The sequence below is a fragment of the Ewingella americana genome (assembly GCF_006438725.1).
Classification (GTDB): Bacteria; Pseudomonadota; Gammaproteobacteria; order Enterobacterales; family Enterobacteriaceae; genus Ewingella; species Ewingella americana_A.
Map to the genome: position 1 here is coordinate 1 of NZ_RCZD01000017.1, position 101964 is coordinate 101964.

Here is a 101964-nt window from a genome sequence, read left to right on the forward strand (position 1 = left end):
GCATGACCTCGCAAGAGCAAAGTGGGGGACCTTCGGGCCTCACGCCATCGGATGTGCCCAGATGGGATTAGCTAGTAGGTGAGGTAATGGCTCACCTAGGCGACGATCCCTAGCTGGTCTGAGAGGATGACCAGCCACACTGGAACTGAGACACGGTCCAGACTCCTACGGGAGGCAGCAGTGGGGAATATTGCACAATGGGCGCAAGCCTGATGCAGCCATGCCGCGTGTGTGAAGAAGGCCTTCGGGTTGTAAAGCACTTTCAGCGAGGAGGAAGGCGTTGTAGTTAATAGCTGCAGCGATTGACGTTACTCGCAGAAGAAGCACCGGCTAACTCCGTGCCAGCAGCCGCGGTAATACGGAGGGTGCAAGCGTTAATCGGAATTACTGGGCGTAAAGCGCACGCAGGCGGTTTGTTAAGTCAGATGTGAAATCCCCGAGCTTAACTTGGGAACTGCATTTGAAACTGGCAAGCTAGAGTCTTGTAGAGGGGGGTAGAATTCCAGGTGTAGCGGTGAAATGCGTAGAGATCTGGAGGAATACCGGTGGCGAAGGCGGCCCCCTGGACAAAGACTGACGCTCAGGTGCGAAAGCGTGGGGAGCAAACAGGATTAGATACCCTGGTAGTCCACGCTGTAAACGATGTCGATTTGGAGGTTGTGGGCATGACCCGTGGCTTCCGGAGCTAACGCGTTAAATCGACCGCCTGGGGAGTACGGCCGCAAGGTTAAAACTCAAATGAATTGACGGGGGCCCGCACAAGCGGTGGAGCATGTGGTTTAATTCGATGCAACGCGAAGAACCTTACCTACTCTTGACATCCAGAGAATTCGCTAGAGATAGCTTAGTGCCTTCGGGAACTCTGAGACAGGTGCTGCATGGCTGTCGTCAGCTCGTGTTGTGAAATGTTGGGTTAAGTCCCGCAACGAGCGCAACCCTTATCCTTTGTTGCCAGCACGTAATGGTGGGAACTCAAAGGAGACTGCCGGTGATAAACCGGAGGAAGGTGGGGATGACGTCAAGTCATCATGGCCCTTACGAGTAGGGCTACACACGTGCTACAATGGCATATACAAAGAGAAGCGAACTCGCGAGAGCAAGCGGACCTCACAAAGTATGTCGTAGTCCGGATTGGAGTCTGCAACTCGACTCCATGAAGTCGGAATCGCTAGTAATCGTAGATCAGAATGCTACGGTGAATACGTTCCCGGGCCTTGTACACACCGCCCGTCACACCATGGGAGTGGGTTGCAAAAGAAGTAGGTAGCTTAACCTTCGGGAGGGCGCTTACCACTTTGTGATTCATGACTGGGGTGAAGTCGTAACAAGGTAACCGTAGGGGAACCTGCGGTTGGATCACCTCCTTACCTAAAGATACGCATTGTGCAGTGTCCACACAGATTGTCTGATGAANTATGTCGTAGTCCGGATTGGAGTCTGCAACTCGACTCCATGAAGTCGGAATCGCTAGTAATCGTAGATCAGAATGCTACGGTGAATACGTTCCCGGGCCTTGTACACACCGCCCGTCACACCATGGGAGTGGGTTGCAAAAGAAGTAGGTAGCTTAACCTTCGGGAGGGCGCTTACCACTTTGTGATTCATGACTGGGGTGAAGTCGTAACAAGGTAACCGTAGGGGAACCTGCGGTTGGATCACCTCCTTACCTAAAGATACGCATTGTGCAGTGTCCACACAGATTGTCTGATGAATGTAAATGAGCAAGAGCACCTGTTGATGCGGTGAAGGCGACTTCACTCTGATGCGAAAGTGCCACGCCGCGAAAGTGGTCTGGTACGGATTTTTCGTGTCCCCATCGTCTAGAGGCCTAGGACACTGCCCTTTCACGGCTGTAACAGGGGTTCGAATCCCCTTGGGGACGCCAATCCGATAATGAGTGAAAGACATTATCACCGGTTCTTTATGAACCACAAAGTATCTTAAAGATGACTTTAACGAGTCGTGTTTAAGATATTGCTCTTTAACAATCTGGAACAAGCTGAAAATTGAAACGACACAGCTGAAACTTATCTCTCCGTAGAAGTATTGAGGTAAGGAGTACCCTGTGTTGAGTCTCTCAAGACTTGCAGCACGTAGCGTGCTTTCTTCTTTTTATTAAGAAAAAAGACACCTTCGGGTTGTGAGGTTAAGCGACTAAGCGTACACGGTGGATGCCTAGGCAGTCAGAGGCGATGAAGGGCGTGCTAATCTGCGAAAAGCGTCGGTAAGGTGATATGAACCGTAATAACCGACGATACCCGAATGGGGAAACCCAGTGTGATACGTCACACTATTGCATGGTGAATACATAGCCATGCAAGGCGAACCGGGGGAACTGAAACATCTAAGTACCCCGAGGAAAAGAAATCAACCGAGATTCCCCTAGTAGCGGCGAGCGAACGGGGAACAGCCCACGTACAAGCAGTAGGAGCCTCTTTTATGGGGTGACTGCGTACCTTTTGTATAATGGGTCAGCGACTTATATTTTGTAGCAAGGTTAACCGAATAGGGGAGCCGTAGGGAAACCGAGTCTTAACTGGGCGTCAAGTTGCAAGGTATAGACCCGAAACCCGGTGATCTAGCCATGGGCAGGTTGAAGGTTGGGTAACACTAACTGGAGGACCGAACCGACTAATGTTGAAAAATTAGCGGATGACCTGTGGCTGGGGGTGAAAGGCCAATCAAACCGGGAGATAGCTGGTTCTCCCCGAAAGCTATTTAGGTAGCGCCTCGTGAACTCATCTTCGGGGGTAGAGCACTGTTTCGACTAGGGGGCCATCCCGGCTTACCAACTCGATGCAAACTACGAATACCGAAGAATGTTATCACGGGAGACACACGGCGGGTGCTAACGTCCGTCGTGAAGAGGGAAACAACCCAGACCGCCAGCTAAGGTCCCAAAGTCATGGTTAAGTGGGAAACGATGTGGGAAGGCATAGACAGCCAGGATGTTGGCTTAGAAGCAGCCATCATTTAAAGAAAGCGTAATAGCTCACTGGTCGAGTCGGCCTGCGCGGAAGATGTAACGGGGCTAAACCATGCACCGAAGCTGCGGCAGCGACGCTTATGCGTTGTTGGGTAGGGGAGCGTTCTGTAAGCCGTTGAAGGTGACCTGTGAGGGTTGCTGGAGGTATCAGAAGTGCGAATGCTGACATAAGTAACGATAATGCGGGTGAAAAACCCGCACGCCGGAAGACCAAGGGTTCCTGTCCAACGTTAATCGGGGCAGGGTGAGTCGACCCCTAAGGCGAGGCTGAAAAGCGTAGTCGATGGGAAACAGGTTAATATTCCTGTACTTGGTGTTACTGCGAAGGGGGGACGGAGAAGGCTAGGCTGGCCGGGCGACGGTTGTCCCGGTTCAAGCGTGTAGGGGGAGAGAGTTGGTAAATCCGCTTTCTTATTCAACCCTGAGGCGTGATAACGAGCCACTACGGTGGTGAAGTAGCCGATGCCATGCTTCCAGGAAAAGCCTCTAAGCTCCAGGTAACACGAAATCGTACCCCAAACCGACACAGGTGGTCAGGTAGAGAATACTCAGGCGCTTGAGAGAACTCGGGTGAAGGAACTAGGCAAAATGGTGCCGTAACTTCGGGAGAAGGCACGCTGGCGCGTAGGTGAAGAGACTAGCTCTCGGAGCCGAAGCCAGTCGCAGATACCAGCTGGCTGCAACTGTTTAATAAAAACACAGCACTGTGCAAACACGAAAGTGGACGTATACGGTGTGACGCCTGCCCGGTGCCGGAAGGTTAATTGATGGGGTCAGCCGCAAGGCGAAGCTCTTGATCGAAGCCCCGGTAAACGGCGGCCGTAACTATAACGGTCCTAAGGTAGCGAAATTCCTTGTCGGGTAAGTTCCGACCTGCACGAATGGCGTAATGATGGCCAGGCTGTCTCCACCCGAGACTCAGTGAAATTGAACTCGCTGTGAAGATGCAGTGTACCCGCGGCAAGACGGAAAGACCCCGTGAACCTTTACTATAGCTTGACACTGAACATTGAGCCTTGATGTGTAGGATAGGTGGGAGGCTTTGAAGCGAGGACGCCAGTTCTCGTGGAGCCAACCTTGAAATACCACCCTTTAATGTTTGATGTTCTAACTCGGCCCCATAATCTGGGGTGAGGACAGTGTCTGGTGGGTAGTTTGACTGGGGCGGTCTCCTCCTAAAGAGTAACGGAGGAGCACGAAGGTTAGCTAATCACGGTCGGACATCGTGAGGTTAGTGCAATGGCATAAGCTAGCTTGACTGCGAGAGTGACGGCTCGAGCAGGTACGAAAGTAGGTCATAGTGATCCGGTGGTTCTGAATGGAAGGGCCATCGCTCAACGGATAAAAGGTACTCCGGGGATAACAGGCTGATACCGCCCAAGAGTTCATATCGACGGCGGTGTTTGGCACCTCGATGTCGGCTCATCACATCCTGGGGCTGAAGTAGGTCCCAAGGGTACGGCTGTTCGCCGTTTAAAGTGGTACGCGAGCTGGGTTTAGAACGTCGTGAGACAGTTCGGTCCCTATCTGCCGTGGGCGTTGGAAGATTGAGAGGGGCTGCTCCTAGTACGAGAGGACCGGAGTGGACGCATCACTGGTGTTCGGGTTGTCATGCCAATGGCATTGCCCGGTAGCTAAATGCGGAAAAGATAAGCGCTGAAAGCATCTAAGCGCGAAACTTGCCTCGAGATGAGTCTTCCCTGTGGCTTTAAGCCACCTGAAGGGACGTTTAAGACTAAGACGTTGATAGGCTGGGTGTGTAAGTGCAGCGATGCATTGAGCTAACCAGTACTAATGACCCGAGAGGCTTAACCTTACAACACCAAAGGTGTTTTTAGTCTGAGAGACTATNCATCACTGGTGTTCGGGTTGTCATGCCAATGGCATTGCCCGGTAGCTAAATGCGGAAAAGATAAGCGCTGAAAGCATCTAAGCGCGAAACTTGCCTCGAGATGAGTCTTCCCTGTGGCTTTAAGCCACCTGAAGGGACGTTTAAGACTAAGACGTTGATAGGCTGGGTGTGTAAGTGCAGCGATGCATTGAGCTAACCAGTACTAATGACCCGAGAGGCTTAACCTTACAACACCAAAGGTGTTTTTAGTCTGAGAGACTATGAAGTTTAATTTTCAGCGATGTTCCGAGATTGGTTCGTATGGCGTAACGGAGTGAGCGATCATGAAGTTATGCGGTATGGATGAAACAGAATTTGCCTGGCGGCACTAGCGCGGTGGTCCCACCTGACCCCATGCCGAACTCAGAAGTGAAACGCCGTAGCGCCGATGGTAGTGTGGGGTCTCCCCATGCGAGAGTAGGGAACTGCCAGGCATCAAATTAAGACCATTTCCCCTGACAAGGAAGTGAGAGAAATACCTGACATGAGAGGCATTATTCTTGTGTGAGTACAGAATCGGTGGAGCGGTAGTTCAGTTGGTTAGAATACCTGCCTGTCACGCAGGGGGTCGCGGGTTCGAGCCCCGTCCGTTCCGCCACTTATNGAAACAGAATTTGCCTGGCGGCACTAGCGCGGTGGTCCCACCTGACCCCATGCCGAACTCAGAAGTGAAACGCCGTAGCGCCGATGGTAGTGTGGGGTCTCCCCATGCGAGAGTAGGGAACTGCCAGGCATCAAATTAAGACCATTTCCCCTGACAAGGAAGTGAGAGAAATACCTGACATGAGAGGCATTATTCTTGTGTGAGTACAGAATCGGTGGAGCGGTAGTTCAGTTGGTTAGAATACCTGCCTGTCACGCAGGGGGTCGCGGGTTCGAGCCCCGTCCGTTCCGCCACTTATTGCATAGACCCTGAATCGAAAGATTCAGGGTTTTTTGCATTTTAAATAGCCAAAAATTTAAAAAAATGCAGCTTCTCAACACTCTCTCTCGTTTTTCGCCAGATAATATCGCCTTAACCTGCCTTCTATTTCATTCAGCTTTGACGAAATAAGCCAATAGCTGATCTATTTCTGAAAATTTAACTTAAAAATTAATGTCGCTTGATTAATAAGAGTGACAGATAAATATCTCCTCTCATTATATTCACAAGCAAGTTTCCTATTAATGAAATGTGCTTCACATTGCGTTTACAGCATTTTGTTTTTTTTGATTTTCATCCCATTATAGAAAACCCCATTGATATAAAAGGCGAAAGCTTAGAGTGAGTAAACGGTCTCATTTCGCTGCCCATGGTTAATTAGGAAAGTTACTGATGCAACTTACTCTGAAATAGAATAAAGTCATTTTCCTTTATTGGTCGGCCTGAGACGCATCTTGTATGAAATACTCACTGGATATTCTGAATTGGCAGGCTATAGCGCCGGGCATTACAGATGCATCTCGCTGGGAGGCGTGGGCTGCTCAGGATGTAAGCTTTCCATTGGCTGGTGAACTGGCAAAAAGCCAAACAATCCCTATGATGACGGCACGAAGAATGAGTCCTGCAAGCCGCCTGGCCGTCGAGACAAGCCTAAGTATTATGGATTGTAATCCGGTGGATATGGCCATCTTTACCAGCCGTCATGGTGAACTAGATAGGACCTATAAGATTCTGCAAAGCCTTGCTGTGACTGACGACATTTCACCTACCGATTTCTCAATGTCAGTGCATAACACGGCAGCCGGATGGCTGACCATTGCCGGCAAGAAAACACTTCCTGTGACTTCATTAGCCGCAAGTGAAGACAGCTTTCAGCAAGGAATACTCGAAGCTATCGCTATGTTACATACCGGGGCAGAGCGCGTTCTATTAGTCGATTTTGACGCTCCTATTCCGCAGGTTTACTCACAAAATGCTGAGCCAATATCTGCACCCTATGCCGTTGCATTGTTATTGTCGAAAGGCAGCACATTAAGTTTTGAACGCCTGCCTAATACTCACCGCCCGCTCTCGCCAGTTTTACCTCAAAGTTTGCAGTTCCTTCGCGGCTGGTTGAATAAAAAGATCTCGTTCTATGTTGCTGCTCAGGAACACCAATGGCAATGGACATCCCATCGTGGCGAATAAACCCACCGCAAGTTTACAGCGTTCCAGCGTGTTCAACCGGATCTGGCGCTGGATCGCAACAGGGGTTTTTTTTGCACTTTTCGGAATCGGCGGGCTGGCGCTTTCTCTGGTCTGGTTTACTCTCTTACGTCTCGTTGTGCGTGAGCGTGATGTACTGCAGCAGCTAACACACAACAGTATCCGCTACAGCTTCAGGTTTTTTTTGCATGGGCTGCGCCTGGCCGGCGTGATGGACTTTAGGATTATTGGCGCGGATAAATTCAAGTCCGATCACGGATGTCTGGTTGTCGCTAATCATCCGAGTTTGCTTGATTACGTCTTCCTTGCATCCTGCATGCCGCGCTGTGACTGTATTGTTAAGCAGGCATTACTGGATAATCCCTTTGTCCGGGGCGTCATTAAGGCGGCAGGATACTTGGTAAACTCAGGTTCTGAGGGGTTGATGGAAGCTTGTGAAGAGCGGTTGAAGTCAGGGGGGACACTGCTCATCTTTCCTGAGGGAACGCGTTCTGTGGTTGGGCAGCCTTTAACATTGCAGCGTGGGGCGGCAAACATCGCGGTTAGAGCCAAGTGCCCGGTGCGGATCGTGCACATCTCCTGCCATCCACCGATGCTGACGAAACAGGGTAAATGGTATAAGATCCCTGAGACGAAACCTCAGTTTATTATTAGGGTTCAGGATAAGATCGACGCCAGACAATTTAACGATAAGCACGATCTTTCTCCTGCGCTGGCGGCGAGACGTTTTACGCGTTATCTCCAGCGCGAACTGATGCGTGTCGACATTAAAAATAACGAGAAATAAGTCATGGATTCATTAAGTCACGATATTAAAATTCTTATCATCGAAACCCTTAATCTTGAAGGGATGACGCCAGAGGAAATTAGTACTGATGCTCCTCTGTTTGGTGATGGTTTAGGACTGGATTCCATAGACGCCCTGGAATTAGGCTTAGCATTAAAAAAACAATATGGCGTTGTACTTTCTGCCGAGAGCCAGACAATGCGGCAGCATTTTTTTTCAGTGGGAACCCTCGCTAACTTTATTTCTGAGCAGCGTGGTTGAGAGGGCTTATGCAAAAACACGAAATCTATCAACAAGTCACCATTCTGTTGGTCAAGCTGTTCGAAATCGATGAAGGTGATGTCAAACCTGAAGCTCTGCTTTATGACGATCTGGACTTAGACAGCATCGATGCCGTCGATCTGGTGGTGCATTTACAGCGTGTCACCGGAACGAAAATTAAACCAGAAATGTTCAAATCTGTTCGTACTGTTCAGGATGTGGTTGATGCAATTGATGAATTGCTCAACGCCGAACCGCAATAAACCGGTGATGCGCAATTTCCAATCCCGTTCCACCTCACGTACTTCTATTATTGTTCAGGCAATGGTGGCCCTGGTCATCATTGCCTATCCTTTCGGCGTCTGGTTTGGTGTGGCACGGTTCGGAATCAGTGTCCTGGCCCCTCTTCTTTGCATTGTTTTTTTGTTGCGGTTACTCACCGCTCGCGTGAAAGCGGGCCAGTTGTGGTGGGTGATGACATTGAGTGCGGCCATTGGCCTGGTACTGTCCGCGAGCAGTGCATTGCTGAATCAAAGCCACTTGCTGTTATATTACCCGGTGGCTGTCAACAGCCTGTTATTACTGGTGTTTGCTGCATCATTACGCAGTTCCTCGCCGATCATTGAACGGCTGGCGCGTCTGCGCGAGAGCCAACTGCCGCCAGCCGCCATTGTCTATACGCGGCGGGTTACCCAAATCTGGTGTGTTTTCTTCTTCTTTAACGGCCTGGTCGCATTGTATACCTGCCTCAAAGGCGACATGGCACTTTGGGCTTTTTACAATGGTGGCCTGAGTTACGCACTGATTGGTGTGCTGATGGGGGGAGAATGGATAGTGAGAAAATGCATCCTGCGTGTTTGAGTCTGCCGATGAAAAACTGGCTGGATGATTCACGCGATGCACAACAATTAGTCTCCTGGTGCGATGGTGCCGCGTGGGATCTGGCGACATTTCGTCGTGACGTTCTCGTCTTGATCCGCCAAATCTCTCCTGCCGTACATCAGCGCTGGGCGTTGTGTTTTACGAATAACTACCATTTTGCCGTAGCGCTGCTGGCCGTTCTCTACTGCGGACGCGTGCCGGTATTACCGGGCCACTCCCGCCAGGCGCAGCTTGAAGAGCAACGTCATGAATTTGATGTGCTGTTAACCGATCAGCCATTAATGTTGTCTTGCCCGGTATTCCCTTTCCCCTCAGCGGACACCTGTGCGGCAGACGTGACGGGCGATCCTCTTCCCATTTGGCGTGAGGATCTGTTCATTATTTTATTTACCTCGGGCAGCAGCGGGTTACCTCAAAAGGTGATTAAACCGGTACGTTGCCTTGAAGCCGAAACCCAGTGGCTGGCACAGTGTTTCGGGGAGCATCTTAGTGTCGCCTGGTTTGTTGCCAGCGTGGCTCCACATCATATGTATGGGCTGACTTTTGGCCTGATGCTGCCGCTGTCGCTCGGCAGGCCGTTTTATGCCGCCAGTCTTGAATACCACGAGCAACTGGTGGCGCTGGCTCAGCAACTTTCGCTGGCTGTCGTCAGCAGCCCCTCTTTTTTACAGCGACTGGACAGCCACCTTAGCGCCGTGAATTGCGAGCAGGTCTTTTCGGCGGGCGGAACTTTGCTGGCAGAGGATGCCGGAACAGCGGCCAGACACTGTGGCACCTGGCCGGTAGAGATCTATGGCACCACTGAAACCGGCGTGATTGCCAGCCGTCGTCAGCAAAAGCCTGACTCACCCTGGACACTCTTTGAAAAAATTCAACTGATGGGGCATGCAGACGGTCAGTATTCAGCATTATCAGATTGGATCCCACAGCCAGACGGGGTGTTTTTAGGGGATACTCTCCACGTGCTGCCTGACGGCAAACGCTTTGAGCTGGCTGGGCGCAAAGATCGGATAGTGAAAATTGCTGAACAAAGGATTTCGCTCAGTGAAATAGAGCGGCGACTGCTGGCGATGAGCCTGATCACTGACGCCAGCGTACTGACACTGCAAATCAAAGGTCGTGTCTATATTGCTGCCGCCGTCGTGCTTAAGGAACCGCATCTTCAGGATGAGATAATGACGCAGAGCGCAAGGATCGCTTTCTTACGTCATTCGCTGCGTGATTGGCTGCCCGCCGTCGCGATCCCTCGCTTCTGGCGCTTCGTTCCGGCCATCCCGTTAAACTCACAGGGGAAGCGTACCTACGCTGAATTACAGGATTTATTTGTATGATGATGCCGCAGATAGTGAGCCAGAAAGAAGAGGGTGGCAGTGCTGTCAAACTTGAACTTCGCTTGCAGCCCGCGCTGTTTTGGTTCGACGGTCATTTTCCGCATCATGCGATCCTGCCGGGCGTGACACAGGTTCACTGGGTGATGGTCTTTGCCACGACCTTACTGGCGCTCGACCAGGCTTTTACCGGCATGGACGTGGTGAAGTTCCAGCGTCCTTTATTGCCGGGAGATGAGGTGCACCTGAGCATCGAGTGGCTGAAAGAAAAGTCGCGTCTGAATTTTCAATACAGCGTAGCGGGCTATATCGCCAGCAGCGGGAAAATTACTTTATGCCACTGACACCCGGTGAGCGATTTTCACCTTGTCTGATCATTCCCTGCTATAACCATGGCGCGATGATGGCGGATGTGGTCTCGCGTCTGCACGTTTTTGGTCTGCCCTGCATTGTGGTGGACGACGGCAGCGATCGGGCCACCGCGCAGGAGCTTGAACGCCTCGCTGCGGTGACCCCCTGGTTAACGCTGCACCGGTTAGCACAAAATCAAGGCAAAGGTGCTGCGGTGATGGCCGCGCTTACCCTGGCTTGTGCACAAGGCTTCAGCCACGCGTTACAGGTTGATGCCGATGGTCAGCACCATCTGGCTGATGTGCCTCGGTTGCTGGAAGAGGCGCAACAGCATCCCGACTGTCTGATCTCCGGCCGCCCGGTCTATGATGACTCAGTGCCCAAAGCGCGGCTTTATGGCCGGTATATCACCCATGTCTGGGTGTGGATCGAAACGTTGTCGCTGTCGCTGAAAGACAGCATGTGCGGCTTTCGGGTGTACCCTCTGTTGCCGGTTATGCGTCTGCTCGGTACAACGACGCTCGGCGAGCGGATGGATTTCGACACTGAAATCATGGTGCGCCTCTACTGGCAAGGAACGCGCAGCCGCTTTATTCCTACTCAGGTCGTTTACCCATCAGACGGCCTTTCGCACTTCGATCCCCTGAAAGACAATCTGCGCATTTCTTATATGCACTCGCGGCTGTTTTTCGGCATGTTGCGACGTATGCCACAATTGTTACGTCAGCGTTCGACGCCGTCTGAGCTGCATTGGTCCGCCACGCAGGAGCGTAAGGGGCTGTGGGGACTCCGCCTGATGCTCAAGGTTTATCAGTTGCTCGGGCATCGGGCATTCAAACTGTTGCTCTACCCGGTGATCGGCTACTTCTGGCTGACAGGGCGGGTACAGCGCCACGCATCGCAGCTTTATTTACAGCGCCTGGCCGATTTTGCCCGCCAGCAGAGCGTGAGCCTGCCTTACCGGTTAAGTCCTTTCCGCCATTTCATGCGTTTTGGCGGCGCGATGCTAAACAAACTCGCCAGCTGGCAGGGGGAAGTGCGCAACGTGACCCTGATTGATGAAGCGATTTGTGAAGCACAAATCGCCAGCGGGCGTGGCACCCTGATTCTGGCCTCGCATCTGGGCGATATCGAGTCCTGCCGTGCGATTGCCTCGCTCAATCAGCGGGTGGTGGTCAACGCGCTGGTATTTACCCAGCATGCAGAACGCTTTAATCAGGTCATAAAAGAGGTCAACCCGCAGGCTAACATCAATCTGATACAGGTCAGCGACATGGGGCCTGAAACTGCCATTATGCTACAAGAAAAACTGGATGCTGGTGAGTGGGTGGCAATGGTCGGTGACCGCACCTCTGCCGGACGGCACCAGCGTGGTGAGCAACAGGCCCGCGTGATTTACAGCTCTTTTCTCGGCCACCCGGCCCCTTTCCCTCAGGGGCCGTTTATCCTTGCTGCTGCACTCGGTGCGCCGGTCTTTCTGATGTTTGGCATTGAATATGCCGGGCGGCTGAATATCCATTTCGAAGCCTTCGCCGATCCGCTCCTATTGCCGCGCGCCACGCGTCAGCAGGCGTTACAGCAAGCCGTTGAGCGCTATGCCGGGCGGCTGGAACATTACTGCCTGCGCGCACCGCATGACTGGTTTAACTTCTTTGATTTTTGGCAATCACCGCCGCATCCCAGCGATAACCGGAAAACTGACTAATATGACTCTGCAAGACGATCCCCGTTTTCGAACCTGCGTAACGATCACTGTGCCGTTTCACGATGTCGATGCCATGGGCGTGGTTTGGCACGGCAACTACTTTCGCTACCTTGAAGTCGCGCGTGAGCAGTTGCTGAAACAATTTGATTACGGCTACCGGCAGATGCAGGCTTCCGGCTACGTCTGGCCGATTGTTGACACCCGGCTGAAATATATTTCATCGGTGCGGTTCGAGCAAAAAATTGAAGTACACGCACAGATAGAAGAAGTGGAAAACCGTCTGCGGATTGGCTATCTCATCCTGGACGCCGAAACAGGCAAACGCACCACCACAGGCTACACCTTACAGGTGGCGGTCGATTTGCATACGCAGGAAATGTGTTTTGCCTCGCCCCCAATCCTGCTGGACAAAATGGGACTCAGTCTGTAATGCGCACTCTATTACTGCTGCTTGGCCTGCTCAGCCTGGGCGCACACGCCGTGACGTTACCTGAATTGCAACAGCGGTTCAGTCAGCAACCGATTTTACGCGCTGATTTCAGCCAGCAGCGCACCATCAGCGGTATGAGCCAGCCGTTGAACTCCAGTGGCAATCTGCTGATCGCACAGAAAAAAGGCCTTTGGTGGCAGCAGGAAAAACCTTTCACCCTGACTTTATTACTGACCGAAAATCGGATGGTGCAAACCTTGTCCGGGCAGCCGCCACAGGTGGTGACGGCAGAGAGTAACCCGCAGATGTTCCAGTTCAACGCGTTGCTGACCGCGCTATTTCAGGCCGATCAGCAGGTGCTGGAGCACAACTTCACGCTTAATTTCAGCGACCAGGGGCAGGGTGCGTGGCAGTTGATCCTCACACCGAAAACCTCACCGCTTAACCGGCTGTTTCGCACCATCACGCTTAATGGCCGGGAATACCTCAACCTGATTGATATCAACGATATGCAGGGTGATGAGACGCATGTCCGCTTTTTTAACCAGCGCACCCAACCTGCGGCGCTGACGGCTGCCGAGCTGGCACATTTTGACGGTTAAACTTCATCGCCAACTGGCCCTCGTCTGGCTGCTGATTTGTCTCTTGCTGGTGGCGGCGCTGTTCTGGCTGTTGCCGCGCAGTCAGGTAAACAGCAGCGTGCTGGCCTTGTTGCCCAGGCAGCAGTTGCAGGGCGTGCCCGATGCATTGTCGCGCGGTTTCAGCCAACGGCTCGACCGCCAACTGATGTGGCTGGTCAGCCCGCCCGAAGGGCAGGGCAGCGCTGTGGCGCAAGACTGGCTTGAATCACTGCGCCAGCTGCCAGCCTTGCGTCAGGTTGAGGGGCCAATGGATGCGCAGCACCAGCAACAGTGGGGGGAGTTCTTCTTCCAACACAGAAATGCCTTGCTGGATGATGCCACCCGCCAGCGCCTGCAAAGCGGCGCACAGGCGCAAAGTCAGTGGATCCTCGGTCAGCTCTATTCGGCTTTTGCCGGTGTGAGTGGTAAAGAGCTGGCCGGCGACCCGCTGCTGCTGCTGCGCGGGTCGCAGCTGGCACAGCAGCAAAACAGCGGTGGTATGACGCTCGATAACGGCTGGCTGACGGCGCGGGATAAGCAAGGGCGCAGCTGGTATCTGATCCACGCTGAACTGAAGGCCTCCTCGTACGACATCACCAGTAGCAAACAGATTGTCGCCAGCCTGAACGGGCTTGAGCAGTCGTTCCGGCAGCGCTTTCCGGGGGCTGAGGTGTTGCAGCGCGGGACGCTGTTTTACAGCAACTACGCCAGCCAACAGGCGGAGCATGATATTTCCACCCTTGGTCTGAGCTCGGTCGCCGGGGTTTTCCTGCTGATTTTACTGGTCTTCCGCTCAGTATTGCCGCTGCTGCTCAGCCTGCTGTCGATTACCATCGGCGCGCTGACCGGTACGGTCTTTACGCTGGCCGCATTCGGTGAAATTCACATCATGACACTGGTGCTCAGTACCAGCATTGTCGGTATTTCAGCCGACTACACGCTCTACTTTCTGACCGAGCGGCGTATCCACGGCGGGGAAACCTCTGCTCTCGACAGCCTGAAAAAGCTCTTCCCGGCACTCTCTATGGCGCTGTTGACCACGGTGGTGGCGTACCTGATGTTACTGATCGCCCCGTTCCCCGGTTTACAGCAGTTGGCGGTTTTTGCCGCTGCGGGCCTGAGCGCCGCCTGTATTACTGTGATGTGCTGGTATCCGCTATTAGCCAAAAATCTGCCGGTCGGCCCGGCACCAGGCCTCGTGCTGATCCAGCGTTGGCTTCATGCGTGGCAAAACCGCAGGGCGCTACGCCTGGGATCACCGATCGCCGTCATGGCGCTGATCCTGGCCGGATTCAGCCAGTTGCAGATCAACGATGACATCGGCGATCTGCAGGCGTTGCCTAAAGATCTTCAACAACAGGAGCGACAAATCGCCGCGTTAACCGGGCAGACCAACGATCAAAAATGGTTGGTGGTGTACGGCGATAACGCCGAACAAACGCTGCAACGGCTGGAAGCCCTGCGCCCGAAACTGCAACAGGCCAAAGAACGCGGTACGCTCGACGGTTACCGGCTGATTGGCCTGCCATCACAACAGCAGCAGAAGGAGGATCTAACCCTGCTGCGCCAGCGTGCGCCAGAGGTGTTAAGCCAGCTCAGCCAGGCGGGGATCAGGCTGAAACCGGCCGATCTCAGCCCGCAATGGGTGACGCCACCGGCGTGGCTGGAAAGTGTGGTCAGCCAGGGTTGGCGTCTGTTGTGGCTTTCGCTGCCGGACGGTCGCACCGCCACGCTGGTGCCGGTCAGCGGGGTGCATGACAGCGCGGCAATGAGTGAACTGGCCGCCAGTGCCGACGGCGTGGGTTGGGTCGATCGCAAAACCGAGTTCAGCCAGGTATTCTCACAATACCGTGTGATGCTCTCCCTGCTGCTGACGCTGGCCGTCACGCTGATTGCCGGGATTTACCTGTGGCGTTTTCGCCTGCCGCACGGACTGGTTTGTCTGGTGCCTACGTTGCTCTCGCTGGGGATGGGCATTGCCGCGCTGGCATTGAGTGGGCACAGTCTGAATCTGTTTTCGCTGCTGGCGCTGGTTCTGGTGCTGGGTATTGGCATTAACTACACGCTGTTCTTCACCAATCCGCGTGGCACGCCGACCACCTCGATGCTGGCGATATTCATGGCCGTGGTGACCACCCAGCTCACTTTCGGCATGCTGGTTTTCAGCTCAACGCAGGCCATCAGCAGTTTTGGTATCGTACTCAGCGCAGGTATTTTCACGGCTTTCCTGCTGTCTCCTTTAACCTTACGCGTTCAAAAATCAGGACCGACACCATGACCCGTTTTGCCCTCCTGTGGCTGTGTTTACTGGTGCTGCTCAGCGGATGTGCGGCCAACAAGGCCATGGATGCTGACAACGTAACGCCAGCTCAGGCATGGCTGCGCCCCGGCGTGCGGGTTAAATTACCGGCTCCCACACTGGCCACTCCCCTTCATCAGCAGCAATTGTTGAGTGCAACGGTGGACGGAAAAACCCAGTCTTTGCTGGTTCTGTTGAGCGCGGATGGGCAGTCGCTGCAACTGGCCGGGCTTTCGCCGCTGGGCATTCGCCTGTTCAAACTGCTCTACGATCAACAGGGGATCCACACTGATCAGGCGGTAAGCCTCGGCAAGATGCCGCCAGCCAGTCAGGTGCTGGCCGATATCATGCTGAGTTATTGGCCGCTAAGCCGCTGGCAACCGCTGCTGCCACCGGGCTGGCGGCTTGAAGATACCGGTGAGCGGCGCGTATTATCGGACCAAAACGGGCAGGAAGTGACACGCATCGACTACCTGCAACGCGGCAATCAGCGCCAGCCGGTGTCGATTACTCAGCGGGCGTTTCGCTACCAGATCAACATCCAGAATGTCGGTAACTAACATGATCTTTATTTCTGCGGTCGGTATGGTCAATGCGCTGGGCAATGATCCTGATGAAGTGGCGGCTAGCCTTGCATCAGGCCATGCGCCGGGGCTCCAACGGCAATCTGGCTGGTTGACAGATCAGACGCCGGTTTGGGTCGGGCAGGTGACGGGTGAACTGCCGTCAATTCCGCCCGCTCTGGCACAACATAACAGCCGCAATAATCAACTGCTGCTGGCTGCGTTGGCGCAGATTAAACCGCAGGTCAGCGCGGCGATTGCCCGTTATGGCAATCAGCGGGTGGCGGTGATCATGGGCACCAGTACGTCGGGGATTGCCGAAGGCGAAGCGGCGATCCGCTATCATCATGTGCATGGCGAACTGCCTGAGCAATACCATTATCAGCAGCAGGAACTGGGCGATCCGGCGCAGTTCCTGCAGCGGTTTTTAGGGTTGAGTGGCCCGGCTTACACCTTATCTACCGCCTGCTCGTCAAGCGCACGGGCGATCATCAGCGGCCAGCGGTTGATCGCCGCCGGCATGGTGGATGCCGCGCTGGTGGGCGGTGCCGACAGCTTGTGTCGTATGGCGATCAACGGTTTCAACAGTCTGGACTCCCTGTCGGCAGGCCGCTGTACACCGTTCGCCAAAGATCGTGACGGCATCAACATCGGCGAAGCCTCAGCGCTGCTGTTGCTGACCCGTGAGCCCGCCGGGGTCGCACTGCTGGGCTTTGGTGAATCCTCCGACGCCTGGCATATGTCAGCCCCGCACCCGCAGGGCGAAGGGGCTGAACGCGCAATGCGCATGGCATTGCATCAGGCAGGTCTTATGCCCTCTGACGTCGGTTATATCAATCTGCACGGCACGGCGACGCCGCTCAATGACAGCGTGGAGGCCGGTGTTATCGAGCGCATCTTTGGCGACCGCGTGCCCTGTAGTTCAACCAAACATTTAACCGGCCATACGCTGGGGGCGGCCGGGGCCACAGAAGCGGCGCTGAGCTGGCTGATGCTGACCCGTAACCTCAACATTCCGGTACAGGACTTCTCACGGGTTGAGCGCGATGACAGCCTGGCGCACATCGGTTTGGCCCTGACACCACAGCGGCTTCGAAAACCGGTTATCCTGTCGAACTCGTTTGCCTTTGGTGGCAATAACGCCTGTCTCTTGCTAGGACGTCCCTCATGAATGACCTTCACAACCCGGTGTATGCACCGCCCGCGCATTATCTGCCGCACAACGCGCCAATGGTGCTGCTCGATGAGGTGATCTCCGTCGGCAAGGAGAGTGCACATTGCAGCTCGCGGGTTTCTACCACGGGTGCTCTGGCGCCGTTTTTAACCGCACAGGGCGCGCTGCCCGCCTGGTTTTCCCTTGAGCTGATGGCGCAAACCATTGGTGTCTGGAACGGCTGGCACAATGCAGAGCAGGGCGACCTGCCGCAACTCGGCATGTTGCTTGGCTGCCGGGGAATGCGCTGCGCGCAGCCCGAGTTCGCATCGGGTGCGCAATTGGATATGCATATCCAGCAGATCCTGCGCGACAGCAAAATTGCCAGCTTCGAATGCACGCTGTTCATTCGCAACGCCAGGGATGACGGGCCGGTGGCCCATGCGCGTCTCAACACTTATCAGCCCGACGCACAGGACATACTCAGCATCACTCAGGGGAGGCAGCCATGACCCGCTCTGTATTGGTCACCGGTGCCAGTAAAGGCATCGGCCAGGCGATAGCCTGCCAACTGGCGAAAGACGGTTTTGAGGTAGTGATCCATTACCACAGTGACCGCAGCGGTGCCGGGCAGACGCTGGCGCAGATCACGGCGGCAAACGGCACGGGGCGGCTTCTCGGTTTTGACGTCAGCCAGCGCGTGCAGTGCCGCGAGGTGCTGGAAGCGGACATCAGGACTTTTGGTGCCTATTACGGCGTGGTCAACAATGCCGGCATTACCCGCGATGGCGCGTTTCCGGCGTTGAGTGATGATGACTGGGACGCCGTGATCCACACCAATCTCGACAGCTTCTATAACGTTCTTAAACCCTGCATCATGCCGATGATTGGCCTGCGCCAGGGCGGGCGGATCATCGCACTCTCCTCCGTCTCGGGCGTTACCGGCAATCGCGGACAGGTCAATTACAGCGCGGCCAAGGCGGGCATTATTGGTGCCTGTAAGGCGCTGTCGCTGGAGCTGGCAAAACGCAAAATCACCGTGAACTGCATCGCGCCAGGTCTTATCGACACCGGCATGACGGACATGGAGCCCGCGGCCATCGATGCTGCAATGAACATGATCCCGCTAAAACGTATGGGTAGCGCTGAAGAGGTGGCGGGACTGGCGAGTTATCTGATGTCGGATATTGCGGCTTATGTCACCCGGCAGGTGATTTCCATCAACGGAGGCATGGTATGACGCACCGCGTGGTGGTCACCGGCATGAAAGGTATTACCGCTTTCGGCCAGCACTGGGAGGCGATCTCGCCACGTTTGCAACGGGGCGAAAATGCCGTGCGCCATATGGACGAGTGGCTGGCGTATCAGGGGCTGAATACTCATCTGGCTGCGCCGGTCGATAACTTTGTCCTGCCGGAGCATTACACCCGCAAACGTATCCGCGCCATGGGCCGGGTATCGCTGCTCTCTACCCGCGCGACAGAACTGGCGCTGGAGCAGGCGGGGCTGATTGACGATCCGATATTAACGCACGGCGAAACCGGCATTGCTTACGGCTCCTCGACGGGCAGTACCCAGCCGCTGAGCGAATTTGCCAGCATGCTCAACGAAAAACACACACATAACATCACCGGCACTACCTACGTGCAGATGATGCCGCACACCACGGCGGTGAATACTGGCCTGTTCTTTGGGCTTAAGGGACGGGTGATCCCAACCTCCAGCGCCTGCACTTCGGGCAGCCAGGCGATTGGCTACGCCTATGAAACCATCAGGCATGGTTACCAGACGGTGATGGTAGCGGGCGGTGCTGAGGAGCTCTGCCCGTCAGAAGCGGCGGTGTTTGACACCTTATTCGCCACCAGCCAGCAAAATGATGCGCCGAAAACCACACCGCGACCTTTTGATGTTCAGCGCGACGGGCTGGTGATCGGCGAGGGTGCCGGAACGCTGATCCTCGAATCCCTCGATCATGCGTTAGCGCGTGGCGCGAAGATCTATGCGGAAATCATCGGGTTTAGCACCAACTGCGATGCCTCCCACATCACCCAGCCGCAAAAAGAGACCATGCAGGTGTGTATGGAAAAATCGCTGAAGCAGGCAGGGCTGGCAGCGGGGGATATCGGGTATATCAGCGCGCACGGCACCGCCACCGAACGCGGTGACATTGCCGAAAGCCAGGCGACGGCGGCGGTGTTTGGCAACCGAACGCCTATATCCTCACTGAAAAGTTACTTCGGCCATACGCTCGGGGCCTGCGGCGCGCTGGAGGCCTGGATGTCACTGGAGATGCTCAACGAAGGCCGCTTCGTGCCCACCATTAATCTCACCGAACCTGACCCAAACTGCGGCGATTTGGACTACATCATGGGCGAATCACGTCTGATTCAGACCGAATTTATTCAGTCCAACAACTTCGCGTTCGGCGGCATTAACACCTCGCTGATTTTTAAGCGCTGGCCTTAACTGTGTGCCAGTTACTCATGGCGACCACCGGTGATGATCTCCCCCTCGGGCGCTTACCGGATACCGTACTGGCAAGCTCCGGGCAGTTAGCCCCGCAGCGCCGCCGGCAGTTTCTGACCGGCAGGGCGCTGCTGGCCGGAGCCATGTTCACGCAATACGGTCACCGGACTTTGCCGGCTATCACGCTTTCCCCGTCAGGAAAGCCGGCGTTTACTGATGCCACGCTGCCACACTTTTCCCTCAGCCACAGCGCAGATCTTGTGGTGTTGGCACTGTGCGTGAAGGGGGAGATTGGTTGTGACGTGGAGACTCTCCGCCCGCGCCCGTCGTGGCCCATGCTGGCGCAAGCCCTGTTCAGCGCAGAGGAAAACCGGTGGCTCGGCGAGCATATTGAGCCGCTGACAGGCTTCTGGATATTATGGAGTCTGCGCGAAGCCTGGCTGAAACAGCAGGGGCGCAGCGTCTGGGAGATGGCGTCTGTCGCCATAAATCCACGGCAATCGAGTTTTACCGCCGCAGCGGCAAGCGGCGGGCCGCTCTGGTCAGCCAACTGGCAGGGGCACGCGGTCGCGCTGGCATTGCCGGAGACTACGTTGCCGCCAGCGGACATCATTTCTGCCGAAAACTGGACCTGTTACCGCTCCACCTCTCCCCGCGATTAATGCTCTCGAATCAAAAGTCTTGTGACTTACCTGTCGTTTTTATCCATTAAATGCCGGTTCATACTCTCTGCATCAGATTGACCGGTTCGCCGGACTTATCTTTAATAAGAGAGAAAATATGAGCATCCCTGCATTTGGTCTTGGTACGTTTCGCCTGAAAGATGAAGTGGTAAAAGCCTCGGTTTCCACCGCGCTGGAATTGGGCTACCGCGCCATTGATACCGCACAGATTTATGGCAATGAAGCGGCGGTCGGTGAAGCATTGGCTGAAAGCGGCGTCGCACGCGAGGCGTTGTACATCACCACCAAAATTTGGACCGAAAACCTCGGCGCAGACAAGCTGGTCACCAGCCTGAAAGAGAGCCTGAGCAAACTGAAAACCGACTATGTTGACCTGACGCTGATCCACTGGCCGTCGCCGGGCAACGCGGTCAGCGTGGCAGAAACTATGCATGCGCTGGTGGAAGCTAAAAACCTGGGTCTGACCCGCGAAATCGGTATCTCCAACTTTACGGTGGCGCTGATGCAGGAAGCCATCGACGCGGTGGGTGCTGACGCCATTGCCACCAACCAGATTGAGCTGTCGCCGTTCCTGCAAAACCAGACCGTGGTGAATTTCGCCCGTAAACACAATATCGCCGTCACGTCATACATGACGCTGGCCTACGGTGAAGCGCTGAAAGATGCCACCATTATCGACATCGCCGCGCGCCATAATGCTACCCCGGCGCAGGTGGTTCTGGCCTGGGCATTGCAGTTGGGTTACGCGGTGATCCCGTCCTCTACCAAGCGTGAAAACCTGGCGAGTAACCTGCTGGCGCAGCAGCTGAAACTGACAGCTCCCGATATGGCAGCCATTGCCGCGCTGGAGCGCAACGGGCGTCTGGTCAGCCCGGAAGGCCTGGCGCCTGAGTGGGACTAAACTTGCCAGCCATGATTATGCATTGAAATCTGACCCATGCTCCGGCGTGGGTTTTTCTTTTTATCACGGTGATGACGAATTGAGTTTCTCGCTGAGGAAATCAATAAAACAGCGAATGCGTGTACTGACCGTCTGGTCGCTGTAATAGACCGCGTTCAGCGGCATGGCGATGCGCATAATGTCCGGCACCAGCAATTTAACCAAATCTCCGCGTTGTATATCCGGCTGCGTCATGAAATCGGACAGGCAGGCGATACCGTTACCCCGCAGACATAACTGGCGCAGCGTCTCGCCGCTACCCGCGCTGATAAACGGCGTGATGGTCAGTTGCTGACCATCGGCACACAGCAGCGGCCATTTGTTCAATGCCAGTACCTCATTAAACCCAATACAGCGGTGCTTTTTAAGATCATCGACGTTTTGCGGTACGCCCCATTTCTCCAGATAGGCCGGTGAGGCCAGCACGCTGCGATAGCTCAGCATCAATTTGCGTGCTCGCAGACTGGAGTCCTCCAGTTCGCCGACGCGGATCGCCACATCCACCTTCTGGTCAATCAAATTGATATTACTTTCCGATGAAAACAGCGCCAGCGTCATCTTGGGGAAGCGCTCGGTGAACTCGGCGACCAGCGGGGAGATAACGTGCAGAATGACTGGCGTGGCGGCGTCAACGCGCAGCAAACCCTGCGGAACGTCGCGGTGCTCCAGCAGTTCATCTTCGGCGGCGGCCATATCCTGCAAAATCTTCTGTACGCGTACAAAGTAGCGCTCGCCTTCGTGGGTCAGGTTGATCTGCCGGGTGGTGCGGTTGAGCAGGGTAATGCCGAGCTTTTGCTCCAGGCGTTTGACAGTGCGGCTGACCACCGAGTTGTCCTGCTCGAGCTGCTCAGCGGCACGGCTGAAACTGCCGGTTTCCACCACGGTGACAAAAGTGATTAACTCTTCCGAACTGGCTTTCATTGTTGTTACTCCAGCATAAATCATTTGATACTTTGGCTGTTTCTGTCATTTAAGCACAGGCAGATAATGGGCGCCATCAAATCGATATTCATTGTGGAGTAAGGTTATGCCGCTTGCACTATTAGCACTGACCATCAGTGCCTTTGCGATAGGAACCACCGAATTTGTGATTGTCGGGCTTATCCCGACCATCGCGCAGCAGCTTGGGGTTTCTGTTCCGTCCGCCGGTTTACTGGTGTCTATTTATGCCGTGGGCGTGGCCGTCGGCGCCCCGGTGCTTACCGCGCTGACCGGCCGTGTGCCGCGTAAAGCGCTGCTGATTGGCCTGATGGTGCTGTTCACCCTCGGTAACCTGCTGGCGTGGCAGTCACCGAATTACGGCACGCTGGTGGCCGCACGGCTGCTGACCGGGCTGGCACACGGCGTGTTCTTCTCAATAGGCTCGACCATTGCTACCAGTCTGGTGTCGAAAGAGAAAGCCGCGTCAGCCATTGCCCTGATGTTTGGCGGGCTGACCGTGGCGCTGGTTACCGGCGTACCGCTCGGGACCTTCATCGGGCAGCATTTCGGCTGGAGAGAGACGTTCCTCGCGGTCTCACTGATTGGTGTGATTGCGATTATTGCCAGCGCTATTCTGGTGCCCAATACCATTAAAAACAGCCCGGCAGCGCGGATTGCCGATCAGATTAAGGTGTTAATGCATCCGCGTCTGATGCTGATCTTCGCCATTACCGCATTGGGCTATGGCGGGGTGTTCACCATGTTCACCTTCCTGGCACCGATGATGCAAGAGCAGGCGGGATTCTCGGCAGGTATGGTGAGCTGGATTTTGCTGGCTTACGGCATTTCGGTGGCTGTCGGTAATATCTGGGGCGGGAAATTGGCCGACAAGCACGGAGCGGTCAAAGCCCTGAGTATTATCTTTGCGGCACTGGCTGCCCTGCTGATGGTGTTCCAGTTTACCTCAGGCTTTGGCATTCCCGCGCTGCTTACGCTGTTGGTGATGGGCGTTTTCGCCTTCGGCAACGTTCCTGGCCTGCAGGTTTATGTGGTACAGAAAGCCGAAGAGGTGACGCCGAACGCGGTGGATGTGGCTTCCGGCCTGAACATTGCTGCCTTTAACGTGGGTATCGCGTTAGGTTCTGTGATTGGTGGGCAGGTGGTGTCGACCATCGGCCTGGCGCAGACGCCGTGGATTGGGGCAGTGATTGTTCTGGGAGCGCTGCTGCTGACGCGTCTTAGTGGTCATCTGGACAAAAAGTCTCGTGTGGCTATCGCCTAACTCACCTCCCTGTATTGCTCTCAAATGGCTCACCCTGGCGGTGGGCCATTTTTGTATCAGCCATTTTCTCACTTGAAAGCCACTAACATCATTTCTCATTCACCTATGCTACCTTGATAACAGAGCGTGACAGCAGATGTGACCAGGTTGTATACGATTGTAAACAGATTTGGTCTGAGCACTGACGGGCGTATACTGGAACATTCGCTGTCAATGTTATCCAGACAGCATGATTTTTCATGGGTGAATAGGCGATAAGCGTGCCGAAAAGAACATATGCAATGCGGTATGTTGCAGGTCAACCGGTCGAGCAGATATTTCCAGGTGCACTTGCACATTTAGGTTCTGGATTACCTCCCGGCGCCGCGCTGCCAAATTCAAACACTCTGCGCGTGATGGTGTGGAACATTTTCAAACAGCAACGGGCCGACTGGCTTTCAGTGCTGCAAGGGTTCGGCAAAGATGCCCAGCTGGTGCTGCTTCAGGAAGCACAAACTACGCCGGAGCTGATTCGTTTTGCCACGTCCCATTATCTGGCGGCCGATCAGGTTCCTGCGTATATGCTGCCTCAACACCCCTCAGGCGTGATGACGCTCTCCGCTGCGCATCCAGTTTACTGCTGCCCGTTACGTGAGCGTGAACCTCTGCTGCGTTTGGCGAAATCCGCGCTGGTGACGGTCTATCCGCTGCTTGATGGACGTTTGCTGATGGTGGTCAACATTCACGCGGTGAATTTCAGCATCGGCGTGGACGTCTACAGCAAGCAGCTGGAGACCATTGGCGAGCAGATCGCTCTTCATCATGGACCGGTGGTGATGGCGGGGGATTTCAACGCCTGGAGCCGTCAGCGCATCAACGCGTTGTTCGGTTTCGCCAACAACATACGTTTGCATGAAGTGAGGTTCCCCTCTGATTTCCGCCGCCGTGCCTTTGGCCGACCGTTGGACTTCATCTTCTACCGCGATTTGAGCGTCACGCAGGCCACGGTGCTGGAGACGCAGGCGTCCGATCACAACCCGCTGCTGGTGGAGTTTCTTGCGGTAAAAAACACTGAGAAAAAAGACGTTTCTCCCTCTCTGTAACCGCCAAATTTGCGGCAAAAAAAAGCACCCGGAAGGGTGCTTTTTCATGGATGACGCCTAATAGCATCAGGTGTCTGGCGTTAACTTATTACTGACGAATAAGGTCAGTTTATTGCCAGGCTGGAGGTTATCGGCACCGGCGTTCCAGCGCATCACATCTTTGATGTTGACGCCGTGACGCTTGGCAATGCTCGACAACGAATCCCCTTTACGAACCTGATACGTGATACTGCCGCCATTACTGCTTACAGAGCTGACGCTGTTGTCCGCCACTTGCAGGGTTTGCCCAACTTTTAACGCGCTTGCTGAGCGCAAATTGTTCCAACGCTGTAAATCACGAGTCTTCACATTCAGTCGGGCTGCAATCCCAGACAAGCTGTCGCCAGTGCGCACCTTGTAAGCTTTAGCACCCGATGGTGTGTTGCTGGCCAGTTGGGTTTTCTGCACTGCAGCGATATCGCCATCAGCCAGAGAATCCTTTAACTGCGCAGCATGCGCCTTCGGTAACACAATGTAGTGAGGGCCGTTAGGCGCCGTTACATTCTGTTTGTAACCAGTATTGAACGACTTCAACTTAGTCAGTGACATGCCCGCCATCTCAGCCGCCTGAGTTAACTGCATCTGTTGCCCCACTTCAACACGCGCCAGTGCGCGGTCTTTGCTCGGCGTCGGTAAGCTGATCCCGTACTTTTTGCTATTTTTTAAAATATCGCTCAAAGCCAACATTTTCGGTACGTAAATTGACGTTTCACGAGGAAGCGACAACGACCAGAAATCTGTCGGTTTACCTCTGGCTTTATTCGACTTCACCGCTTGCATCACGCGGCCTTCACCACTGTTATACGCAGCAACCGTCAGTAACCAGTCACCACCAAACATTTTGTTCAGGCTTTGCATCATATCAAGGGCTGCCGTTGTCGAAGCGACAACATCGCGACGACCGTCATACCATTGGTTCTGTTTCAAACCATAATTTCGACCCGTTTGCGGCACGATCTGCCACAGCCCCGCAGCATTTGCTGATGAGGTTGCTTTTGGGTCAAAAGCGCTCTCCACTATGGGTAGCAGTACTAGTTCCATCGGCATATTGCGTTTCTTAATCTGCTCGGTGATCCAGTACATGTACGGCTCTGCCCGTAATGTTACATCGTGGAGATAGCTCTTATTTTTTAAGTATTTTACTTTTTGCTCACGGATCCGGGCATTTTCCGGAACCTTCATCTTCAGCTCGTCGCCAATGAAGTTCCACAGATTGGTTTGCGCGATAGAGTCATCATTGTTCAACCATCGCGCCGAGGCCGCTCGGCCATCATCTGTGTACTCTCCTGCTTCACTTTGACTTGCCGAAGACAAACTCTGTGCATGCTGTTCTGGTACCTTGACGTCCTGCCTGGACGCCTGGCAACCCACTAGCAACACGGAGGCGAAGATAATCGCTTTTGCCTTCATGTGTGTGTCATAGTTGCTTAAAAGACGAGCGATAATACTTTGCTTAGCCCAAAAATACAACCTTTAGCTTCAGAAGCTATCCTTGAGATGCCTTAGATGGGCAAAAACTTGCCAAGAAGGTTTTAAGGGATCGTTAAGCTTTAATTTGTTTTGTAAATCAACATCATCGCAACGTAAAAAAAGGTTAATTTTACGCTCTAAACCGAGGGTTGTAGGTAAGGAAGGTTGTCCCTTTTTCCGCATTTCTTGCACATTCTGCTCATGAGAATCGATATCATCATCCCCTGGTAAAATTGAACGGGCAAACTTAAGGTTTGAGAGAGTATATTCATGCGCGGCACAGATTAACGTTTCATCAGGAAGCTGGGCTAACTGTTGAAACGACTGGTACATTTGCTCCGGCGTTCCTTCGAACAGGCGGCCACATCCGGCGGAAAACAGCGTGTCTCCGCAGAAAAGATAAGGGCGGCTGTAGTATGAAATATGACCTAATGTGTGTCCTGGCGTGGCCAAAACACGCCATTTCACCCCGCCAATTTCCACTTCATCCTCATTTTTAAGAATTATCCGAGCACCTTTGTCGGCAGTTTCTTCAGGACCGTACACTTTTACATCAGGAAAATGCCTTAAAATTCCGCTTACGCCACCCACATGGTCATGATGATGGTGAGTCAATAAAATAGCGGTAGGGGTTAAATTGCGCGTTTTTAGCGCCTCCAAAACCGGTGCGGATTCGCCAGGATCGACAATCAAACAGTGCCCATTCTGGTCATCCAATAACCAAATGTAATTGTCCTGGAAGGCGGGAATACTGATAAGCTTCATAGCTACCTCATGTTGGCAAACGCTTGAAAGACGAAAATAAATTATGCAACCAGCCCGCACCCGTAAAAAAATCATCGCACCGGCTTCATGGGAAGATATCCCTTGTGGTGAGTATTACCGTGCCGCGCTTGAGCAACAACTTCAAGCCTGGTGGGGCAAGCTATACGGTTTTCACCTGTTAAAGATTGGCAATTTGAGCGCCGAGGTGGACACCAGCGGCTGCCCGATTTCCCATCAGGTGAACGTCGCTGAAGAGGGACCGGCACTGCACGTCCAGGGCGATCACTACCAATTACCTTTTGCCCACAAATCGGTAGACGCCTGTCTGTTAGCCCATACTTTAGCTTACGCGGAAGATCCGCACCGGATATTGCGGGAAGTGGATCGCGTGCTGATTGACGACGGCTGGCTGGTATTGAGCAGTTTTAACCCGCTAAGCTTGCTGGGTATGGGAAAAATGATGCCGTTTTTTCGCCAGCGCCAGCCGTATGTCAGCCGGATGTTTACCCAAATGCGTTTGCTTGACTGGCTCGGTTTGCTCAATTACGAAGTGATGGTGAAGAACCGTTTTCAGGTACTGCCGTGGTGTCCAAAGGGCGGGAAAATGCTCAGTACGCACCTGCCCGCGCTGGGATGCATGACGGTGATTGTGGCGCGCAAACGTACTTTACCGCTGACACCGACGGCCAAGAAAGTGCCCGCGCGGCGGCAGACTATTCAGCAGGCCGTGGGTGCCAGCAGTAAAAGTTACCGCAAAGATCGCAAAGAATAACCTTTGGGTGTTCTGGAAGAACCCAACCCAGCCTCTCCTTCTGAAGCGGAGAGACTGGATCGGTGTAGTGACTTAACTTTCAGGCTTGTAGCCCACATCGTCCAGCGTCGGATTGCCTGCTGCGTCTTTGGCCAGCACGTCGCACCGTTCATTTTCCGGGTGTCCGGCGTGGCCTTTCACCCACATCCAGTTCAGTGTATGCCCCTGAATAGCCGCATCGAGACGCTGCCATAAATCGACATTTTTCACCGGTTTTTTATCCGCCGTTTTCCAGCCGCGTTTCTTCCAGTTGTGGATCCAACTGGTGATGCCCTGCCGGACATACTGACTGTCGGTACTGAGGGTCACTTCACAGGGGGAACTCAGGGCTTCCAGCGCGACAATCGCCGCCATCATCTCCATGCGGTTATTGGTGGTTAACCGGAAACCGGCGCTGAACTCTTTTTCGTGTTGCTTGTAGCGCAAAATTGCGCCAAAACCACCGGGGCCTGGGTTGCCAAGGCAGGAGCCGTCGGTGAAAATTTCTACCTGTTTGGTCATCTCTGGTAGACTCATCCGCAGAATGTAAAAGCCAAGTCTGACATAAACGAGCGCTGCGAGCACTGCAATATGATTTCTTCCCCTACCAGACAAATCGTTCTCGATACCGAAACCACCGGTATGAACAAACTCGGCGTCCATTACGAAGGGCACCGCATTATTGAAATCGGTGCCGTCGAGGTGATCAACCGTCGCCTGACGGGGCGCAACTTCCACGTTTATCTTAAGCCAGACCGCCTGGTGGACCCGGAAGCCTTCGGTATTCACGGCATCAGTGACGAATTCCTGGCCGATAAACCGACCTTCGCCGACATCGCCGACGATTTTCTCGACTATATTCGCGGCGGCGAACTGGTCATCCATAATGCCTCGTTCGACATCGGCTTTATGGACTACGAGTTCGGCATGCTCGGGCGCGATATGCCGAAAACCGACACCTTCTGCAAAGTCACCGATACCCTGCAGATGGCGCGCAAACTGTTCCCCGGCAAGCGCAATAGCCTCGACGCCCTGAGCGACCGCTACCTGATAGACAACAGCAAGCGCACCCTGCACGGCGCGTTGCTTGACTCCGAAATCCTCTCCGAAGTCTATCTGATGATGACCGGCGGTCAGACCATCATGAAATTCTCCCATGAAGGTGATCAGAAAACCGGCGCTGACGGGCAGGGCACCCAGCGCGTTACCCGCCCTGCGGCCGGGCTGAAAGTGATCCGCGCCAGCGATCAGGAAATCGTCTGGCACGAAGAGCGTCTGGACCTGGTGGTGAAAAAGGGCGGCAGTTGCTTATGGCGTCCACAACCTGCGGCGGAAGAGTAAGCGGTTGCGCTGAAAATGTGCGGCTTGTTGAAAATCTGTTCAGTCGAAAGGAATTGTCAGGAAAAGCATTGACGTAATGACGGCCATTCCTTAATATCCGCTCCGTTCTTAACCAGAACACAGCGCGGAGCGGTAGTTCAGTTGGTTAGAATACCTGCCTGTCACGCAGGGGGTCGCGGGTTCGAGCCCCGTCCGTTCCGCCAACATTCAGAAGCCCTGAGTTAGCAATAACTCAGGGCTTCGTTGTTTCTGCCATCCTGGCAAATATCCTCCTCTCTCTGGCGTTATTCCGCTTCTGCCTTAACAAAACTGACTGCCGGTGTGCTTGCACGGTCATGACGGGCAATGAAACGGTAGCTGCCCCCGGCCAGAAACGCGCCGATAAACCAGCTAAAGTTTGCCACCGGGTGCAGCTCCGGCGTGAAACTGATGAACAAGCCAATCAACACCGCAGGCACCAGCGCCATGATGGCTTTCGGGTTGAAGCCGTTTTTATACCAGTAACGGCCTGACGGCGTGGCGTTGAACAACGCGTCAACGTCCATATGTCCGCGTTTAATCAGATAATAATCTGCCAGCAAAATACCGAACAGCGGCCCGATAAAGGCACCCAGCACGTCCAGCGTATAGTGAATAATCTCTGGAGACTGGAACAGGTTCCACGGCGTGAGCAGTACGGAACCCACGGCCGCGATCATCCCGCCGGTACGGAAGCTGATTTTCTGTGGAGAACAGTTGGAGAAGTCGAAGGCCGGTGACACGAAGTTCGCCACAATATTAATGCCGATGGTGGCGATGATCATAGTCAGTAGGCCAAGCGCCACCGCAACACTGTTACCCACGCGGCTGACGGTCTCGATAGGATCGGTGATCATCTGGCCGAACAGTGACTGGGTGCCAGACACAATCACCACGGTGACAATGGAGAACAGTAAGAAGTTAAACGGCAGGCCCCAGCGGTTGCCACGGCGGATCTCACTCATGCTTTTGCCATAACGTGAGAAATCACCAAAGTTAAGCAGCGGGCCGGAGAAGTAAGAGACCACCAGCGCGGTCGCGGTAAGCATTTCCCAGCCCTGCTGGCCGACGGTCAGCGTCTTGCTCGACAGGGTGAAAGAGATATTACTCAGGCCGGTTTTATACAAAATCCATCCCGCCAGCATCAGCATCACCACATACACGGCCGGACCGGCAATATCGATAAAGCGTTTGATGGCGCTCATGCCGTGCCAAAACACCATCGCCTGCAATACCCACATAATGCCGAAACAGATCCAGCCCATGGCCGACAGCCCCAGCCAGTGCGGCACGGTCAGTGGGGTGAGTGACGGGAAGAACTTCAGCAGCACTAACATCAGTGCACTGGCCGCCAAAAAGGTCTGAATACCGTACCAGGCGAAGGCGATCAGGCCACGGATCACTGCCGGAATATTGGCACCGAACACGCCGAAGGCCTGACGACAAATCACCGCATAAGGTACGCCCGCCTGCTGGCTCGGTCTTGCCACCAGATTGGCGCAAATCTGCACGATACAGATCCCGCATAACAGACAGAGCAGCACCTGCCAGCTCGACAGGCCGAGTGTGAAGAAGCTGGCTGCCACCACGTAGCCGCCCATGCTGTGTACGTCCGACATCCAGAACGAAAATATGTTGTACCAGCTCCAGTTTTGATGGCGTGTCGGGGCTAAATCATCATTGCATAGCCGCGGGCTGTAATGCGGTTTGATAATGCCCGCGCTCATTTCCGGCGAGGCACTGGCGGAAGAGATTTCCTGATTTGGCATAAATCGTGCTCCTGTCATAAATACCGTGTCGAAAGAGGGAAGCCGCAAAGGCGGCGATCCAAAAAATAAAACCGTCACGGAAGCAGTGCAGGATCCAGGCCATAATTGATTTTTTGTATACAATAATTGAGTTTCACGTATACGATGAATCATTCAAACGGCTCACCATTGAAAACCGGAGTGGCAGCAATGACCAGTTGGAACGGGCTGAATACGGCCTATTTTACCGAGGATAAGGACGATCACATTTACAACGCGCTGGTAAAATCGATCGTTGAGCATCAGCTTTTGCCGGGCAGTAAATTGCCCGAAGAGGCGCTGGCGCAGGCATTTTCTGTCAGCCGCACCGGCATTCGCCGCGTACTGCAGCGCCTTGCTGCGGTGCAGTTGGTCACCTTGCTGCCCAAACGTGGTGCGCACGTCACCACGCCGGATGCCGATGAGTCGCGCGATGTGTTCTCCACGCGAAAAATTTTGGAATGCGCCAACCTGCCGCAGGTGATCGCCCATTGCCAGCCACCGCACCTGGCGGCGCTGAAAACGCTGGTGGAAGAGGAGAAACGCGCACATGAAGAGCGAAACGGCGCAGCGGCGATTCGCCTTTCCGCCGCTTTCCACGTCCAGTTGCAGGCGATTTCGGGCAACAAAGTGCTGACCGAAGCGGTATCACAACTCACCTTGCGATCCTCACTGGCGATTGCCGCCTGGGGCGCGCCGTGGCAGCAGGGTTGCCGCTGTACCGATCACGACGACTTGCTCGATTTGCTGCGAAAGCGCGATGTGCAGGGGCTGGCCGACAGCATGGCACACCATTTCGAGCACATTGTCGCCAGCCTGCGCTTCGAACCGCATCACGGTGAAACGCCGGACTTTATGCAACTGTTTGCCGGACACGCGGCTCAATCCCATAAGGAACCAGGCTGATGTCCACAACCTCGCGACCACTTTGTATACAACTGATCAACCCCAATACCAGCCTGGCGATGACCGAAGTGATGGCGGCGACCGCCCGTCAGGTGGCCGCGCCGGGCACCGCCATTCTGGCGGTTTGCCCGAGCGAGGGCGCGCCGTCGATTGAAGGCCATTTTGATGAAGCCATTGCCGCCATCGGCGTTTTGCAGCAGGTGAAAGCCGGGCGCGATGCGGGCGTTGACGGGCACATCATTGCCTGTTTCGGCGATCCGGGTTTACTGGCGGCACGCGAACTGGCGCGTGCGCCGGTGGTGGGTATTGCCGAAGCGGCGATGCACATAGCGACTCTGCTGGCGACGCGCTTTTCCATCGTCACCACGTTGCCGCGCACCTTGACCATCGCCCGGCATTTACTGCATCAGTACGGTTTCGAACGGCACTGCGCCGCACTGCACGCCATCGATCTGCCGGTGTTGTCACTGGAAGACGGCAGCGGGCTGGCACAGCAGAAAGTGCGTGAGCAGTGCATCGCGGCGAAGAAATTCGACGGCAGCGGGGCGATTGTGCTGGGTTGTGGAGGCATGGCGGATCTGGCGCAGGAACTGACGCTGGAGCTGGGGATCCCGGTGATCGACGGCGTCAGTGCGGCGGTGAAAATGATCGAGTCCCTTGCGGCACTTCGCCTGACCACCAGTAAGCACGGCGATCTGGATTATCCGCTAATCAAGCCGCTCTCCGGCCGCTTTGAGAATCTGAATATGAGGGATGACTATGTCTGATATCGATTATCGCTTCACTGAAAACTACCCGCGCGACTTGATTGGTTACGCCGGTCGCCCGCCGCACGCCAACTGGCCGGGCAACGCACGCATCGCGGTACAGTTTGTGCTTAATTATGAAGAGGGGGGTGAGAACAACGTCCTGCACGGCGACGCCGGTTCCGAGCAATTTCTGTCAGACATTATTGGCGCTGCCAGTTTCCCCGACCGACATATGTCGATGGATTCCCTCTACGAATACGGTTCACGCGCCGGTTTCTGGCGTATCCACAATGAATTCCAGAAACGCGGCCTGCCGCTGACTATTTTTGGTGTCGCCATGGCACTGGCTCGTAACCCGGAGGTTGTCAGCGCGATTAAAGCCGCCGACTACGACGTGGTCAGCCACGGCTGGCGCTGGACCCATTATCAGGACATGAGTAAGGCGCAGGAAGCGGAGCACATGCAAAAAGCGGTCGCCATTCTCACTGACTTGTTCGGTAAAGCCCCGCTCGGCTGGTACACCGGCCGCGACAGCCCGAACACCCGCCAGCTGGTGGCGGAATTCGGCGGATTCCAGTACGACAGCGACTACTACGGCGACGACCTGCCGTTCTGGACTCCGGTTAAACTGGACTCCGGCGAAGTGAAACAGCATCTGGTTATTCCTTACACGCTGGAAACCAACGACATGCGCTTCGCCTCCCCGCAAGGTTTCAACACCGGCGAGCAGTTCTACACCTATCTGAAAGACAGTTTTGACGTGCTGTACGAAGAGGGTGAAACCAGCCCGAAAATGATGTCGATAGGCATGCACTGCCGGATCCTGGGGCGACCAGGGCGCTTTCGGGCGTTACAGCGGTTTCTCGATTATGTCGAATCGCACGACAGGGTTTGGATCTGCAGGCGGCAGGAAATCGCAGACCATTGGACTAAACATTTCGGTGTTTGATTCCGATTTTTAAATTCAACTTCAACTTCAAATTCAACTTCAACTTCAACTTCAACTTCAAAGTCGTGGGCGTCGGCCCACACCGACCAGAGACCCGCAATCGCGCGGGTCTCTGGACTCTACGCTCTTTTAAAAACAGCAGCTGCGCAGGTCACAATGGCCGTGTTTCAGTGACCAGGACGATAGCCGCAAACTCCGCCGCTCCGCGGTTCTCTCATTGCGGGTTACAACCCGCGAAAAAAGATTCGCGGTTTTCCACCTCTTATTCGACGTCGTTTTGAACGCGGCCGGAGCTTTTTCAAATTCAAAACCGATCTGCTTATCTGCTTATCTGTTTATCTGCTTTTGTCTTTTCAAAAAGCCAAGGCCGCATTCAAAAATGTCACCGGCAAGTCGGTGGCGAGACAACGTCTTTACCGTTGGCTCAAACCCGCAGCCGGGAATCGCGGAGCGATGACATTTTGCGGCTATAACCGAGGTACCTGAAACACGGCCATCCCGATTCAGCGATAGCGCGCAGTTTAAGAGCCGGGGATTCTGAAGGGGTGTGGCGATAGACACCCCTTCAGGCCAGTTTGGGTGGCAACCCAAGGTTTTGACCTTGAATTTGAATCGGAATTTAAAAATTAGCAGGTTTGGGCGGCAGCCCAAGATGATGTTAAACCATCAGGCTGACGTGAGCCGCCACAATTTTCCAGCCACTCGGCATCTTCACCCATGTCTGCTGCTGACGACCAACACGGTCAGCGCCTTCGCGCCGAAACTCGGTGCTGGCGACGGCCATGTCATCGCCAAACGTGGTGATGGTGGTGTTGACTAACTCACGGTCGAGGCCCTGCGACGGGCGCGCGGCGCGGAACGCGCGGATAGCGTCGATGCCGTAGAGATTCTCACCCACGCCGTAGCGTACGGTGCGTGGATCGTGCCAGAACAACTCGTCAAGCACGTCGGTGTCGTTGCTGATCAATGCCTGTTCATAACGGTAAAACGCCGCATTCATTTCGGCCAGAATCGCCGGGCGGTCGATGTTATCTGTTTTCATTCTGCGTTCTCTGGTTAATTTATGCTGTCACCGGTGAGGTAAATACCTTCACCAAACCCTGTTGCTCGAGTGCCCAGGCGGCGCGCAGGCACAGGTCTTCCCTCCATGGTGGGGCGATCAGTTGTAAACCGATCGGCAAACCGCTGGCGGTTATTATAGGTACCGACACCACCGGTAAACCAAGGAAAGAGATCGGCTGCGTCAGCATTCCCATGCTGGCGCGGGTGGGCAGGTCGGTATCGTTAATGCGAATGATGTCCTGACCAATCAACGTAGCGCTGCATGGCGTGGACGGCGCGATCAGAATATCCCAGTGTTCGAACAGCGTTAAAACCTGCTGCTGGAACTGGTGGCGAAAACGCTGCGCCTGAACATACCACGCGGCGGGGATCATCGCCCCGGCTAATAAGCGTTCACGTGATAATGGTTCGAATTGTCCGGGAATTGTGCGCAGTAGCGGTAAATACTGGTTGCCACCTTCGGATGCGGTGATCACAAACGCCGCCGAGCGGGCCAGTTCGGCCTGTGGCATCTCAACCTCTTGCTGCGCCTCCAGCGCTTTTGCCACCTGTTGCACGGCGGTTTTGGCATCCTCGTCACACCAGGTGGAGAAATAACCGCCGAGCACCGCAGCGCGCAAGCCCTGCTGGCCGCGCGTCAGTCGGCTGAAGGTTTCGGTGGTGGGTTTATCGGCCTGAAAGGCGTCATGCGGGTCGGTGCCCTGCATGGCGTCATACACTTGCGACAAATCAGCAGCGCAGCGCGCCATCGGGCCGATATGGTCCAGACTGGCGACAAACGGCTGGCTGCCACTGCGCGAAATCCGCCCGAAGGTGGGTTTCAGACCGAGAATACCTGAGAGCGACGACGGTACGCGGATCGAACCGTTGGTGTCACTGCCCAGCGTAAAATGCACCAGACCGGCGGCCACGGCGGCGGCGGAACCGCCGGAGGATCCCCCGGCAATGCGGCTGATATCGCGCGGGTTACGCGTTACGCCATAGTGGCTGTTTTCGGTGGTGAAACCGTAGGCGTAGGCATCCATATTGAGCATGCCCGAAAGCATCGCCCCTTGGCTGGCCAGGCGCGACACCGTCCAGGCATCGGTTTTCGCCACCGGATTACTGCTGTTGAGGCTGGCTCCGGCCAGTGTCACCTCGCCGGTTACATCGAGCAGGTTTTTGACCGCGTAAGGTATGGCGGCCAGGGGCGGTAAAGTGCCGCCGCTGGCGCGCAGCCGGTCAATCTTCGCCGCTTCGCACAGCATCCGGTCGCGGGTGACGTGAGTGAAGGCGTTAAGCGTCGGATCGCTCTTTTCAATGTTATCCAGCGTGGCGCTGGCGATTTCGCTGGCCGACACGTCCCCGCTTTGCAGCGCATGATGCAGCTGGCTGATCGTCAAATCTTCGCAGGATTTCATGCTCTATACACCCCGGCAATTTCAAGGCGCGAGTCCAGCGGCAGCGCCATCAGCGGCTCTGCCATCTGCGCGATGCGGCTAAACTGCACCAGCACTTCCTGACGACGTGCGTCGTCGAGCTCTAGCCCGAGCACGGCTTCCATCTGGCGGGTATAGGCGGCCCAGTCGGTTACGGTCGCGCCCTTTGTCATGTTTTTTATTTCAGTCATCCTGTTTCCCCTGTCAAAAATAATCAGAATCCGGCGGCGCTGCCGTTACTGCGTGGGTCGAACGCGCCTTCGAACATGCCGTTGGTATGGCGCACGATAGCCCCGGCGTGGCCGACGGCTTCGCTGAAGTCAGGCAGTATTTCAACGTCATGACCCCGCTGACGCAGCCCGGCCAGCGTGGTGTGGGCGAAGCGTCCTTCCAGTTTTAGTGAGTCCGAGCTTTCACCCCAGGTGCGGCCGAGCAGCCAGCGCGGGCCGCTGATGGCCTGCTGTAACGACTGGCCCTGCACCACGTGGCGGATAAACACCGCCGCCTGCGTTTGTGGCTGTCCGTCGCCGCCCATCGAGCCGTAAACCAGGGTGCGGCCATCGTATAAACGGGCGGCGGCCGGGTTGAGCGTATGGAAAGGTTGTTTGCCCGGCGCCAGCGCCAGCAGGTGGTCGGCGTCGAGGCTGAATGACGCACCGCGGTTTTGCCACAGCACACCGCTGCCCGGCAGAACTACGCCGCTGCCAAATTCGTGATAAATGCTCTGAATGAAGGAGACTGCCAGCCCGCTGCTGTCCATCACGCCCATCCAGACGGTATCGCCGGGGCCTTTGCCCTTGCCCCAGTCGGCGGCGCGGTGCGGGTTAATTCGGGTGGCGAGGGCATCGAGATAGTGTGGATCGAGCAGGCTTTGCGCGTCCTGCGTCATCATTTTCGGGTCGGTAATAAAGCGGTCACGCAGGCCGAACGCCAGCTTGGTGGCTTCGACAATGCTGTGGATCGTGGCGCTCTCATCCATGGTTGCCAGCGGCAGGCGGTCGGTCAGGCCAAGGATCGCCAGCGACACCAGCCCCTGCGTCGGCGGCGTCAGGTTGAACACTTCGCCCTTGCTGTGTTGCAGGCGAAGCGGCGTACGGCGTTGCGGTTGGTACGCCGCCAGATCGGCGCGGGTCACTGGCATCCCGAGTTTTTCCATATTGTCGGCCATATTGTCGGCCAGTTCTCCGCGATAAAAACTCCCCAGCCCATCCTCGCACAGCATGGATAACGTCTGGGCCAGCTGCGGCTGGGTAAAGCGGTGTCCGGCACGCGGCACTTCGCCGTTCGGCAAAAACACCTCGGCGAAAGATCGAATATCTTTCAGCTCATGCTGTTTAGCGCGGGTCGCCGCCTCCTGCGAGGCGGTAACCGGAATGCCGTCGGCGGCGTAGCGGATGGCATCGCGCAGCAGGCGCGACAGCGGTTTTTGCTCGCCACCCAATTCCACGGAGACGTTCAGCGCTTCCTGCCAGCCGCCCACCGTACCGGCTACGGTCAGTGCGGCTTTTGGGCCACGGTGTGGTATATGGCTTTCACCGGCGTAGAAATCGAGCGTGGCGTGGGTTCCGGCGGCACCGCTGGCGTCAATGGCCACCGGGTTACCCTGCGGCGGGACAATCAGCCAGAAGCCGTCACCGCCGAGTCCGTTCATGTGCGGGTAGACCACCGCAATTGTCGCGGCGGCGGCGACCATGGCTTCAATGGCATTTCCCCCTTCGCGCAATACCGCCAGCGCGCTTTGGCTGGCGAGATGATGAGGCGTGACCGCCATACCAAGCGGCGAACTGTTACTGTTGATCATGCATGACACCTTTTTTGTTTGTGCGACGCGTGCAGGGAGTGCGTCTTATGGCTGTCTTCGTCATAAGAGCAAGCAAGAGGTGTTCCAGATTGGCGGAGAATGGCTATTTTTGTGAATAATTTGTCTTGTAATGATAAGTAGGGCGCATGGTATGTTGCGCTGAAACGTTGGTTACAGAGAGCGGAAGAGATGAAACAGATTGATGAACGCCTGCGCGAACACTATCCGGCGCTGACGCCGCAGGAGCAGCGGGTGGCGGATTTTATCTTCGCCAATATCGATGACCTGATGAGTTACAACAGTGCAGAGCTGGCGCGGCTGAGTCATGTCTCCAAGGCTACCGTCAGCCGGTTGTTTAAACGCCTTGGTTACCCGAGTTACCGCGATATGCGTGATGAAGTCCGCACCCTGCGCCAGAGCGGGATGCCGCTGACCGACAGCCGTGACGCCGTGCAGGGCAATACGCTGTTGTCGCGCCACTATAAGCAGGAGATGGCCAATCTGACCCAGTGGATTAACCAGATTGATGAGCCGCAGTTCAGCGCCGTGATCGCCGCGCTGAGCCAGGCGCGTCAGGTGCGTCTGCTCGGTTTTCGCAACAGTTATCCGGTGGCGCTGCACCTGCGCCAGCAACTGATCCAGGTGCGGCCGGGCGTGATGATGATGCCGCAGCCGGGCCAGACGCTGGCCGAAGAGCTGGTGGATCTGACCGCGCAGGACGTGGTGATTTTTGTGGCCTTCCGCCGCAGGCCGCGCATGGCAAAAACTATTCTGGCGCAGTTACAGGCACTGGGCGTGCCGGTGCTGCTGATTTGCGAACCGCAGGCGCAGGCGCTTACCCCGTTGGCGACCTGGCATCTGGCCGCACCGCTGGACAGCGTGTCGGCGTTTGACGCCTACTCGGCGGCGATGAGTCTGGCGAATCTGCTCAGTAACGCCTTGTTGCACGACATGCTGGCGTCAGGCCGTCAGCGCATTCACCAAATTACTGACCTCTACAGCGACCTCGACGAACTGGAACAGCGCTAAGCCGCGCCTTTTTGGTGCTACCGCCCATTTTTAGTGCGCACTTTGCCCCCTGAATGCCCTCTGCATGCCCGGTTACCCGGGCAGTGTATTCGGCCTATCTCCCTGGATGACCCTGTAAAACGCGACTTATCTCTCATTTCATCTGCGGCGCTCGCTTTGGCACATTAGTTGCAGAAAGCTTATTTAAAGAATCTATCGTTTCACAAACTCAATCACCGGAGATAATCTATGAACATGAACAAACGGCTGTTGGCATGGGCGGGTGCGGCACTGCTGGTTTTACAGGCATCCGGCGCGATGGCCGATCAGTTGCAGGATATCCAGAAACGCGGCGTGCTGCGCGTGGCGATCCCGCAGGATTTCCCGCCATTTGGTTCGGTCGGTAAAGATCTGCAACCGGAAGGTTATGACATCGACATGGCGCATTACCTGGCCGACAAAATGAAACTTAAGTTGCAGCTGGTGCCGGTCAGCAGCGCCAACCGCGTGCCTTACCTGCAAACCGACAAAGTGGATCTGGTGATCTCCAGCCTTGGTAAGAACGCCGAGCGGGAAAAAGTCATCGACTTCAGCAACGCCTATGCGCCGTTCTTCCTCGGTGTTTTTGGCGCCAAAGATGACAACATGACGGCGCTGACCGGCCTGTCCGGTAAAACGGTTGGTGTAACCCGCGGCGCGGTGGAAGATCTGGCGCTGACCGATGTGGCACCGAAAGATGCCAAAATTCAGCGTTACGAAGACAACAACACCACGCTGTCGGCCTATCTGTCCGGTCAGGTGCAGTACATCGCCACCGGCAACTTAGTGGTCGCGGCCATTGCCCGCCAAAATCCGGCCAAAGCACCTGTTTCTAAAGTGATGCTGAAAGACTCCCCATGTTTTGTTGGCCTGCGTAAAGACGAACCGGCGCTGAAAGAGAAAGTGAATGCGCTGATTGCCGAAGCGGTAAGTGACAAAACGCTGAACACGCTTTCTGAAAAATGGATGAAAGCGCCACTGCCTGCGAATCTCGGTTCCTGAGCAGGATAGGGGAGAAGCGACATGACCTATCAGCTGAATTTTCTCGCGCTGTGGCCGTACATGCCGGAGCTGCTGTCCGGCTTGTGGACCACCATCCAGCTGACAGTAATGGCAACGGTTGGCGGCATTGCTATCGGTATCTGCGGTGCCGCCATCCGCTGCGGTAATAATAAAACGTTGCGTACGCTATGGGGCATTTACGTCGAAGCCATTCGTAATACGCCGTTTGTCGTACAACTCTTTTTTATCGTGTTTGGCTTGCCGGGCATGGGGCTGAAAATGACTGCCGGGGAAGCGGCGCTGCTGGCGATGCTGATTAACCTCGGCGCCTACAGCACTGAAATTATTCGCGCCGGTATTCAGGTGACGCCAAACGGCCAGTGGGAAGCGGGGCGGGTGCTTGGCCTGACCCGCCGCCAGACCTTTTTGCGCGTGGTGTTACCGCCGTCGCTGAAACGTATTTATCCGGCGCTGGTCAGCCAGTGCATTATCGTGATGCTGGGTTCTTCGGTGGTGTCGCAGGTCTCTTATGAAGAGCTGACCTTCGCCGCCAACCTGATTCAGTCGCGCACCTTCCTGAGCTTCGAGGTGTATCTGGTCACCACGCTGTTCTACCTGCTGCTGTCGGTGGCGATGCGCCAGCTGCTGCTGTTCGCCGGACGCCGTTTGTTTGGGAGCTACAGCTGATGATGACTTTTACCGACTGGGACATCGTGCGCAACCTGCTGCTGGCGGCGCGCTGGACCATTTTACTCTCGCTGACCGCATTTATCGGCGGCACGCTGGTGACCCTGCCGCTGCTGCTGATGCGCCTTGGCAAACGCCGCTGGCCGACGCGTTTTGTGCGTCTGTACTCCGAACTGTTTCAGGGCACACCGCTGCTGATGCAGCTGTTCCTGGCTTTCTTTGGTCTCGGCCTGTTCGGTATCGACGTCAGCCCCTGGACCGCCGCCGCGCTGGCGCTCACCTTCTACACCAGCGCCTATTTGGTGGATATCTGGAGTGGCAGTATCGACGCCTTGCCGAAAGGCCAGTGGGAAGCCTGCCGCTGTCTGGGCCTCAGTTTTGGCCAGACCTTATGGCGCGTGGTGGCCCCGCAGGCGCTGCGCATCGCCATTGCGCCGACCGTGGGTTTTTCCGTGCAGGTGATCAAAGGCACCGCGCTGGCGTCGATTATCGGCTTCGTCGAACTGACCAAAGCCGGAACGATGCTCAATAACGTGACCTATGAACCGTTCAAAGTCTTCGGGCTGGTGGCGCTCGGCTACTTCCTGATGTGTTATCCGCTGTCGATGTACAGCCACTACCTCGAGAAAACCTTGCGTGGAGAGACAAAATAATGCCGCTTATTACCATTAACCAGGTACAAAAATATTACGGGCAGAACCATGTACTCAAAGGCGTGGATCTGGATATCGACGGCGGCGAAGTGATCTCCATCATTGGCCGCAGCGGCTCGGGTAAAAGCACCCTGCTGCGCTGCATCAACGGGCTGGAAGGGTATCAGGACGGCAGCATCAAGCTCGGCGGCATGACCATCACCGACCGCGACTCGCAGGCGCGTGACATTAGCCGTTCGGTGGGCATGGTGTTTCAGAACTTCAATCTCTTCCCGCACATGACCGCACTGGAAAACGTCATGCTGGCGCCGCGCCGGGTGCTGAAAAAATCCGCCGCCGAATGCCGTGAGCTGGCCGCGCAGATGCTGACCAAAGTCGGTCTGGCCGACCGCATGGATTACTACCCGGCCAATTTGTCCGGCGGGCAGCAACAGCGCGTGGCGATTGCCCGGGCGCTGGCGATGAACCCGAAAGTGCTGCTGTGTGATGAAATCACCTCGGCGCTCGACCCGGAGCTGGTGGGCGAAGTGCTGAAGGTGCTTGAGCAGCTGGCGAAAGAGGGCATGACGCTGGTGCTGGTGACGCACGAAATGAATTTTGCCCGCGAAGTGGGCGACCGCGTGGTGTTTATGCATCAGGGCACCGTGTGGGAACAGGGCGAAAGCCGGGCGTTGTTTGCCAATCCGCAAACCGCCGAACTCAAACAGTTTATTGCTTCGGTCAGAGGGCTGGCCGACGCCTCTGTCTGAAGCTGAAAAACCGCATTCCAATGTAAGGATTAATCATGCTGGATATTACGACACTCGGACAAATCAACCCGCCAACCCGTCTGCTGATGGGGCCGGGGCCAATCAACGCTGACCCGCGTGTGCTGCGGGCGATGAGCAGCCAGCTGATCGGCCAGTACGATCCGGTGATGACCGGCTACATGAACGAGGTGATGGCGCTGTATCGTGCGCTGTACAAAACCGACAATCAGTGGACCTTCCTGATCGACGGTACGTCACGCGCCGGTATCGAAGCGGTGCTGCTGTCGGGCATTCGCCCCGGCGACAAAGTGCTGGTGCCGGTGTTTGGCCGTTTCGGCCATCTGCTGTGTGAAATCGCCCGCCGCTGCCGCGCCGAAGTGCACACCCTTGAAGTGCCGTGGGGCGAAGTGTTTGACCCGCAGCAGATCGAAGATGCCATCAAATCCGTGAAACCGCGCTGGCTGCTGACCGTGCAGGGCGACACCTCCACCACCATGTTGCAGCCGCTGGAACAGCTCGGTGAGATGTGTCGCCGCCACGGCGTGCTGTTCTACTCCGATGCCACGGCCTCCTTCGCCGGTAACCCGATGGAAACTGATGCCTGGGGTCTGGACGCCGTCTCCGCCGGTTTGCAGAAATGCCTCGGCGGCCCGTCGGGCAGTTCGCCGGTCACCATCAGCCCGCGTTTTGCAGAGCAGATCCGCCGGCGTAAATGTGTCGAAGAAGGGATCCGCACGGCTGACCACGCTGACGGCGACGAGGAGATGATCTACTCCAACTATTTCGATCTCGGCATGATCATGGATTACTGGGGCCCTGAGCGTCTGAACCACCATACCGAAGCGACCAGCATGCTGTTTGCTGCCCGCGAATGTGCCCGCGTTATTCTCGAAGAAGGTCTGGATAACAGCATCGCACGCCACAAACTGCACGGCGGCGCGCTGCTGGCGGGGATTCAGGGGATGGGGCTGGAAGTATTCGGCGACCTGAATCACCGCATGAACAACGTGCTTGGCGTGGTCATTCCGCAGGGCATTCATGGCGAACAGGTGCGCCAGATGATGCTGAACGATTTCTCGATTGAGATCGGCACGTCGTTTGGTCCGCTGGCGGGCAAAATCTGGCGTATCGGCACCATGGGTTACAACGCGCGCAAAGACTGCGTGTTGCAGACGCTGGTGGCGCTGGAAGCGGTCTTACACCGTCTGGGCTATGCGTCGAAATACGGCGCAGGCTCGCAGGCCGCCTGGGATCATTACGCAGGAGGTCAGTAATGGCAGAAGCCTTTACGCTGGCTGCGGTTTCCGCCAGCGCCGCCCGGGCGGCAGAGCGGGTGATGGCGCGCTGCGACGCACTCGCAGCCATCAGCGAAACGCCGGGTCAACTGACCCGCGTGTATCTTTCGCCTGAACATTTACAGGCCAACCGTCTGGTCGGCGAATGGATGGCGGCCGCCGGGATGCGCGTCTGGCAGGACAGCGTCGGTAATATCTGCGGTCGCTACGAAGGGTGTGATCCTTCCGCGCCTGCGTTGCTACTCGGTTCGCATCTCGACAGCGTGCGTAATGCGGGGCGTTACGATGGCCCGCTCGGCGTACTGACCGCGTTGGAAGTGGTTTCGCATCTGCATCAGAACGCGATCCGCCTGCCGATGGCGGTGGAAATTGTCGGGTTCTGCGACGAAGAGGGCACGCGGTTTGGTATCACACTGCTTGGCAGCCGTGGGCTCACCGGCACCTGGCCTGCTGACTGGCTGGAGCGCAAAGACGCGCAGGGCATTTCCGTCGCCGAAGCGATGCTCCGTGTTGGGCTGGAGCCGCTGCACATCGGCGCGTCACAGCGTGCGGTCAGCGATTTTTGCGCCTATCTGGAATGTCACATCGAGCAGGGACCCTGTCTGCAAAGCGCGGATATGCCGCTCGGCGTGGTCACTGCGATCAACGGCGCACGCCGCCTGAACTGCCGTTTCACCGGCCACGCCGGCCATGCCGGAACCGTGCCGATGGGCCAGCGTCAGGACGCTCTGACCGCCGCCGCCGAATGGACGCTGGCGATCGAGAGCATGACCACCGCCAGCGGTCACCATCTGGTCGCGACCGTCGGCACGCTGGAGTGCCTGCCGGGCGCGGTGAATGTCATTCCGGGGCAGGTAAAACTGTCCCTCGACGTGCGCGGCCCGCGTGATGAGGCGTTATGCGCACTGCTGAAAGTCTTGCTGGCGAAAGGCCATGAGATTGCCGCCCGGCGTGGGCTGACGTTTGATGCCGAGCAGTTTTACGGCATCAGCGCGACGGAGTGCGACCAGGGTTTACAGCACCGTCTGAACCAGAGCGTCCTACAGTTACAGGGGCGGGCGATGTCATTGCCAAGCGGTGCCGGGCACGACGCGATTGCTATCGCCGAATGCTGGCCGGTCGGCATGCTGTTTGTGCGCTGTAAGGACGGGATCAGCCATCACCCTGATGAGTCCGTCACCGCCAGCGACGTCGCGTTTGCGGTGCAGGCGTATATCAATACGGTGCTGAGTTTCGACGAGGGGCATTTATGACGCTCGATGAATTTAACGCGCTGTCGGAATTCGAGGCGGTCGCGCTGCTGCGCCCGTTGGTTAATCTTCCTGCCTGGGCAAAACAGGTCAGCGATGGACGGCCCTATTCCTCCACGGAACGGTTGATGCAGTGCGCAGAAGCCGCCTGCCAGCACTGGCAGGCGCAAGACCTGACCCAGGCGCTGGCGGCCCATCCGCGTATCGGTGAACGTGCTGCGGGATCCAGCAAAGAAGCGCAGCTTTCACGGGGCGAACAGGCGACGCTAAACATCAGCCATCAGCAGGTTATCGATGCGCTGCGCGATGGCAATTTGCGCTACGAGCAGCGTTTCGGGCAGGTGTTTTTGATTCGTGCCAAGGGGCGCAGCTCGCAGGAGATACTCGAAAACCTGCAACGGCGGTTATTGAATTCGCCGGAAACCGAAGATCAGGAGACCGCGCAACAATTAAAAGAGATCACCCTGCTGCGCTTAAAGGAGATATTTCAATAATGACTAAGATCACCACGCATATTCTCGATACGTCATTAGGTCAGCCCGCAGCCAATGTGCGTGTCTGGTTGGAAAAGGTAGACGGCCAGAACATCACCCTGATGGGTGAAACGCAAACCGATGCCGATGGCCGTGCTGCCAAATTAACGCCGGAGCCGGTGGCGTCAGGCCGTTACCGGCTTTGCGCGGATATCGGTGCATATTTTGCCGCCACCGGACGGGAGACGCTTTATCACTCGGCGATCATCGATGTGATGATTTCCGGCGAACAGGCGCATTACCACTTGCCGCTGCTTATCAGCCCCTATGCCTATTCCAGCTATAGAGGCTCTTAATTTCCACCGTTTCAGCCCATCAATAAATAGGGTTGTTTCAGCCGCACGCTTTTGGTCAGCGCGACGTGGCTGACGTCCCGCTCCCCGTTACACTGGCGGACCTGTTGCAGGAACGCCATCAGCAGCGGGTTAGGGCGTTCGCGGCGCGACTGTAAATCAGGCTGGGCCTGAATGCCGACAAAGAACGGATGATCATGCAGTTCGATGGCGTCGGCGCTCTGGCCCATCTCATCGCTGCCGCTGATGCGCAGACCGGCCACGTGCAGTTCATCCAGCAGTTGCGGGTTCAGGCTCCAGCGCTGGTTATAACGCAGGTTGGCTTTGCTGCCCAGCCACTGTTCGATACGGCTGCCCGCTTTGCTGTACATCCACTGATTGCCGAGCCGCTGTTGCGGCGGATTACCCAGCGGCAGGCTGGTTTGCAGCGTATTCAGTGTGGAAGGGCCATGCATCACCACGCGGTCCTGCCCCAATACCTGCTGGCCCAGCGCGGCCACCATCAGATGCATCCCCTGATTAATTCCCAACAGCGGTACGCGGTTTTCCAGCGCCCAGGCGGTGACTGCCAGCTGTCCGGCCAGCGGGTTTTCCCCGGCGCTGTTGAGTACGCCTGGCAAGAGAATACCGTCGACGTCAAACAGCGTGCAGTCGAGCTGGCTGCCAATCAGGTTTGGCGTGACGTAAACCACCTCAATGCTCAATGCCAGTGCATCGGTAGCATCTCCCAGTGCAGCGAGCATCGCCGGATAGCTGTCGCGGTGCTCGGCAACATCACCGACTAACGCCAGGCGCAGTTTTTTTCCGGTGCGCATCACTGGCTGGGAAACCGACCCGAGCGCCCAGCGTCCGAAGGCGTCGCGCGCCCAACCATTGCTGCGTATTTTGCCGGTGGTGGTGTCTTCGAGCTGGAACTTATTTTGCTGTTTTACCACCCGTAATGACTCCACTGTGATGCCATTTTCTGCGGCCAGTAGGGCCAGTTCCTGGCTCATTGGCTGCGTGGAGGGCACCACGATATCTTCTCTTAATGCGCGCTTTATCAAGGTGTTAAGGTCTGATTCTGCACCCGCATCGCGTCCGGTCAGGCGTTCAAGCCACACCAGCCCGCTGGTCAGTTGATGCCCCTGCGCGGTGACGTGCTGACGCGCATTGGCAAAGCGTTTTGCATCATGAGTGACGGGCAGGTGACACAGCGGCAACGCACGCAGTTCAGCAAGTATCGCGGCCATCGCACCGTACAAAGCCGGTTCGGGCGTGGGGTGAGCAATAAAGGTGATCGTCATCAGTAAGCCTCTGTCAGATGTTTTAGCGGAGGGATTTAATGCAAGAAGCGATCCAGAGTGCGCGGTGGGTTTGTAAAACGCGGGGCCGGTTTACCCTCTGTTCAGAGGTTTTCCGGCGAAAAAATCATTCAGTGAGTTGATAGTAAAAGACATTTATCCGGGAATATTAAAGATAAGTTTTCGTATGCAGAAAAGAGGCTGAAATTGATTCGGCCTCTTTGTTATGTTTTATGCTGGATAATCTACGATCTTCATTGTGTTAAAACTATTGGTTTGCGATACGGTAAAGTCACCGTAATTCCCTAAATTATCAAGGATGCGGAAGGTCAGTGGATTATCGAAGGTATCACTCAATGGATTATCAGTCAGCGCTGCTGAAATCCTCGTGAAGGTAACCTGACCTGGATAATTATTGACGGTAATATCGTAATTATCTATTGCCGTGGCGGACTGAACGCTAATAGTCTGCGTTTTATTTGCATCCAGCGGCCATGCATAAAGCTGTTGTGTGCTGGCAGATGTGTTTCTCTGTGCAAAAATATTCATTGAACCGTATCTCCATTCCACCGCCACGATAGGGTTTCCATTTTTCAGACTCAGATAATAGTTATCCTGGTCAATGGTTACACCATCGGGATATTTCGGAGAGTCTGAAGTGTTTTGCTGTGTAAAACTCACGTCAGCAAGTTTATAACGCGAAGGCGCAATACCCAGGCACTGTATATGGCTATCAAACTCGGTGGAGTGAGTTGATACAGTACTTTCGTCCGGGAGGAGGATCATGGCTCCAATAGATACAGGGGTTTCTACTACTGTGGTCACCCAAAAACGGAACGACTGGACATCACTGAGTGGCCCTGGTGTGGTAGTTAATGTGTTATCCGCCAGTGTGTGAGTATAGATATTTTCTATTTCACTGATGGACCAGTCATAGCTGAATCGGGCAGCATTATTATAATCGATAAGATTTAATTTGTTTTTATCAAATTCGGTTAATTTAACCGGGTAGCCATTTTCGTCAACCACCTTAATATCGACGATGATCTCCGCCTGCATATTTCCATTAGCAAGGATTTCCACCGGCGTTGCCCCTGATGGCGTTCTTACGGAAAACATCTCTACTTTGCTCCAGGTTGATCTTGACATGGTAATACCTCTTTCTCAATGGAATTTAGGTTAATTGAATTTTTGTTAAACTCGCCGTTTAATATGGTTTTCGAAAAGAGGTTTTGCACATCATTTGTAATAAATTATTTTAATGATGTATTTTAAATGGCGTTTTTAAATAATCTATTATTTCTAATTTCATAGAGTGGCTGTGTTATATCGATTTTGCACGTTTACTTTTTCTTCATTTCCTTACTGTTTTTACAACCCGAAAAACCTGAAGCTTGCGCACCGTTTGCAACACAAAAGGCCATGTGGTGATGAGCTTAAAGCGCTAAGCTCAGCGCAGATTGTTCTCATAACCCATTAAGGAAGCATCATGTCAGCATCACTTTACGGCAGCACAGCAGCGCAGTTTGTTCGTGGTTTACATAATCTTTCAGCATTGCTGGAGAAAGGCGCGGCCTGGGCTAAGGAAAGCGGAACATCGGAAGAGAGCGTACTGAATACCCGCCTGGCGGAAGATATGTACCCGCTGATGCGTCAGGTGCAGATCGTCAGTGATATGTCGAAAGGGGCGGTGGCGCGTCTGGCTGGGGTGACACCGCCAGCGATGGAAGATACCGAAACCACGTTTGCTGAACTGCAGGCACGTATCGCTAAAACCATCAGCTTTATCGAAAGCGTTAAACCCGAACAGCTGGACGGTGATGACTCACGCCCAATCACCGTTAAAGGCCGCAATGCGGAGCATAACTTTACGGCTCACAGCTATGTGATGAGCTTTGCCATCCCGAACTTCTATTTCCACGTCACCACCGCCTATAACATCCTGCGTCATCTGGGCGTGAAGTTGGGGAAATCAGATTTCCTCGGCGAAATTAAATAATATTGCTTCTTCCCGGCCAGTCTCCTGGCCGGGGATCTTTCTTATTCCTGATGCGAAAAACTGTCAGCATCGCGCCACGCCGGGAAAGCCTCGCGGTATTGCTGTAAGGCTTCCAGCGAGAGTTCAGCGTTCAGCACAATGGCCGCCCCCGGTTCTGCGCGGGCCAGATCTTCACCCTGCGGGTTGATAATCACGCTGTCGCCGCTGTAATGATGGCCATAATCGTCATCCCCGACGCGGTTGCATCCGGCCACGTAAGCCTGATTTTCAATCGCGCGGGCGGTAAGCAGTGCCGACCAGTGACGGCTGCGCGGTGCAGGCCAGTTGGCGACGTACAGCGCCAGATCGTAATCTTGCTGATTGCGTGACCACACCGGAAAACGCAGGTCATAACAGACCTGTGGCAGAATACGCCAGCCGCGCCACTCGACGATTTCACGCCGTTTCCCCGCTACATAATAGTTGTGCTCACCGGCCATGCGGAACAGGTGACGCTTATCGTAAAAATGCATTTTTCCCTCTGGTTCAACCAGCAGGAAACGGTTCACTGCGCCGGTTTCTGTGGTCAGCGCCACGCTGCCGCCGACCAGCGCATTCAATTCTTTTGCCCACTGGTGTAACCACTCAATCACCCGGCTTTCTAGCAGGGCGCGGTCCGGCGCCTGCATGGCAAAGCCGGTGGTGAACATTTCCGGCAGAATAATCACATCACGCCCGGTCAGGGCAGGCAGCAGACTGTCGAAGTGAGCGAGGTTAGCCTCACCATCCAGCCAGACTAAGGGTTGCTGTAACAGGGAAAGTTTTAAAGTTGACACAGGCGCTCCGCAGCGGCGTCCAGCGTGGCTTCCTGTTTGGCAAAGCACAGCCGGATCAATTTATGGGGGAAGGGCGCGGCACAAAATACTGACATCGGAATGGCCGCCACACCGACATGTTCGGTCAGCCAGTGGCAGAAGGCAACATCATCGAGATCAGAAACGTCGCTGTAATCGACCAGCAGGAAATAGGTGCCCGCACCCGGCAGCACTTTCAGGCGGCTGTTGGCCAGCCCCTGCGCCAGCCGGTCACGTTTAGCCTGATAAAACGCGGGAAGTTCCTGCCAGTGCTCAGGGTGCTCACGCAGCATATCGGCCAGCGCCAGCTGAACCGGCGTGGTGATAGAAAACGTCAGATACTGATGCACTTTGCGCAGCTCTGCGCTGATAACCGCCGGTGCCACGCAGTAACCCACGCGCCAGCCGGTCATATGGAAGGTTTTGCCGAAGGAGGAGACCGCAATGGCGCGCTGGCGCAGTTGCGGGTGGCGCAGCACGCTGGCGTGGCCCTCTTTAGCGAAGCAAATGTGCTCGTAGACTTCATCACTGAGTACGAAAATATTGCGATCTGCAATGCGCAGCCACAGTTGCTCAACGTCGTCATGGCTCCAGGCGGTGGCCGACGGATTGTGCGGCGTATTGATGATCACCAGTTTGGTGCGATCGCTCAGGTTATCGGCGAAGGTGGCCCAGTCGACTTTAAATTCGGGCGGTTGCAGCTGGATGCGTTTCATCACACCGCCTGCCAACTGGACGGCCGGTGCGTAGCAGTCGTAGCTTGGGTCAAATGCCACCACTTCATCACCCGGCCCGACCAGCGCGGTGATGGCGATGTACAGCGCTTCAGTGGCCCCGGCGGTAATGGTGATGTCGCGGGTGGCATCCGGCGCGTAGCCGTAAATCTGTTCGGTTTTGGCCGCAATGGCTTCGCGCAGTGCGGCGGTGCCGGTCATCGGTGCGTACTGGTTTGCGCCCTGGCTGACATGATGGGCCAGCCGTTGTTTCAAAAAGTCGGGACCGTCAAAATCAGGGAAGCCCTGCGACAGGTTGATGGCGTTGTGCTGCTGCGCTAAGGCACTCATCTGGGTAAAAATCGTGACGCCTGACGCGGGAAGTTTGCTCTGGGGAATTAACGCTGCTGTGCTCATAGCGGGGCCTGTCTTGCGGACGTATGTTGCTCACGATGATAACACGATGTTAAGATTTGGCAATCGAGACGCTTAGATGGCTAAATGTCATTATCGTCTAATTAATCGCTAGGTTTTATATAGGTTTTCATCTTATCTCTCTGCCGCACTGGGCAAGGCTTGCAAGGATCATCATGTCAGAAAATAGACAACTGGGCGCATTGACCGCAGCCTGTCACTGGATTGGTCAAAAGGGCTGGAGCCCGGCGACCGGCGGTAATATGTCGGTGCGCGAGGGTGAGGAATATTGCCTGATCAGCGAATCCGGCAAAGATAAAGGCACGCTCACCGAACAGGATTTTCTGCTGGTGGAACTGGAAAGCGGCAGGGCCCCCGGCGGGCGCAGACCGTCGGCGGAAACCGGCCTGCATACGCTGCTGTACCGCCTGTACCCGCAGGTTGGCGCGGTGCTGCACACGCATTCTGTGAATTCCACCGTGCTGTCACGCGTCGAGCGCAGCGGTGGAGTGGTGCTGGAAGGCTACGAAATGCAAAAGTCACTCAGCGGCCAGACGACGCATCTCGACCAGGTGGTGATCCCCATTTTCGATAACAGCCAGGACATTGCTGCGCTGGCGCAAAAAATTGCCGCCAGCGCAGAAAAAACGCCACTGCAATACGGATTTCTGCTGCGCGGCCACGGCCTGACCTGCTGGGGCAAAGACGTCGCCGAAGCGCGCCGTCATCTTGAAGGGCTGGAGTTTTTATTCCAGTGTGAACTGCAACGCCGACTGCTGGAGGCTAAATGATCCGCGCGATTATCACCGATATTGAAGGCACTACCACCGACATCCGCTTTGTGCATCAGGTGCTGTTCCCCTATGCCCGCGAACGTCTGGCCGAGTTTTTGCGTACCCAGCATGAACAGCCGGAGGTGGCGGCGGCACTCGATGCACTGCGGGCTGAAATTGATCGCCCGCAGGCCAGCGTGGAGGCGCTTACCGAAAAGCTCTACGCCTATATGGATGGCGATGTGAAGTCCACGGCGCTGAAAGTGTTGCAGGGCATTATCTGGCGCAGCGGCTATGAAAACGGTGATTTTCGTGGGCATCTTTACCCGGATGTTGCGCCGCAATTGCAGGCATGGCATCAGCAAAATCTGCGGCTTTGCGTGTATTCCTCCGGCTCGGTGGAGGCACAAAAACTGTTGTTCGGCTACAGCGACGAGGGCGACCTGACGCCACTGTTCAGCGATTATTTCGACACCCGCGTCGGTGCCAAACGCGAAACAGAGTCTTACCAGAATATCGCCGAGCAACTGATCCTCCCACCGGAAGATCTGCTGTTCCTCTCGGATATTCGCCAGGAACTGGACGCTGCCCGCTTAGCCGGCTGGCACACCTGTCAGTTGATCCGCGATGACGCCGATACATTAAGCGATCATCTGCAGGTTAATCGTTTTGATCAGATAGCCTTAGAAACATTCTTATAAAGAGGGTTGACCATGAGTGCTTTGACTATTTTTAGCGACCAGGATCCTTCCGCGCCAATCTGGCACAGCCGTGACGGCGGGGAAATTGCAACGGAACTGAACAAGATCAACGTGCGTTTTGAGCGCTGGCAGGCCGACCGTGAGCTGGGTGACAACCCGCAGCCTGCGGATGTGATCAGTGCTTATCAGCATGAAATCGACAAGCTGGTGGCCGAGAAGGGCTATCAGAGCTGGGATGTGATCAGCATGCGCCCGGACAATGAACAGCGCGAGGTACTGCGTACTAAGTTCTTGTCTGAGCACACGCACGGCGAGGATGAAGTGCGTTTCTTTGTCGACGGTGCCGGGCTGTTTTGCCTGCATCTGGAAGGCAAAATCTTCCAGATCCTGTGTGAGAAGAATGACCTGATTTCTGTTCCTGCCAACACCCGCCACTGGTTCGACATGGGCGGTTCCCCGTCGTTTACGGCGATTCGCCTGTTCGATAATGTCGAAGGCTGGGTGGCGCATTTTACGGGCGATAAAATCGCGGATGAATACCCGAGGCTCGGGGAGTAAGCCTTTTAGAAAGGCTTTTAAATCTTTTTAAATTCTCAAATTCAAATTCAAATTCAAATTCAAGGTCGTGGGCTCGCCGCCCACACGGGCCCAAAGGAGGTTTAAACGAACCTCCTTTGGAATCCTGCGTTTTTTAACTGCGCGCTATCGCTGAATCGGGATGGCCGTGTTTCAGGCACTTCCGTTATCGCCGTAAAATGTCATCGCTCCGCGATCCCCGGCTGCGGGTTCGAGCCAACGGTAAAAACGTTGTCTCTCCACCGACTTGCCGGTGACATTTTGAACACGGCCGGAGCTTTTTAAATTCAAATTCAAAACCAGAGCTATCTTTATCTTTATCTTTTAAAAATGCCTGGGCCGCGTTCAAAACGACGTCGAGGGAGAGGCGCAAAACCGCGAGTCTTTTTGCGCGGGTTGAAGCCCGAACTGAGAGAACCGCGCAGCGGCGGAGTTTGCGGCTATAACAACGGTGACTGAAACACGGCCATTGTGACCAGCGCAGTTGCTGTTTTTAAAAGAGCCGGAGATTCTTAAGAGGCGCGGCGATAGGCGCCTCTTAAGGCCAGTTTGGGTGGCAACCCAAGGTCTTGAACTTGAATTAAAAAGCGAGCTCCGGACCGTAACCCGAAATCCGCCCGGTGTGGGCCGACGCCCACGACCCTGACCTTGAATTAAAAAGCGGATTTCGGACCGTAATCCGAAACCCGCCAGCCAGTTTCAATGGCAGCTCAAAACCATCAGGTCTTAGCGAGCAGCTTCCTTCCCATAGTTAGACGAACGCGGTCCATACAGCATGCCGTTTGGCGTGCCAGCACTGAGCAGGCGGCTGCCGGTCAGTACAGCGACGTCATGGCTCTTATCCGTCATGGTATTGGCGATTTGAGTGACGGCAGCCTGAACCAGCAGGCCAATAATACTACCGTTGTTGTTATTTTGGTCTTCATTGCTGGATGCGGTCGCGGTACCGCTCCACAACAGTTTACCGTTGCGTAAATCTACCAGTTTGGCGTTAGCGGTTACGCGGGTATCGCTGGAGATGACTTTATAGCTGCTGCCGTAATCGGTGATATCGATATACAGTGCGGCGTCGGCACCGAAGATTTGACGCAGTTTCGCGACGTTAACCGCGCGAATGTCTTCCGGCGATGTCATGCCGTTTTGTTTGAAGGTTTCGTCAACGACGGCAACCGGGAAAACGTAATAACCGTCTTCAGCCAGTGGCATGGTGATCACAGATGACACACTGTGACTGGCATTGATATCAGGAGAGTGGTTTACCGGCGGCAATACCAAAATGGATTTGGGTTTGCTCTCTTTAAACGCGGTGTAATCGTAAGAAACCGGTTTGGCACAGCCGGTTAATACCAGTGTGATCAGCGCTGCGCTCAGCAGGAATAAACGTTTCATTTTATGCTCCCTTTATTTTTTTTCAGCAGGAAGTCCATATATGCCGCTGACTCTGGAAATAATGTTTTCTCAGTATTGAATTCCTGGAATGCCTGATCGGTATGACCGGTATTGGCGTAAAGTAATCCAAGCTGCGCGTGCAGACCCGGTGGTACCAGTTTGTTGGTCGCGCGGGATTTTTCAATGGACTCTTTCAGTGAGGCAATTTGCTGCTCTGGCCCTACTTTGTCACTCTGATAATATTGATAAACCGTCGCCTGATATTGATCCCAGTTATAGACAGTTTTAGGATGACTTGCGCAGCCCGCTAATAATAACGCCAGGGTAATAAGTCCGCCTTTCATCCACGTACTTTTGTTTTTACTCATGCTCATTTTTATAATATCCGTATATTAATTAGCAGGACGCCATGCGCCGCTTTCGATTCCATTAACCAGATTATTCACCGCTTCGCGGATCGCGAGATCGAGAACCTTGCCGTTTAATGTGGAGTCATAACTTGCCGTGCCGCCAAAACCGATAACTTCACGGTTGGACAGGCTGTATTCGCCCGCGCCCTGTGAGGAATAAACCACTTCTGACGTCTGTACATTGACGATATTCAGGTTGACTTTGGCATAAGCGATTTGTTGCTTGCCGCGGCCCAGAATGCCCCACAGCTGGTTATCGCCCACTTCTTTGCGGCCGAACTCGGTCACGTCGCCGGTAATGATGTAATTCGCGCCTTTCAGCGTTTGTGCTTTACCCTTGATACCCGCTTCTTCTTTGATCTCTTCCATATTGGTGCGATCGAGAACGTTGAAGCGCCCGGTTTGTTGCAGGTCAGTCACCAGAATGGTTTTGGACTGATTACCCAGACGGTCGACACCGTCAGAGAAAATGCCGCTCATATAGCTGGAGCGGTTATCAAATTTACCCACCGCAATAGGGCTACGTGGGCCATTATATTGCGTATTATAAGAGGCCACTTTCGCCACCGCTAAAGTCCGCGAAGACTCCGTCGCACAACCACTCAGTGTTGCCGTAGCAACCAGCGCAATTAATAGTGTTTTTCTCATGTACCTATCCTTTGTCCACGTCGTTTTTTTTATTTACCTGCAAGAGGGGCTTCACGTTTTGGCATGATTAAGCGTAAAGGCCCCGGGTGTTTATCGGCCTATTAATGGAAAACATTAATGTTTAATTAAAGGAATTAATGCCTGCGGAATAAATCGGCCTTTGCATAAAACAGGGGGGGCACAGTGGCAGGAAATGCTATTTGAGCGAGGGTGATTATCTTTGTGGTATTTAATGTGGTTTAAAAATAGCCAAAAAAATATTTTTCACTAAATGTTGTTAACATTTTATTAATAATCACCAGCGGGGCGGGTGAGGGATTTCCCGCCTGGCTGTGATTATTTTAAGGGAGTCTGGAATATACCTTGCTGGACTTGCGCGGGGCTGACTATGCCGATATCCAGCACCCAGCCGCTAATTAACGCGGCAGGTGTAACGTCAAACGCCGGGTTATAAACCTTAGCATCCAGCGGTGCCCATTGCACTGAGCCAAAGCTGCCGGAGACACCGGTGACTTCGCGCGGATCGCGCTGTTCGATGGGGATGGCGGCCCCGTTCTGGCAGTGCGGATCATGAGTGGTGTGGGGGGCGGCGACATAAAAAGGGATGCCGTGGAATTTCGCCAGCACCGCCAGGCTGTAGGTGCCGATTTTATTGGCGACGTCACCATTGGCGGCGATACGGTCAGCGCCGACCCAAATGGCATCGACGCTGCCCTGCGCCATTAAACTGGCGGCCATCGAGTCACAAATCAGCTGATAAGGGATGCCCAACTCGCCGAGTTCCCAGGCGGTTAAACGCCCGCCCTGTAACAACGGGCGCGTCTCATCGACCCACACCTGTTCAACGTTACCTTGCTGATGGGCGCGGGAAATCACCCCCAGCGCGGTTCCCACGCCCGCCGTGGCCAGCCCGCCCGTGTTGCAGTGGGTCAGCAGGCGGCTACCGGGTTTTACCAGCTTCGCGCCGTGGTCGGCAATGCTGTTGCACAGTGCGCGGTCTTCATCCACCAGCCGCAGTGCTTCGGTGACAAGAGCAGGAACGAAATGGGTTTGTGTCAGCACGGCCTTCATGCGGTCCAGATTATTCATCAGGTTGACGGCAGTCGGGCGGGATTCACGCAGGGTGTCCAGCGCCTGATGCAGCTCGGGTTGAGGCATTCCCCCTTCGGCCAGCAGCGCCAGCAACAGACTGGCTGAAAGGCCAATCAACGGGGCGCCGCGCACGCGCAGGGTGCGGATATGGTCAACCAGCGCGGCAACATCCGGGCAGGGACGCCAGTCGGATTGCTGCGGCAGTGCCTGCTGGTCGAGGATCCACAGCTGGTTTTCTCGAACTCGTAAACTGGTGGTTGTGAGATTTTTCATTGTTGGTTAAACCTTTGTTGCTCAGTTGCATCTGTTTGCTTATTCTGCCAACATGCTTGACGGATGTATAGACGTCTGGACGTTTTATTAAGCATTGAATTTGAGAGGTCGCGATGTCCCGCTATTACACGTTTACTGCTGCAGATGCCGTTGAATATGCCCGCCAGTTTGGCGGTGTTAAAGACCCGCAATCTCTGATTTCCGCTGACGAAATTGGCGACGGCAACCTGAATCTGGTGTTTAAAATCCGTGATACGGCGGGTGTGAGCCGGGTGATCGTCAAGCAGGCGTTGCCGTATGTGCGCTGCGTCGGTGAGTCCTGGCCGCTGACGCTGGACCGGGCGCGTATTGAAGCGGAAACGCTGGTCGCGCACGGTAAATTCGCACCACAGCACACCGTAAGAGTACTGCATCACGATGCGGAACTGGCGGTGATGGTGCAGGAAGATCTCTCCGATCACGCCATCTGGCGCAGTGAACTGGTGCAGGGCAAACATTACCCGCAGGCGGCCAGTCAACTGGGTGAATACCTGGCGCAGACGTTGTTTCACACCTCAGATTTCTACCAGAACGCCCAGTTTAAGAAAGCCGAAGTGGCGCGTTTTAGCAACCCTGAACTCTGCCAGATCACCGAAGATCTGTTCTTCACTGATCCTTACGTTGATCACGAGCGCAATAATTTCGATCCTATTTTGCAGCCCGACGTTGACGCGCTGCGTGCTGACAAACCGCTGCGGTTGGCGGTGGCGTCACTCAAACACCGTTTCCTCAGTAAGGCCGAAGCGCTGCTGCACGGCGATATTCACAGCGGTTCGATTTTCGTGGCAGACGGCAAGCTGAAGGCCATTGACGCAGAGTTCGGCTATTACGGCCCGATCGGTTTTGACCTTGGTTCGGCAATGGGCAATGTGTTGCTCAATTACTGTGGTTTGCCGGGGTTGGTGGCAGTGCGCGAAGCGGCGGATGGGCGCGAGCAGCGCCTGAATGATTTACGTGCGCTGTGGCTGAGTTTCTCCGAGCGTTTCCTGCAATTGGCGCGTGATGAATCACAGGATCCGTCACTGGCTGAAGAGGGCTATACGGAGCAGTTCCTGCAACAGGTATGGCATGACGCGGTGGGGTATTGCGGCGCTGAACTTATCCGCCGCACCATCGGGCTGGCGCACGTCGCGGATCTGGATAATATCAATGATGACGCCATGCGCGCCGACTGCCAGCGCCATGCGCTGAGTCTCGGGCAGAAGCTGATCCTGACCGCCGGGCAGATTGACGATATTGAGTCACTGATTGCCCGCATCCGTCAGTTCAGCTAAAACCGTCTGTTTCCTGTATAATGCCCGGCTTCGAGGTGCGAACATTATTTAGGGTGTAAGCCCGGTGGCATTTCCTCGGTTTACTCCATAACAGGAACACAGAATTATGATGCATAACGACGTCTTGCGCAGCGTGCGCCACATGCTGAATGTAAGCGAAGGCCAACTGATTGAGATCCTCAAAACGACCGGCACGCCAGTCAGCCCGGACGTGATGTCACGCTATTTGAAGAAAGACGATGAAGAAGGCTATATGGAAGTGCCTGACGAAGTGATGGCGAACTTTCTGAATGGCTTGATCACCTTCAAACGTGGCAAAGATGACCGTTTCCCGGTGCCGGAAGTGGAAAAACACGTGACAAATAACATCATGCTGAAGAAACTCCGCGTGGCGTTTGAGCTGAAAACTGAAGATATGCTGAGCGTGTTGGCTGCAGCAGACTTCAAAATGTCCGAAGGCGAACTGAGCGCGTTTTTCCGCAAAGAAGGCCATAAGAACTACCGCCCATGCGGCGATCAGGTTCTGCGCTATTTCCTGAAAGGCCTGACTACTCGCGTGCGCCCACAGACGCAAACGCCAACTAAAAAAAGCTAAGTGCGATAAGTGCTGAGTTGTCCGGGGCTCTGTAAGACTGAGATACACGGGGCGACCACGGGGTAGGGCGTTCCTGCGGAAACCCTATCCCCGTGTTTCCCCTAAAATCCGGCATGATCAAAAAGCCCAAAGGAAAAGCCTGAGTGTGTATCGCACTCAGGCTTTTTTGTTTATTAATGACAGGACCGAAGATCAGGCGGCTTCAGTGTGGCGCGGTTTGGCCTCTTTCTTCACTTCCTGTTGCGGCTTTTTTGCCGCCAGTTCATCCGCTTCAAACTCATCGACGTTAATCGAACGCAGACGGCTCTCTTCGGCGCGGCTTAGAATGCGGGCTTCGTCAGGGGTCAGGTGACCGGCATCGAGGCCTTTCTGCGCCAGAATATCCAGACGGGTGAAGGAGAGTTTTTTGCCCATCGCATCACTGAGACGTTTATGTACCGGCTCGGCGGCGATGATATCCGCCAGTGCCGCCTCCAACTGCCCAATCGGGTTATGTTCGCTGGCTTCGAAGAACTGACCACGACCAATGCGGCTGCGGGTGGCGGACGGCACTTGCAGAATGCGCGCCAACTGGTGGTCTAACTGGTCAGACGGCGCAGCATGTGCACGGCCCAGCGGGAAGATCACCAGACGCATGACTCCGGCGACAAGGCGGTTCGGGAAGTTGCGCAGCAGGTCGTCGATGGCGATCTCTGCCTGATTCAGACAGTCCTGCACACCCCAGTGCACCAGCGGTAAATCCTCTTCGTGACGGCCTTCTTCCTCATAGCGTTTCAGGGTGGCGGAAGCCAGGTACATTTGGCTCAGAATATCCCCCAGTCGCGCCGAGATACGTTCACGGCGTTTCAGGCTGCCGCCCAGGACGCCCATCGAGACATCTGACAGCAGCGCCAGGTTGGCACTCAAACGGTTGATGTGCTGGTAGTAACGCGCCGTGGCGTCTTTAGCCGGTGTTGCACTGGTACGGCCATTGGTCAGCCCCAGCCAGAAGCTGCGCATTTTGTTGCTGCCGACGTGGCCGATATGGCCGAACAGTGCACGGTCAAAATCTTGCAGGTTATTACTTTCCGCCGCCGCCATTTCACGCAGTACATATGGATGGCAGCGGATCGCGCCCTGGCCGAAGATGATCATGCTGCGGGTCAGAATGTTGGCGCCTTCTACGGTGATAGCAATCGGTGCGCCCTGATAGGCACGGGCCACGAAGTTGCTTTTACCGAGCATAATGCCTTTACCGCCGGTGATGTCCATGGCGTCCATCACCGCACGCTGGCCGCGATGGGTACAGTGGTATTTAACGATAGCCGACAGCACGGCGGGTTTTTCACCAAGCATAATGCCGTTGGTGATAAGCGTGGCGGCGGCATCCATCACGTAAGCATTACCGGCAATGCGCGCCAGCGGCTCTTCGATCCCTTCCATTTTACCGATCGGCAGTTTGAACTGACGGCGGATATAGGCATAAGCGCCGGTCGCCAGCGCCAGCGATTTCAGGTTACCTGTGGCATTGGATGGCAGGGTGATACCACGGCCAACCGACAGACATTCAACCAGCATACGCCAGCCCTGACCGGCCATTTTTGGGCCGCCAATGATGTAGTCGATAGGCACGAAAATGTCGTTACCGCGTGTCGGGCCATTTTGGAACGGCACATTGAGCGGGAAGTGGCGATGGCCGATTTCGACACCTTGGGTATCGGTTGGGATCAGCGCACAGGTGATGCCGAGCTCAACGGTTTCACCCAGCAGGTGATCCGGGTCTTGCAGTTTAAACGCCAGGCCGAGCACGGTGGCGACAGGCGCCAGCGTAATGTAGCGCTTGTTCCAGGTCAGGCGCATCCCCAGCACTTCTTTGCCTTCCCACTGGCCTTTACACACGATACCAACGTCAGGAATGGCACCCGCATCGGAACCCGCTTCCGGGCTGGTCAGTGCGAAGCATGGAATTTCCAGACCCTGCGCCAGTCGTGGCAGGTAGTGATCTTTTTGCGCGTCAGTCCCGTAATGTTGCAGCAGTTCGCCCGGGCCGAGGGAGTTCGGTACGCCGACGGTGATCGCCAGAATGCCTGAGATACCAGCCAGTTTCTGCAATACGCGGGCCTGAGCATAAGCGGAGAATTCCAGACCGCCGTACTCTTTTTTGATGATCATCGCGAAGAAGCGGTGTTCTTTCAGGTACGCCCACAGCTCTGGCGGCAGGTCAGCCAGTTCGTGGGTGATTTCGAAATCATTCGCCATGCGGCAGGCTTCTTCCACCGGGCCGTCAATAAAGGCCTGCTCTTCATCAGTGAGGTGCTGTTGCGGGTAATCCTGCAACTTTTTCCAGTCAGGCGTGCCGCTGAACAGATCGCCTTCCCACCAGGTGGTTCCGGCTTCAATGGCCTCTTTTTCCGTGCGTGACATTTCAGGCATCACTTTACGAAAGGCGCGCAGGGCCGGAGCGGAGAACAGTGAACGGCGCAGTGCCGGAATGTTGAACGGCAGCAAAATGATCACCAGCGGCACCAGCAGCCACAGCGTCCATAAATGAATGGCGCCCATGGCGGCGGTAAAGGCCGCGACCACCAGGCTGCTCAGTGGCAAGTTGACGCGGTGATAGAACAGCACACCGATGATAACCAATAGGGCGACAATGCTAAGAACCATCATGATAAAGCTCCTGAGTTGTAGGAGGTCTGACCTGTTAGGTGGATGTATTGGTTTTAGTCCAGGTCCATTTCTTTATCAATACATTTACATCTTAATTACAACTTGGCTCACAAACCGACAGCACGAAGGGCTAAAATCAGAAACTATCCGATTCATTACCCCTTCATGGCTTCTCGGTGTTTCGGCGATCCGTTACACTGCGAGACGGAACATCTTATTGCTGCAAATGGACATAAAAAGAGGCTGCCATGTACCAGGATATTATCCGTAGTGAACTGAACGAAGCTGCTGACACGCTGAACAAATTCATCAGCGACCCGGCTAACATTGAATCAATTCAACGTGCTGCCGTACTGCTGGCGGACTCCTTCAAAGCCGGTGGGAAAGTCATTTCCTGCGGCAATGGCGGGTCACACTGTGACGCTATGCATTTCGCTGAAGAGCTGACGGGTCGTTACCGTGAAAATCGCCCTGGCTATCCGGCAATCGCTATTTCTGATGTCAGCCATATCTCCTGCGTCGGTAACGATTTCGGATTTGACCATATTTTCTCACGCTACGTGGAAGCGGTCGGTCAGAAGGGCGATGTGCTGTTTGGTATCTCCACCTCTGGTAATTCCGCCAACGTCATCAAAGCGATTGAAGCCGCGCGTGCCAAAGGCATGAAAGTCATCACCCTGACAGGCAAGAACGGCGGCAAGATGGATGGCTCAGCTGACGTGGAAGTCCGCGTACCGCATTTCGGCTTCGCCGATCGCGTGCAGGAAATTCATATCAAAGTGATTCATATCCTGATTTTACTGATCGAAAAAGAGATGGCGAAAGCCTAAGGCTTTTGGCTTAAAGGAGGCTGGTGATGTGCGAATTGCTCGGGATGAGCGCTAACGTTCCTACTGATATCTGTTTCAGTTTCAGCGGATTAGTGCAGCGCGGTGGCGGGACAGGCCCGCATAAAGATGGCTGGGGTATTACTTTCTACGAAGGTAATGGTTGCCGCACCTTTAAAGACCCGCAACCGAGTTTTAATTCGCCCATTGCCCGCCTGGTTCAGGAATACCCGATCAAATCCTGCGCGGTGATTTCCCATATCCGTCAGGCTAATCGTGGTGAAGTGTCGCTGGAAAATACCCATCCTTTTACCCGCGAACTGTGGGGCCGTAACTGGACGTACGCCCATAACGGCCAACTGCGCGGTTACCGCCAGCTCAATACCGGCACCTTGCGGCCGATTGGCCAGACCGACAGTGAATTCGCCTTCTGCTGGTTGCTGCATAAACTGACCGAGCGCTATCCGCGCACGCCGGGTAACTGGCCGTCGGTGTTTCGCTATATCGCGTCTTTGGCTGATGAGTTACGCCAGAAGGGGGTGTTTAACATGCTGTTGTCGGACGGACGGTTTGTCATGGCCTACTGCTCGACCAATCTTTACTGGATCACGCGGCGCGCACCGTTTGGCAAGGCAACGTTGTTAGATCAGGATGTGGAAATAGATTTTCAGCAGCAGACGACACCGGATGATGTCGTCACTGTGATCGCTACCCAACCTCTAACGGGTAACGAAACCTGGAACAAGATTGCTCCAGGTGAGTTCGCCTTATTTCACTGTGGTGAACGCCAGCTGTGATGCCAGTGGGTTCACTTTCACCGGAGCGGTAAGTACATACTTACCTGCGCTGACCACTACATTCGGCGGCGTATGGTTTTTCTGGAAATAATCATAACCAGGTTTCAGCTCGTTCCAGAAACTGATGTACGACGAGTTTTTGTGCGCGACCATGTTGGCGTCAGTCATGCGGAATGGATAGATGCTGATCTGCACGTTACGCTGACCAAGCTGGAAGGCTGCCTGCACGTAAGTGAAAATTTCATCCATATACCGGTCAGTCATCGCGTAACAGCCAATAGACTTGCAGTTGCCGTGGATCATCAGATACTTTCCAGAATAACCCTGAGCAACGTCGTAATCATTCGGGAAGCCGATGTTAATCGCACGATAGAATTTGCTGTCAGGTTTTAAGTGATGCATATCCACACTGTAAAAACCTTCAGGGCTTTTGAAATCCCCTTCACGGCGTTTATTGCCTAATCCGCCAGAGAAATCACAAATACCGTAGATGCCAATCAGGCGATATTCGCCCTGAAGTTCGGCATAAAGTTCAAGCTTACGTTCCTGCTTGAAGATTTGAATATAGACGGGGGAGCCTAAGAGCTTTTGCTTAAGTGCCTGATCTACCGGGGCTGGCTCACTGGCGGCCGCTGTTCCGAGGGTAAATAGAGGTAAACTGAGGAGCATCGCAAGTAACAGCGCGATTCGGATCATTCTTCTTCCTGCTATTAAAAAATGCCCGCCATATTTCAAGTTGCAGATCTATTGACTGTCTTGCTGCACTCGAATTACTTAGGGAATAGGTCTGATTATTTTGTCTACAGATACCAGGATCTTTAAGACCGCCACTGATGTACAATCGACACGAAACATGCGTGATTCGCTGCCATATTAATACTGATGATTTTTTTAGCAATGGTGCTGAGAATAATTTCCCTTATAACCTCATAAAAAATGATTCAGGTTATTTTTTGTACACCGAACTGGGCGCAATCCGTGCGATATTCCCGGCGTGGCCGCCGGGAGCATTAACGTCAACGCGGGATCTTGGTGAAGTCAGCCGGAGAGTTGACCAGAACGCCGTCGGCACCCAACGTTTTGGCCTGCTGATAATCAGCCTGATCATTTATCCCAATCAAAATAATGTGCGCCTCACCCTGTGAGCGGAAACAATCCATGGCTTCTTTATCCCATTCGAGCGTCGCTTTTGAGCGCGCTTCGCCCAGCGTGTATTTCTCCACTACTTCCACATCACGTTTCATTTCCAGCGCATACCAGCGGCCTTGCTTCTCCGGCTTAATCTGACATTGATGGGCCATAGTGATGTTGGCGAGCGCAGTACGTGTCAAATCACGGCTTTCAAAACGCGGCAGCGTGGCGGGCAGGGCTTCAAGGTACTTTGTATCGGTAGAGTAGATGCGGGTTCTTGCCAGGCTATGCGTCTCTTGTAGTACCTTGTCCAGCGCCGTAGCCATTTTGTCCGGGGCGGCGTCCGGGGTTTTTATGTCGATATAGAAGGTGGTTTTTGGAAAAGCTTTCAACACGCTTTCCAGCGTGGGAATACCGATATTTTTGCCGCGATAGGGATGTGCTTCACCAGAACCGAACGCCCATCCTGCATCCATTTTGGCTAATTCTGCCGCTGTATAATGTGAGACCAGTCCTTGCTGATTCGTGAGCGTTTTCAGGTCTGACGGGCGGTAAAGCACCGGAATGTTATCGCCGGAGAGCTGCGCGGTTATCCAGATGGCGTCGGCACCGTTTTTCAGCGCCAGCGTGATCGCGGGAAGGGTGTTTTCCGGTGCATCGGCAGTCCCCCCTCGGTGGGCGATAATTTGTGGCGCATGGGCAACAGGCGCGGCGAAAGCGACAGGTGACAACATGCAGCCGGACACTAAAGCACTGAGCAATAATCGTTGAGGCGTTTTCATCTTGGCGGGTTCCATTACGTTGAAGAGGAGTCGCGGGCCAATATACGGATTGATTGTTGAAAAAATATTATAGTAATCACAAAAATTGGTTATAAATTAATAATTAATCTTAAAAATAACTTATCCATGCAAATGATGAATGAATGATATTTTGTTATTTTCTTGTTTGATGAATAGAGTGGCGCTGACTTGAATTCCCCGTTTATAGCTGTATACTTATACAGTATCTGTGGGAGGGCTATGCGCAAAATTATTCATGTCGATATGGACTGCTTCTTTGCCGCCGTGGAAATGCGCGACGACCCTTCCCTGCGCGACATTCCGATCGCCATTGGCGGTAGCCGCGATCGCCGTGGTGTCATCAGTACCGCCAATTATCCGGCGCGTAAATTCGGTGTCCATAGCGCAATGCCCACCGGGATGGCGCTGAAACTCTGCCCGCACCTTAAAGTGATCCCTGGCAGAATGGAGGCTTATAAAGAGGCCTCCAACCATATTCGCGACATCTTCTCCCGCTACACTTCCTTGATTGAGCCGCTTTCGCTCGACGAAGCCTACCTCGATGTTTCCGACACCACCTCATGCAGTGGCTCGGCCACGCTGATTGCGGCAGAGATCCGTCAGGCGATTTCCGATGAAATCAATCTCACCGCTTCTGCGGGCATTGCGCCCATCAAGTTTTTGGCAAAAATCGCTTCGGATCTCAACAAACCTAACGGCCAGTACGTGATAACCCCCGACCAGGTGGCTGCGTTTCTGCTGGATCTGCCGCTGAGTAAAATTCCTGGTGTCGGTAAAGTCACGGCCCAACGATTACAGGAGCGTGGTCTGGTGACCTGCGGCGACGTGCAACGTTATGACCTGGCGCAACTGCTGAAAAACTTTGGTAAATTTGGCCACATACTTTGGGAGCGTTGTCAGGGGATTGATGAGCGCGGCGTGTCGCCGGAACGGCTGCGTAAATCAGTCGGCGTCGAGCGCACGCTGGCGGAAGATATTCACCGTTGGGAAGAGTGCGTGGCGCTGATTGAACGTCTCTTCCCTGAGCTGGAAAGGCGCCTCGGTAAAGTTAGCCCGGAACTGCGCATTGCGCGGCAGGGGGTAAAGCTCAAGTTTCATGACTTCCAGCAAACCACGCAGGAACACGTCTGGCCTGTGCTCAACAAAGAAGATTTACTGAAAGTGGCGCGGGAAGCCTGGGAACAGCGGCGTGGCGGGCGGGGCGTGAGGCTGGTGGGGCTGCATGTAACGCTGCAGGACCCGCAGATAGAGCGGCAGCTGCTGCTGCCCTGGGAATAAATCACCGTCACCTTTCTTAAAGTTTGATCACATCATGAGGAAATGAAGGCCTTCGCTTCCTCATGATTAAAAATCAGTATTTACATTCTATTAAGAACCGAGGTCCGTCTGCGGAAGGGGGAATGTACAACGGATACGGCAACATATCCTCAGAAAACAGGTTTGAAACCAACTCTGGTTAGTTCCTTTAAAGTCATGTTTCCTGTAGGACTGTCTTTGCCAAGAGAAAAATCTAATGTTTGAATACAAGAAAAGTATTTTGACTTCATTTCAGGGGGGATGTAGTTGTATCCGCCTTTAATATAATCGTGAACTATTCCTTTTTTCACTTCTTTATCTAGAGCATTTAACCCTCGCAGAGTAAAAACAAGACCAAAATCTACAGGGATTATATCGCCACTCTCATTTTTTATAAAGTTGCCTGGGTTAGGATCACCCATAAAAAAACCTTTGCTATACATGTTTTTTACCCCAGTAATGACTTCTGAAAATTCAGGGGTCTTTCCTTTTACAAAAGGCATTTTAATGTGTTTATCTATAATGATTGCATCGGAGGAAACCCTATCTGTCAGTTTATAATATTCATTACACATATTCACTTCATGAATGGCTTCATTGATATTAAAGTTTTTGATTTTTTTTATGATAAAATCACCGTCCCTATAGACATTTCCTCTTGCTCCCTTACCAATTAACTGCAAATTATCGTTAATATTATTAACAGGGCCAACAGGGCCAACAGGGCCAACAGGGCCAACAGGGCCAACAGGGCTAACAGGGCTAACAGGGCTAACAGGGCTAACAGGGCTAACAGGGCTAACAGGATGAGCAGGGTAAACCGGGTGAGCATGGCCACTTTGTATTAATAGTTTATTAGCATTATCTTCCCACGCACTGATCTGATTTTTAATAAAAGATTCACTTTTCGAGCTCTTAATTTCTTTGAAGTGCTTAATTAATCGGGAAACACTATTGTGGTTGATGTTTCGTACATCAACTTCTTGTCCAAAAATAAAATTGGCTTCACCATGTTTTAAATCATACTGGATACTTACTACATTGATCAATTTCATTAAGGATTTATTTGACAGGCTGTTATTGTTTTCTTTTTTTCTAATGGCACTTTGTAAACAATCAAGGTGCTGGTTTATTTTTTCTTTGAAAAAAAACATTCTATTAGTCCTTTAATATGGTTGTTTAACATCAATGATATTGACGTCATCAATATTATCAATGCCATCAATATAATTAATGTCATACTGGTAAGTCGAAAACTTCGATAATATAACATGAGCTTGTGGGGTTATTTCAATAGAGGAAAAAAATAAAGGTATAAATGGACTTTGATTTCACCCACCATGAATAGACAGGTGTTAAGCGAGTATATCCAATAAGAGATATCAGTGTAGGTACGGCAATGAAAGTTAGCTTATGTTTTAGTGAACATAGAACTAATGACTTTCACTGCCGCTTTCTATTGGATCACAATAAAAAGTGATTAACCAATTTAAAACAATCACTTACGCTCAGGAATCGCTTTCAGCAGCGCCGTCAGCAACTGCCAGTAAAGGCCAACGCTTTCGATATGAACCTGTTCGTCCGGCGAGTGTGGCCCGGTGATGGTCGGCCCGATGGAGACCATGTCCATGTTCGGGTACGGTTTTTTGAACAGACCGCACTCCAGACCGGCGTGGATCACCATGATGTTCGGGGTTTTATCGAACAGCTGCTGGTAAGTTTCACGCACCAGCGTCATTACCGGTGAGCTTGGCTCAGGTTTCCAGCCAGGGTAGCTGCCTTTCGCCAGTGTCTTCGCGCCCGCCAGTTTACCGAGTGAATCCAGCATGCTCACCACGTACTCTTTACCGCTGTCGATAAGCGAACGGATCAGGCTGTTGATCGCCACTTCGTCATCTTTCATGGTAACAACGCCGACGTTCAGCGAAGTTTCGACCACGCCTTTGACGTCGTCACTCATGCGGATCACGCCGTTAGGTGTCGCGTTGAGCAGTGCAATGAAGCCGTTTTGGCTTGCTACGCTCAGTGCTGTGGCTGGGCTTTCAGTCGCTTCAACCACCAGGGCGATTTTCTTCTCAACCGCTGACAGTTCAAACTGAAGGGTAGCCAGGAACTCCTGCGCCGCCGCTTTCAGTGTGTCAACGTTGCCCGCAGCAACTGCCAGCGTCACGATAGCTTCGCGTGGGATCGCATTACGCAGCGTGCCGCCGGTAAAGTCCAGCAGGCGCAAGCCGAGGGTATCTGCGTGCTCTGCCAGGAAACGCGCCAGCAATTTGCTGGCATTGCCAAGGCCCAGGTGAATTTCAGCGCCGGAGTGGCCGCCTTTCAGCCCTTTTAGCGTCAGCTTCAGCGTGCTGTAGCCAGCCGGTACGGCTTCGCGGGTCAGGGGCAGGGTGGCAGTAAAATCAATCCCGCCAGCGCAACCCATGTAGATTTCGCCTTCGGTTTCGGAATCGGTGTTGATCAGGATCTCAGACTGTAACCAGTTCGGTTGCAGGCCAAATGCACCCGCCATGCCGGTTTCTTCGGTCATGGTCAGCAGCACTTCCAGCGGGCCGTGTTCAACGGAGTCATCAGCAATAACGGCCAGCGCAGACGCCAGACCGATGCCGTTGTCAGCACCCAGCGTGGTACCACGGGCTTTTACCCAACCGTTTTCGATAAACGGCTGAATCGGATCTTTAGTGAAGTCATGAACGGTGTCGTTGTTCTTTTGCGGCACCATATCGAGATGGGCTTGCAACGCCACCGGCTTACGGTTTTCCATACCTTTGGTGGCAGGTTTGCGCAGCAGGATGTTACCGACTTCGTCACGCTCAGCGTGGATACCCTTTTCCTGCGCCCATTCAACGATGTGTTTCGCCAGGGCTTCTTCATGGTAAGAAGGGTGCGGAATTGAACAGACTTTGGCAAAAATATCCCACAGCGGTTGTGGCGAAAGTTGAGACAGTTCAGACACTATAAGTCTCCTGTAACAGTCAGCTCAGTCAGATGCTATGTGCAGGTGAATTGATTGAGAAACTGTAGGTTTAAGGTTAATGGATCCCCGCCGATGAATGTGGCGAATGGCCTGACAGAATATCACTTAATCCTAACCTGTGCGCGTGGGCAGGCAGAAAATGCGCGGTTTTTGCGGACTATTGATACCATAACCGCTGGTTTTTGTGGGCCGGACTCACTATAATCCCGCGCAACCTTTTTCCCCCGAATACACCCGTCATACTTCAAATTGCAGATGCGTTGGCTCACCCGAATCCCTGACTTATGTCAGTTCATCGGGATTTGTTCACTTGCCGCCTTTCTGCAACTCGAATTATTTAGGGTTTAAATTTTTAGAAGCCGTCAATTCACTGGCTGGGATACCTTTATGAGCGAAAAATACGTTGTAACCTGGGATATGCTGCAAATCCACGCCCGCACGATGGCAAAGCGCCTGCTGCCGGCAGAACAGTGGAAAGGTATTATTGCCGTTAGCCGTGGCGGCCTGGTTCCTGCTGCTTTACTGGCGCGTGAACTGAGCATCCGTCACGTTGATACCGTCTGCATCTCCAGTTACGACCATGACAATCAGCGCGATATGCACGTGCTGAAACGCGCAGAAGGTGACGGCGAAGGCTTCATTGTGATCGATGATTTAGTGGATACCGGCGGCACGGCGAAAGCCATTCGCGAGATGTACCCGAAAGCCCATTTTATCACCATTTTCGCCAAACCTGCCGGTGCGCCGCTGGTTGACGATTATGTGATCGACATCCCACAGGACACCTGGATTGAACAGCCGTGGGACATGGGTGTTGTCTTCGTTCCTCCTTTAGTCGGCAAATAAATCCTCGTCATCCTTCTTGCTGTCTCGGCGTTGGCTGCCCTCGTCTCACCCCAGTCACTTACTGATGTAAGCTCCTGGGGATTTGCTCTGTTGCCGCCTGGATACGACTCGAATGATTTAGAGGAAATAGAGGAAATAGAGGAAATAGAGCATCTCTTCTAAATATCCTCTGAAACGCCCGGTTAATCGTCGGGCGTTTTGCTTTGGTTTTACCAACCTTTGATTTTAACAACAGTCCCATCCCGCTTGACCTCTCCCTTGTCTTCCCGCAACGTACTCCCTATATATAAATGGCAGAATCGCGTTCCCACAGTTTGCAAACGGAGGATATTGCACCATGGCACCCGTCAACCTTACGGAAAAACTGTTCAAACCCACCTTTAAATATCCTGAGACTTCAACGCTGGTTAACCGCGTTCATCATCATTACAGCGACACTTCGCTGCACTCTGCGCTGGAAGGGGATTCTGCGCCCAGCTGGTATCGCACCCTGAACCGCCTGATATGGCTGTGGCGCGGCGTTGATCCGATTGAAGTCGAAGAAGTGCTCTCACGCATTGCGGTGTCGACCTCCAAACACAGCGACGAGCGGCTGCTTGATACGGTGATTGGTTATCGCAGCGGTAACTGGATCTACGAATGGTCACAGCAGGGGATGGTCTGGCAGCAAAAGGCGCAGGAAACAGAAGATGTGAACCTTGCCAGCCAGTACTGGCTTAACGCCGCCAACTTTTATAGCATCGCCGGTTACCCGCACCTGAAAGGTGACACGCTGGCCGAACAGGCCCAGGTGCTTGCAAACAAAGCCTTTGAACAGTCTGCGCTGCATTCACCGTACCAGCTCAAAGAGATCGACTTTGCCATCGAGGGGGGCGCGCCGATCACCGGTTTCCTGCACCTGCCGAACGAAGGCAAAGCCCCGTTCCCGACCGTCATGGTGTGCGGCGGTCTGGACACCTTACAGTGCGACCATCAGCGTTTGTTCCGCGAATATCTGGCACCACGCGGCATTGCCATGCTGACGATCGACATGCCGTCGATCGGTTTTTCCGCCAAGTGGAAACTGACGCAAGACACCAGTTTCCTGCATCAGCAGGTGCTGGCTAAACTGGTCGATGTCGCCTGGGTCGATGCGACTAACGTCAGCCTGGTGGGTTTTCGCTTCGGCGCGAACGTAGCGGTGCGTCTGGCCTATCTCGAACCCCGCCGGATACGTGCGGTGGCGACGCTCGGCGCACTGGTACATACGTTGCTCTGCGACACCCAATGTCAGGAAAAAGTGCCTGACATGTATATGGACGTGCTTGCCAGCCGCCTCGGTATGTCAAATGCCTCGGACAGCGCGCTGAAGACCGAACTTAATCGGTATTCTCTGAAAACACAGGGTCTGCTTGGGCGCAGGACTTCCACCCCGATTTTAGCGGCTTACTGGGAAAGCGATCCCTTCAGCCCTAAGGAAGAATCGAGGCTGATTGCGGATTCTTCAGCGGATGGCAAACTATTAACCATCAAATCTGAGCCGCTTTTTCGCAACTTTGACCGTGCTTTGCATGAGATTTGCGACTGGCTGACGGCGAGAATGCGATAACTTAATAGTTGCTAATTCTTAACGTTTTGCTACAACTGATGGCTTACATATGGAGGTTGTACTATGACGTTACCAAGTGGTCATCCTAAAAGCCGGCTAATGAAACGTTTCGGTACTTTGGGACCCTATATCCGTGAAGGGAAGTGCGAGAACGATCGTTTCTTCTTCGACTGCCTGGCAGTCTGCGTGAATGTGAAGCCCGCGCCCGAGACACGTGAGTTTTGGGGCTGGTGGATTGAACTGCAAGCCGAAGTTGAACGTTTTACTTATGTTTATCACTTTGGATTGTTTGATAAAGACGGAAACTGGAAAGCGCAAAACATTAAAAATGCTGAAGTTCGGGACAGGCTGGAGACCACGCTGCGCGGTTTCCACAAGAACCTCAACGCCATGATTATTGATATGTCATTAAGGTTGGAGCCTGCCGAAGATTTTGTCGGCGAACCTTTAAAGCTGTCAGCCTGACATTTACGCTTTACTCCGCATAAGCTCCGCAATGTTGCGTTATGCCTTTGGGCATAACGCTTCTCTCCTTTTCCAAAGACAACAGCCCATCTCTTCATTTAAACTCTCATCAATATTTCTATTTTAAACGGCAGAATGATTATGAGTGGCAGCCAAACCTTGGTGGTAAAACTGGGCACCAGCGTGCTCACCGGCGGCTCACGTCGCCTTAACCGGGCTCACATCGTTGAGCTGGTTCGTCAGTGCGCGCAGCAACATGCGGCCGGGCATCGCATCGTTATTGTGACGTCTGGCGCGATTGCCGCCGGGCGCGAACATCTGGGCTACCCCGAACTCCCCGCCACTATTGCCTCCAAACAGCTGCTGGCCGCCGTCGGGCAGAGCCGTTTGATTCAACTGTGGGAACAGCTGTTCTCTATTTATGGCATCAACATCGGCCAGATGCTGCTGACCCGTGCTGACCTGGAAGATCGCGAGCGGTTCCTCAATGCGCGCGACACCATGAATGCGCTGCTCGATAACCACATCGTGCCGGTAATTAACGAGAACGACGCCGTAGCCACCGCCGAGATTAAAGTCGGCGATAACGACAACCTGTCAGCGCTGGCGGCTATTCTCGCCGGGGCCGACAAACTGCTGCTGCTGACCGACCAGCCGGGCCTGTTCACCGCCGACCCGCGCACTAACCCGCAGGCCGAGTTAATCCGCGAAGTCACCGCCATCGACGACGCCCTGCGTGGCATTGCCGGTGACAGCGTCTCTGGCCTCGGTACCGGCGGCATGGCCACCAAACTGCAGGCCGCCGATGTCGCCTGTCGCGCTGGTGTCGATACCATCATTGCCGCAGGCAGCCTGCCGGGCGTGATAGCCGACGTGATCAACGGCGTCTCGGTCGGTACTCGTTTCCACGCCATGCAAACACCGCTGGAGAACCGCAAACGCTGGATCTTCGGCGCGCCACCGGCGGGTGAAATCACCATTGATGACGGCGCCGTGGCCGCGATGCTCGAGCGCGGCAGTTCGCTGCTGCCGAAAGGTATACGCGAGGTGAAAGGCGACTTCTCTCGTGGTGAAGTGATCCGCATCCGTAGCCTTGCCGGGCGTGACCTGGCCCACGGCGTCAGCCGCTATAACAGCGACGCCATGCGCCTGATTGCCGGTCACCATTCCCAGCAGATCAGCGATATCCTCGGTTACGAGTACGGCCCGGTTGCCGTGCACCGTGACGACATGATTGTCAGTTAAGATTTTTAGTGAAGACTTTTTTTTAAGGACATACCCATGTTGAATGCAATGGGCAAGGCCGCCAGACAGGCCTCCTACCAGCTTTCCACCCTCAGCACCGCCGAGAAAAACCGTGCGCTGCTGGTGATTGCCGACATGCTCGAGGCCAACAGCCAGAGCATTATTCAGGCCAACGAACTGGACATGGCCACCGCCCGTGCCAGCGGCATGACCGATGCGCTGCTCGACCGTCTGCTGCTGACGCCCGCACGCTTATCGGCGATTGCCAGCGACGTGCGCGACGTCTGCCGCCTGAGCGATCCGGTCGGGCAGGTGATTGACGGCTCAACGCAGGACAGCGGGCTGCGGCTCGAACGACGTCGGGTTCCGCTCGGCGTGGTTGGCGTGATTTATGAAGCGCGGCCGAATGTCACCATTGATGTCGCCAGCCTGTGCCTGAAAACCGGCAACGCGGCCATTTTGCGCGGCGGCAAAGAGACGCACCATACCAACCAGGCCACGGTGAAAGTGATTCAGCAGGCGCTGGAGCAGTGCGGTTTGCCGAAGGCGGCGGTGCAGGCCATCGACAGCCCGGACCGTGCGCTGGTGGCCGAGATGCTGCGTCTGGATAAATACATCGACATGCTGATCCCACGCGGTGGTGCGGCGCTGCACAAGCTGTGCCGCGAGCAGTCCACCATTCCGGTGATCACCGGCGGTATCGGCGTGTGCCACACCTTTGTTGATGAAAGCGTGGACTTCGCCAAAGCGCTGACCGTGATTGAAAGCGCCAAAGTGCAGCGCCCGAGCGCCTGTAACAGCCTCGAAACGCTGCTGGTGCATCAGGCGATTGCCAGCCGCTTCCTGCCGGAACTGAGCGCCAAAATGCACGCCGCCGGCGTTACGCTGCACGCCAGCGAAGCCGCTATGCCGCATCTGCAAAACGGCCCGGCGAAGGTGGTGGCAGTGACGGAAGAAGATTACTCGGACGAATGGTTGTCGCTGGATCTCAACGTCACCGTCGTTGCCGACATCGACGCCGCCATCGCGCATATCCGCGCTTACGGAACTGAACACTCCGACGCGATCCTCACCCGTTCCATCAGCCAGGCCGACCGCTTTGTGAATGAAGTGGACTCCTCGGCGGTGTACGTCAACGCCAGTACCCGCTTCACCGACGGCGGCCAGTTTGGCCTCGGCGCTGAAGTGGCGGTCAGCACCCAGAAACTCCACGCCCGCGGCCCGATGGGGTTAGAAGCCCTGACGACTTACAAGTGGATTGGTTACGGGGATGATTTGGTTCGCCCATAACCGATGAGCACCGGTGAATTCTGACTGATGAAACCGGTGCGATAGCCCTAAAATGCAAGGGATGATGGGAAAAGCAGCAAACGCACTTTCCCACTATTGACTCACGCTGAAGATTTCAATAAATTACGCCACGTAGTCCCCCGCAGCACCTCAAAAAGCCGACTTAGCTCAGTAGGTAGAGCAACTGACTTGTAATCAGTAGGTCACCAGTTCGATTCCGGTAGTCGGCACCAAATTCACATCAACGGACCTCCATGTAGGTCCGTTTTTGCTTTGTATGACCTTCTAAATCAACCACTCTCACCAATTTCATCTCAACCCAATTCAATCAAATTCTACCTGCATCAATCTCCTTGCGAGGGTATAAATGAGGGTATAGTTTGATTCGATAATTCTTATACCCTCAAATCATTCAGGAAACCACTTATGGCACTGACTGACGCTAAGATCCGGGCAGCCAAATCGGATGAAAAACCTTATAAGCTCGCTGACAGCGGCAACATGTTTTTGCTTGTCCATCCTAACGGTTCTAAATACTGGCGGCTCCGTTATCGATTTCAGGGGAAGGAGAAAACTCTTGCTCTGGGCGTATACCCCGAGGTGTCATTATCCGAAGCTCGTGAAAAACGCGATGAAGCCAGAAAGTTGATTGCAGGAAACATTGACCCTTGCGAACAAAAACGTGTGCAAAAATCTGTACCAAACGTTATGCATTCGTTTGAAGTTGTTGCCCGCCAATGGCACAACAGTAACAAGAAGTGGTCAGAATCCCACAGTGAGAAAACCCTCAAAAGCCTTGAAACCTATGTATTCCCGTTGATTGGCTCGCGAGAAATCACTTCACTGAAAACACCTGACCTGCTGGTTCCTGTTAAAGCTGCTGAAGCAAAAGAGATTTATGAAGTTGCATCTCGCCTGCAACAGCGTATTTCCGCAATCATGCGATACGCAGCGCAATCTGGCATTATCAGCTATAACCCTGCTATTGATATGGCGGGGGCCCTGACAACTGTAAAGCGTCAGCACCGACCGGCCCTCGTCCTCGATCGTATTAATGAACTTACCAATCGAATCGAATCCTACAAGGGGCAGCCACTGACGGTACTGGCGACAAAGTTGACACTGCTGATTTTTATTCGTTCCAGTGAACTACGCTTTGCTCGCTGGTCGGAGATAGATTTTGATAAATCGATGTGGACTATTCCCTCTGAACGCAAACCACTTCCAGGCGTTAAGTATTCGCACAGAGGTTCTAAAATGCGAACACCGCACTTGGTGCCGCTTTCGCTACAGGCACTGGAGATCCTAAAACACATACGCAATATTAGTGGCGAGCACGAGCTAATCTTTACCGGTGATAATAATCCTTATAAACCTATGAGTGAAAATACCGTAAACAATGCGTTGCGTCTGATGGGCTACGATACAAAGGTGGATGTCTGCGGTCACGGCTTCAGGGCGATGGCCTGCAGTACTTTAATCGAATCTGGACTGTGGTCGAAAGACGCCGTAGAGCGCCAAATGAGTCATCAGGAACGTAACGGTGTCCGTGCGGCGTACATTCATAAGGCGGAGTTTCTAGATGAGCGCAGACTAATGCTGCAGTGGTGGGCAGATTTTCTTGATGCAAATCGTGAGAAGGCGGTGAGTCCGTTTGATTTTGCCAAATTAAATGCGGGCTGATTAAAAAATACTAAGGTATGTATCTAACATGCCTTATTTTTTTGCTAAATTATGGCTTCTGACGAAGCAGAACCTAGTCAGACAATAAAAATGTCCTCTGTTGTTTAATGCCAGTAATCTCGTATTGTGAGCTTGGTTTGAGCGATAGGGAGTTTTAAACTGTGTCATCTTAAAAGCAGCGTTCAGAAATTTAGCCTGTGAGAAAGTAGCGTTCTTACTGTTATATCTAAGGCAGGAGCCATGACTAGTCGCCCGCAGATGATTATTAATGTTCTTCAGGCTAATCCTGATGAACAATTTACAGCTCGCCAGCTTGCCCAAAAGATCATAGATCACTATGGTGCAGAGCTTGCCGACAAGCGTCAAAACCCTCGTTTTGCCAGCGATGAAGATTTCTTGAGTCAAATAGCTGCGGAAGTCGGTGGGAGCAGAACCGTTCAGGCAAAAGCAATGTGTCCCCAGATTATGACGCGTGACAAGCCTCGGCCAAGACTTTTTTACTGGGGTAAGAAAATTGATAATGGTGTGCATCAAGAGTCATCTTTTGATATCGCACCGACTCCATCTGCTGAGACGGTAAGTTTTTCTGAGCATGCCCTTTACCCGCTTTTGATTGAATACCTTTCTGAATAAGAAGAATTGCTTTGCCGCCGCATCGATGAAAAGCGTTCAAGTAACAACAAAGGCCTTGGGGCAAACCATTGGCTTTATCCTGATATTGTCGCATTGCAACCCCTCGATAAGGGTTGGGATACTGTAGTGCAAAACTGCGTTCGTCATAGCGAAGGACGTTTAACCCGCCTGTGGTCGTTTGAAGTAAAACGTCAGCTTAACCGTAGCAATGTTCGTGAATATTTCTTCCAGGCAGTGAGCAATTCAAGTTGGGCCCACTTTGGCTATCTGGTCGCGACCGAAATAAATGAAGATAAACAGCGTGGAGTTGAAAGAGAGCTGCAAATGTTGTGTGCATTGCATTGCATTGCATTGCATGGTATTGGAGTGATTCTGCTTAACCCGCAAGATCCTAGTAATAGTCAGACTCTCATCCCGGCGCGAGAACGAACCAGCATTGACTGGCAATCCGTCAACCGTCTGGTGGTTGAGAACAAGGATTTTAAAGAGTTTATCGATCTGGTGTCTGATTACCACCAGACAGGAAAAATACATAAAGCATTGTGGAACAGGTAACTCGGGCCAACAATTCAATCAAAAATGGGCTTTGTTGAATAAATCGGGTTTAGATAAAACTACCCCCTATCAGTCACTACCTCAGGCAATCCGTACACTTTCAGGCATGCCTGTACGCGTCATTTTGTTCAATGCACTGATCGTGGCTATAGCCTCACCGACCTGCGTATCGTAGTCACGCAGCGTCAGGTGACCACCGAACAGTTGTTTAACCCGGTACATCGCCGTTTCGGCCATCGACCGCCGGTTATAAGTCGTGTTCCATTTCCAGTAAGCATTGCTCCCCGTAAGCCTCTGCCTCCCCAACGCGCATTTTTATGACCGGCGTGGAAATCAACCACGACACGATGATGGAGTACCTGAACGATCGCCTGACGTTTGCCCGAATATCGGAGAACAAGCAGTTGGAGAACTCACTCCGGATTGCGATCGAGATGGTGGAGATAATAAAGGTAAGCTGTAACACGAGCTAACGTGTATCAGCTCAGACTTGATCTGACACTATTACAGCACGGAGTCATAGGCACCTTCCACTTCAGCGGAGGAATGTGATGATTTCACGATAGAAAGTCTGGCATGTTGTGCAAGTGAGGTGGCAAGAGTCACGAGACGACGGGTACGCCGTAAATCGCCAAGCTCAGTAAGCCAGAAAAGCCATTTATCCAATTAAAAACAATTAGATAGAGCCATGCTAAAAACCTAATAAGGAGAATGCAAAAAAGATCAAGCGAAGGGGGGGGATTTCAAAAAAATCCCCGGCATTCATGCCGAGGATTGTGTATAAGATACAGCCCTGCGAAGGGGGATGTTGGAAGGGGGTTTAGCAAGCAACATCAAAATTATAAAAAATTTAACTGTCTGATTTTTATGAGTGACCCCAAGCCAATTTCTTGCTGACTATATAAACGGTTTAAAGCTATTTTTTCTCAAAGAACAGGGTGACGCGTGCGACTTCTACGCCGAATTTTTTCAGGGACGTGACGTTGAACAGGTGCTGTTCGTCCTGCTGGTAAATCCAGTCGTCGAAGGTCAGGCGGTAGGTGCTGCCGCCGGATTTGACATCCATGACGTAGTTCCAGTTAAACGCGTTGCCGGCCGACTGGCCTTTTGCTGTGCCGATGATGTCGTCTGCGGTGCCGGTGTATGTGCCGTCGGCGAGTTTGCGGATGTGCCAGACGCGGGTCTGCTTCTCACCGTCGTCGTAGACAAAATCTTCGTGCAGCGTCAGTGTATCGGCCACGATGTCACCGCGGATTTTCACCGCAAAGCGTCGCGTTTGTTTGTGCGTATAATCCTGCACCATACCGTAAGCAACGCTGTCGCCTTTGAAATAGGTGAAGATATCCAGCTTCGGTTGTGTCTGTGCGTAATCTTTGATGTCCGCACTGCAGCTGGTGAGCAGCAGCACGCAGGCCGCCATCAGACCGAGAAAACCTTTGCGTAAAACAGAGTGGGAAACTGCCATAAAACCTCCGGCCGGATGAATGTTAATCGGATGCAGATGCGCCGATAAGCTTGCTGCGTAAATCAGGATACTGCGTCGCGGGTGAAAGCCAGATCGCCAGAAAAGCGTCGCGAAATTGCGGGCTGAAGGCCTGCCCGACCGGTTCTGTCATCACGCTGTTCGGCGCACGGCTGTAAAACTGACCTCCGGTGTCCGTGGCAAGAAAGACAATTTCGCTGCCGCTGCTGACGTCCGGCCAGGTTTTTCCCACGGCCTCCAGCCAGCCATTTTCCTGCGCGTCGCCATCCATGCCCAGTTTCTGCCACTGTTCTTCGGTGGCTTTGGTCAGTTCCTGACGATCGATGCTGCGCAGGTACTCAATCGCCAGCGCCTTTGGCCATTTTTGCGCCTGATATTTGCCATCGGGAGTCAGCAATGAAGAGTGATAAACCTCAAACGGCCCCCAGCTCAGGGTGGCGCGGCCGACCTGTTGCCACTGCGCCCAGGGCGCTGAGGCGAATGCGGAGAAGGAAAACATCAGGGCCAGCGCCGCGGTTACTATGCGTTTCATCAGGTTCTCCTATTGAGCAAAACCGGCAGACTGATAAGCGGCAGGAAAATGGCCCAGCCCGCGGCCATCAGCGGCCAGACGTAAGACGGTGAGGCCAGAAGTGTCATCGCGCCGAGCCGCATACCGATGTAATAAGCCAGCGGACCACTGACCGCCCCGAGCGGGATAAGCCAGTACCACGTCAGACGCAGACGCCCCAGCAGCCACAGCCACCACGCGCTGAACCCTAGCCACAGCGCCATAATCCAAGGTGGTACGCCGGGTGAATCGGTAAATTCAAACAAGCCGAGAATGCACCACAGCGAATCCAGAATAATGCCCAACGAACAGGCCACTGCTACCCACAACCAGCGGCGGGACGGCGTGAACGCCAGTATCAGAAAACTGCTGATCACCAGCAGGACAACAAATCGCTCGCGCCCCCACACGGCCAGCGTCCACCAGGCATCGAAGCCAAGCGTCAGCAGCCAGAAGCGCAGCGATTTCATCCGCGTCGCTCGGCGATCAACTGCACTGTGCTGATGGTGCGGGCGCGGAATCCGGCCTCGCAGTAGCACAGATAAAACAGCCACAGGCGGCGGAAGCGCTCATCCTGCGCTCCGTCGAGCTGGGCGTTCCAGTAGCGTTGCACACGTTCACGCCATTCGTGCAGCGTGCGGGCGTAGTCGAAACCGATATCAAACAGGTCGCGCACCACCAGCCCGGTACAGCGGGTCATGGTGTTATTCATCGCAGTGATGGAGGGCAGGAAACCGCCGGGGAACACGTAGCGCTGGATGAAATCGACATTGCGGCTGTACGAGGCATAACGCTGATCGGCAATGGTTATCGCCTGAATCGCCATCCGTCCGTTAGGTTTGAGCAGGGCGTTGCAGCGTTTGAAGAAGGTTTTGAGGTAGCGCTTGCCCACCGCTTCGATCATCTCGATTGAAACCAGCTTGTCGAACTGCCCGCGCAGCGCCCGGTAGTCTTCGAACAGCACGGTGACACGGTCGGTTAATCCGGCTTTTTCGATGCGCTGACAGGCATAATCGTACTGTTCGCGGGAAATTGTGGTGGTGGTGACCTGACAGCCGTATTCGCGCGCGGCAAATTCTGCCATCGCACCCCAGCCGGTTCCGATTTCCAGTAAGTGATCGCCCGCATGCAGCTGCAACTGCTCGCACAGGCGTCGCATTTTGGCTTCCTGCGCCTGTTCCAGCGTCATCTGCGGTTCCTGATACCAGGCTGAAGAATAGAGCATTTTCTCATCGAGAAAGCCCTGATAAAAATCGTTGCCCAGATCGTAATGCGCGGAAATATTTTTACGCGCCTGCGTCGGGCTGTTGCGGCGAAATAAGTGGATCAGGCCGTTTACCGGCGCGGTCAGCCAGCTAAGACGGGCTTCCAGCTTATCGACCAACTTGAGGTTTTGGGCCAGCAGCTGCAGCACGGTGGTCAGATTGGGCGTCGTCCAGTCGCCGTCAATATAACTTTCCCCCGCGGCGATGCTGCCACCGAGTAACACGCGGCGATAGGCGCGCAGATTATGCACTTCGATTTCACCCTGCAGCGGTGCCGTCGGGTCGCCAAAAAACACGGCATTTTCACCGGCTTCACGTAGGGTCAGACCGGCACCATGCAGCTGTTTTAAAACGCCGAGAATCAGTGCGCGTGCAGCCTTGCTGCGCCGGTTAGTCACCCCATCGCGGGCGAGTTGCACTTCGGGTTGGCTCATGGTCAGTCCTTATCAACAGGAGGATGCGAATAAATCGGTGCCCGTTTCAGCCACAGTTTCACGGCCTGCCAGTAAATGGTCAGGGCGGTTTTTGCGGTCATCAGGGGCAGTCGCCACAATTGCTTGCGCAGCGCCTCGCGGGTGAGCGGGAGCGCCTTCAGCGACAGAGCGGCATCGAATTCACGTTCTTTGCGGTGATTTTCGATAGTGATGTGTAACTCTTTTCCGGGAGGTGTCAGCCGCCAGTGATAGACCATGTCCATCGGATTGAAGGGCGACACATGAAAGGCTTTTGGCACTGGCTGCGAGCCGTCGGGAACGACGGCGTAAGTGTGGCGTTCGTTCCACGGTGTGTTACGCACCTCGGCCAGCATCCAGCGCAAAACACCAGTTTTGTCATAAAGGTAGTAAAAATTAACAGGATTGAAATAACAGCCGAAATAACACAGCTGACACAGCAACATCACGCGGCCATCGGGGCGTTCCCCGGTCAGTTCGGCAATTCTGCTCTGCGCTTTGGTTTTGATGTCGCCACCGCCGAGATAGTCTTTGCGGCGAAAGCTGGCGGATGAAAAACGCTCCAGCGTGATCCCGACGGCAGGCAACTGATCCAGCTCGTCGAGATCAATTAGCGGCATAAAAATGTCGTAGTCGAAACGATGCTCAACGGGTGTAAACCGACGATGGCGCACCGTGCCGGCGTACAGCGTGCTGTTCATGATACTTCCTGTGCCAATGGCTGTTTTTCTGAGGTGCGTTGCAGCTGCAAACCCAGTTGCTCGACCACGTCGCGGGCGCTGTTGACGCCATCTTCGTGGAATCCGTTGTACCAGTACGCGCCACAAAACCAGGTACGGTGATGACCGTTGATGCGAAAACGCTGCTGCTGTGCATTATGGCTTTCCAGATTCAGCACCGGATGCATGTAAGTCGCGCGGAACAGCACTTTGCTTTCTTCGATCGGCGTCAGCGGATTAAGCGACACGCAAAACGTCTGCGGCGTATCCAGCCCATGCAAAATATTCATGTTGTAAGTCACGCCGCCGCGACGGCTGTTCGCCGTGCTGGTGTCGCGCATATCGGCACGGGAGGACGTTTTCAGCGAGTTCGGCAGCATATAATTCCAGCTCGCCCACGCGCGTTTTTCACGCGGCAGCAGGCGGGTGTCGGTATGCAGGATCACGTCGTTGGCCTGATACGTCAGCTCGCCAAGCACGGTGCGTTCTTCCGCCGAGGCGCTGTCGCCGAGGATCGCCAGAGCCTGATCGGAATGGCAGGCAAAAATGACCTCATCAAAGGTTTCATCGCCGTGGGTGGAAGACAACGTCACATGGCTGGCGGAGCGGGATATTGCCGTCACCGGTGTATGGGTGCGCAGGGTCACGCTGCGCGGCAATTTTTCCTGCATCCGGCGGATATATTCCCGCGAGCCGCCGGGCACCACCATCCACTGGGGGCGGTTCGTCACATCCAGCAGGCCGTGGTTGTCGAAAAAGCGCAGGAACATCGACAGCGGGAATTTCGCTATGTCGCTCAGCGAAGATGACCAGATCGCCGCTCCCATTGGCAGCACGTAGTGCAGGGCGAAAAACGGTGTGAAACCGTTCTGATCCAGCAAATCGGCCAGCGTGCCTTTGTCGTTATGTGCATTGAGCAGGCGCGCTTTGCACCGTTTGTTGAAACGCAGTATTTCGCGAATAAACTGCCAGAACTGCGGTTTAAACAGGTTGCGGCGCTGGGCAAACAGGCTGTTCAGCGAATGGCAGTTGTACTCCAGTCCGCTCACCGGATTGCGCACCGAGAAACTCATTTCGGTCGGCTGTCCTTCAATGCCCAGCTCTTTCAGCAAGGCAATGAAATAGGGATACGTCCAGGTGTTATAGACAATAAAGCCGGTATCGATGGCGTAGGTTTTGCCATCGGAGATGACATCCTGCGTGGCGGTGTGCCCGCCGAGCGTCGCCGCAGATTCGTAGAGGGTAATTTCACAGTCAGGCTGACGCTGCGCCAGTAACCAGGCGCAGCTGAGACCGGAAATACCGCTGCCGACGATCGCCACTTTTGTTGTCATCTTATCTCACCATTTTTCGGCTTAACCATTTTTGCGCGCCGACCGGGAGCAGTGACGCCACCTTCAGTAAGCGGGCGAAAAGTGGCAGGAAGGCAATTTCACTGGCACCGTGCGCCAGTTTTTTACGGATATGCGCCGAGGCCTTACTGACGGTCACCATCATCGGCATCAGGAAGTCATTGCGTGAGGTCAGCGTCGTATCCACAAAGCCCGGCTGGATCAGCGATACGTGGATATCGCCTCAACTTTCCCTTCGAGCAGCGATTTCACCTGACCGACCGGGATGCCGCGTTCTATCCAGCCCAGAATGGTGCGAATGGTATCGAGGTCGTCGTCATTAAACAGCCGGTGACCGCCCTCGGTGCGCTGCGGCTTTAGCAGGCCATAACGGCGTTGCCACGCGCGAAGCGTGACCGGATTGATACCACGAATGTGAGCAACCTCGCCGATGCTGTAAAGTGACATTCATTACCTAAATATTCATAAGACTAATGATAACTCTAGCGCCTCGTTTCAAAGTTGTACAACTTTATTATTATTGTACAACTTAGCTAATACTAACGGACCACAAAACCGTGCAGTGGTTAATCAACAAGCAGTCCCTGAAAGCAATGATCCGGGGGAAAATACCGTTCCTGGAAAGGTGATCAGGGAAAAATCGCCCCCAATGTTCTGCAGCGGGACTTTACGGCTACCCACGAGGTTATCTGCGCTGATTTATCCCTGAACAACGTGACCGATGCGGAGGCATTCCCGGGACTTATGCGCCAGACACATCGCAAAATCAGGGTCGATTCAGCCGATGGGGCTTATGACACAAAACGTTGCCACGACGAACTGCGGCGCAAGAAAATCGGGGCACTGATCCCGCCGCGAACACGCGCTGGTTACTGGTCATCGGAGTATGCCGACAGAAATCAGGCGGTGGGGAGGCAGAGGCTTACGGGGAGCAATGCATGCCGGAAATGGAAAACGGCCTATAACCGATGTCCGGTGTTCATCTAATGCTGTGTGACTACGATGCCTAGGTTGGAGATGTGATGGCGATGCTCCGTGCATTAGATAAATTACGCTGGCAGGCATGCCAGAAAGTACGCAAATTGCCTGACCGGAGGAATATTTTATCTAATCTTATTTATTCAATAAAGCAACTAAATTAGTTGCTATTTATTTGTGTTATCAACTCAAAAACAACTCAAGATAAAATTTCAACGGCCGATGTTAATAATTAGAATGAGATGTAAAATATTTAAATTATATATTTTACAAATTGTTTAATAATATCATAAATTGTATTAAGAGGCATTTTTTCTACTTATCATACCAAGGGTTTATAAAATGAGACTTATACGGAATATTAAAATAAGAACAGCGATTATACTCATTCTCATTACGTTTTCTCTATTGTGGGCCGGGGCATCAGGCTTTGCCCTATACTCGCTTAAGGAGCTAAAGCAAGAGCTCGGGATGACCAACGTTCAACAACAAAATGGCGACATCATCAATGGTGCCAATGCACAATACTACCGCGTGGTAACGTCATTAGAGCGCGCCATGAGTGGGTTGGAAAAAAATGACAGTGGCATTTACGACTTTGAAATGAAGGCAACGCTTATCAAATTAGACGGTCTTAAAAATGGACTCAGCCAATTTAAAGCGATTGATCATGGAAACCTCGGCTCAACGACCGTGGATGATATTTATAACAAATCATTTACTCTTTACAATGATGCCGTATTAGCGATGTTTAAATCAGCTACAGAAAAAAATATAAATGATTTTGAAAAAATAAAAACGGATAAATATCTTCCTCTTAGGGTTGATTTCAGTGTGGCAATAGACAAATACAACGCACAAATAACGTCCCTAAATAGTGAAGCAAATACGAGAATTAACCAGTGGGTGGCATGGTGCCAGTATATTCTCATTAGTGCGTTATCAATCAGTGTGCTGATCATGCTGTTGACCGACCGCTATCTGGTAAACTTTCTCGTTAAGCCTTTGAACATCGTAAAGGCGCATCTTGAATCTCTGGCAGTGGGCGTACTCGATAAAAGAATTGTTGACCAGGGTAGAAACTGTGTTGGTCAGTTAATCCCGTATATTGACAAAATGCAGGGGAATTGGGCCAAAACGGTGTTTGAAATCCGCAACAGTGCAGATTCAATTTACAAAGGCTCCAGTGAGATATCGATCGGCAATACCGACCTGTCCTCCAGGACTGAAGAACAGGCATCAGCACTGGAAGAGACGGCCGCCAGTATGGAAGAACTCGGTTCAACCGTTAAGCAGAATGCCGATAATGCGAGTCAGGCAAGCACACTGGCAGACAATGCGACTAGGGAAGCGCAACAGGGGGGGAGCATTGTCAACGGCGTCATCGCCACCATGTCCAAAATTACCAGCAGCTCACATAGAATCGTCGATATCATTGGTGTCATCGACAGTATTGCCTTTCAAACCAATATTCTTGCCTTAAACGCCGCCGTCGAAGCGGCACGTGCCGGAGAGCAAGGCCGCGGGTTTGCCGTCGTTGCCAGCGAAGTAAGAAGTTTGGCGCAACGCAGTGCACAGGCAGCAAAAGAGATTAGCGTACTGATTAAGGAATCGGTAGAAAACATTAAATCGGGATCTGAGCAGGTGACGAACGCAGGTGATGCGATGGAAAAAATCGTCAATTCAGTCAGCCATGTCAATGACATTATGAGTGAGATAGCGGCTGCATCGACTGAACAAAGCAAAGGGATCAGCCAGATTGGTACTGCAGTGGTTCAAATGGACAGCGTGACGCAGCAAAATGCCGCATTAGTACAAGAATCTGCGGCTGCCGCCGCCTCGCTGGAAGAACAGGCCCGTCAACTCACAGAAATTGTCTCTGTGTTTAAAATCGAAGGAAAGGAACCTCAATCTTCAACCGGTCCTCTTCTCCGGCCGAATACGCAGTCCAATAGCACCGCGTTAGTCAAAGAACAGGGCGGATGGGAAAAATTTTAATGTTGCAGCCCTTCTCAGCCTGTCAGAGAAGGGCGAATAATATTATTAACTTTCTTTGGCACATTATCGCCACTCTCTCCCGATAGAACTTTCATATCTGCAGTACTGCGGTACAGGTAAGTCTGTCCAGGGCGCCTCCTCGTTGAGTTGGCACCTTTCACTGGGATATCTTACGAGGGATCGCTCTTTCCTACATTTTCATTCCACCGCCTCTCGCCTTTCCAAACTAGTAGAATTCCGCCCAATCCTCCAGTGCCTTAAAGTGCATATCGATATCACCGAACCTCAAACGAGCACCGCGCGTTAACGCTTCCAGCTCCCAGCGTTCCAAGGCAATACAATGTTTTGCTAATTCACTGGATATCATCGGTAACCTGGCTCGTTCTGCGGGCGTCAATCTGGCTGACGGTGCCACATAGCCGGCCACCAAATTCTGCATGAGCTACTTCAGGCTATCTATTCTGCATGTAGGTATTACTTCTGCCCTAAGAACGTCTTTTGATCAGGCCGAATAGAATTAAAAACGTGCCTGCAAAAAATCAGCCAGATGAAAAGGGCACACAGCGCAATTCCTCCCAGAATAATATAGGCGAAGCTCCATGACGTGTAGCTTACGATGGCGCTGGCTAACGCCGGACTGAGTGAGGCACCCAGTCCCTGTAGTTACATAATGAGTCCAAGCGCTGCGTTGATATGTCCTGAGCCATTAAACAATGAAGCAATAAGTCCGGGAACGGCCACGCCCCCAATACCCGCAGCGACACCGTCCAGCGCCTGTACAGGAAATAAAACGAATTCATTGCTCCCAAAAGACGCAATCGCAGCACGGAATGGCAACACGATGAGCGCAATAACGATAAGCCTTGCGTAGCCATACTGGGAGGCATACCACGCAGTGAGCAATGCGACGGGGAACATGACCGCCTGCGAAATGGCTACCGTCAAGGCTGCATAGGTGTCCGGCGTAAACAGGGTATCCGACGTTGAGGTGGCTACCTGCATGCTTAACATCGTCAACTGTGCCGCATGGCCAGGTGGAAGAGAAGCAGTGTGACCCCTGTTAGCTGGTGGGTAGTCGACGCGTTAGTGTGTTCAGATTAAAAAAGCTGTGATATCCGCTTTGCGCTTTGAGTTCAACGAGTCGACGCAACGCTATCCTTAAAGAAGGGGGGACGTTGCCATGAAACGAAGAACGCGCATTTACTACACGCCAGAACAGAAAGCGATTATCTAGGACAGGTATAAGCAAGGTGATTCTTTACATGACATCGCCAGAATGTTCGACAGATATCACTCTTCTGTTATGCCCACTATTCACCAAACTGATGGGTATCGCCCTCCTGTCAGAAAGCGGCATCGGTTACCCATCAGCAAAAGACCACCTGATGTTGCAGACCGAGCCATACCCGGCCACTGGGAAGGTGACCTGATTCAGGGCTCGAAAAACTCCTATATCGTCACCCTCGTAGAACGCCATTCCCGCTTTGTTATGCTGGGCAAAATCAGTGGCAACAAGACCATAACCGTTATATCTGCACTCATCAAACAAGCCCGGGAATTACCCGTTGAGCTTTATAAAACATTAACATGGGATCGGGGTGCTGAAATGACCAGCCACACCCAGTTTACTGTGGCCACAGACATTCAGGTTTATTTCTGTGATCCTCAATCTCCCTGGCAACGTGGCTCAAATGAAAATACGAACAGATTGCTCAGGCAATATTTTCCAAAAGGAACTGACTTATCGGTTCACAGCCAGCAAAGGCTAAACAGTGTTGCCAGACAGCTCAACGAGAGGCCGAGAAAAACACTAGACTATGAATCACCCGCAGAGCGTTCAATCAGTGTGTTGCATCCATCGGTTGAACTCACAGCTCATAGCTGACTGTTAAGGTTTGTACCCACCACTAATCTCGGTCTCATAGCCACGCACAAGACAGTTGCTTGCAGCCGCAGCGGCCCGCACGGCGTTAGCCGTCGCTGCTCAGGACGCTCAGAAAAATTATTTAGTGGGATGACCTTCAGGGCTGTATCCCTGAAAAAGAGGAGTTCCACGACATCTTTTTTGGGGAGACTTGTGCTGACCTGACGATCCGGTAGCCTGCCAATTAAGGCCGCGGGAAGGACGGAGTTGAGCTCGGCGAACCGAGCCTGGATACAGTGGCCATGTTATCCAGGGCTCGTTCGCGAAATTCGTGATCCGGTTCGTTGACCTGCGGGTCGATTCTGAGGGGGCATGTTTTCATCTGACTGATGATTTGTCCGGCCAAACGTTCCGATAATTATTCACTGTTCCAAAACTAGGTAGATTCCAGACACTCGCTCAGGTTGACCATTGAAAAAATATTATTAATATCTTTCGGGTTTAACAAACTGACTTTGCGGAGGGAAAAGTGTTTGGTTGGAAATTACTCGTGGGTCTGCTAACAGTCACGGTTGTTGGCTTCGCACTCTTTGGCTTCTTTTTTTCACTCCAGCAGCTGCGGTAAACGACTGTTATTCTTTTACTGCATCTGAAGCATTTCACCAGAGCCTTAAAATGAAAAAACCCGCTCAAGGCGGGTTTTTTATCACTATCACTTATCTGCTCAGGCTCCGGCCTTCATCGCTACCGTGAGTGTTAGCGTGATTATCGGCAATTAAAGCGTGATAACATTAGCAGCCGACGGGCCTTTCGCGCCGTTCTCGATAGAGAACTCCACTTTTTGGCCTTCGTCTAAGGTTTTGAAATCGCTGCTCTGAATGGCGGAGAAGTGCACAAACACGTCCTTGCTGCCGTCTTCCGGGGTGATGAAGCCGAAGCCTTTTTCAGGGTTAAACCATTTTACTAAACCAGTCATTTTGTTAGACATAGATACTTCCTTTCATTTTTTGAGCCGCTTATGCAGCAAAGATGGCCTGTTTTGCAGAGTTTTACTTATGGGGCACTTAGGAGGAGGCTCATGAAGAAGGGTATCTAGGATAACGCTTGAAATGAGGACTGCTTTACTAAAACTGCTTTCATAAGGTCTGTGTTCCAAACCGATGGCGTCATAATAGACCTGGTTTGTTTTATTAAGCAAGGATTAATTTTTTGATGTTTAATTAATCAGTTAAGCGGCCATGCACTAAACGGGATGAGGTTTGTGTGAAATTAACCATTAATGCATAAACAATAAAAGCCCTGACTGTACGAATCAGGGCTTTTAAGGTACTGCTAACTTAGGGTTTGACATTAATATACTTCGTTACTTTTTACTGCTATTTGGTACTACTTTAAATGCACAAGTTCTTACAGATAACATCGGGTACTGACAACTATAAACCCCTCCTTTATCGATTTAAAACCACCTGACAGCTTTATACGAATACAAACTCAAGTCAGGCCAAACTACTTCAACTCGTACATTTCCCCTTCGCGATATATACTCTTTGATGCGTAGCTTTACTTCCTTCGCGATATTTAAACTACTGACACTCAATGTTTTCGCGAACTCATGGTCTATAAAAAACAAAGCCTTACATCATCGCGATTGTACTAACACTTATTACACTTACTTACAACCTCATTTAACACAACTTCTTTTGTTTCAGACTATGCAACAGGTTTATCTACTTACACTTCGTACTGCACTGCTTATTCTACTTCATCCCACACGGATTATTATACTAACGTACTTAATTTTTTCAAACTAACAGCAATACACTTGTTCCACCGCTGTTGAACGCTAATTTACGGATTTTTGATACCGTGTCAACACTGTTTTTAATAACATGTTTTTATTAACAGCATGCGTTAACCTAAAAATTCAAGAAGCTTCTGATTCCTTTATCTTCTGCATCAGTTCGTGCCGTATTTCCCTATAGGTCCTTTCACAGTGAAACATCTCAACAATACCGTACCAACCTTTATGCCGGGCCGCACGCCGCAACCTGTTTACTGCACTCCATCGGTGTCTAAGCCTTTGTATAAGCCACCGACGCTTTATTCGCTGCATTATATTGAGGATCATGATTCATCACTTCATATCAATGTGACGGGTGTTTTGCGGGACTACATTTTTAGCCTAACGAGCCATGTTTTAAATAGGGAAAATTCTTAAGCCACTGCGCTTTATTTCAACAGCCGGCCGTACAGTTCCGACCACTCTTGCGACTATGCGGTGTGGACGATAGGCACAGTCTCCTTCAGGGCTGACGGTTTTATCTGCGAGTGCTTCTCACGCTTTTCAGGCGCTTGACGACAATAATACCGATAATCATATTATTTGCCGTCATAAAGGCAGCCGGTCAGCGGCCTCGTGGGTGAATGCACTGGCTCGCCGGCCCTTCATGTCAGAACGTTGGAATACAGAAATTTCCTGATGGAAAAAACATAAATCAAGGGTCACTTAAATAGGCATTTTCAGCTGGATTGTTTTGGTTGCTATCGGTGCCTTCGTAGCCGCAGGGATTTTTGCTGTGGTTAAACTGGCTGCGCTCGTCTTGAACAACCCGGATGATAGCGAGCATTGATACTTTATTTTGGCAAATTTCTTCAGTTAAAGTCTTTGAACGGTCGAAGAACATAGCGTTTATTGATCCCTCAGCCATCATTTTGTAGCGGTTGTCTTACTTGTTCGCTTTATTGGCCTTTGAATGATGAACCTGGTAGTTGACCGTGAAGGATGGCAGGCCGCGCACTGTCCAAGGACAGATAGTGATAAGACGTTTAGATAACATCCTTACAGATATAATTTTCAAATGAATGTGGAGTAACTATGGACGATGCAGATTTAGCTTATGAGCAGGAAAAAGCCATTTTATCCGAGGCGTTATCAGCCAGGAAGCCCAGTATCTAAAGCCCGGAGGCATGTGCATCTGGTGTAAGGATGAGCCTGTGGTTGCCTTAACAGCATTCTGTTCCGCGGATTGCGGTGAGGATTATGCCAAACATAATCGTGGGGTAACACAGCGGGTAAGTGGAGAGAATTCATAATCACTCAATGCGGTCGCAGCATGATAATAGTGACTGGGTCAGTGGCTGCATGAAGCAGTCCCTTTCATCACTCAACGCCAACTTGGTTTCGTTCTCAGTATCCTTATAACCCAGGTGCTCTACCCTAAGGATAGCGTTAACTTATTTGGCGCTAATATGTTCTGATGTTTTTGCAAATGCAGACCGGCCAGCGAGCCGTTTTTTTGTGTGGAGGCATCTTGATATTTAGCGCCAAAAATATCAACTTGCCCACAGCTGCCGTAAGAGGGGTATGAGGGCCAACGGAGCGAAAACGTACGCTAAGATCTTTCAGATTGCGGCTATTACCCGCTATACCCACCCCTTCTACCCTACACATTGACCCATTTCCATTGGTAATTGGCTGACAGTCTACTCACCTGACTATGACAGCGCTCCTTATACTGGCACCTTCACAGGCTGCTGGCTCTTTTGATAAACAATACCGACCAATTTATTCCTATCAGACATCATCACTCAGCCTGTTTTCTGCTCGTTTCCACGCTTTCTCAGACAGTAATAAGGTCGGAGTCTGCCACTCACCTTAAGCGGATTTTCGTATCTTCAGGAGCTCCACCAATATGAGAAATATGCATCGACAGGTCCTGATACTTGCGGGCTCTCAGGCCATCTTTCAATCAATATCAGTTCTGATAATGACAATCGGTGGCCTGGCCGGCGCGCTTTTAACGCCCAATCCCTCGTTGATCACCGTTCCGCTATCAATGGCGAGCCTCGGAACGGTGTTAGTGATGTTTCCGGCTTCTTTATGGATGAGCCGGATAGGTAGAAAAACAGGTTTCATCACCGGTGCTCTGTGTGGAATGGTTGCAGCAGTCATTTCCATGGTCGCAATGTTCCATCATTCATTCATGCTGCTGTGCCTTGGGATGTTCTTTCTGGGAATTTTTCAGACTTTTGCGCAGTTTTATCGCTTTGCGGCGGGAGAAGTGGCACTTCCCGCATTTCGCACTAAAGCTATCTCGCTGGTACTTGCCGGCGGCGTCGTTGCAGCCCTGTTAGGACCGTTTCTGGCCAGCCGCGGAAGTGCATTATTCAGTGTGCCCTATGTGGGCTCATTCCTCTTTATGGGAATAATGGCCGCGCTGGGCCTGTTGTTATTGTCACACTTGCAGATGCCGGCGCAGCCCGATGAACCTTCCGGACAAGTGACGGCGCGGCCGTGGAAAAAAGTGGTTTTCCAGCCTGCGTATCTTGTCGCCCTTTTTTCCGGCGCATCAGGATTTGGAATAATGGTTCTGGGCCTGACGGCGACGCCCATCGCAATGAAGCATTACGGTTTCGACTTGTCACAAATCGCCGCCGTGATCCAACTTCACATACTGGGCCGTTTCGTACCGTCGTTTTTCACGGGAAAATTGATCGAGCGGTTTGGCGTCATTAAAATTAAGCTGACGGGCGTTCTTCTTATGCTTACCTATATTGCTCTGGCTGTTTCGGCTGTCACGTGGGGGATATTTGCCATTGCATTAGTCCTGATGGGAATAGGTTGGAATTTTCTCTACATCGGCGGAACCAGCCTGCTGGCAACGACTTACACCACGGGTGAGAGGGGGATTGCACAGGCAGCAAATGACATGAGCGTCTTTATCTTCAGCCTTCTTTGTTCTCTGGGTGCCGGTCCGCTGCTCAATGCTTATGGTTGGAAAACCATGCATCTTCTTTTAGTGCCTTGGGTCCTCTGCCTTGCAGTGCCGCTGCTTTGGCTGGCTTTGCGTAAAAAATGTCAAGCGATATCAGAAGATGAGGTCATTTTACCATTGCCGTAGGACGAAATTCCTGAGCTTTTGTAGAAATACATAGGCAAAACTGATTTTACTATTCACCCGATCGCATCGAACTTTGACTTTATGCCCCCTCACTGGGGGGGTTAGCTGCTAGTTTTTAGGTGACTGTGTGACCTTTCCGATAAATAAAACCCAAGGACTGAACATGAAAAATGCCCTGATCGTTATCGATATTCAGAATGATTATTTCCCAGGCGGATCTTTTCCGCTTGAGGCGCCTGAAATAGCCTGTAAGGGTGCCGTTAACGCGATTGAAAAAGCGCGTGGTGAAGGCTGGTTGATCGTCGGTATTCAGCATATCGCAACAGCCGATGCGCCATTCTTCAAACCTGACAGTAAGGGGGCGAAAATCCATCCGGATGTTGCCGCAGCACTGGGCGATGCGCCGGTTATTATTAAGAAAGAGGCCGACAGCTTCTTTGAAACCAACCTTGAGCAACTGCTGCGCGACAACGGCATCACTGATATCTACCTTACCGGCATGATGACGCAGCACTGTGTCACGCATACAGCGCTTTCCCCGCAGGGACAGGGCATGAAGATGCACATCCTTGCTGAAGGATGTGCTGCGCCAACTAAAGCGCTGAGCGACCTTGCCCTGTTCGGACTGAGTGCGCGCTGCAGCGTAAAATAACCCTCAGGTTTGTAAAAGTCACAGACCTTTATGCGGGCTATGTTGCTATCCGATAGCGCACAGCCCGCGTTTTGGTAAATATCCCAGCTTTATCGCTGCGAATCACTGTGTACGACCACTTCGTCACATAATCATCTTCCAGGTACTTAAGGAAAGAATGCTCATCGCCTTATACAGCCTGCTGCCAATTTTACTGGCCTTTGCGGGCGGACTTAACCTAAAAAAAGTCGTTAAAAATATTCGCCCTTCCACCTTTGATATAATCTCAACACTGTCTCTGTATTTGCTTCTGTTGATTATGGGGGCCACTGTTGGCGGGATCCCTGATATTAAGGAGCAACTCGTCGTCGCAGGCTTTAATGCTCTGACCATTGCGTCAGGTACGTCGTTGGCCACCTTTATTGTTCTGGTCGCTGTGGATAAGCTGAGTGGAGAAAAGCGGCCTCCGCGTACCGCTCCAGACCTGCGGAACAGTCGTTCGGATATACTGTCAATTTTACTTCCCACGCTCACTCAGATAATCACGACGGCGGGCGGCTTTATACTGGGGTTCAAGGGGTTAATGCCCGACCTGGACGCAGACCTCATTATCTCTTTTCTTCTGTATCTGTTGATATTTTCCGTCGCGGTAAAATTATCGTATTCGAATATCAGCATGAAACGCGTGCTGTTAAACAAAGCCAACCTGCGGCTGACGTTGATCACGATATTGTCATCCTTTACGGGGGCCGCGCTGGCGTCATTATTTATCAAAGTGCACCTCCATGAGGTTCTGGCGGTCGGATCCGGGTTTGGCTGGTATACCCTTTCTGGAACGCTGTTCACCAAAATGGGCAATCCGCTGTTAGGAACCGTGGCTTTCTTAAGCGATCTGTTTCGCGGGATATCTGCGCTGGTGCTCATTCCGCTGATTTCGCGCTTCGGTTACAGTAACGCCGCCATCGGTATATCTGGTTCGACGGCGCTTGATGTAACGCTGCCGATTATTGAGAAATACTGTGGTGCGGCTTATATCCCTTTTGCTCTTCTGATGGGAGGGATCACGACGCTGGCCGTTCCCTTTGCGATCCCATTCTTCTATTACCTTTGAACAGGCCTTTTAGCAGCGAAGAAATGCCAGTAAAAACTGAGCCACTGCGATTGACCTGATTTCATCGACTAATGACCTACGAGCATGTCACGGCCTATCCCTTCCTCCTCTTATAGTAAGGCCACTCGCAGCCACCCTGCCCGATAATGCCAAACGCATTGGCTGAGCCTAAAAATCTGATGAATCACTGGAGCAATCAATGAAATTAACTCAAATCCGCAATGCCACTCTCGTGCTGGAATATACCGGTAAAAAATTTCTTATCGACCCGATGCTGGCAGAAAAGGAAGCCTGGGATGGTTTTGCCGGGAATGCTCGCCCGCACCTGCGTAATCCCATGGTTGCCTTGCCTGTGCCTGTAGAAGATTTAATGGCTGTAGATGCCGTTATCCTGACCCACACTCATACCGATCACTGGGACGAAGCAGCGCAGCAGGCTGTTCCCAAAGACATGCTTATTTATACGCAGGATGAGAGCGACGCGGCGCTGATCCGTTCTCAGGGCTTTCTTAACATCCGCGTTTTGAAAGATGAAAATCATTTTGTTGACGGACTAACGATTTATAAAACTGACGGCCAGCACGGTAGTAACGAACTGTACTCCGATGCCAAATGGGGTGATTTACTGGGTGATGCGTGCGGGCTGGTCTTCACACATCATGATGAAAAAACGCTATATATCGCCGGTGATACCGTCTGGGTTAAACCTTATGTAAAAAGCCTGCAGCGCTTCAAGCCGGAGATTGTGGTACTGAATACCGGCTATGCGATCAACGACCTGTACGGCCCGATCATCATGGGCAAAGAGGACACGCTTCGCACGCTTAAGATGTTGCCGGCTGCGACCATCGTGGCTTCTCACATGGAATCGATCAACCATTGCCTTCTCACCCGCGCGGAGTTACGCGAATTCTCGCTTGAACACGGCATTGAAGATAAGGTCCTTATTCCCGAAGACGGTGAGACGATGGCTTTCTGATGAGCCACTTGGGCTGATTCAGGGAAAAATGCCATTCCGACAGATCACCTGTTATCCTCTGGTCAGTCAAAATCAGCAATTTTGCCGCCGGTGATCCGGTGGTTATCATTTACGGTAAGGTTAACGTTATGTCTGCATTGACGGTCGCCGTGGTCGCCACGGCCGGATTCAGCCCGTTTCACTTTTCAGTGCCCTGTATTATTTTCGGTAAGTCTATGCCGCAGCCGGATTTATTCAGCGTGAAAATCTGTGCTGAAAAACTGGGCGTTGTCCTGTCTGAAATTGGCCTGTCAATCAACGTGGAACATGGCCTTGAGCTACTTGATGTCGCAGACATTGTTATCGTGCCCTACTGGAATCATCCGGAAGAACGACCTTCTCAGGCGTTGCTTGATAAGCTGATAAGCGCATGGCAACGCGGCGCAGAAGTGGTGGGGCTTTGTCTCGGTGCATATGTGCTTGCCTATTCCGGCTTGCTGGATCATCACCGGGCGGCAACACACTGGGAGTTCGAACAGGACTTCATTGAACGATTCCCCGCCGTTCGTCTGGACAGCAACTCGCTGTATACCAGTGATGAACGCCTTATTACCTCTGCCGGCACCGCCGCCGGTATTGACTGCTGCCTGAATATTATCCGTGATCATTACGGTTCTGCGGTTGCTAACCGTGTAGCAAGAAGAATGGTTGTTCCTCCTTACCGGGAAGGCGGTCAGGCACAATTTATTGAACGTCCGGTCCCGGTATCTACGCGGGACGGAAAAATGAACGAGCTGATGGACTACCTGCGTCGCAATCTGGACAAGCCGCACGACCTTAACTCACTGGCCGGGTTTGTCAGCATGAGCCGGCGGACGCTTACGCGTCATTTTTTTAAGGCAACCGGGACAACGCTGAGTGATTGGCTGAACGCGGAGCGTCTTCAGAGAAGTCAGGAGCTGCTGGAAACTACGGACAGCAGTATTGAAAGCGTGTCAGACATGGCTGGGTTTCAGTCGCCGATTTCTTTCCGCCAGAGTTTTAAGGCGAGATTCAGCGTCAGCCCAAGCGAGTGGCGTCGGGCATTCCGCGGTCCTGTGCCTGTTGATCACGAAAGTCGGCTTTCTTATCGTCAGCAACCGCAAGTTCTTTAGCGTTCAGGAACTGCCAGGCTTCAGAGAGTGCCGCCACGCCAAACTCTACCCACGCACGGGAGATCGCATAGTTGGAATAAAGGCTGACTCCATCCTGCGTTTCGTTGAGATACTCGCAAATTGCCGTGCTCTCGAACAGGAGCGCGTCAGCACTACCCGACAGTTTCACCTTGAGCAAGGGGACTTTCCCAGTCTGCGAAATCGCCATAAACCAATCTGGTTTATCTGCAAGATCGACGTCTATCCTCTCAAAGGGTACCTTCTTTTCCAGTAACACAATCGCCGCGCGCTGAACGAACGGACATAACGGATGATTGATAAGCGTAAGCTCAACGTTCGGCATGATGCTCCCCCAATAAGGTCAATCACAGGCTGGAATGAATGTGGCTCGGGTTACAGCAGTTGGCCGCCGGAAATGTCAAAGGTCGTCCCGTTAGCCCATGCCATGCCATCGGACAGGATTGCGGCTACCGCTCCACCTACATCGTCCGGTAAACCGACACGGCCTAGCGCGATCCCCTGAGCAACCCAGGCGTTGACATCCTCATTGTCACGTACCGCACCGCCGCCAAAATCGGTTGCGATGGCGCCAGGAGCAATCGCATTCACCCGGATCTGGCGCGCACCAAGCTCTACGGCCATGTAACGGGTCAGAACCTCTACTGCGGCCTTCACCGCCGCATAAATACTGTATCCCGGCAAAGTAAATCGGACGAAGCCGGACGAAACATTGAGGATGCGACCGCGATCTTCCACAAGCGGTAACAATTTCTGAGTCAGAAAAATCGGCCCCTGAAGGTGCGTGGTGACCAGTGAGGTAAACTGTTCCTCGGTCGCATCAACAAAGTTCGCAAAGAGGCCGTTACCGGCATTGTTAACGAGAAAATCGAAGTGTTCTCGACCGAAGTCAGCCATCAGCGTTTCAGTCACGGCGTTTGAAAAAGCCTGATAACTGGCGGTATCGGTGATGTCTAGCGACAGCATCGCGGCTTTGCCACCCAGAGCTTCGATCTCTTGTTTCAGCGCCTGAGCTTCTGCAGCGCCGCTACGATAGGTGCCGATGATGTGGATGCCGCGCTTAGCGAGGTGAAGAGCCATGTTGCGGCCGAGGCCACGGCTGGCGCCAGTGATAAGTGCAATCTTATTGGTCATGGGCTGTCTCGTTTAGGTTATTAGGCGCACCTTTCGATGCATACTTGACCTGCCCATGTTAGGCAATGAGCGATATGTAACCTACGCCTGATAATCTCAACTTATTGCCTGATTGTATCAATCTATTTGCGGGCTCTCGGAACATGGGTATAGTCAGTCCATGAATAACTCTCTTGCACCCCATCTTGATATCGCCCTGAGGCATGCGCCACCGGGTTTGACCATCACACGGATCCCCCGTGTAGATATCTGTGTCGGACAAGGCTCGACAGACAAGGCACCCTGCCTGTATCGCTCGATGATCTGCTTCATCCTGCAAGGCTCGAAGCGCGTCGCGATTAACGACAATCTTCTGAGCTACGATAGCGAACAGTATCTTATCAGCGCCCTTGACCTGCCTTTGATTGGACAAATTTTTGATGATGAAGGGGGGCAGCCCTACGTTGCGATTTCTCTGGTGCTGGATCCGGCCGTACTGGCGGAATTAGCGGCGGCTATACCGCCTGTTCGCGAGCGCGAACAAAAGGGGATCGGCATCATGATAAACCCGATGACCGCTTCGATCAGCGACACGTTACTCCGCTTATTGTCATTGCTCGACACCCCTGATGATATCCCGGTTCTCGGACCCATGCTCGAACGGGAATTGCTTTATCGTCTCCTGCAGGGCCCTCAGGGACGACTGCTGCGTCAGATTGCCCAACCCGAAGGTGCTCTGAGTAGTATCCGGCGAGCTGTTGCCTGGATCCGGGATAATTACAATCGCCGTCTTCGCATCGAAGCGTTGTGCGAGGTAAGCGGCATGAGCCGGGCAAGCCTGCATCGCCATTTTTTGTCGATGACTGGCCTCAGTCCCATCCAGTATCAGAAGCTGCTTAGACTGCAGGAAGCTCGCCAGCTTTTGCTTGCCGGCGAACATCGCGCATCTGACGTGGCGTTTGCCGTCGGCTATGAAAGCGCCTCACAGTTTAGCCGTGAATATCTGCGTCAATTCGGTGCACCGCCCGCGCGCAACGTACGTGAGATGCGGCAGGCGATCGGTACTCCAATAAGGGAGTAAACGGCAGGGTGTTTCATTAGTGGGCGAGAATGAATAAGTCGCTTTTTTGAATGGTCATCAAACATTTTCCCGATCCCGTATTCTACTAACCTATTTTTTAACGGCCAGTGAAAAGATTAACGTCCGTCCTCGCTCGTAACAGTCATTGAGCACATCTTGCCGACCGCTCTGTGCCATGAGCGGACGTTATACGGCTTAATACAGTTCGCTTTCACCAACGACACTAAAATGTCTGGGTTACAGATGGCTATTTTGCGGCTCGTTAAGGACCGCAGCAATTAGTCACTTTCTGTTTTATCCATCTGACTAGAAAATTTATTGTAATATATAGTTAAATAATCAGCTCTAGACCAATAGACTCCATGACACCTTTACTACTCCATAAATATCACGGACTAGGTAATGATTACCTAGTATGCCATCGTTCTGTTGCCGAACAGCTGAGAAATGAGCAGATTCGTATCTTGTGCCATCGCCACTATGGTGTAGGTTCTGACGGTCTGCTAATCGACAGCGGTGATCAAAACAATCCCACTCTGCGAATCATCAATCCGGATGGTTCTGAAGCCGAGAAAAGCGGCAACGGTTTGCGTATCTATGCACGCTATCTTTTTGATATCGGCCGTGTCGGACATCAGCCGTTTCTAGTGCATACAGCTGGCGGTGACGTATTTTGCAAAGTTCATGAAGATCCTCATCAGATTACAGTGGAAATGGGCCGGGCTAATTTCAATCCGACAGCATTGCCAGCCTTACTTGATCTGTACGAAGCGTTGAATTATCCGTTGAAACTGGCGGATGAAACACTGTCAGTATCGCTGGTATCCATGGGTAATCCACATTGCGTAGTGCTAGTAGATAAGCTTGATTTGGCGGAGGTTCATCGTTTAGGTCCACAAATTGAAAACCATCCATTATTCCCCAGACGCACTAATGTGCAACTAGTGGAAGTTATAGATCGCAGTACACTGCGGATCGGTATCTGGGAGCGAGGTGCTGGTTTTACTATGGCATCCGGTAGCAGCAGTTGCGCTGCTGCCAGCGTAATGCGCAAGTTAAATCTGGTTGATAATCGGGTCAACGTCAATATGCCGGGTGGGCAGTTGCAAATCACCTTCGGTGATGATTTTCAAGTCAGCATGTGTGGCCCAGTGCATAAAATAGTCAGCCTGACGGTGGATGAAGATTGCTTTGCCGGTGGCGATGATGCCCTCAGGAGACCTGAAGGAAATGTTCCCCTCTCGGCCTAAGAGGTAAAATGTTGGATCTCCACAGATATCTGAATAATTGAGTCGGTTGTCTGGAATAACGTGCGCTCCTCGCTCACAGCTGCCCTTAGTCCTTCAGCGGACAGATCAGGGTCAGCAGTACACTTTAATATGATTCAAGAAATCTTTGTTCCGGGAGCAGTTTTAGTAACCACTACAGTTTTTTGCTCATAAAGACGGTCGTTCCACCTTTGAACGGTTCATGTCTATCGATTTCATATCCGAGCACCACATATAGTGCGATGTTCGCCTCGAACGCTTCGTTCGTCTGCAGGCGAATTTCCCCAAGGTTAGCTTGAGCTGCCTTACTTTCAACATGTGCCAGCAATGTACGGCCGATTCCAATTCCTTGCCGGTGGGGATGTACCGCAACATTTTCGATCCAAAGATGATCGGCCTGGAGCCATGTTTCGATCAGGCCGACCACTTCCCCTGCGACAATGGCGAGGTCAATGTCATGCTCACGGACTGCCTTATTAAAATCGGCCGTCATCTGAGTCGGTTCACGGCCAATGACCGAAATCCATTTGGAATAGGCCGCACGCACTATCTCACGCACCAATTTCGCTTCATTTTCTTCCGCACGGCGGACCGAAAGGGCGACCTCAAGCGATTTGCTCATATAAACTCCTCGAAGCTCGGCTGCCATTAACATGTGCAAAATAGCAGACTTTGCAGTTTTGCGACGAGTTAACACCAAATTGGCACCACCAGTTTTACGTTGCAATTGCCTGATTACTGACACTGGATAGAATAACCAAAGTGTACAGTTGGAGGAGAAATGAGGTAAGAAGGTGTGCTAGCGGCCTAGCGGTTAGGATTGACTCGAGTTGGGATCTCCCCGTTATCATCAAACTCAACAGGTAGGTAACGTCTGCTCCTCGCTCACTGCGGCCCGTTAGTTCAGTTAGCGTTGCATCGACTCGTTGAACTCACAGCGCGTTGCCGACCTGGGTTGCGTTCAGGTAGGAGGCGGCGGTATCAGTCAGGCGATAACCCGTATTGATGGCATCAATAACGGCGCGCTCGCATTCGGCGGCATCCGTCATCTGAAAAACACCAAAGCCCAGCAGGGGCATGTCGATACCGTTGTTAAATTTTACCGTTTGCATGAGGTTATCCTTCAGCTGTTGTGTCGGAAAAGCATAACGCAGAGTGATTTATTTGATTATAGGGGGTAATTCGCTAGGGTTTATTAGGTGAGTTCATTAATTTAGAGGGAGTGCCGGTCGGCTTTGTGCTGCGAGTTAAAACCCGGCAAGAAGGCGGAGGGAACCGACTTCCTTTGTTACCCATTCTGATAACTTAAGAGGTCGTCCGGGTGTGACAATATTTCGGTAATCATGAGTTTACGCCTTTATCTGACAGAGGTACTTTTGAGTTACCTGTTTTACCTGACAACCGTCCCGATCGCAGCGAGCCTGTGCGGTGTGGTGCGTCAAACTGACACACGAAAACACCGTCTCCATGGGTCCTGGTTTTAAACATCATCCACCACTACGGAAATTCAATATGCTGCAGTCTTCATCCGTTCGCTTCAGGGTGGCGGTTATCCTCCGGGCCTGCATGGCACTCACTACTGCTGCCATTGTGGCCATCAGCGCAGGTTTGAATAGACCCGGGTTTCGTAGACACTTTTTTGCCTCATAATGGAGGCCTAATGAAGGAGTGTTTATGTCAGTCAAAACGTTCACTGAAGAATTCAAAATTGAAGCCGTAAAACAGATCACTGAGCAGGGGTACCCTGTATCTGAGGTCTCCTCTCGACTTGGTGTATCCACTAATAGTCTTTACGCCTGGGTTAAGCGCTACCAGAAGCCCGAGCCGCAGCGTAAGCAGGACGATGCACTTCAGCATGAAGTAAAGCGCCTCAGGCAAGAACTTAAGCGAGTAACTGAAGAGCGGG

The 101964-nt window shown here is 53.3% G+C and carries 95 protein-coding genes, 5 tRNA genes, 4 rRNA genes and 6 pseudogenes; 71 read left to right on the plus strand and 39 right to left on the minus strand.

The features are described 5' to 3' along the window. The 25 genes from EAH77_RS22370 to dkgB all read left to right on the plus strand — a co-directional run. Positions 1 to 1367: ribosomal RNA gene (locus EAH77_RS22370) — 16S ribosomal RNA — on the plus strand; the annotation flags it as partial. A gap of 442 nt (positions 1368 to 1809) precedes the next feature. Then, positions 1810 to 1885, plus strand: a tRNA-Glu gene (locus tag EAH77_RS22375). Positions 1886 to 2144: 259 nt separating this feature from the next. Further along, positions 2145 to 4802, plus strand: a 23S ribosomal RNA gene (locus EAH77_RS22380). Between the two features lie 393 nt (positions 4803 to 5195). After that, positions 5196 to 5311, plus strand: a 5S ribosomal RNA gene (gene rrf / locus EAH77_RS22385). A gap of 87 nt (positions 5312 to 5398) precedes the next feature. Beyond that, positions 5399 to 5475, plus strand: a tRNA-Asp gene (locus EAH77_RS22390). 19 nt (positions 5476 to 5494) lie between these two features. Next, positions 5495 to 5610 (plus strand): 5S ribosomal RNA (gene rrf / locus EAH77_RS22395). Between the two features lie 87 nt (positions 5611 to 5697). Next, positions 5698 to 5774 (plus strand) — tRNA-Asp (locus EAH77_RS22400). A 484-nt stretch (positions 5775 to 6258) separates the two neighbouring features. Beyond that, entirely contained in the window at positions 6259 to 6987 is a 729-nt protein-coding gene (locus tag EAH77_RS22405) for a beta-ketoacyl synthase chain length factor (protein WP_140475255.1), read from the plus strand. Continuing rightward, entirely contained in the window at positions 6935 to 7792 is an 858-nt protein-coding gene (locus EAH77_RS22410) for a lysophospholipid acyltransferase family protein (protein ID WP_140475257.1), read from the plus strand. Before EAH77_RS22405 ends, EAH77_RS22410 begins: the two co-directional genes overlap by 53 nt. A 3-nt stretch (positions 7793 to 7795) precedes the next feature. After that, positions 7796 to 8053, plus strand: coding sequence for a phosphopantetheine-binding protein (locus EAH77_RS22415; RefSeq protein WP_140475259.1), 258 nt, complete (start codon positions 7796 to 7798; stop codon positions 8051 to 8053). Positions 8054 to 8061: 8 nt separating this feature from the next. After that, a complete protein-coding gene (locus tag EAH77_RS22420; protein WP_140475261.1) occupies positions 8062 to 8316 on the plus strand; it encodes an acyl carrier protein in 255 nt (84 codons plus the stop codon). Then, a complete protein-coding gene (locus tag EAH77_RS22425; protein ID WP_431306786.1) occupies positions 8279 to 8914 on the plus strand; it encodes a hypothetical protein in 636 nt (211 codons plus the stop codon). Before EAH77_RS22420 ends, EAH77_RS22425 begins: the two co-directional genes overlap by 38 nt. Further along, entirely contained in the window at positions 8881 to 10266 is a 1386-nt protein-coding gene (locus EAH77_RS22430; RefSeq protein ID WP_140475263.1) for an AMP-binding protein, read from the plus strand. Before EAH77_RS22425 ends, EAH77_RS22430 begins: the two co-directional genes overlap by 34 nt. Beyond that, positions 10263 to 10607: a 3-hydroxyacyl-ACP dehydratase FabZ family protein gene (locus EAH77_RS22435; protein ID WP_140475265.1), complete on the plus strand. Its 345-nt coding sequence runs from the start codon at positions 10263 to 10265 to the stop codon at positions 10605 to 10607. The genes EAH77_RS22430 and EAH77_RS22435 overlap by 4 nt, the downstream gene beginning before the upstream one ends. Then, positions 10598 to 12319, plus strand: coding sequence for a glycosyltransferase family 2 protein (locus EAH77_RS22440; RefSeq protein WP_140475267.1), 1722 nt, complete (start codon positions 10598 to 10600; stop codon positions 12317 to 12319). The genes EAH77_RS22435 and EAH77_RS22440 overlap by 10 nt, the downstream gene beginning before the upstream one ends. Position 12320: 1 nt before the next feature. Next, entirely contained in the window at positions 12321 to 12749 is a 429-nt protein-coding gene (locus EAH77_RS22445; protein ID WP_140475269.1) for an acyl-CoA thioesterase, read from the plus strand. Beyond that, complete coding sequence (locus tag EAH77_RS22450) at positions 12749 to 13351, plus strand: outer membrane lipoprotein carrier protein LolA (protein ID WP_140475271.1); 603 nt, start codon at positions 12749 to 12751, stop codon at positions 13349 to 13351. The genes EAH77_RS22445 and EAH77_RS22450 overlap by 1 nt, the downstream gene beginning before the upstream one ends. After that, positions 13341 to 15647: an MMPL family transporter gene (locus tag EAH77_RS22455; protein ID WP_140475273.1), complete on the plus strand. Its 2307-nt coding sequence runs from the start codon at positions 13341 to 13343 to the stop codon at positions 15645 to 15647. Before EAH77_RS22450 ends, EAH77_RS22455 begins: the two co-directional genes overlap by 11 nt. Further along, entirely contained in the window at positions 15644 to 16228 is a 585-nt protein-coding gene (locus tag EAH77_RS22460; RefSeq protein WP_140475275.1) for a DUF3261 domain-containing protein, read from the plus strand. Before EAH77_RS22455 ends, EAH77_RS22460 begins: the two co-directional genes overlap by 4 nt. Position 16229: 1 nt before the next feature. Beyond that, positions 16230 to 17402, plus strand: a complete 1173-nt coding sequence (locus EAH77_RS22465) for a beta-ketoacyl-[acyl-carrier-protein] synthase family protein (protein ID WP_140475277.1) — start codon at positions 16230 to 16232, stop codon at positions 17400 to 17402. Then, positions 17399 to 17896 carry a 3-hydroxy-fatty acyl-ACP dehydratase gene (locus tag EAH77_RS22470; protein WP_140475279.1) on the plus strand — a complete coding sequence of 166 codons (498 nt, stop codon included), beginning with the start codon at positions 17399 to 17401 and terminating at the stop codon, positions 17894 to 17896. The genes EAH77_RS22465 and EAH77_RS22470 overlap by 4 nt, the downstream gene beginning before the upstream one ends. Continuing rightward, positions 17893 to 18624: a 3-ketoacyl-ACP reductase FabG2 gene (locus tag EAH77_RS22475; protein WP_140475281.1), complete on the plus strand. Its 732-nt coding sequence runs from the start codon at positions 17893 to 17895 to the stop codon at positions 18622 to 18624. The genes EAH77_RS22470 and EAH77_RS22475 overlap by 4 nt, the downstream gene beginning before the upstream one ends. Further along, positions 18621 to 19850, plus strand: coding sequence for a beta-ketoacyl-ACP synthase (locus tag EAH77_RS22480; RefSeq protein WP_140475283.1), 1230 nt, complete (start codon positions 18621 to 18623; stop codon positions 19848 to 19850). Before EAH77_RS22475 ends, EAH77_RS22480 begins: the two co-directional genes overlap by 4 nt. 2 nt (positions 19851 to 19852) lie before the next feature. Beyond that, positions 19853 to 20512, plus strand: coding sequence for a 4'-phosphopantetheinyl transferase superfamily protein (locus tag EAH77_RS22485; RefSeq protein ID WP_140475284.1), 660 nt, complete (start codon positions 19853 to 19855; stop codon positions 20510 to 20512). A 118-nt stretch (positions 20513 to 20630) separates the two neighbouring features. Beyond that, positions 20631 to 21434, plus strand: coding sequence for a 2,5-didehydrogluconate reductase DkgB (gene dkgB, locus EAH77_RS22490; RefSeq protein ID WP_140475286.1), 804 nt, complete (start codon positions 20631 to 20633; stop codon positions 21432 to 21434). A gap of 63 nt (positions 21435 to 21497) precedes the next feature. On the opposite strand, the gene yafC is transcribed toward dkgB, so the two are convergent. After that, a complete protein-coding gene (yafC, locus tag EAH77_RS22495) occupies positions 21498 to 22394 on the minus strand; it encodes a DNA-binding transcriptional regulator YafC (RefSeq protein ID WP_140475288.1) in 897 nt (298 codons plus the stop codon). Between the two features lie 106 nt (positions 22395 to 22500). Here yafC and EAH77_RS22500 point away from each other — a divergent pair, with 106 nt between their 5' ends. Beyond that, on the plus strand, positions 22501 to 23676 hold the full coding sequence (locus EAH77_RS22500; protein WP_140475290.1) for an MFS transporter: 1176 nt from the start codon (positions 22501 to 22503) through the stop codon (positions 23674 to 23676). 260 nt (positions 23677 to 23936) lie between these two features. Next, positions 23937 to 24758, plus strand: a complete 822-nt coding sequence (locus tag EAH77_RS22505) for an endonuclease/exonuclease/phosphatase family protein (RefSeq protein ID WP_140475292.1) — start codon at positions 23937 to 23939, stop codon at positions 24756 to 24758. A gap of 66 nt (positions 24759 to 24824) precedes the next feature. Here EAH77_RS22505 and mltD read toward each other — a convergent pair whose 3' ends face one another. Together mltD and gloB are read right to left on the minus strand one after the other, a co-directional pair. Then, positions 24825 to 26207 (minus strand): murein transglycosylase D, encoded by a 1383-nt coding sequence (gene mltD, locus EAH77_RS22510; RefSeq protein WP_140475432.1) that lies wholly within the window; start codon positions 26205 to 26207, stop codon positions 24825 to 24827. 69 nt (positions 26208 to 26276) lie between these two features. Continuing rightward, positions 26277 to 27032: a hydroxyacylglutathione hydrolase gene (gene gloB, locus EAH77_RS22515; RefSeq protein WP_140475294.1), complete on the minus strand. Its 756-nt coding sequence runs from the start codon at positions 27030 to 27032 to the stop codon at positions 26277 to 26279. Positions 27033 to 27075: 43 nt separating this feature from the next. Here gloB and EAH77_RS22520 point away from each other — a divergent pair, with 43 nt between their 5' ends. Then, complete coding sequence (locus tag EAH77_RS22520) at positions 27076 to 27804, plus strand: class I SAM-dependent methyltransferase (protein ID WP_140475296.1); 729 nt, start codon at positions 27076 to 27078, stop codon at positions 27802 to 27804. 72 nt (positions 27805 to 27876) lie between these two features. On the opposite strand, the gene rnhA is transcribed toward EAH77_RS22520, so the two are convergent. After that, on the minus strand, positions 27877 to 28359 hold the full coding sequence (gene rnhA / locus EAH77_RS22525) for a ribonuclease HI (protein WP_431306787.1): 483 nt from the start codon (positions 28357 to 28359) through the stop codon (positions 27877 to 27879). 54 nt (positions 28360 to 28413) lie between these two features. Between rnhA and dnaQ the strand changes: the two genes are divergently transcribed. Both dnaQ and EAH77_RS22535 read left to right on the plus strand, forming a co-directional pair. Then, complete coding sequence (gene dnaQ, locus EAH77_RS22530) at positions 28414 to 29163, plus strand: DNA polymerase III subunit epsilon (protein WP_140475300.1); 750 nt, start codon at positions 28414 to 28416, stop codon at positions 29161 to 29163. A 126-nt stretch (positions 29164 to 29289) separates the two neighbouring features. Further along, a tRNA-Asp gene (locus EAH77_RS22535) sits at positions 29290 to 29366 on the plus strand. Positions 29367 to 29447: 81 nt separating this feature from the next. Here the strand turns inward: EAH77_RS22535 and EAH77_RS22540 are convergent. Further along, positions 29448 to 30950, minus strand: coding sequence for an NCS1 family nucleobase:cation symporter-1 (locus EAH77_RS22540; protein ID WP_140475302.1), 1503 nt, complete (start codon positions 30948 to 30950; stop codon positions 29448 to 29450). Positions 30951 to 31139: 189 nt separating this feature from the next. Between EAH77_RS22540 and EAH77_RS22545 the strand changes: the two genes are divergently transcribed. The 3 genes from EAH77_RS22545 to puuE are packed head-to-tail and all read left to right on the plus strand — an operon-like array spanning position 31140 to position 33572. After that, positions 31140 to 31874 (plus strand): GntR family transcriptional regulator, encoded by a 735-nt coding sequence (locus EAH77_RS22545; protein ID WP_140475304.1) that lies wholly within the window; start codon positions 31140 to 31142, stop codon positions 31872 to 31874. Then, complete coding sequence (gene hpxA, locus EAH77_RS22550; RefSeq protein WP_140475306.1) at positions 31874 to 32641, plus strand: allantoin racemase; 768 nt, start codon at positions 31874 to 31876, stop codon at positions 32639 to 32641. Before EAH77_RS22545 ends, hpxA begins: the two co-directional genes overlap by 1 nt. Next, positions 32634 to 33572, plus strand: a complete 939-nt coding sequence (gene puuE / locus EAH77_RS22555) for an allantoinase PuuE (protein ID WP_140475308.1) — start codon at positions 32634 to 32636, stop codon at positions 33570 to 33572. The genes hpxA and puuE overlap by 8 nt, the downstream gene beginning before the upstream one ends. A 658-nt stretch (positions 33573 to 34230) precedes the next feature. On the opposite strand, the gene hpxZ is transcribed toward puuE, so the two are convergent. From hpxZ to EAH77_RS22575, 4 genes are read right to left on the minus strand one after another with little or no spacing between them, the layout of a single operon-like run. Continuing rightward, entirely contained in the window at positions 34231 to 34614 is a 384-nt protein-coding gene (gene hpxZ / locus EAH77_RS22560) for an oxalurate catabolism protein HpxZ (protein WP_140475310.1), read from the minus strand. A gap of 19 nt (positions 34615 to 34633) precedes the next feature. Then, complete coding sequence (locus EAH77_RS22565) at positions 34634 to 36034, minus strand: AtzE family amidohydrolase (RefSeq protein WP_140475312.1); 1401 nt, start codon at positions 36032 to 36034, stop codon at positions 34634 to 34636. Further along, complete coding sequence (hpxX, locus tag EAH77_RS22570; protein ID WP_241673518.1) at positions 36031 to 36243, minus strand: oxalurate catabolism protein HpxX; 213 nt, start codon at positions 36241 to 36243, stop codon at positions 36031 to 36033. Before hpxX ends, EAH77_RS22565 begins: the two co-directional genes overlap by 4 nt. Before the next feature lie 23 nt (positions 36244 to 36266). Continuing rightward, the gene (locus EAH77_RS22575) at positions 36267 to 37853 is read right to left on the minus strand and encodes a gamma-glutamyltransferase family protein (protein WP_140475314.1); all 1587 of its coding nucleotides are present in this window, start codon (positions 37851 to 37853) and stop codon (positions 36267 to 36269) included. Between the two features lie 189 nt (positions 37854 to 38042). Between EAH77_RS22575 and EAH77_RS22580 the strand changes: the two genes are divergently transcribed. From EAH77_RS22580 to uraH, 9 genes are all read left to right on the plus strand, one after another. Continuing rightward, positions 38043 to 38882 carry a MurR/RpiR family transcriptional regulator gene (locus EAH77_RS22580; protein ID WP_140475316.1) on the plus strand — a complete coding sequence of 280 codons (840 nt, stop codon included), beginning with the start codon at positions 38043 to 38045 and terminating at the stop codon, positions 38880 to 38882. 228 nt (positions 38883 to 39110) lie between these two features. Beyond that, positions 39111 to 39902, plus strand: coding sequence for a transporter substrate-binding domain-containing protein (locus EAH77_RS22585; RefSeq protein WP_140475318.1), 792 nt, complete (start codon positions 39111 to 39113; stop codon positions 39900 to 39902). Positions 39903 to 39923: 21 nt separating this feature from the next. After that, positions 39924 to 40589 (plus strand): amino acid ABC transporter permease, encoded by a 666-nt coding sequence (locus EAH77_RS22590; RefSeq protein WP_140475320.1) that lies wholly within the window; start codon positions 39924 to 39926, stop codon positions 40587 to 40589. A 2-nt stretch (positions 40590 to 40591) separates the two neighbouring features. Beyond that, positions 40592 to 41242 (plus strand): amino acid ABC transporter permease, encoded by a 651-nt coding sequence (locus EAH77_RS22595; RefSeq protein ID WP_140475436.1) that lies wholly within the window; start codon positions 40592 to 40594, stop codon positions 41240 to 41242. Next, positions 41242 to 41991: an amino acid ABC transporter ATP-binding protein gene (locus EAH77_RS22600; protein WP_140475322.1), complete on the plus strand. Its 750-nt coding sequence runs from the start codon at positions 41242 to 41244 to the stop codon at positions 41989 to 41991. Before EAH77_RS22595 ends, EAH77_RS22600 begins: the two co-directional genes overlap by 1 nt. Positions 41992 to 42026: 35 nt before the next feature. After that, positions 42027 to 43265, plus strand: a complete 1239-nt coding sequence (locus EAH77_RS22605) for a pyridoxal-phosphate-dependent aminotransferase family protein (protein WP_140475324.1) — start codon at positions 42027 to 42029, stop codon at positions 43263 to 43265. Next, complete coding sequence (gene hpxK / locus EAH77_RS22610; RefSeq protein WP_140475326.1) at positions 43265 to 44539, plus strand: allantoate amidohydrolase; 1275 nt, start codon at positions 43265 to 43267, stop codon at positions 44537 to 44539. Before EAH77_RS22605 ends, hpxK begins: the two co-directional genes overlap by 1 nt. Then, positions 44536 to 45030, plus strand: coding sequence for a 2-oxo-4-hydroxy-4-carboxy-5-ureidoimidazoline decarboxylase (gene uraD, locus EAH77_RS22615; RefSeq protein WP_140475328.1), 495 nt, complete (start codon positions 44536 to 44538; stop codon positions 45028 to 45030). Before hpxK ends, uraD begins: the two co-directional genes overlap by 4 nt. Beyond that, positions 45030 to 45365 (plus strand): hydroxyisourate hydrolase, encoded by a 336-nt coding sequence (gene uraH, locus EAH77_RS22620; RefSeq protein WP_140475330.1) that lies wholly within the window; start codon positions 45030 to 45032, stop codon positions 45363 to 45365. Before uraD ends, uraH begins: the two co-directional genes overlap by 1 nt. A gap of 11 nt (positions 45366 to 45376) precedes the next feature. Here the strand turns inward: uraH and EAH77_RS22625 are convergent, their stop codons facing one another. Continuing rightward, entirely contained in the window at positions 45377 to 46648 is a 1272-nt protein-coding gene (locus tag EAH77_RS22625) for a glutamine amidotransferase-related protein (RefSeq protein WP_140475332.1), read from the minus strand. A 228-nt stretch (positions 46649 to 46876) separates the two neighbouring features. Next, on the minus strand, positions 46877 to 47794 hold the full coding sequence (locus EAH77_RS22630) for a hypothetical protein (protein ID WP_140475334.1): 918 nt from the start codon (positions 47792 to 47794) through the stop codon (positions 46877 to 46879). Between the two features lie 340 nt (positions 47795 to 48134). Here EAH77_RS22630 and EAH77_RS22635 point away from each other — a divergent pair, with 340 nt between their 5' ends. Then, positions 48135 to 48644, plus strand: coding sequence for a DUF1993 domain-containing protein (locus tag EAH77_RS22635; RefSeq protein ID WP_140475336.1), 510 nt, complete (start codon positions 48135 to 48137; stop codon positions 48642 to 48644). Positions 48645 to 48685: 41 nt separating this feature from the next. Here EAH77_RS22635 and EAH77_RS22640 read toward each other — a convergent pair whose 3' ends face one another. Together EAH77_RS22640 and EAH77_RS22645 are read right to left on the minus strand one after the other, a co-directional pair. After that, the gene (locus EAH77_RS22640; RefSeq protein WP_140475338.1) at positions 48686 to 49459 is read right to left on the minus strand and encodes an amidohydrolase; all 774 of its coding nucleotides are present in this window, start codon (positions 49457 to 49459) and stop codon (positions 48686 to 48688) included. Next, positions 49447 to 50607 (minus strand): pyridoxal phosphate-dependent aminotransferase, encoded by a 1161-nt coding sequence (locus EAH77_RS22645; protein WP_140475340.1) that lies wholly within the window; start codon positions 50605 to 50607, stop codon positions 49447 to 49449. The genes EAH77_RS22640 and EAH77_RS22645 overlap by 13 nt, the downstream gene beginning before the upstream one ends. A gap of 173 nt (positions 50608 to 50780) precedes the next feature. Between EAH77_RS22645 and EAH77_RS22650 the strand changes: the two genes are divergently transcribed. From EAH77_RS22650 to EAH77_RS22660, 3 genes are read left to right on the plus strand one after another with little or no spacing between them, the layout of a single operon-like run. Continuing rightward, a complete protein-coding gene (locus tag EAH77_RS22650) occupies positions 50781 to 51395 on the plus strand; it encodes a methylthioribulose 1-phosphate dehydratase (protein ID WP_140475342.1) in 615 nt (204 codons plus the stop codon). Continuing rightward, positions 51392 to 52078 (plus strand): acireductone synthase, encoded by a 687-nt coding sequence (gene mtnC / locus EAH77_RS22655; protein WP_140475344.1) that lies wholly within the window; start codon positions 51392 to 51394, stop codon positions 52076 to 52078. The genes EAH77_RS22650 and mtnC overlap by 4 nt, the downstream gene beginning before the upstream one ends. Positions 52079 to 52090: 12 nt before the next feature. Further along, positions 52091 to 52636, plus strand: coding sequence for a 1,2-dihydroxy-3-keto-5-methylthiopentene dioxygenase (locus tag EAH77_RS22660; RefSeq protein ID WP_140475346.1), 546 nt, complete (start codon positions 52091 to 52093; stop codon positions 52634 to 52636). A gap of 744 nt (positions 52637 to 53380) precedes the next feature. Here EAH77_RS22660 and EAH77_RS22665 read toward each other — a convergent pair. The 4 genes from EAH77_RS22665 to mtnA all read right to left on the minus strand — a co-directional run bounded on the left by EAH77_RS22665 (position 53381) and on the right by mtnA (position 56466). Next, positions 53381 to 54043: a DUF799 domain-containing protein gene (locus EAH77_RS22665; protein WP_140475348.1), complete on the minus strand. Its 663-nt coding sequence runs from the start codon at positions 54041 to 54043 to the stop codon at positions 53381 to 53383. Beyond that, positions 54040 to 54411, minus strand: a complete 372-nt coding sequence (locus EAH77_RS22670; RefSeq protein ID WP_431306788.1) for a DUF4810 domain-containing protein — start codon at positions 54409 to 54411, stop codon at positions 54040 to 54042. Before EAH77_RS22670 ends, EAH77_RS22665 begins: the two co-directional genes overlap by 4 nt. 24 nt (positions 54412 to 54435) lie before the next feature. Next, the gene (locus EAH77_RS22675; protein ID WP_140475352.1) at positions 54436 to 55101 is read right to left on the minus strand and encodes a CsgG/HfaB family protein; all 666 of its coding nucleotides are present in this window, start codon (positions 55099 to 55101) and stop codon (positions 54436 to 54438) included. Positions 55102 to 55437: 336 nt separating this feature from the next. After that, complete coding sequence (gene mtnA / locus EAH77_RS22680; protein ID WP_140475354.1) at positions 55438 to 56466, minus strand: S-methyl-5-thioribose-1-phosphate isomerase; 1029 nt, start codon at positions 56464 to 56466, stop codon at positions 55438 to 55440. 113 nt (positions 56467 to 56579) lie between these two features. Here mtnA and mtnK point away from each other — a divergent pair, with 113 nt between their 5' ends. Next, positions 56580 to 57779 (plus strand): S-methyl-5-thioribose kinase, encoded by a 1200-nt coding sequence (gene mtnK, locus EAH77_RS22685; protein WP_140475356.1) that lies wholly within the window; start codon positions 56580 to 56582, stop codon positions 57777 to 57779. Positions 57780 to 57885: 106 nt separating this feature from the next. Further along, a complete protein-coding gene (locus tag EAH77_RS22690; protein WP_140475358.1) occupies positions 57886 to 58374 on the plus strand; it encodes a DUF1456 family protein in 489 nt (162 codons plus the stop codon). 192 nt (positions 58375 to 58566) lie between these two features. On the opposite strand, the gene fadE is transcribed toward EAH77_RS22690, so the two are convergent. Next, complete coding sequence (gene fadE, locus EAH77_RS22695; protein WP_140475360.1) at positions 58567 to 61023, minus strand: acyl-CoA dehydrogenase FadE; 2457 nt, start codon at positions 61021 to 61023, stop codon at positions 58567 to 58569. A 248-nt stretch (positions 61024 to 61271) separates the two neighbouring features. Here fadE and lpcA point away from each other — a divergent pair, with 248 nt between their 5' ends. Then, positions 61272 to 61853 (plus strand): D-sedoheptulose 7-phosphate isomerase, encoded by a 582-nt coding sequence (gene lpcA, locus EAH77_RS22700; RefSeq protein WP_140475362.1) that lies wholly within the window; start codon positions 61272 to 61274, stop codon positions 61851 to 61853. A 26-nt stretch (positions 61854 to 61879) separates the two neighbouring features. After that, positions 61880 to 62647 carry a class II glutamine amidotransferase gene (locus tag EAH77_RS22705; RefSeq protein ID WP_140475364.1) on the plus strand — a complete coding sequence of 256 codons (768 nt, stop codon included), beginning with the start codon at positions 61880 to 61882 and terminating at the stop codon, positions 62645 to 62647. Here the strand turns inward: EAH77_RS22705 and dpaA are convergent. Continuing rightward, positions 62618 to 63343, minus strand: a complete 726-nt coding sequence (dpaA, locus tag EAH77_RS22710; protein ID WP_140475366.1) for a peptidoglycan meso-diaminopimelic acid protein amidase — start codon at positions 63341 to 63343, stop codon at positions 62618 to 62620. The genes EAH77_RS22705 and dpaA overlap by 30 nt on opposite strands. A 320-nt stretch (positions 63344 to 63663) precedes the next feature. Further along, a complete protein-coding gene (locus EAH77_RS22715; RefSeq protein WP_241673523.1) occupies positions 63664 to 64512 on the minus strand; it encodes a glycerophosphodiester phosphodiesterase family protein in 849 nt (282 codons plus the stop codon). 288 nt (positions 64513 to 64800) lie between these two features. Here EAH77_RS22715 and dinB point away from each other — a divergent pair, with 288 nt between their 5' ends. Beyond that, positions 64801 to 65859 (plus strand): DNA polymerase IV, encoded by a 1059-nt coding sequence (dinB, locus tag EAH77_RS22720; RefSeq protein ID WP_140475370.1) that lies wholly within the window; start codon positions 64801 to 64803, stop codon positions 65857 to 65859. 149 nt (positions 65860 to 66008) lie between these two features. On the opposite strand, the gene EAH77_RS25275 is transcribed toward dinB, so the two are convergent. Both EAH77_RS25275 and pepD read right to left on the minus strand, forming a co-directional pair. Further along, positions 66009 to 67031, minus strand: a complete 1023-nt coding sequence (locus EAH77_RS25275) for an AarF/UbiB family protein (protein ID WP_140475372.1) — start codon at positions 67029 to 67031, stop codon at positions 66009 to 66011. Positions 67032 to 67375: 344 nt separating this feature from the next. Then, complete coding sequence (pepD, locus tag EAH77_RS22730; protein WP_140475374.1) at positions 67376 to 68836, minus strand: beta-Ala-His dipeptidase; 1461 nt, start codon at positions 68834 to 68836, stop codon at positions 67376 to 67378. 408 nt (positions 68837 to 69244) lie between these two features. Here pepD and gpt point away from each other — a divergent pair, with 408 nt between their 5' ends. The 9 genes from gpt to EAH77_RS25640 all read left to right on the plus strand — a co-directional run bounded on the left by gpt (position 69245) and on the right by EAH77_RS25640 (position 77162). Next, the gene (gene gpt / locus EAH77_RS22735) at positions 69245 to 69703 is read left to right on the plus strand and encodes a xanthine phosphoribosyltransferase (protein WP_140475376.1); all 459 of its coding nucleotides are present in this window, start codon (positions 69245 to 69247) and stop codon (positions 69701 to 69703) included. 337 nt (positions 69704 to 70040) lie between these two features. Beyond that, a complete protein-coding gene (frsA, locus tag EAH77_RS22740) occupies positions 70041 to 71291 on the plus strand; it encodes an esterase FrsA (RefSeq protein ID WP_140475378.1) in 1251 nt (416 codons plus the stop codon). Positions 71292 to 71354: 63 nt separating this feature from the next. After that, complete coding sequence (crl, locus tag EAH77_RS22745; protein ID WP_140475380.1) at positions 71355 to 71756, plus strand: sigma factor-binding protein Crl; 402 nt, start codon at positions 71355 to 71357, stop codon at positions 71754 to 71756. Positions 71757 to 71897: 141 nt separating this feature from the next. After that, positions 71898 to 73001, plus strand: a complete 1104-nt coding sequence (proB, locus tag EAH77_RS22750; RefSeq protein WP_140475382.1) for a glutamate 5-kinase — start codon at positions 71898 to 71900, stop codon at positions 72999 to 73001. 36 nt (positions 73002 to 73037) lie between these two features. Further along, the gene (proA, locus tag EAH77_RS22755; RefSeq protein ID WP_161985846.1) at positions 73038 to 74291 is read left to right on the plus strand and encodes a glutamate-5-semialdehyde dehydrogenase; all 1254 of its coding nucleotides are present in this window, start codon (positions 73038 to 73040) and stop codon (positions 74289 to 74291) included. A gap of 157 nt (positions 74292 to 74448) precedes the next feature. Further along, positions 74449 to 74524: transfer RNA gene (locus tag EAH77_RS22760), tRNA-Thr, on the plus strand. Between the two features lie 193 nt (positions 74525 to 74717). Then, complete coding sequence (locus tag EAH77_RS22765; RefSeq protein WP_140475386.1) at positions 74718 to 75974, plus strand: tyrosine-type recombinase/integrase; 1257 nt, start codon at positions 74718 to 74720, stop codon at positions 75972 to 75974. A gap of 240 nt (positions 75975 to 76214) precedes the next feature. Next, positions 76215 to 76607, plus strand: a complete 393-nt coding sequence (locus tag EAH77_RS25635; protein WP_241673519.1) for a hypothetical protein — start codon at positions 76215 to 76217, stop codon at positions 76605 to 76607. A 6-nt stretch (positions 76608 to 76613) separates the two neighbouring features. Then, positions 76614 to 77162 carry a hypothetical protein gene (locus EAH77_RS25640; protein WP_241673520.1) on the plus strand — a complete coding sequence of 183 codons (549 nt, stop codon included), beginning with the start codon at positions 76614 to 76616 and terminating at the stop codon, positions 77160 to 77162. Between the two features lie 81 nt (positions 77163 to 77243). On the opposite strand, the pseudogene EAH77_RS22775 reads toward EAH77_RS25640, so the two are convergent. The 10 genes and pseudogenes from EAH77_RS22775 to EAH77_RS22820 form a co-directional block, all read right to left on the minus strand. Then, positions 77244 to 77471, minus strand: a pseudogene (locus EAH77_RS22775) (IS5/IS1182 family transposase); the annotation flags it as partial. A gap of 210 nt (positions 77472 to 77681) precedes the next feature. After that, a pseudogene (locus EAH77_RS22780) lies at positions 77682 to 77828 on the minus strand (transposase DNA-binding-containing protein); the annotation flags it as partial. 250 nt (positions 77829 to 78078) lie between these two features. Further along, entirely contained in the window at positions 78079 to 78627 is a 549-nt protein-coding gene (locus EAH77_RS22785) for a DUF3833 domain-containing protein (protein WP_140475388.1), read from the minus strand. A 22-nt stretch (positions 78628 to 78649) separates the two neighbouring features. After that, entirely contained in the window at positions 78650 to 79177 is a 528-nt protein-coding gene (locus tag EAH77_RS22790) for a hypothetical protein (RefSeq protein WP_140475390.1), read from the minus strand. Next, positions 79177 to 79665 (minus strand): DUF2878 domain-containing protein, encoded by a 489-nt coding sequence (locus tag EAH77_RS22795; RefSeq protein ID WP_140475392.1) that lies wholly within the window; start codon positions 79663 to 79665, stop codon positions 79177 to 79179. Before EAH77_RS22795 ends, EAH77_RS22790 begins: the two co-directional genes overlap by 1 nt. Next, positions 79662 to 80894, minus strand: a complete 1233-nt coding sequence (locus EAH77_RS22800) for an SAM-dependent methyltransferase (protein WP_140475394.1) — start codon at positions 80892 to 80894, stop codon at positions 79662 to 79664. The genes EAH77_RS22795 and EAH77_RS22800 overlap by 4 nt, the downstream gene beginning before the upstream one ends. 2 nt (positions 80895 to 80896) lie before the next feature. After that, positions 80897 to 81613 carry a DUF1365 domain-containing protein gene (locus tag EAH77_RS22805; RefSeq protein ID WP_140475396.1) on the minus strand — a complete coding sequence of 239 codons (717 nt, stop codon included), beginning with the start codon at positions 81611 to 81613 and terminating at the stop codon, positions 80897 to 80899. After that, a complete protein-coding gene (locus EAH77_RS22810) occupies positions 81610 to 82965 on the minus strand; it encodes an NAD(P)/FAD-dependent oxidoreductase (protein WP_140475398.1) in 1356 nt (451 codons plus the stop codon). Before EAH77_RS22810 ends, EAH77_RS22805 begins: the two co-directional genes overlap by 4 nt. A gap of 1 nt (position 82966) precedes the next feature. Further along, a complete protein-coding gene (locus EAH77_RS22815; protein ID WP_241673521.1) occupies positions 82967 to 83170 on the minus strand; it encodes a hypothetical protein in 204 nt (67 codons plus the stop codon). 44 nt (positions 83171 to 83214) lie between these two features. Continuing rightward, a pseudogene (locus EAH77_RS22820) lies at positions 83215 to 83430 on the minus strand (MerR family transcriptional regulator); the annotation flags it as partial. Positions 83431 to 83658: 228 nt separating this feature from the next. Here EAH77_RS22820 and EAH77_RS22825 point away from each other — a divergent pair. Both EAH77_RS22825 and EAH77_RS22830 read left to right on the plus strand, forming a co-directional pair. Further along, a pseudogene (locus EAH77_RS22825) lies at positions 83659 to 84073 on the plus strand (transposase); the annotation flags it as partial. Between the two features lie 230 nt (positions 84074 to 84303). After that, positions 84304 to 85959 carry a methyl-accepting chemotaxis protein gene (locus EAH77_RS22830; protein WP_140475400.1) on the plus strand — a complete coding sequence of 552 codons (1656 nt, stop codon included), beginning with the start codon at positions 84304 to 84306 and terminating at the stop codon, positions 85957 to 85959. Between the two features lie 663 nt (positions 85960 to 86622). Here the strand turns inward: EAH77_RS22830 and EAH77_RS22835 are convergent. After that, on the minus strand, positions 86623 to 86961 hold the full coding sequence (locus EAH77_RS22835; RefSeq protein WP_140475402.1) for a hypothetical protein: 339 nt from the start codon (positions 86959 to 86961) through the stop codon (positions 86623 to 86625). Positions 86962 to 87139: 178 nt separating this feature from the next. Here EAH77_RS22835 and EAH77_RS22840 point away from each other — a divergent pair. Then, a pseudogene (locus tag EAH77_RS22840) lies at positions 87140 to 87825 on the plus strand (IS30 family transposase). 773 nt (positions 87826 to 88598) lie between these two features. Here the strand turns inward: EAH77_RS22840 and cspE are convergent. Continuing rightward, positions 88599 to 88811: a transcription antiterminator/RNA stability regulator CspE gene (gene cspE / locus EAH77_RS22845; protein WP_140475404.1), complete on the minus strand. Its 213-nt coding sequence runs from the start codon at positions 88809 to 88811 to the stop codon at positions 88599 to 88601. 1507 nt (positions 88812 to 90318) lie between these two features. Then, complete coding sequence (locus EAH77_RS22855) at positions 90319 to 90507, minus strand: hypothetical protein (protein WP_140475408.1); 189 nt, start codon at positions 90505 to 90507, stop codon at positions 90319 to 90321. Between the two features lie 1008 nt (positions 90508 to 91515). Here EAH77_RS22855 and EAH77_RS22865 point away from each other — a divergent pair. From EAH77_RS22865 to EAH77_RS22885, 5 genes are all read left to right on the plus strand, one after another. Beyond that, complete coding sequence (locus EAH77_RS22865; RefSeq protein ID WP_140475410.1) at positions 91516 to 92724, plus strand: MFS transporter; 1209 nt, start codon at positions 91516 to 91518, stop codon at positions 92722 to 92724. 163 nt (positions 92725 to 92887) lie between these two features. Beyond that, entirely contained in the window at positions 92888 to 93376 is a 489-nt protein-coding gene (locus EAH77_RS22870) for an isochorismatase family protein (RefSeq protein ID WP_140475412.1), read from the plus strand. Between the two features lie 157 nt (positions 93377 to 93533). Beyond that, a complete protein-coding gene (locus EAH77_RS22875) occupies positions 93534 to 94466 on the plus strand; it encodes a lysine exporter LysO family protein (RefSeq protein WP_140475414.1) in 933 nt (310 codons plus the stop codon). Between the two features lie 199 nt (positions 94467 to 94665). After that, positions 94666 to 95445: an MBL fold metallo-hydrolase gene (locus tag EAH77_RS22880; RefSeq protein ID WP_140475416.1), complete on the plus strand. Its 780-nt coding sequence runs from the start codon at positions 94666 to 94668 to the stop codon at positions 95443 to 95445. A 128-nt stretch (positions 95446 to 95573) separates the two neighbouring features. After that, entirely contained in the window at positions 95574 to 96578 is a 1005-nt protein-coding gene (locus EAH77_RS22885; protein ID WP_140475418.1) for a GlxA family transcriptional regulator, read from the plus strand. Here EAH77_RS22885 and EAH77_RS25845 read toward each other — a convergent pair. Both EAH77_RS25845 and EAH77_RS22895 read right to left on the minus strand, forming a co-directional pair. After that, on the minus strand, positions 96484 to 96921 hold the full coding sequence (locus EAH77_RS25845) for a glutathione S-transferase family protein (RefSeq protein WP_140475420.1): 438 nt from the start codon (positions 96919 to 96921) through the stop codon (positions 96484 to 96486). The genes EAH77_RS22885 and EAH77_RS25845 overlap by 95 nt on opposite strands. A gap of 50 nt (positions 96922 to 96971) precedes the next feature. Beyond that, positions 96972 to 97730: an SDR family NAD(P)-dependent oxidoreductase gene (locus EAH77_RS22895; RefSeq protein WP_140475422.1), complete on the minus strand. Its 759-nt coding sequence runs from the start codon at positions 97728 to 97730 to the stop codon at positions 96972 to 96974. 160 nt (positions 97731 to 97890) lie between these two features. Here EAH77_RS22895 and EAH77_RS22900 point away from each other — a divergent pair, with 160 nt between their 5' ends. Further along, positions 97891 to 98790 (plus strand): AraC family transcriptional regulator, encoded by a 900-nt coding sequence (locus EAH77_RS22900; RefSeq protein ID WP_140475424.1) that lies wholly within the window; start codon positions 97891 to 97893, stop codon positions 98788 to 98790. A 362-nt stretch (positions 98791 to 99152) separates the two neighbouring features. Further along, positions 99153 to 100040, plus strand: coding sequence for a diaminopimelate epimerase (gene dapF / locus EAH77_RS22905; protein WP_140475426.1), 888 nt, complete (start codon positions 99153 to 99155; stop codon positions 100038 to 100040). A gap of 172 nt (positions 100041 to 100212) precedes the next feature. Here the strand turns inward: dapF and EAH77_RS22910 are convergent, their stop codons facing one another. Together EAH77_RS22910 and EAH77_RS22915 are read right to left on the minus strand one after the other, a co-directional pair. Further along, positions 100213 to 100680, minus strand: coding sequence for a GNAT family N-acetyltransferase (locus EAH77_RS22910; RefSeq protein ID WP_140475428.1), 468 nt, complete (start codon positions 100678 to 100680; stop codon positions 100213 to 100215). Between the two features lie 313 nt (positions 100681 to 100993). After that, positions 100994 to 101170: pseudogene (locus tag EAH77_RS22915) on the minus strand (aldo/keto reductase); the annotation flags it as partial. Positions 101171 to 101732: 562 nt separating this feature from the next. Between EAH77_RS22915 and EAH77_RS22920 the strand changes: the two are divergent. Then, positions 101733 to 101964: transposase (locus EAH77_RS22920; protein ID WP_140474588.1), on the plus strand; the 232-nt coding region annotated here is incomplete at its 3' end.

What these genes read in the sequence shown, in the direction of transcription:
- EAH77_RS22405 (WP_140475255.1), top strand. Translation starts at nt 6,259, where the DNA reads ATGAAATACTCACTGGATATTCTGAATTGGCAGGCTATAGCGCCGGGC.
- EAH77_RS22410 (WP_140475257.1), top strand. Translation starts at nt 6,935, where the DNA reads ATGTTGCTGCTCAGGAACACCAATGGCAATGGACATCCCATCGTGGCG.
- EAH77_RS22415 (WP_140475259.1), top strand. Translation starts at nt 7,796, where the DNA reads ATGGATTCATTAAGTCACGATATTAAAATTCTTATCATCGAAACCCTT.
- EAH77_RS22420 (WP_140475261.1), top strand. Translation starts at nt 8,062, where the DNA reads ATGCAAAAACACGAAATCTATCAACAAGTCACCATTCTGTTGGTCAAG.
- EAH77_RS22425 (WP_431306786.1), top strand. Translation starts at nt 8,279, where the DNA reads ATGCAATTGATGAATTGCTCAACGCCGAACCGCAATAAACCGGTGATG.
- EAH77_RS22430 (WP_140475263.1), top strand. Translation starts at nt 8,881, where the DNA reads ATGGATAGTGAGAAAATGCATCCTGCGTGTTTGAGTCTGCCGATGAAA.
- EAH77_RS22435 (WP_140475265.1), top strand. Translation starts at nt 10,263, where the DNA reads ATGATGATGCCGCAGATAGTGAGCCAGAAAGAAGAGGGTGGCAGTGCT.
- EAH77_RS22440 (WP_140475267.1), top strand. Translation starts at nt 10,598, where the DNA reads ATGCCACTGACACCCGGTGAGCGATTTTCACCTTGTCTGATCATTCCC.
- EAH77_RS22445 (WP_140475269.1), top strand. Translation starts at nt 12,321, where the DNA reads ATGACTCTGCAAGACGATCCCCGTTTTCGAACCTGCGTAACGATCACT.
- EAH77_RS22450 (WP_140475271.1), top strand. Translation starts at nt 12,749, where the DNA reads ATGCGCACTCTATTACTGCTGCTTGGCCTGCTCAGCCTGGGCGCACAC.
- EAH77_RS22460 (WP_140475275.1), top strand. Translation starts at nt 15,644, where the DNA reads ATGACCCGTTTTGCCCTCCTGTGGCTGTGTTTACTGGTGCTGCTCAGC.
- EAH77_RS22465 (WP_140475277.1), top strand. Translation starts at nt 16,230, where the DNA reads ATGATCTTTATTTCTGCGGTCGGTATGGTCAATGCGCTGGGCAATGAT.
- EAH77_RS22470 (WP_140475279.1), top strand. Translation starts at nt 17,399, where the DNA reads ATGAATGACCTTCACAACCCGGTGTATGCACCGCCCGCGCATTATCTG.
- EAH77_RS22475 (WP_140475281.1), top strand. Translation starts at nt 17,893, where the DNA reads ATGACCCGCTCTGTATTGGTCACCGGTGCCAGTAAAGGCATCGGCCAG.
- EAH77_RS22480 (WP_140475283.1), top strand. Translation starts at nt 18,621, where the DNA reads ATGACGCACCGCGTGGTGGTCACCGGCATGAAAGGTATTACCGCTTTC.
- dkgB (WP_140475286.1), top strand. Translation starts at nt 20,631, where the DNA reads ATGAGCATCCCTGCATTTGGTCTTGGTACGTTTCGCCTGAAAGATGAA.
- yafC (WP_140475288.1), bottom strand. Translation starts at nt 22,394, where the DNA reads ATGAAAGCCAGTTCGGAAGAGTTAATCACTTTTGTCACCGTGGTGGAA.
- EAH77_RS22500 (WP_140475290.1), top strand. Translation starts at nt 22,501, where the DNA reads ATGCCGCTTGCACTATTAGCACTGACCATCAGTGCCTTTGCGATAGGA.
- mltD (WP_140475432.1), bottom strand. Translation starts at nt 26,207, where the DNA reads ATGAAGGCAAAAGCGATTATCTTCGCCTCCGTGTTGCTAGTGGGTTGC.
- gloB (WP_140475294.1), bottom strand. Translation starts at nt 27,032, where the DNA reads ATGAAGCTTATCAGTATTCCCGCCTTCCAGGACAATTACATTTGGTTA.
- EAH77_RS22520 (WP_140475296.1), top strand. Translation starts at nt 27,076, where the DNA reads ATGCAACCAGCCCGCACCCGTAAAAAAATCATCGCACCGGCTTCATGG.
- rnhA (WP_431306787.1), bottom strand. Translation starts at nt 28,359, where the DNA reads ATGAGTCTACCAGAGATGACCAAACAGGTAGAAATTTTCACCGACGGC.
- dnaQ (WP_140475300.1), top strand. Translation starts at nt 28,414, where the DNA reads ATGATTTCTTCCCCTACCAGACAAATCGTTCTCGATACCGAAACCACC.
- EAH77_RS22540 (WP_140475302.1), bottom strand. Translation starts at nt 30,950, where the DNA reads ATGCCAAATCAGGAAATCTCTTCCGCCAGTGCCTCGCCGGAAATGAGC.
- EAH77_RS22545 (WP_140475304.1), top strand. Translation starts at nt 31,140, where the DNA reads ATGACCAGTTGGAACGGGCTGAATACGGCCTATTTTACCGAGGATAAG.
- hpxA (WP_140475306.1), top strand. Translation starts at nt 31,874, where the DNA reads ATGTCCACAACCTCGCGACCACTTTGTATACAACTGATCAACCCCAAT.
- puuE (WP_140475308.1), top strand. Translation starts at nt 32,634, where the DNA reads ATGTCTGATATCGATTATCGCTTCACTGAAAACTACCCGCGCGACTTG.
- hpxZ (WP_140475310.1), bottom strand. Translation starts at nt 34,614, where the DNA reads ATGAAAACAGATAACATCGACCGCCCGGCGATTCTGGCCGAAATGAAT.
- EAH77_RS22565 (WP_140475312.1), bottom strand. Translation starts at nt 36,034, where the DNA reads ATGAAATCCTGCGAAGATTTGACGATCAGCCAGCTGCATCATGCGCTG.
- hpxX (WP_241673518.1), bottom strand. Translation starts at nt 36,243, where the DNA reads ATGACTGAAATAAAAAACATGACAAAGGGCGCGACCGTAACCGACTGG.
- EAH77_RS22575 (WP_140475314.1), bottom strand. Translation starts at nt 37,853, where the DNA reads ATGATCAACAGTAACAGTTCGCCGCTTGGTATGGCGGTCACGCCTCAT.
- EAH77_RS22580 (WP_140475316.1), top strand. Translation starts at nt 38,043, where the DNA reads ATGAAACAGATTGATGAACGCCTGCGCGAACACTATCCGGCGCTGACG.
- EAH77_RS22585 (WP_140475318.1), top strand. Translation starts at nt 39,111, where the DNA reads ATGAACATGAACAAACGGCTGTTGGCATGGGCGGGTGCGGCACTGCTG.
- EAH77_RS22590 (WP_140475320.1), top strand. Translation starts at nt 39,924, where the DNA reads ATGACCTATCAGCTGAATTTTCTCGCGCTGTGGCCGTACATGCCGGAG.
- EAH77_RS22595 (WP_140475436.1), top strand. Translation starts at nt 40,592, where the DNA reads ATGACTTTTACCGACTGGGACATCGTGCGCAACCTGCTGCTGGCGGCG.
- EAH77_RS22600 (WP_140475322.1), top strand. Translation starts at nt 41,242, where the DNA reads ATGCCGCTTATTACCATTAACCAGGTACAAAAATATTACGGGCAGAAC.
- EAH77_RS22605 (WP_140475324.1), top strand. Translation starts at nt 42,027, where the DNA reads ATGCTGGATATTACGACACTCGGACAAATCAACCCGCCAACCCGTCTG.
- hpxK (WP_140475326.1), top strand. Translation starts at nt 43,265, where the DNA reads ATGGCAGAAGCCTTTACGCTGGCTGCGGTTTCCGCCAGCGCCGCCCGG.
- uraD (WP_140475328.1), top strand. Translation starts at nt 44,536, where the DNA reads ATGACGCTCGATGAATTTAACGCGCTGTCGGAATTCGAGGCGGTCGCG.
- uraH (WP_140475330.1), top strand. Translation starts at nt 45,030, where the DNA reads ATGACTAAGATCACCACGCATATTCTCGATACGTCATTAGGTCAGCCC.
- EAH77_RS22625 (WP_140475332.1), bottom strand. Translation starts at nt 46,648, where the DNA reads ATGACGATCACCTTTATTGCTCACCCCACGCCCGAACCGGCTTTGTAC.
- EAH77_RS22630 (WP_140475334.1), bottom strand. Translation starts at nt 47,794, where the DNA reads ATGTCAAGATCAACCTGGAGCAAAGTAGAGATGTTTTCCGTAAGAACG.
- EAH77_RS22635 (WP_140475336.1), top strand. Translation starts at nt 48,135, where the DNA reads ATGTCAGCATCACTTTACGGCAGCACAGCAGCGCAGTTTGTTCGTGGT.
- EAH77_RS22645 (WP_140475340.1), bottom strand. Translation starts at nt 50,607, where the DNA reads ATGAGCACAGCAGCGTTAATTCCCCAGAGCAAACTTCCCGCGTCAGGC.
- EAH77_RS22650 (WP_140475342.1), top strand. Translation starts at nt 50,781, where the DNA reads ATGTCAGAAAATAGACAACTGGGCGCATTGACCGCAGCCTGTCACTGG.
- mtnC (WP_140475344.1), top strand. Translation starts at nt 51,392, where the DNA reads ATGATCCGCGCGATTATCACCGATATTGAAGGCACTACCACCGACATC.
- EAH77_RS22660 (WP_140475346.1), top strand. Translation starts at nt 52,091, where the DNA reads ATGAGTGCTTTGACTATTTTTAGCGACCAGGATCCTTCCGCGCCAATC.
- EAH77_RS22665 (WP_140475348.1), bottom strand. Translation starts at nt 54,043, where the DNA reads ATGAAACGTTTATTCCTGCTGAGCGCAGCGCTGATCACACTGGTATTA.
- EAH77_RS22670 (WP_431306788.1), bottom strand. Translation starts at nt 54,411, where the DNA reads ATGAGTAAAAACAAAAGTACGTGGATGAAAGGCGGACTTATTACCCTG.
- EAH77_RS22675 (WP_140475352.1), bottom strand. Translation starts at nt 55,101, where the DNA reads ATGAGAAAAACACTATTAATTGCGCTGGTTGCTACGGCAACACTGAGT.
- mtnA (WP_140475354.1), bottom strand. Translation starts at nt 56,466, where the DNA reads ATGAAAAATCTCACAACCACCAGTTTACGAGTTCGAGAAAACCAGCTG.
- mtnK (WP_140475356.1), top strand. Translation starts at nt 56,580, where the DNA reads ATGTCCCGCTATTACACGTTTACTGCTGCAGATGCCGTTGAATATGCC.
- EAH77_RS22690 (WP_140475358.1), top strand. Translation starts at nt 57,886, where the DNA reads ATGATGCATAACGACGTCTTGCGCAGCGTGCGCCACATGCTGAATGTA.
- fadE (WP_140475360.1), bottom strand. Translation starts at nt 61,023, where the DNA reads ATGATGGTTCTTAGCATTGTCGCCCTATTGGTTATCATCGGTGTGCTG.
- lpcA (WP_140475362.1), top strand. Translation starts at nt 61,272, where the DNA reads ATGTACCAGGATATTATCCGTAGTGAACTGAACGAAGCTGCTGACACG.
- EAH77_RS22705 (WP_140475364.1), top strand. Translation starts at nt 61,880, where the DNA reads ATGTGCGAATTGCTCGGGATGAGCGCTAACGTTCCTACTGATATCTGT.
- dpaA (WP_140475366.1), bottom strand. Translation starts at nt 63,343, where the DNA reads ATGATCCGAATCGCGCTGTTACTTGCGATGCTCCTCAGTTTACCTCTA.
- EAH77_RS22715 (WP_241673523.1), bottom strand. Translation starts at nt 64,512, where the DNA reads ATGTTGTCACCTGTCGCTTTCGCCGCGCCTGTTGCCCATGCGCCACAA.
- dinB (WP_140475370.1), top strand. Translation starts at nt 64,801, where the DNA reads ATGCGCAAAATTATTCATGTCGATATGGACTGCTTCTTTGCCGCCGTG.
- EAH77_RS25275 (WP_140475372.1), bottom strand. Translation starts at nt 67,031, where the DNA reads ATGTTTTTTTTCAAAGAAAAAATAAACCAGCACCTTGATTGTTTACAA.
- gpt (WP_140475376.1), top strand. Translation starts at nt 69,245, where the DNA reads ATGAGCGAAAAATACGTTGTAACCTGGGATATGCTGCAAATCCACGCC.
- frsA (WP_140475378.1), top strand. Translation starts at nt 70,041, where the DNA reads ATGGCACCCGTCAACCTTACGGAAAAACTGTTCAAACCCACCTTTAAA.
- crl (WP_140475380.1), top strand. Translation starts at nt 71,355, where the DNA reads ATGACGTTACCAAGTGGTCATCCTAAAAGCCGGCTAATGAAACGTTTC.
- proB (WP_140475382.1), top strand. Translation starts at nt 71,898, where the DNA reads ATGAGTGGCAGCCAAACCTTGGTGGTAAAACTGGGCACCAGCGTGCTC.
- proA (WP_161985846.1), top strand. Translation starts at nt 73,038, where the DNA reads ATGTTGAATGCAATGGGCAAGGCCGCCAGACAGGCCTCCTACCAGCTT.
- EAH77_RS22765 (WP_140475386.1), top strand. Translation starts at nt 74,718, where the DNA reads ATGGCACTGACTGACGCTAAGATCCGGGCAGCCAAATCGGATGAAAAA.
- EAH77_RS25635 (WP_241673519.1), top strand. Translation starts at nt 76,215, where the DNA reads ATGACTAGTCGCCCGCAGATGATTATTAATGTTCTTCAGGCTAATCCT.
- EAH77_RS22785 (WP_140475388.1), bottom strand. Translation starts at nt 78,627, where the DNA reads ATGGCAGTTTCCCACTCTGTTTTACGCAAAGGTTTTCTCGGTCTGATG.
- EAH77_RS22790 (WP_140475390.1), bottom strand. Translation starts at nt 79,177, where the DNA reads ATGAAACGCATAGTAACCGCGGCGCTGGCCCTGATGTTTTCCTTCTCC.
- EAH77_RS22795 (WP_140475392.1), bottom strand. Translation starts at nt 79,665, where the DNA reads ATGAAATCGCTGCGCTTCTGGCTGCTGACGCTTGGCTTCGATGCCTGG.
- EAH77_RS22800 (WP_140475394.1), bottom strand. Translation starts at nt 80,894, where the DNA reads ATGAGCCAACCCGAAGTGCAACTCGCCCGCGATGGGGTGACTAACCGG.
- EAH77_RS22805 (WP_140475396.1), bottom strand. Translation starts at nt 81,613, where the DNA reads ATGAACAGCACGCTGTACGCCGGCACGGTGCGCCATCGTCGGTTTACA.
- EAH77_RS22810 (WP_140475398.1), bottom strand. Translation starts at nt 82,965, where the DNA reads ATGACAACAAAAGTGGCGATCGTCGGCAGCGGTATTTCCGGTCTCAGC.
- EAH77_RS22830 (WP_140475400.1), top strand. Translation starts at nt 84,304, where the DNA reads ATGAGACTTATACGGAATATTAAAATAAGAACAGCGATTATACTCATT.
- EAH77_RS22835 (WP_140475402.1), bottom strand. Translation starts at nt 86,961, where the DNA reads ATGCAGGTAGCCACCTCAACGTCGGATACCCTGTTTACGCCGGACACC.
- cspE (WP_140475404.1), bottom strand. Translation starts at nt 88,811, where the DNA reads ATGTCTAACAAAATGACTGGTTTAGTAAAATGGTTTAACCCTGAAAAA.
- EAH77_RS22855 (WP_140475408.1), bottom strand. Translation starts at nt 90,507, where the DNA reads ATGTTCTTCGACCGTTCAAAGACTTTAACTGAAGAAATTTGCCAAAAT.
- EAH77_RS22865 (WP_140475410.1), top strand. Translation starts at nt 91,516, where the DNA reads ATGAGAAATATGCATCGACAGGTCCTGATACTTGCGGGCTCTCAGGCC.
- EAH77_RS22870 (WP_140475412.1), top strand. Translation starts at nt 92,888, where the DNA reads ATGAAAAATGCCCTGATCGTTATCGATATTCAGAATGATTATTTCCCA.
- EAH77_RS22875 (WP_140475414.1), top strand. Translation starts at nt 93,534, where the DNA reads ATGCTCATCGCCTTATACAGCCTGCTGCCAATTTTACTGGCCTTTGCG.
- EAH77_RS22880 (WP_140475416.1), top strand. Translation starts at nt 94,666, where the DNA reads ATGAAATTAACTCAAATCCGCAATGCCACTCTCGTGCTGGAATATACC.
- EAH77_RS22885 (WP_140475418.1), top strand. Translation starts at nt 95,574, where the DNA reads ATGTCTGCATTGACGGTCGCCGTGGTCGCCACGGCCGGATTCAGCCCG.
- EAH77_RS25845 (WP_140475420.1), bottom strand. Translation starts at nt 96,921, where the DNA reads ATGCCGAACGTTGAGCTTACGCTTATCAATCATCCGTTATGTCCGTTC.
- EAH77_RS22895 (WP_140475422.1), bottom strand. Translation starts at nt 97,730, where the DNA reads ATGACCAATAAGATTGCACTTATCACTGGCGCCAGCCGTGGCCTCGGC.
- EAH77_RS22900 (WP_140475424.1), top strand. Translation starts at nt 97,891, where the DNA reads ATGAATAACTCTCTTGCACCCCATCTTGATATCGCCCTGAGGCATGCG.
- dapF (WP_140475426.1), top strand. Translation starts at nt 99,153, where the DNA reads ATGACACCTTTACTACTCCATAAATATCACGGACTAGGTAATGATTAC.
- EAH77_RS22910 (WP_140475428.1), bottom strand. Translation starts at nt 100,680, where the DNA reads ATGAGCAAATCGCTTGAGGTCGCCCTTTCGGTCCGCCGTGCGGAAGAA.